At 51.0% G+C, this 115,343-nt stretch carries 90 protein-coding genes and 1 pseudogene (2 of these 91 cut by a window edge); 40 read left to right on the forward strand and 51 right to left on the reverse strand.

Translation table 11 applies throughout. The features are described 5' to 3' along the window. From AB1K62_RS08670 to AB1K62_RS08685, 4 genes are all read left to right on the forward strand, one after another. Positions 1 to 952: the 3' portion of an RDD family protein gene (locus AB1K62_RS08670; protein ID WP_367002982.1), read on the forward strand. The gene continues 29 nt to the left of window position 1, outside the view; 952 of the gene's 981 nt are visible here — the last part of the coding sequence; its start codon lies off the left edge, out of view; its stop codon occupies positions 950 to 952. 176 nt (positions 953 to 1,128) lie between these two features. After that, on the forward strand, positions 1,129 to 2,325 hold the full coding sequence (locus AB1K62_RS08675) for an acyl-CoA dehydrogenase family protein (RefSeq protein ID WP_367002985.1): 1,197 nt from the start codon (positions 1,129 to 1,131) through the stop codon (positions 2,323 to 2,325). A gap of 33 nt (positions 2,326 to 2,358) precedes the next feature. Further along, positions 2,359 to 3,498, forward strand: a complete 1,140-nt coding sequence (locus AB1K62_RS08680) for an acyl-CoA dehydrogenase (protein WP_367002986.1) — start codon at positions 2,359 to 2,361, stop codon at positions 3,496 to 3,498. Positions 3,499 to 3,609: 111 nt separating this feature from the next. Then, positions 3,610 to 4,929: an MFS transporter gene (locus AB1K62_RS08685; RefSeq protein ID WP_367002988.1), complete on the forward strand. Its 1,320-nt coding sequence runs from the start codon at positions 3,610 to 3,612 to the stop codon at positions 4,927 to 4,929. A gap of 2 nt (positions 4,930 to 4,931) precedes the next feature. Here the strand turns inward: AB1K62_RS08685 and AB1K62_RS08690 are convergent, their stop codons facing one another. Continuing rightward, on the reverse strand, positions 4,932 to 5,672 hold the full coding sequence (locus AB1K62_RS08690; RefSeq protein WP_367002989.1) for an SDR family oxidoreductase: 741 nt from the start codon (positions 5,670 to 5,672) through the stop codon (positions 4,932 to 4,934). 210 nt (positions 5,673 to 5,882) lie between these two features. Between AB1K62_RS08690 and AB1K62_RS08695 the strand changes: the two genes are divergently transcribed. Further along, a complete protein-coding gene (locus tag AB1K62_RS08695) occupies positions 5,883 to 6,653 on the forward strand; it encodes an SDR family NAD(P)-dependent oxidoreductase (RefSeq protein WP_367002991.1) in 771 nt (256 codons plus the stop codon). A gap of 15 nt (positions 6,654 to 6,668) precedes the next feature. Here the strand turns inward: AB1K62_RS08695 and AB1K62_RS08700 are convergent, their stop codons facing one another. From AB1K62_RS08700 to AB1K62_RS08720, 5 genes are all read right to left on the reverse strand, one after another. Continuing rightward, positions 6,669 to 7,439: a glucose 1-dehydrogenase gene (locus AB1K62_RS08700; RefSeq protein WP_367002993.1), complete on the reverse strand. Its 771-nt coding sequence runs from the start codon at positions 7,437 to 7,439 to the stop codon at positions 6,669 to 6,671. A 69-nt stretch (positions 7,440 to 7,508) separates the two neighbouring features. Continuing rightward, on the reverse strand, positions 7,509 to 8,444 hold the full coding sequence (locus AB1K62_RS08705) for a hydroxymethylglutaryl-CoA lyase (RefSeq protein WP_367002994.1): 936 nt from the start codon (positions 8,442 to 8,444) through the stop codon (positions 7,509 to 7,511). 107 nt (positions 8,445 to 8,551) lie between these two features. After that, entirely contained in the window at positions 8,552 to 9,310 is a 759-nt protein-coding gene (locus tag AB1K62_RS08710) for a GntR family transcriptional regulator (protein ID WP_367002996.1), read from the reverse strand. 182 nt (positions 9,311 to 9,492) lie between these two features. Then, positions 9,493 to 9,969, reverse strand: a complete 477-nt coding sequence (locus AB1K62_RS08715) for a nuclear transport factor 2 family protein (RefSeq protein WP_367002997.1) — start codon at positions 9,967 to 9,969, stop codon at positions 9,493 to 9,495. Continuing rightward, complete coding sequence (locus AB1K62_RS08720; protein ID WP_367003000.1) at positions 9,966 to 10,778, reverse strand: sugar phosphate isomerase/epimerase; 813 nt, start codon at positions 10,776 to 10,778, stop codon at positions 9,966 to 9,968. The genes AB1K62_RS08715 and AB1K62_RS08720 overlap by 4 nt, the downstream gene beginning before the upstream one ends. 159 nt (positions 10,779 to 10,937) lie before the next feature. Here AB1K62_RS08720 and AB1K62_RS08725 point away from each other — a divergent pair, with 159 nt between their 5' ends. Beyond that, the gene (locus tag AB1K62_RS08725) at positions 10,938 to 12,518 is read left to right on the forward strand and encodes a fatty acid--CoA ligase (protein WP_367003002.1); all 1,581 of its coding nucleotides are present in this window, start codon (positions 10,938 to 10,940) and stop codon (positions 12,516 to 12,518) included. 134 nt (positions 12,519 to 12,652) lie between these two features. Here AB1K62_RS08725 and AB1K62_RS08730 read toward each other — a convergent pair whose 3' ends face one another. The 4 genes from AB1K62_RS08730 to AB1K62_RS08745 all read right to left on the reverse strand — a co-directional run bounded on the left by AB1K62_RS08730 (position 12,653) and on the right by AB1K62_RS08745 (position 15,451). Next, positions 12,653 to 13,411 (reverse strand): SDR family oxidoreductase, encoded by a 759-nt coding sequence (locus AB1K62_RS08730; RefSeq protein WP_367003004.1) that lies wholly within the window; start codon positions 13,409 to 13,411, stop codon positions 12,653 to 12,655. Positions 13,412 to 13,478: 67 nt separating this feature from the next. Next, positions 13,479 to 14,264: a ThuA domain-containing protein gene (locus tag AB1K62_RS08735; protein ID WP_367003007.1), complete on the reverse strand. Its 786-nt coding sequence runs from the start codon at positions 14,262 to 14,264 to the stop codon at positions 13,479 to 13,481. Next, positions 14,265 to 14,825, reverse strand: a complete 561-nt coding sequence (locus tag AB1K62_RS08740) for a VOC family protein (protein ID WP_367003009.1) — start codon at positions 14,823 to 14,825, stop codon at positions 14,265 to 14,267. Continuing rightward, positions 14,822 to 15,451: a glutathione S-transferase family protein gene (locus AB1K62_RS08745; RefSeq protein ID WP_367003012.1), complete on the reverse strand. Its 630-nt coding sequence runs from the start codon at positions 15,449 to 15,451 to the stop codon at positions 14,822 to 14,824. Before AB1K62_RS08745 ends, AB1K62_RS08740 begins: the two co-directional genes overlap by 4 nt. Positions 15,452 to 15,675: 224 nt before the next feature. Here AB1K62_RS08745 and AB1K62_RS08750 point away from each other — a divergent pair, with 224 nt between their 5' ends. Next, the gene (locus AB1K62_RS08750) at positions 15,676 to 17,256 is read left to right on the forward strand and encodes an aromatic ring-hydroxylating dioxygenase subunit alpha (RefSeq protein WP_367003013.1); all 1,581 of its coding nucleotides are present in this window, start codon (positions 15,676 to 15,678) and stop codon (positions 17,254 to 17,256) included. A 4-nt stretch (positions 17,257 to 17,260) separates the two neighbouring features. Further along, positions 17,261 to 17,668, forward strand: coding sequence for a PaaI family thioesterase (locus AB1K62_RS08755; RefSeq protein ID WP_367003015.1), 408 nt, complete (start codon positions 17,261 to 17,263; stop codon positions 17,666 to 17,668). Between the two features lie 22 nt (positions 17,669 to 17,690). Here the strand turns inward: AB1K62_RS08755 and AB1K62_RS08760 are convergent, their stop codons facing one another. The 4 genes from AB1K62_RS08760 to AB1K62_RS08775 all read right to left on the reverse strand — a co-directional run bounded on the left by AB1K62_RS08760 (position 17,691) and on the right by AB1K62_RS08775 (position 20,874). Continuing rightward, positions 17,691 to 18,509, reverse strand: a complete 819-nt coding sequence (locus AB1K62_RS08760) for a helix-turn-helix transcriptional regulator (protein WP_367003016.1) — start codon at positions 18,507 to 18,509, stop codon at positions 17,691 to 17,693. Between the two features lie 135 nt (positions 18,510 to 18,644). Beyond that, a complete protein-coding gene (locus tag AB1K62_RS08765; RefSeq protein WP_367003017.1) occupies positions 18,645 to 18,878 on the reverse strand; it encodes a biotin/lipoyl-containing protein in 234 nt (77 codons plus the stop codon). A gap of 8 nt (positions 18,879 to 18,886) precedes the next feature. Then, positions 18,887 to 19,894, reverse strand: coding sequence for an alpha-ketoacid dehydrogenase subunit beta (locus AB1K62_RS08770; protein ID WP_367003018.1), 1,008 nt, complete (start codon positions 19,892 to 19,894; stop codon positions 18,887 to 18,889). After that, the gene (locus AB1K62_RS08775) at positions 19,891 to 20,874 is read right to left on the reverse strand and encodes a thiamine pyrophosphate-dependent dehydrogenase E1 component subunit alpha (RefSeq protein WP_367003020.1); all 984 of its coding nucleotides are present in this window, start codon (positions 20,872 to 20,874) and stop codon (positions 19,891 to 19,893) included. Before AB1K62_RS08775 ends, AB1K62_RS08770 begins: the two co-directional genes overlap by 4 nt. 388 nt (positions 20,875 to 21,262) lie before the next feature. On the opposite strand from AB1K62_RS08775, the gene AB1K62_RS08780 reads away from it, so the two are divergent. The 9 genes from AB1K62_RS08780 (at position 21,263) to AB1K62_RS08820 (ending at position 30,362) form a co-directional block, all read left to right on the forward strand. Then, positions 21,263 to 22,264, forward strand: coding sequence for an NADP-dependent oxidoreductase (locus AB1K62_RS08780; protein WP_367003023.1), 1,002 nt, complete (start codon positions 21,263 to 21,265; stop codon positions 22,262 to 22,264). Positions 22,265 to 22,429: 165 nt separating this feature from the next. Then, positions 22,430 to 23,641, forward strand: a complete 1,212-nt coding sequence (locus AB1K62_RS08785; protein WP_367003024.1) for an acyl-CoA dehydrogenase family protein — start codon at positions 22,430 to 22,432, stop codon at positions 23,639 to 23,641. Between the two features lie 27 nt (positions 23,642 to 23,668). Continuing rightward, positions 23,669 to 24,808 (forward strand): acyl-CoA dehydrogenase, encoded by a 1,140-nt coding sequence (locus AB1K62_RS08790; RefSeq protein ID WP_367003026.1) that lies wholly within the window; start codon positions 23,669 to 23,671, stop codon positions 24,806 to 24,808. A 271-nt stretch (positions 24,809 to 25,079) separates the two neighbouring features. Then, positions 25,080 to 25,850, forward strand: coding sequence for an SDR family oxidoreductase (locus AB1K62_RS08795; protein ID WP_367003028.1), 771 nt, complete (start codon positions 25,080 to 25,082; stop codon positions 25,848 to 25,850). A 79-nt stretch (positions 25,851 to 25,929) separates the two neighbouring features. Further along, the gene (locus AB1K62_RS08800) at positions 25,930 to 26,337 is read left to right on the forward strand and encodes an OB-fold domain-containing protein (protein WP_367003029.1); all 408 of its coding nucleotides are present in this window, start codon (positions 25,930 to 25,932) and stop codon (positions 26,335 to 26,337) included. A 31-nt stretch (positions 26,338 to 26,368) separates the two neighbouring features. Next, the gene (locus AB1K62_RS08805) at positions 26,369 to 27,514 is read left to right on the forward strand and encodes a thiolase family protein (RefSeq protein WP_367003030.1); all 1,146 of its coding nucleotides are present in this window, start codon (positions 26,369 to 26,371) and stop codon (positions 27,512 to 27,514) included. Between the two features lie 113 nt (positions 27,515 to 27,627). Next, entirely contained in the window at positions 27,628 to 28,794 is a 1,167-nt protein-coding gene (locus AB1K62_RS08810; protein ID WP_367003032.1) for an acyl-CoA dehydrogenase, read from the forward strand. A gap of 140 nt (positions 28,795 to 28,934) precedes the next feature. After that, on the forward strand, positions 28,935 to 29,957 hold the full coding sequence (locus tag AB1K62_RS08815; RefSeq protein WP_367003033.1) for an NADP-dependent oxidoreductase: 1,023 nt from the start codon (positions 28,935 to 28,937) through the stop codon (positions 29,955 to 29,957). Between the two features lie 12 nt (positions 29,958 to 29,969). Beyond that, positions 29,970 to 30,362 carry a limonene-1,2-epoxide hydrolase family protein gene (locus AB1K62_RS08820; RefSeq protein ID WP_367003034.1) on the forward strand — a complete coding sequence of 131 codons (393 nt, stop codon included), beginning with the start codon at positions 29,970 to 29,972 and terminating at the stop codon, positions 30,360 to 30,362. A 20-nt stretch (positions 30,363 to 30,382) separates the two neighbouring features. Here AB1K62_RS08820 and AB1K62_RS08825 read toward each other — a convergent pair whose 3' ends face one another. Beyond that, entirely contained in the window at positions 30,383 to 31,144 is a 762-nt protein-coding gene (locus AB1K62_RS08825) for an SDR family oxidoreductase (protein ID WP_367003037.1), read from the reverse strand. A 283-nt stretch (positions 31,145 to 31,427) separates the two neighbouring features. On the opposite strand from AB1K62_RS08825, the gene AB1K62_RS08830 reads away from it, so the two are divergent. Together AB1K62_RS08830 and AB1K62_RS08835 are read left to right on the forward strand one after the other, a co-directional pair. Further along, positions 31,428 to 33,995: a TonB-dependent receptor gene (locus tag AB1K62_RS08830; protein ID WP_367003039.1), complete on the forward strand. Its 2,568-nt coding sequence runs from the start codon at positions 31,428 to 31,430 to the stop codon at positions 33,993 to 33,995. 158 nt (positions 33,996 to 34,153) lie between these two features. Continuing rightward, positions 34,154 to 34,969: an SDR family oxidoreductase gene (locus AB1K62_RS08835; RefSeq protein WP_367003041.1), complete on the forward strand. Its 816-nt coding sequence runs from the start codon at positions 34,154 to 34,156 to the stop codon at positions 34,967 to 34,969. A gap of 72 nt (positions 34,970 to 35,041) precedes the next feature. Here AB1K62_RS08835 and AB1K62_RS08840 read toward each other — a convergent pair whose 3' ends face one another. The 4 genes from AB1K62_RS08840 to AB1K62_RS08855 form a co-directional block, all read right to left on the reverse strand. Beyond that, complete coding sequence (locus AB1K62_RS08840; protein WP_367003043.1) at positions 35,042 to 35,665, reverse strand: hypothetical protein; 624 nt, start codon at positions 35,663 to 35,665, stop codon at positions 35,042 to 35,044. A gap of 17 nt (positions 35,666 to 35,682) precedes the next feature. Next, positions 35,683 to 35,991 carry a hypothetical protein gene (locus AB1K62_RS08845; RefSeq protein ID WP_367003045.1) on the reverse strand — a complete coding sequence of 103 codons (309 nt, stop codon included), beginning with the start codon at positions 35,989 to 35,991 and terminating at the stop codon, positions 35,683 to 35,685. A 192-nt stretch (positions 35,992 to 36,183) separates the two neighbouring features. Then, positions 36,184 to 36,597 carry a holin family protein gene (locus AB1K62_RS08850; RefSeq protein WP_367003047.1) on the reverse strand — a complete coding sequence of 138 codons (414 nt, stop codon included), beginning with the start codon at positions 36,595 to 36,597 and terminating at the stop codon, positions 36,184 to 36,186. Positions 36,598 to 36,786: 189 nt separating this feature from the next. After that, on the reverse strand, positions 36,787 to 37,326 hold the full coding sequence (locus AB1K62_RS08855) for a glycosyl hydrolase 108 family protein (RefSeq protein WP_367003048.1): 540 nt from the start codon (positions 37,324 to 37,326) through the stop codon (positions 36,787 to 36,789). Positions 37,327 to 37,539: 213 nt separating this feature from the next. Here AB1K62_RS08855 and AB1K62_RS08860 point away from each other — a divergent pair, with 213 nt between their 5' ends. Both AB1K62_RS08860 and AB1K62_RS08865 read left to right on the forward strand, forming a co-directional pair. After that, on the forward strand, positions 37,540 to 38,658 hold the full coding sequence (locus AB1K62_RS08860) for an acyl-CoA dehydrogenase family protein (protein ID WP_367003050.1): 1,119 nt from the start codon (positions 37,540 to 37,542) through the stop codon (positions 38,656 to 38,658). 25 nt (positions 38,659 to 38,683) lie between these two features. Next, complete coding sequence (locus AB1K62_RS08865; protein ID WP_367003051.1) at positions 38,684 to 39,877, forward strand: acyl-CoA dehydrogenase family protein; 1,194 nt, start codon at positions 38,684 to 38,686, stop codon at positions 39,875 to 39,877. 12 nt (positions 39,878 to 39,889) lie between these two features. On the opposite strand, the gene AB1K62_RS08870 is transcribed toward AB1K62_RS08865, so the two are convergent. The 3 genes from AB1K62_RS08870 to ispG all read right to left on the reverse strand — a co-directional run bounded on the left by AB1K62_RS08870 (position 39,890) and on the right by ispG (position 42,885). Beyond that, positions 39,890 to 40,903: an LLM class flavin-dependent oxidoreductase gene (locus tag AB1K62_RS08870; protein ID WP_367003052.1), complete on the reverse strand. Its 1,014-nt coding sequence runs from the start codon at positions 40,901 to 40,903 to the stop codon at positions 39,890 to 39,892. Between the two features lie 2 nt (positions 40,904 to 40,905). Continuing rightward, entirely contained in the window at positions 40,906 to 41,652 is a 747-nt protein-coding gene (gene gspN, locus AB1K62_RS08875; RefSeq protein WP_367003054.1) for a type II secretion system protein N, read from the reverse strand. Positions 41,653 to 41,748: 96 nt separating this feature from the next. Next, positions 41,749 to 42,885, reverse strand: coding sequence for a flavodoxin-dependent (E)-4-hydroxy-3-methylbut-2-enyl-diphosphate synthase (gene ispG / locus AB1K62_RS08880; protein WP_367003055.1), 1,137 nt, complete (start codon positions 42,883 to 42,885; stop codon positions 41,749 to 41,751). A 212-nt stretch (positions 42,886 to 43,097) separates the two neighbouring features. Here ispG and AB1K62_RS08885 point away from each other — a divergent pair, with 212 nt between their 5' ends. Further along, complete coding sequence (locus AB1K62_RS08885; RefSeq protein ID WP_367003057.1) at positions 43,098 to 44,621, forward strand: carboxyl transferase domain-containing protein; 1,524 nt, start codon at positions 43,098 to 43,100, stop codon at positions 44,619 to 44,621. Positions 44,622 to 44,689: 68 nt separating this feature from the next. On the opposite strand, the gene AB1K62_RS08890 is transcribed toward AB1K62_RS08885, so the two are convergent. The 5 genes from AB1K62_RS08890 to AB1K62_RS08910 form a co-directional block, all read right to left on the reverse strand. Beyond that, complete coding sequence (locus AB1K62_RS08890; protein ID WP_367003059.1) at positions 44,690 to 46,498, reverse strand: ABC transporter ATP-binding protein/permease; 1,809 nt, start codon at positions 46,496 to 46,498, stop codon at positions 44,690 to 44,692. Positions 46,499 to 46,615: 117 nt separating this feature from the next. Beyond that, complete coding sequence (locus AB1K62_RS08895) at positions 46,616 to 48,676, reverse strand: TonB-dependent receptor plug domain-containing protein (protein WP_367003061.1); 2,061 nt, start codon at positions 48,674 to 48,676, stop codon at positions 46,616 to 46,618. A gap of 152 nt (positions 48,677 to 48,828) precedes the next feature. Then, positions 48,829 to 49,098, reverse strand: coding sequence for a hypothetical protein (locus AB1K62_RS08900; protein WP_367003063.1), 270 nt, complete (start codon positions 49,096 to 49,098; stop codon positions 48,829 to 48,831). A 107-nt stretch (positions 49,099 to 49,205) separates the two neighbouring features. Next, positions 49,206 to 50,729 carry a fumarate hydratase gene (locus tag AB1K62_RS08905; RefSeq protein WP_367003347.1) on the reverse strand — a complete coding sequence of 508 codons (1,524 nt, stop codon included), beginning with the start codon at positions 50,727 to 50,729 and terminating at the stop codon, positions 49,206 to 49,208. A gap of 93 nt (positions 50,730 to 50,822) precedes the next feature. Continuing rightward, on the reverse strand, positions 50,823 to 51,857 hold the full coding sequence (locus AB1K62_RS08910) for a rod shape-determining protein (RefSeq protein ID WP_367003065.1): 1,035 nt from the start codon (positions 51,855 to 51,857) through the stop codon (positions 50,823 to 50,825). Between the two features lie 835 nt (positions 51,858 to 52,692). On the opposite strand from AB1K62_RS08910, the gene AB1K62_RS08915 reads away from it, so the two are divergent. The 3 genes from AB1K62_RS08915 (at position 52,693) to AB1K62_RS08925 (ending at position 56,983) form a co-directional block, all read left to right on the forward strand. Then, positions 52,693 to 54,786, forward strand: a complete 2,094-nt coding sequence (locus tag AB1K62_RS08915) for a ribonucleoside-diphosphate reductase subunit alpha (RefSeq protein WP_367003067.1) — start codon at positions 52,693 to 52,695, stop codon at positions 54,784 to 54,786. Between the two features lie 163 nt (positions 54,787 to 54,949). Beyond that, the gene (locus AB1K62_RS08920) at positions 54,950 to 56,008 is read left to right on the forward strand and encodes a ribonucleotide-diphosphate reductase subunit beta (protein ID WP_367003069.1); all 1,059 of its coding nucleotides are present in this window, start codon (positions 54,950 to 54,952) and stop codon (positions 56,006 to 56,008) included. Positions 56,009 to 56,017: 9 nt separating this feature from the next. After that, positions 56,018 to 56,983, forward strand: coding sequence for a hypothetical protein (locus tag AB1K62_RS08925; protein WP_367003071.1), 966 nt, complete (start codon positions 56,018 to 56,020; stop codon positions 56,981 to 56,983). Positions 56,984 to 57,151: 168 nt separating this feature from the next. Here the strand turns inward: AB1K62_RS08925 and AB1K62_RS08930 are convergent. The 3 genes and pseudogenes from AB1K62_RS08930 to AB1K62_RS08940 form a co-directional block, all read right to left on the reverse strand. After that, a pseudogene (locus tag AB1K62_RS08930) lies at positions 57,152 to 57,457 on the reverse strand (GIY-YIG nuclease family protein). A gap of 107 nt (positions 57,458 to 57,564) precedes the next feature. After that, positions 57,565 to 57,912, reverse strand: coding sequence for a hypothetical protein (locus AB1K62_RS08935; RefSeq protein ID WP_367003072.1), 348 nt, complete (start codon positions 57,910 to 57,912; stop codon positions 57,565 to 57,567). A gap of 315 nt (positions 57,913 to 58,227) precedes the next feature. Next, entirely contained in the window at positions 58,228 to 58,929 is a 702-nt protein-coding gene (locus AB1K62_RS08940) for a thermonuclease family protein (RefSeq protein ID WP_367003074.1), read from the reverse strand. A gap of 97 nt (positions 58,930 to 59,026) precedes the next feature. Between AB1K62_RS08940 and AB1K62_RS08945 the strand changes: the two genes are divergently transcribed. Further along, on the forward strand, positions 59,027 to 59,626 hold the full coding sequence (locus AB1K62_RS08945; RefSeq protein ID WP_367003076.1) for a hypothetical protein: 600 nt from the start codon (positions 59,027 to 59,029) through the stop codon (positions 59,624 to 59,626). A 238-nt stretch (positions 59,627 to 59,864) separates the two neighbouring features. Here the strand turns inward: AB1K62_RS08945 and AB1K62_RS08950 are convergent, their stop codons facing one another. After that, complete coding sequence (locus AB1K62_RS08950) at positions 59,865 to 60,641, reverse strand: SDR family NAD(P)-dependent oxidoreductase (RefSeq protein WP_367003078.1); 777 nt, start codon at positions 60,639 to 60,641, stop codon at positions 59,865 to 59,867. A 263-nt stretch (positions 60,642 to 60,904) separates the two neighbouring features. Here AB1K62_RS08950 and AB1K62_RS08955 point away from each other — a divergent pair, with 263 nt between their 5' ends. Then, the gene (locus AB1K62_RS08955; RefSeq protein ID WP_367003080.1) at positions 60,905 to 61,309 is read left to right on the forward strand and encodes a glycine zipper 2TM domain-containing protein; all 405 of its coding nucleotides are present in this window, start codon (positions 60,905 to 60,907) and stop codon (positions 61,307 to 61,309) included. 155 nt (positions 61,310 to 61,464) lie between these two features. On the opposite strand, the gene AB1K62_RS08960 is transcribed toward AB1K62_RS08955, so the two are convergent. The 18 genes from AB1K62_RS08960 to AB1K62_RS09045 all read right to left on the reverse strand — a co-directional run bounded on the left by AB1K62_RS08960 (position 61,465) and on the right by AB1K62_RS09045 (position 98,299). After that, positions 61,465 to 65,604, reverse strand: coding sequence for a hypothetical protein (locus AB1K62_RS08960; protein ID WP_367003082.1), 4,140 nt, complete (start codon positions 65,602 to 65,604; stop codon positions 61,465 to 61,467). 1 nt (position 65,605) lies between these two features. Beyond that, positions 65,606 to 67,708, reverse strand: a complete 2,103-nt coding sequence (locus AB1K62_RS08965) for a hypothetical protein (protein ID WP_367003084.1) — start codon at positions 67,706 to 67,708, stop codon at positions 65,606 to 65,608. A gap of 5 nt (positions 67,709 to 67,713) precedes the next feature. After that, positions 67,714 to 69,708, reverse strand: a complete 1,995-nt coding sequence (locus tag AB1K62_RS08970) for a heme-binding protein (protein WP_367003087.1) — start codon at positions 69,706 to 69,708, stop codon at positions 67,714 to 67,716. Then, the gene (locus AB1K62_RS08975; protein ID WP_367003090.1) at positions 69,708 to 71,183 is read right to left on the reverse strand and encodes a multiheme c-type cytochrome; all 1,476 of its coding nucleotides are present in this window, start codon (positions 71,181 to 71,183) and stop codon (positions 69,708 to 69,710) included. The genes AB1K62_RS08970 and AB1K62_RS08975 overlap by 1 nt, the downstream gene beginning before the upstream one ends. A 116-nt stretch (positions 71,184 to 71,299) precedes the next feature. Then, a complete protein-coding gene (locus AB1K62_RS08980) occupies positions 71,300 to 72,736 on the reverse strand; it encodes an aldehyde dehydrogenase family protein (protein WP_367003092.1) in 1,437 nt (478 codons plus the stop codon). Between the two features lie 11 nt (positions 72,737 to 72,747). After that, positions 72,748 to 74,394: an acetolactate synthase large subunit gene (locus AB1K62_RS08985; RefSeq protein ID WP_367003094.1), complete on the reverse strand. Its 1,647-nt coding sequence runs from the start codon at positions 74,392 to 74,394 to the stop codon at positions 72,748 to 72,750. 162 nt (positions 74,395 to 74,556) lie between these two features. Further along, entirely contained in the window at positions 74,557 to 75,519 is a 963-nt protein-coding gene (locus AB1K62_RS08990; RefSeq protein WP_367003096.1) for a D-2-hydroxyacid dehydrogenase, read from the reverse strand. After that, a complete protein-coding gene (cysS, locus tag AB1K62_RS08995; RefSeq protein WP_367003098.1) occupies positions 75,516 to 76,982 on the reverse strand; it encodes a cysteine--tRNA ligase in 1,467 nt (488 codons plus the stop codon). The genes AB1K62_RS08990 and cysS overlap by 4 nt, the downstream gene beginning before the upstream one ends. A gap of 46 nt (positions 76,983 to 77,028) precedes the next feature. Next, the gene (locus tag AB1K62_RS09000; protein ID WP_367003101.1) at positions 77,029 to 83,610 is read right to left on the reverse strand and encodes a hypothetical protein; all 6,582 of its coding nucleotides are present in this window, start codon (positions 83,608 to 83,610) and stop codon (positions 77,029 to 77,031) included. A 14-nt stretch (positions 83,611 to 83,624) separates the two neighbouring features. Continuing rightward, entirely contained in the window at positions 83,625 to 85,415 is a 1,791-nt protein-coding gene (locus AB1K62_RS09005) for a ShlB/FhaC/HecB family hemolysin secretion/activation protein (RefSeq protein ID WP_367003104.1), read from the reverse strand. 99 nt (positions 85,416 to 85,514) lie between these two features. Further along, positions 85,515 to 86,318, reverse strand: coding sequence for a hypothetical protein (locus AB1K62_RS09010; protein WP_367003106.1), 804 nt, complete (start codon positions 86,316 to 86,318; stop codon positions 85,515 to 85,517). Further along, complete coding sequence (locus AB1K62_RS09015; RefSeq protein ID WP_367003108.1) at positions 86,305 to 88,359, reverse strand: adenylate/guanylate cyclase domain-containing protein; 2,055 nt, start codon at positions 88,357 to 88,359, stop codon at positions 86,305 to 86,307. Before AB1K62_RS09015 ends, AB1K62_RS09010 begins: the two co-directional genes overlap by 14 nt. Continuing rightward, positions 88,359 to 91,487, reverse strand: coding sequence for a CHAT domain-containing tetratricopeptide repeat protein (locus AB1K62_RS09020; RefSeq protein ID WP_367003110.1), 3,129 nt, complete (start codon positions 91,485 to 91,487; stop codon positions 88,359 to 88,361). Before AB1K62_RS09020 ends, AB1K62_RS09015 begins: the two co-directional genes overlap by 1 nt. Before the next feature lie 187 nt (positions 91,488 to 91,674). Next, positions 91,675 to 92,346, reverse strand: coding sequence for a nitroreductase (locus AB1K62_RS09025; RefSeq protein WP_367003112.1), 672 nt, complete (start codon positions 92,344 to 92,346; stop codon positions 91,675 to 91,677). Then, positions 92,343 to 94,172, reverse strand: a complete 1,830-nt coding sequence (cobT, locus tag AB1K62_RS09030; protein ID WP_367003114.1) for a cobaltochelatase subunit CobT — start codon at positions 94,170 to 94,172, stop codon at positions 92,343 to 92,345. The genes AB1K62_RS09025 and cobT overlap by 4 nt, the downstream gene beginning before the upstream one ends. An 82-nt stretch (positions 94,173 to 94,254) precedes the next feature. Beyond that, positions 94,255 to 96,393 (reverse strand): transglycosylase domain-containing protein, encoded by a 2,139-nt coding sequence (locus AB1K62_RS09035; RefSeq protein ID WP_367003116.1) that lies wholly within the window; start codon positions 96,391 to 96,393, stop codon positions 94,255 to 94,257. A 145-nt stretch (positions 96,394 to 96,538) separates the two neighbouring features. Next, entirely contained in the window at positions 96,539 to 97,528 is a 990-nt protein-coding gene (gene cobS / locus AB1K62_RS09040; protein WP_367003119.1) for a cobaltochelatase subunit CobS, read from the reverse strand. Between the two features lie 156 nt (positions 97,529 to 97,684). Further along, positions 97,685 to 98,299: a J domain-containing protein gene (locus AB1K62_RS09045; RefSeq protein WP_367003123.1), complete on the reverse strand. Its 615-nt coding sequence runs from the start codon at positions 98,297 to 98,299 to the stop codon at positions 97,685 to 97,687. Positions 98,300 to 98,366: 67 nt separating this feature from the next. Here AB1K62_RS09045 and AB1K62_RS09050 point away from each other — a divergent pair, with 67 nt between their 5' ends. Beyond that, positions 98,367 to 98,651 (forward strand): BolA family protein, encoded by a 285-nt coding sequence (locus tag AB1K62_RS09050; RefSeq protein ID WP_367003125.1) that lies wholly within the window; start codon positions 98,367 to 98,369, stop codon positions 98,649 to 98,651. 19 nt (positions 98,652 to 98,670) lie between these two features. On the opposite strand, the gene AB1K62_RS09055 is transcribed toward AB1K62_RS09050, so the two are convergent. Next, a complete protein-coding gene (locus AB1K62_RS09055) occupies positions 98,671 to 99,753 on the reverse strand; it encodes a DUF2332 domain-containing protein (protein ID WP_367003127.1) in 1,083 nt (360 codons plus the stop codon). 54 nt (positions 99,754 to 99,807) lie between these two features. On the opposite strand from AB1K62_RS09055, the gene hisG reads away from it, so the two are divergent. The 7 genes from hisG to AB1K62_RS09090 all read left to right on the forward strand — a co-directional run bounded on the left by hisG (position 99,808) and on the right by AB1K62_RS09090 (position 107,727). Beyond that, positions 99,808 to 100,458, forward strand: a complete 651-nt coding sequence (hisG, locus tag AB1K62_RS09060; protein WP_367003129.1) for an ATP phosphoribosyltransferase — start codon at positions 99,808 to 99,810, stop codon at positions 100,456 to 100,458. Next, the gene (gene hisD, locus AB1K62_RS09065) at positions 100,458 to 101,750 is read left to right on the forward strand and encodes a histidinol dehydrogenase (RefSeq protein WP_367003131.1); all 1,293 of its coding nucleotides are present in this window, start codon (positions 100,458 to 100,460) and stop codon (positions 101,748 to 101,750) included. The genes hisG and hisD overlap by 1 nt, the downstream gene beginning before the upstream one ends. Continuing rightward, positions 101,747 to 102,205 (forward strand): transcription antitermination factor NusB, encoded by a 459-nt coding sequence (gene nusB, locus AB1K62_RS09070; RefSeq protein WP_367003133.1) that lies wholly within the window; start codon positions 101,747 to 101,749, stop codon positions 102,203 to 102,205. Before hisD ends, nusB begins: the two co-directional genes overlap by 4 nt. 67 nt (positions 102,206 to 102,272) lie before the next feature. Then, a complete protein-coding gene (thiL, locus tag AB1K62_RS09075) occupies positions 102,273 to 103,220 on the forward strand; it encodes a thiamine-phosphate kinase (protein ID WP_367003135.1) in 948 nt (315 codons plus the stop codon). 156 nt (positions 103,221 to 103,376) lie between these two features. After that, the gene (locus AB1K62_RS09080) at positions 103,377 to 105,485 is read left to right on the forward strand and encodes a sodium-translocating pyrophosphatase (RefSeq protein WP_367003137.1); all 2,109 of its coding nucleotides are present in this window, start codon (positions 103,377 to 103,379) and stop codon (positions 105,483 to 105,485) included. Positions 105,486 to 105,637: 152 nt separating this feature from the next. Further along, positions 105,638 to 106,855: a GNAT family N-acetyltransferase gene (locus AB1K62_RS09085; protein WP_367003139.1), complete on the forward strand. Its 1,218-nt coding sequence runs from the start codon at positions 105,638 to 105,640 to the stop codon at positions 106,853 to 106,855. After that, positions 106,852 to 107,727 carry a transcriptional regulator gene (locus AB1K62_RS09090; protein ID WP_367003141.1) on the forward strand — a complete coding sequence of 292 codons (876 nt, stop codon included), beginning with the start codon at positions 106,852 to 106,854 and terminating at the stop codon, positions 107,725 to 107,727. The genes AB1K62_RS09085 and AB1K62_RS09090 overlap by 4 nt, the downstream gene beginning before the upstream one ends. Positions 107,728 to 108,033: 306 nt before the next feature. Here the strand turns inward: AB1K62_RS09090 and AB1K62_RS09095 are convergent, their stop codons facing one another. Then, positions 108,034 to 110,682, reverse strand: a complete 2,649-nt coding sequence (locus AB1K62_RS09095; RefSeq protein WP_367003143.1) for a TonB-dependent receptor — start codon at positions 110,680 to 110,682, stop codon at positions 108,034 to 108,036. 217 nt (positions 110,683 to 110,899) lie between these two features. Here AB1K62_RS09095 and infA point away from each other — a divergent pair, with 217 nt between their 5' ends. The 5 genes in view from infA to AB1K62_RS09120 are tightly spaced (at most 58 nt apart) and all read left to right on the forward strand, a layout consistent with a single transcriptional unit that may run on beyond the window. Beyond that, positions 110,900 to 111,118, forward strand: coding sequence for a translation initiation factor IF-1 (gene infA, locus AB1K62_RS09100; RefSeq protein WP_367003145.1), 219 nt, complete (start codon positions 110,900 to 110,902; stop codon positions 111,116 to 111,118). A 58-nt stretch (positions 111,119 to 111,176) separates the two neighbouring features. Further along, a complete protein-coding gene (locus tag AB1K62_RS09105; protein ID WP_367003349.1) occupies positions 111,177 to 111,758 on the forward strand; it encodes a nucleoside triphosphate pyrophosphatase in 582 nt (193 codons plus the stop codon). Next, positions 111,748 to 112,764 carry a ribonuclease E/G gene (locus tag AB1K62_RS09110; RefSeq protein WP_367003147.1) on the forward strand — a complete coding sequence of 339 codons (1,017 nt, stop codon included), beginning with the start codon at positions 111,748 to 111,750 and terminating at the stop codon, positions 112,762 to 112,764. The genes AB1K62_RS09105 and AB1K62_RS09110 overlap by 11 nt, the downstream gene beginning before the upstream one ends. Before the next feature lie 43 nt (positions 112,765 to 112,807). Continuing rightward, on the forward strand, positions 112,808 to 113,440 hold the full coding sequence (gene maiA / locus AB1K62_RS09115) for a maleylacetoacetate isomerase (RefSeq protein WP_367003150.1): 633 nt from the start codon (positions 112,808 to 112,810) through the stop codon (positions 113,438 to 113,440). After that, positions 113,440 to 115,343 carry the 5' portion of a TonB-dependent receptor gene (locus AB1K62_RS09120; RefSeq protein ID WP_367003152.1) on the forward strand. The gene runs 202 nt beyond the window's last position, so 1,904 of the gene's 2,106 nt are visible here — the first part of the coding sequence; its start codon is at positions 113,440 to 113,442; its stop codon lies beyond the right edge, outside the window. Before maiA ends, AB1K62_RS09120 begins: the two co-directional genes overlap by 1 nt.

The raw sequence follows: 115,343 nt of genomic DNA on the forward strand, positions 1-115,343 counted from the left end.
CCGCCAGTCCGCTCATCCCGAACTGGACCGGATAATGATCTCGCCTGAGGGAGTCCCGCTAAATGTTACAGTAGCTCCGTTCATGTCGAGAGTTTGGGCACTCTTGCTCGATTTGCTGATAATTTTCCTCTTGTCTATCCTCATTGGCGCTATCTGCCTGTTTTTTGCCTATCTCTTCCTAACTGGTAGTAGCGGCGCTGATATGTTTAATCTTGACGGGCAATTGGGCTTGTTTGGCATCATCTGGATTATCAGCAATTTCGTGCTGCAAAACGGCTATTTCATTTATTTCGAGATGGGTGACCGTGCAGCAACATGGGGAAAACGCGCACTGGGCATCCGTGTAGCGTCGCGTGACGGGGGCCGTTTAACAGCAGAAGCGATTATTGCCCGCAATATATTAAGAACGATAGAATTATTCATACCTTTGCAGTTGTTGCAAACCGGGGCTGAGATTTTAGCGGAAGCGAGCATTACCCAAGGGACTGCAGTAATCTGGGTTTTAATCTTTGCTCTATTTCCTTTATTTAACAAAGACCGGCTGCGCTGCGGCGATCTGATTGCCGGGACATGGGTGATACAGAATATATCACGCAATCTGGGTAGCGTGGTCGCTCCTACGGTTGGCGTTCATGCCGGGGATGTTGAGACTGCAAAAGACGCTTCCGGGCTTAATCTTCACCGGGACATCAGAAAATACGAGTTTTCCGATAAGGATCTGTCGGTTTACGGCGAATATGAATTGCAAACTCTGGAAAGTGTGCTGCGGACCGGCACGGATGAAGCGCTTGAAACTGTGACCGATTCCATTAGCAATAAAATTGGCAGAAATCCGGATATTGGGGATGAACGGATATTTCTGGAATCTTATTACACCGCTCTACGTGCCAAGTTAGAGGGCTGCATGCGTCTGGGAAAGCGTCGTAAGGACAAATTTTCAAAAGACATTTAACAGACAATATTTAACAGGCCGGTTAAAATTTTTTGCTGCCGGGGCCTGTTTTACAAAACCATATATAGTCCGCAGCCGCCTGTGCCGTAGCGTCATCGCTAAAACCATCAGATCAGCTTGTTTTCTGCGATTTTCGACGTATTATTATCACCAAAATAACCATTGGAGACTCGTTAATGAACCTGGAATTCACCGCTGAGGAAAAGGCATTTCGTGACGAAGTGCGAACATTTATCGAGGATAATTATCCCAAGCATATTGAGAGCAGAACCGTTCAGGATGAAATGAGTCCCGAAGATATGACCGCCTGGCATAAAATTTTGGGCAAGAAAGGCTGGTCAGTGCCCGCCTGGCCCAAAGAATATGGCGGAACCGGCTGGACACCAACACAGCGTTATATCTGGTCCGAAGAAAACGCCCGGGTCAACGCTGTCATGCCGCTGCCTTTCGGGGTCGCCATGGTCGGTCCGGTTATCTACACTTTTGGTAATGAAGAACAAAAAGCCAAGCATCTGCCCGGTATCCGCAGCGGGGAAGTCTGGTGGTGTCAGGGCTATTCGGAGCCGGGAGCCGGTTCGGATCTGGCCTCGCTGAAAATGAGCGCCGTGCGCGATGGTGATGACTATATCCTCAATGGCCAGAAAACCTGGACAACTTTGGCGCAACATGCCGACTGGGGGTTCTTCCTGTGCCGCACCGATCCTGATGCGCCGAAACCGCAGCAGGGTATCAGCTTTATTCTGGTAGATATGAAAACGCCGGGCATCGAAGTGCGTCCGATTAAACTGGTCGATGGCGGCCACGAAGTGAATGAAGTCTGGCTAACCGATGTTCGTGTGCCAGCGGAAAACCTGGTAGGTGAAGAAAATAAAGGCTGGACCTATGCGAAATTCCTGCTTGCACATGAACGCTCTGGCATTGCCGGAGTGGCGCGGTCCAAGCGCGGTGTAGAGCAGCTCAAGAATATTGCCACGCACGAGATGCTCGACGGCAAGCCGCTTATTCAGGATATGGGTTTTGCCAGCAAGATTAGTCAGCTTGAAATTGATCTCGCGGCGCTTGAAATTACCGAGCTCAGGACTCTTGCCGGTGAACAGGCGGGTAAAGGACCCGGACCGGAAAGTTCGCTGCTAAAAGTCAAAGGCACGGAAATTCAACAGCGCCTTACCGAATTGACGCTGGAAGCGGTCGGCTATTATGGCATGCCTGATTTCCGCAGCTTCCCGGCTGATGGATCGAATGATTTCCCGATCGGCCCGGATTATGCACATAGCGCTGCGCCGACATATTTCAACATGCGTAAGACGTCGATTTACGGCGGGTCCAACGAGATTCAGCGTAACATCATCACCAAAATGGTTCTCGGACTTTAGATCCAACCGCCCAAATCATAAGAAAGCGATATTATGGATTTCAATTTTTCTGACGAACAAAATATGGTTCGTGACGGTATTTCCCGGTTGATTCGGGAGCAATATGACTGGGACACGCGACGCGATGTTATTTCCAGCGAAGCGGGTTGGCGCCCGGAGTTTTGGTCCCAGCTAGCGGAGCTTGGTATGCTCGCCGCGCCATTTTCGGAAGAGGATGGCGGCTTTGGCGGCGGCGCAATTGAAGCGATGCTGATTATGGAAGAATTCGGCAAAGGATTAGTGGTCGAACCTTTTATTCCCAGCGTTGTCTGTGCTGGCGGTTTCCTGAAATATGCGGGGACGGCAGCGCAAAAAGAGGAATATCTCAGCGCGATTATCGCGGGAGAGAAAGTCTTTGCTTTTGCCTATGCCGAGCCGCAGGGGCGTTATGATCTGGCGAATCTGACCACAACCGCAAAAAAGGACGGCGACGGCTATTCATTGAGCGGCCATAAGGCGGTCGTGATCGGCGCGCCTTGGGCAAGCCATTTTGTAGTGACAGCGCGGACTTCTGGTGGTCAGACGGATCAGAACGGCGTGTCTGTGTTCATCGTGGCCAAGGATGCGGACGGAGTCAGTTTGCGCGACTATGCAACGGTTGATGGTCGCCGCGCTTCGGAAGTATATTTTGAAAATGTTGCGCTCTCCTCTGACTCTCTGATCGGTGAATTGGACAATGGCCTGCCGCTGGTCGACAAAGTTGTCGATGAAGCGACAGCGGCTATATGCGCAGAAGCAACCGGTGCGATAAAAGTGACACATGAAATGACGCTTGAATATACCCAGCAGCGCAAGCAGTTCGGTGTGCCGATCAGCAGCTTTCAGGTGCTTCAGCACCGAATGGCTGATATGTTCATGGAATATGAACAATCAATCTCCATGTCCTATCTTGCGACCATCAGATTGAGCGAAGAAGAAGCCGAGCGCAAGAAAGCTGTATCTGCGGCGAAAGTACGAATCGGCCAAGCTGCACGGTTTGTCGGCCAGTCAGCGGTTCAGACCCATGGCGGTATGGGCGTGACCGATGAAACTGCAGTCAGCAGCTATTTCAAACGCTTGTCGATTATCGAAAGCGAATTTGGCAGTGTGGACCACCACATGCGGCGACACATTAAATTATCAGCCAATACATAAATCACTTTTTGAAACTAACATAATTGCTTATCACAAAAGGGGGTGCCGACCATCTGGTTGCGCCCCCTTTTTCAGGCTATCCCATATCTTCCCCTAAGGGAGAGGATAAACATGGTTCAGCAAGCCACAGCGGTGCCGAGCAACAGCTATCGCTATTATATATTATTCATGATGATGCTGACCTATATGTTCAACATCACGGATCGCATGGTTATGTCGATCCTGATAGAGGATATCAAAGCTGATTTTGTCCTGACCGATACACAAATCGGCCTTTTGGCTGGAACTGCTTTCACGATTTTTTATGTGGTTCTTGGTATTCCGGCGGGACGGTTGGCCGATCGTACCAATCGCAAGAAAATGCTTGCAATTGCCGTTAGCCTATGGAGCCTGATGGCCGCGCTTTGCGGGGTCGCTACCGGTTTTTGGACCTTATTTCTGGCCCGGTTAGGCGTCGGAATAGGGGAATCGGGAGGTAATCCACCGGCAATATCGATTATTACAAATTATTTTGATACCTACGAGTTGTCCAGAGCAATGGGAATTTTTTCACTCGGAGCGGCGTTAGGGCCTGTCGTCGGATTTGTCGCAGGCGGTTTACTTGCGGAGGCTTATGGCTGGCGCTGGACATTTATCATACTGGGGCTGCCAGGTGTTGCGTTAGGCGCACTGGTATATCTGACAGTCCGCGAACCGGATCGCGGACGATTTTCAAAAGATGAGCTGGAAAAAGCACAGGCTGTCAAACAGGAACCTTTTGTAGAAACCATGTCTTCACTTTGGAAAAACCGGGTTTTCAAGCGTGTTGCGCTGGCAAATTCGGTGGGCATTATTGCGCTATATGGGTTCTCGATCTGGCTGGCGCCGATCCTGATACGTAATTTTGAAATCCCGGTGTCGCAGGTTGGGATTTATCTTGGCACGGCTTGGATCGCGGGCGGTGTTCCGGGCATGATCCTTGGTGGATATTTTACCGACTGGCTGGCTTTGCGAAACCCGAAATGGCGCGCATGGTATAGCGCCCTTGTCATTTTAGTAGCTTTGCCTCTTTTGGTCGGTTGCCTGCTGGCTGATAATATTACACTGGCGCTTGTTTTATATATGTTGGGTTACGCCGCGCATTGTTCGACGCAGGGGCCAGCTATAGCAATGATGCAATCATCAGTATCCCCAACTGAACGTGGAACAGCATCTTCCATTGCCGGTCTATCCGCTACTTTCCTTGGTTATTTCATTGGCCCCGCCGTAGTTGGGGCAATTAGTGACAATCTGGTGGCGGATCATGGCACAATGTCTCTTAATTACGCGATGATTGCCATCACGGTATTAAGCCTGACTTCCGCAGTAGCGGCCTATTTATACGCCGCCAAAGCTGTTTCGGCACAGTTGCCGGACCCATTGCCAAGGGATATGACGCTGCAGGATGCTTGATCCTATAATAGCAGTCCACCATCCGCGATCAGCGTTTGTCCGACTATATAACGCGCCAGCGGAGACGCAAGGAACAGTGACAGGCCGGCCATATCATCGGGGTCACCAATCCGGCCCAGCGGGATGCTTGCGATCGTTGCCTCCCGGCGCTTTGGATTTTGTGTCGTAACGGCTGTCATTTTTGTGGCGATTAACCCGGGTGCTATGCCGTTGACACGGATACCATCTGGTGCCCATGCCTTACCCAAAGTGCGGGTCAGCCCCATCGCGCCGGTCTTGGAAGCATTATAGGCGGGATTCCCTACCGTGGCATGAAAGGCAGCGGTAGAGCTGATGATGATCATTGATCCTTGCGACGTTTTTAACAGATCATGAAATTGTCCGGCAAAGGTCATCAGGCTGTTCAAATTGACTTGAATGACTTTGGCAAAATTTTCCGGTTCAAATTCCTGCCGTTTATAGAGTACCATTCCTTGCGAACAGATAAGCACATCGAGCCGGTTGAAGGTTTGGCGATAGGAGGCAATCGCATTATCGTCTGCGGCATCCACCTGTGCATAATGCAGGCCGTCGAGATCAGAGCCTTCATCCTTGGAATAATCATCACCATTTGCGCGTGTGCCAGTGACGTGAACTTGTGCCCCGCAACCACGAAACGCCTGCGCCGTGGCATTCCCAATTCCGCTAGAGCCGCCGATGACAGCAACTATTTTATCCTTATAATCTAATGACGCGTCGATCATGCCCATCCTCTTTCTGTTTTATCTTTGACCACTATGCAAAGCGATACTGCCCTATTGGATAGAGATGGTCTAGGCTCTGTCTAACTTTGATTGTTACAAAATCAGGACCTAGATTATTGTTTTGCCGTGATTTCCTGGCTGTGAAATGTTCCATTTCCTTTGAAATCACTCTAGGGCCGATAGGAAATAATGCTAATTAGAGGAAAAACTATGCAAACTCCATTTTCGCTGGCGGGTCGGACCGCTCTGATCGCCGGAGCTTCATCGGGTCTCGGCGCGCATTTCGCTGAGCTATTTGCAGCGGCTGGTGCAAATGTTGTGCTGGGTGCACGACGCACGGACCGCACTGCGGAAGTAGCTGACAAGATTATCGCGGCTGGCGGTAGCGCGTTGGCGGTGGCATTGGATGTGACGGATGAGGCGTCTATCATCGCGGCTTATGATGCTGCTGAGGCAAAATTTGGTGTCGTGGATTCGATAGTTTGTAATGCCGGCATCAGCGTGCCCGGACGATCCACGGATGTGCCGCTCGAAGGTCTACAGAATGTTATCGGCACCAATTTTATCGGTGTGTATCTGGTCGCTCGTGAAGGGGCCAAGCGCCTGATTGCCAGTGATAGCCGAACAAAGGAAAATGGCCGGATTACTATAATCGGGTCGATAACATCCCGCCTGACGGGGGAGGGCGACAGCGCTTATGGCGCTAGCAAAGCCGGTGTCACACATCTTGGCCGCAATCTGGCGCGGGAATGGGTGCGTCAGGGAGTGAATGTCAATACCATCCATCCCGGCTATATCGCCACGGAGATTCAAGGCGATTGGTTCCAGACCGAAGGTGGCAAGAACCAGATTGCCGGTTTCCACCGCAGGCGGTTGCAGGAAATGTCCTCGCTCGATGCGATGATGCTGTATTTCTCATCCGATGCGGCAAAATCAGTGACGGGTTCGGACATTGTCGTAGATGACGGGCAGTCGCTTTAGGAGCAAGGCGTATATTTAGCGACCGCCTGATACATATAAGCATTGTCCGGTTACCCAGCTTGCTGCGGGGGAGGCCATATAAACAACCGCTGCTGCAATATCTTCTTCCCTGCCATAACGGTTCAGAGGAATGCCGATATGTTGCAGCAGTTTCTCCCGGTCCTCACCGGATTTAATACCCATGGATTCGTCAAAATTTTCGGTCGGAATCGGGCCGGGAGCAACCGCGTTGACCCGGATGTTGGGTGCAAGTTCAAGCGATAATGTGCTGGTCAGGCTGTTCACTGCGGCTTTGGACGCGCCGTAAGGACCGTTTTTCACCTGCCCGCCAAACGCGGCGCGGGATGATGTGTTGATTATGGCTCCACCGTCTTTCATATGGCGCGCGGCGACGACCGCGCCCATCCATACACTTTTAAGATTAAGGTCGATTTGCGCGTCCCAATCTTTTTCCGATGTTCTGGTAAGGTAGCGCGGCGTTCCGTCTGGCAGACCGCCTGCATTGCTGACCCAGATGGTGAGCGAACCGAGTTCATCCACCGTCCGCTGCGCCAGATGGTCCAGCGCGGCCATATCCGTGACATCGGTGGCAACAGTTATGGCGCGGCGGCCAATCGCGCGGATTTCTTTTGCCACAGCGTTTAGGTCACTTAACGTGCGTGCTGCCAGCGCCACATCTGCGCCCGCTTCGGCCACTCCCAAAGCGATTGCGCGACCAATGCCTTTGCCCGCGCCGGTGACGACCGCTACTTCGCCGTCCAGCTTGAACTTGTCCAAAATACTCATGAAACCCTCCTATGCAGCACAGATTATTGGCTGCACGGGGGAAGTCCACTAACAGAAGCGGCACTTTTTTCAGGCGTCTAACATTCCGGCTTCAGCGCGAGCGACAAGCGATGGCAATTGCCTGCCCAAAATGGTTTCGAACCACTTGTTGGTAGCAATTGCTTTTTTAAGGTCAACGCCGTGGTTTATCCCCGACCGGTTTAGCAGGTTGATCAAATCTTCGGTCGAGATATTGCCGGTTGCATTGGGCGCAAATGGACAGCCACCAAGCCCGCCGATGCTGGCGTCTAATGTGGTTACTCCAGACCGCACGGCGGCCCACGCATTGGCGATGCCAGTGTTGCGCGTATCGTGAAAATGCGCGCGCATGGTGATATGGGGGGGAAGTAATTCCTTTAGGCGGCCAAATAAGTCCTCGACCTGTCCGGGCACACCAATGCCAATTGTGTCCGCCAGTGCGATTTCAAGCGGGCCTTCTTCGGCCATTTCGCTGGCAATATGCAAAACGGTTTCAGGCGGGACATGCCCTTCGAACGGGCAACCAAAAGCGGCGGAGATTGTGACCTGTGCTTTCAACCCTTCGGCTTTGGCAAAGCGGATCATTTCCCGGTTTTCGCGAATGCCTTGCTCAATGGTCTGGCCCTGGTTCTTTTTCCCAAAGGTGTTGCTCGCCACGATAACGCAACCTGCTTCGTCAATACCGCGCCGGCCATTTTCCTTTGTTGCCAGTGCGCGCAGCACGCCGCGTTTGTTAAGGCACAAGCCGATATATGATACATCATCGTGATCCGGCAGGCCCTCGATAACTGGCTCTGCATCGGCCATTTGGGGGACGCGTCCGGGGTGGACAAAGCTGGCAACCTCCATCCGGCGGATACCAGCGTCAATCATCTGGTTGATAAGACCAAGTTTATCCTTGGTCGAAATAATATCCGGTTCGTTTTGTAACCCGTCCCGTGGGCCGACTTCGACGATATTCACTGTGGTTTGATTTTTCTGTGTCATGGTAAATCTATACAATGTTTGTCGGATGTAAGCGATTATAAATCATCGCAACAATGATTAAGCCTCTTCAGGACAAAAAGACATAGTTTTCCGGAGAATGACAGGCGTCAATCCACTTCGATATGCATTGAATATGCGAAATGCTCTCCGGGGTGATAGTTGGCGGAAATTTCAAACATCCGGTCTTTTTCATCATAATAGCAACGCAGGATACGCAGCACCGGATCTCCTTTTTCCAGACCCAGATCTTTCAATATTTCTTTGGTCGCCCGTATCGCCTGTATATCTTGTGTGACGCGCATGACATTGACATTTCCCAAAGTTTCAATCTGCCCGAAGAGAGTGGTGGCATTGGTATCAATTTTGGCCACTGCCTTAGCAAGTTCTGGGTGAACCCAGGCTTCTGTAAGTGCGATAGGGCGCTCGTTTTCAGGTTTCATACGCTTGCCGCGAAAAACGAACCATTCTCCTTTCGGGCTTATGCTGATCTGATCGGCTATATAATCGGGAACGGTTGCTGTGCCCTGCTTTTCAAAGGCAATCGTAGTATCACGGGCATATTGCAAAATTTCACCCACGTTACTGAGCGGTTGGTGCAGCGCACCGGCCCGTGCTGTTGCCGGTTGTACTAATGTCCCAGATCCGCGTTTACGCGTAATCAGTCCCTCCGAGGTGAGCTTGCGTAACGCTTCGCGAACGGTGAAGCGGCTGACATCATATTTGTCACATAATACAGATTCGGTCGGAAAATTGCCGGGATCGGTATAATCTCCGCGTAATACCGCTTCGCGCAATTCATCTGCCAATTCAATATAGCGCGGCTTTTTCTTTGCCGTGCTTTTGCGTTTCGTAGCTGTCTTCGCCACCAATTTCTCTCTCCCTGACATGGGGCAACCTTATGCGAGCTTCTGACAGGACGCAAGTGAGCCTGACCCAGAAGCCGGTAAATATTATAATATCGGCTTTTAATTATAAGGGCTTGTTAAAAAAGTTTTTTTTACGGATAGCTGACAGCTTAACTTGCCACATATAACCGGGAAAGATAATATCAAACCATCTTTTTGGCACCCCGTTTGGCGGCCAGATCAAACAAACCCCGATCACCCATTTCCCAAGTTACATTAAGCGTGGTTTTGTGGATCAGCCAACCGTTTTTTACCCGTCCCAGCTCATGGACATAATAGCCGCCTATCGAATGCATTTGCCGGTCGCCATCTACGACAAGATGGTGATGCGCTGACATATAACAGGTGCAAGTGGCTGAATCTCCGTTAACATCCAGAACAAAGTTGGTTAGCACATGTTGGGTCGCGTCAAACGGTTCCAGCGTCGCTCGTACGCCTGCGACCCAGTCATCAGCTGGCATTGTGCTGGCTGGAGTGCCGGACCAGCTGGAAAAATCCAATGTTGCCTCGTCGGCGTAGATGGATCGGTATAAATCCCATTGGTGCTGGTCTATTCCTGTGGCGTATTTCAATATATGATCGGTAATATTCGCCCGGTCGACTAAATCATCATGCGTCATTTTACTCTCCTGTTATCGGTTAGCAACCGGCTTGCTGCAATTGAACGCAGCGCCCAGTCTTTTGCATCAAAATGTGGTTCGCAGTCATAATGTGGCACTTCAATATCCACATCGACATGATCTCCCAGCAATGCAAAAAGCGCAGCTAGCGGGAATACACCCTGGCCGGGGATCAGCCTGTTCATGGCTTCTTTGTAATAATCGTCGGATATATGAAAATGGGGTCCATCACATATCTGGGCATAGCCAATATTGCGTGGCTTAATGGCCTTGACCTGTTCTAGCGTGCCGCCTGTCCGGAAGAGGTGCAGCGCGTCAATGGCGATTTTAAGATTTGGTTGGCCTATGCGGTGATGCAAACTTACGGCCTTTTCCAGACTGTCACATCCTTTTGCAAAGCCGGTAAATTCAAGCCCGGTCTCCATGCCGCGATTGCGGGTCATTTCGCAAAGCAAGCCAAGCTGATCTGTAATGCGTTCCGGATTGGTTTCGGAAATATGTGTCACTGCGCGTTTAGCACCTAATTCCGCTGCCAAATCCAATTCGCGGGCATAATGTGAAACATTGATGCCAGACCTGACCGGAAAATATTCAGCATTGATAATAGATATATCATTATCCGCGAGTAACGATTGAAATGCCGCTTTGTCAGCAGCCGCAACAACCGGAAAGATATTTTCTCCATCTTCGGCCCTTGGTGAAGCGGTGAACAGACAGACTTTTCGTAATCTTGCCGAGGCTGCGAACCGGACAAGAGCATCAGGGACACCATGGGATATAGTAATTTGATGAAGGGCCAATTCGCGCATGCTTTGTTAGTAAGCTGTGGCTTTGGAATTGCACCTATGACTTTAATGTAGATTTGCTGTGCATGCTAATCAATCTGCTAGGCTGTATGCACCGCTATGGTGATTAAATAGGGGTACGAGAATCGGTGCCGATCAGGACCACGAAAACAGGACAGGTTTATGCTGAAAGAAGATGTTTTAACTATAGCTGACGTTATCCGGCAAAGGGCCAAAGATCGAGGCGAGGGACTCGTTTTTACCTTTGAAGGCGACGAGATGACATATTCCCAGTTGGATGCGGGTAGTAACCGTGCAGCCAATGGCCTGATGTCGCTTGGTGTCCAGAAAGGCGACCGGATCGCTTATATGGGTAAAAACTCGCATTGGTATTTTGAAATATTATTGGGCGCCGCCAAACTTGGCGCAGTGATGACGCCTGTGAACTGGCGTTTGGCACCGCCCGAAGTCGCCTATATTGTGAATGACTGTCAGGCTAAAACCTTGTTTATCGGGCCTGAATTTGTTGATCTTGCGCGGCAGATAAAGCCCGATTTGAAACATGTAGAAACCATTTTCTGTTCCGAAGAAAATAGTGCCGAGTTTCCCGGTTATCCCGATTGGCGTGATGAATTTTCCAACGTTGATCCGATGGTAGCTTGCGCGCCCGATGATGACGCTTTGCAATTATATACATCGGGCACGACCGGCCATCCAAAGGGTGCTGTGATGACCGGCGCTTCTATTTTTGCTTCTCGTGCCAAATTATCTGATGATGATCTGGCGGATTGGCAAAAGTCTGAACCGGGTGACACAATGTTGCTTGCCATGCCCTGTTTTCACATTGGCGGAACGGGGTCGGGGCTCGGAAATATCTATAGTGATGGCCATGCGGTCATTGTGCGTGAATATGATCCGGCACAGGCTCTCGATTTCATTGAGCAATATGGGATTAACAAGATTTTCATGGTGCCCGCTGCCATTCAGATTTTGCTGAACCACCCAAGGGTTAATGAAGTCGATTTCTCGAAACTGCAATATATCACCTATGGCGCGTCACCGATCCCGCTGGAATTGATGAAGCAAAGTATCGACACGTTCGGCTGCGGATTTGTCCAGATGTACGGAATGACCGAAACGACCGGAACGATAGTTGCCTTGCCGCCTGAAGATCATGACCCGAATGGTAACGAGAAAATGCGCTCGGTCGGAAAACCGTTACCGGGTGTCGAGGTCAAGATTATTGATGAACAAGGCAACAGCTTGCCGCCGCGTGAAGTAGGTGAAATTGCCACGCGCTCATCACAGAATATGAAAGGCTATTGGAACATGCCTGAAGCCACGGCAGCGACAATTGATGCCGACGGGTGGCTACGCACTGGTGATGCAGGCTATTTTGATGAAGACGGATATCTGTATATCCATGATCGGGTGAAAGATATGATCATCTCTGGCGGTGAGAATATCTATCCCGCTGAAGTAGAGAATGCGATCTATGGACACCCCGCAGTTGCAGATGTTGCTGTCATTGGTGTGCCGGATGAAAGATGGGGTGAGGCGGTCAAAGCCTGTGTTGTTTTGAAGGACTCACAAGACGTCAGCGAAGCCGATATTATCAGTCATGCACGGAAAAATATTGCCGGTTTCAAATGCCCTAAGTCTGTGGATTTCATTCCGGCGCTGCCGCGTAATCCGTCAGGTAAAATTCTCCGCCGTGAACTGCGCTCTCCCTATTGGGATGGTAAAGACCGTGCCGTGAATTAGGGATTTGCTCTTCTTCTTGGGAGGGAAGAAACTTTGGCAGCTTCTCTGTCAGCGGAATTGAAAAAGGGGGAGTAGGCGCAGGCTTGCTCCCCCTTTTAATATCTGCCCTCATCTCAAGTATGAGGGAACGGATTTTAGAACTGCACTCTTTTTGTAAAGCCGCCATCAATGACGACATTTGCGCCGGTCGTATAGCTTGATGCCGGACTGGCGAGGAACACAACCGTGCGTGCCACGTCGTCCGCGGTGCCGAAATCGCCCAGTGCAAAACCGGCCTTTGTCGCTTCATAAAACTCCGGCATGCCTGCTTCAATTTGCGACCAGTTACCACCGGGGAATTTTATCGGGCCCGGGGAAACCATATTTACGCGGATACCCTTGGGACCAAGCGCCTGACCGAGCTGCGAGCCATAGGTAATGAGAGCTGCTTTCATTGCGTTAAATGCTTGAGGTGCAACGAAATTTTCGAAAGCTGCGGTCGATGACATGAAGATCACAGAGCCGTCATCTGATTTCTCTAAGTGTGACTCCAGTACCTCCATCGCTTTGACCGCGCCGATAATATCGGTCTGGAATGTCACTTCCCAATCACCCGTCGCCCCTGCACCGGAAGAACTGACATTATGCACGAAAATATCGCACCCCCCCAATTCCTTAGCAGCCTTTTCCAACCAACCAGGATAAGCATCAATATCAGTCATGTCGAATGCTTCGGCAAAGACTTTACCGCCATGCGCTTCAAGTTCGCTCTTAGCCGTCGCTACTTGTTCCGCATTGCGAGAGAAGAACGCAACATCCGCGCCTTCTTTAGCAAAATGTTCCAGCGCAGCACGTCCCAATCCGCGACTACCACCGGTTAGAATGACTTTCTTGCCCTTGAGTCCTAAATCCATGTTGATCTCCTTCTCTAGTATATGATTGATGAGTTAGGTGCTAAAAAAATGCGCTTAAAATCTGTGTCTAGAATTTAGAGATTGCAGTCTCGCAAGACCAACCAATCCCGCGCCTCAACAGATCATAAATTATTGGTTGTTCCCAACCTGACCGATCTATTTCCGGCCACCAATCAAGGACTGGTTCCATATCATAGTGACCGCGGCAATGACCCATTGTTAGATAAAGAACTGCGCCTTCGCCCATGCGCCGTATATAAAAGACCGGGTGGCGGCTTTTCTTGATGTCGCTATCGACAAAACCGCTAATGTCATCTGTGCCATTATATTCCGTGTCGAGTAATATATCGAGCTCTGCACGCGTCTCGACCAGATATTGTTCATCGACAGTCTCAAAACTAGGAATACCTTTGACCAACGGGTGATCCGGTTGCGCATTATCTACCGTGAAAGGGATAATCGGCGGGTGGGCCAGAAAGCGTGTACCCAGCGTATCGGCAAAAACGGGCATTTCATCCGGTGCATCAACCAGTCCGTTTTCAAGGAATCTGAGCACCGAATTAGTGCCATGCAGTGCAAAATAGCGTCCGCCTCTTGCGACAAAATCACGGATATTTTCTTGTGCTTTCACACTGGGCTGTAGATCACAGGTATAGCTGATTAAAAAATCTGCATTTTTGATGGCCTCAAGATTTTCATAATCTTCAAAGACCCGCACCCTGATACGATCGTCTTCAGCGAGTAACTTCAGGATTTCCAGTCGTGCGTAGTCAATATCATGATATTTCCCAGCGGCAACAAGCACACATTTAATAGGTTTCTGATCGGGCTTACGTTCCGGTGTTTCACTCATTTAATCTTTTCCTATCACAGGGTTTGTTTTGCCATCCCAGTCAAGATGAGCCTGACGCATGGCTGCAAAGCCATCGCGGCCTGCCTGCGGGATTTGCAGATACTCGATAATGGTTCCGGGGCCGCCGCCGTAATCAGCATAGAAAGCACCGCCTACACCGCCCGGCAGGCTGACTTCCTGTATCACTATACCGCCTTTGCTTTCGGTAATCTGGCGAGCTTCGGCCAGATCATCGACAATGATGCAGAGATGCTGAACCCCTTGAAGGCCCTTCTCACGCCAGTCTTTGAACATCGAGGGGGCGTCATTATCAGGGCGAATTAGCTCCACCTGCACATCACCCCAATAACCAATGGCCATCGAAAACTGAATGTCAGAGGGTTGGCCGCGGTATTTTACATTTTCGACATCCACGCCTTCAGTATGAAAAAACGGGCCAGCACCCATTTTCTGTGTCCAATAATCAAGCGCAGCATCATAATCATCGGGCACATAACTTATCTGCATAATGGTGCCGAGTTTGGCAAGGGTGGCGGGTGATGATTGCGGCAGGTCGGTCATTCGCTGTCGAGCCAGACTTTCGCAGAATCGCGTTCATCCATGTGCTGGACAAACCGTGCAAGATTATCTGTGCCTTTAGGCAGTGTCCATCCAACCGTGCCACCAAATTTTATAAAGCAATAGGCGATCAGATCCGCCAGCGTAAATTTGTTTTGACAGATGTATTTTTTATCGCCCAGCTGCTGGTCTAGCCAGATCCAGCGTTTGTCAGACATAGCAGATAGTTCAGCTGCTCCTTCCGGGCCAACAACATCCATGCGCGGTTCGAACATCGGGCGTCCAGCACCACCGCGAAATCCCAAAGTCATCGGTACTGCAATTTCAAGGTCAATACGTCGTGTCCACATACGAACTTCAGCGCGGTCTTCAGGGGTGGTGCCGATCAAAGCAGGCTCAGGATGGATTTCTTCCAGATATTCGCATATCGCGGTGATCTCACTCAACATTTGGCCATTATCGAGCTCCAGTACTGGGGTCGTACCCAGGATATTCTTATCGGCAAATTCAGGTTTGCGGTTCTCGGCAGTAAGTATGTCGATATGGACGCGCTCTATATCCAGTCCTTTTTCAAGGATGAACATACGGACGAGACGTGGGTTCGGGCCAAGGCTAGAATAGAGTTTCACGAAATAGCTCTCCTTTTAGACAGACTCTTGCCTGACTCGTCTCAGGTTACACAGGTAACAGGACCAAGTCGTCCTCTCAAAAGCATTAGGTTATATCTGGAATAACTTTGTCCGGCGGACAAAGTTTGGCAAGTAAGATAGGCGCTGCCAGTTTCACTAGTGGAGTTTATAGTTTCTTATCGTACTCTAATAACAAACGCATAAAAGTTGTCAGGAGAATAGACATGGTCGAGACGTTAACTGGGCATAATAGGTCAAATGGCATTTCTTATACTGAATTGTTGGAAGGCGACAAGGTGCGCGCCCCGGACGTGTTTTTTGAAGAGTCTCCTATGGAACCAGGGCTGACAACCGTTGATGTCAGTCGCTACTGGACAAAGGAAGAACATGACCGGGAAGTAGAAATGCTCTGGAAGCGGGTCTGGCAAATGGCTTGCCATAAAGATGATATCAGAGCGGTCGGTGATACTCACGTTTATGATATTGCAGGCTTGTCCTTTCTTATCGTGCGTGTGTCAGAGGACGAGATCAAGGCCTTCCCTAACAGTTGTATGCACCGCGGTCGTTCAATATGCGACCATCATAAAAAGGAGCAGAAAGTACTGCGCTGTCCGTTTCATGGTTGGTCATGGGAATTGAATGGCAAGCTGAAAGAAGTGCCTTGCGAATGGGATTTTCCAACTGTCAGTGAGGAAACACATAGTCTTAAGCCGGTTAGCGTTGGCGAATGGGGTGGCTTTGTATTTATCAACCCGGATCCTAATTGTGAGCCTCTAGAAGATTTTCTGGGCGATCTGGATCGCCATTTCCAGATTCCTTTTGAGCGTCGGTACAAGGCTGCTCACGTAATCAAGCGTTTGCCGTGCAATTGGAAAATCGCTCAGGAAGCCTTTATGGAATCTTATCATGTGGTCGGCACACACCCGGAGCTGTTACCGGCTTTTGCTGATGCAAACAGCAAATATGATGTATGGCACAATTTGTCCCGTGCCATGTCTGCTCATGGTTCGCCAAGTCCTCATACAGGTCTTGAAAACCCAGATCCCTCGGCGTTCCCCGATGGTAAAGCGTTTCAAAGCTTTATTCATCCAATCAGTAAGCATCTATTCAAGCGCCTGGAAGAAAACCGGGTCGAGGTCTCTTTACCTAATGGCAAGAGCGGTATTTTTGATATGGAAGGCCAATATATCGAAGGTGAGCTGAAATCAGCTGATCCTCATTTGTGCAACTGGATAGGTGGTAAAATTGCCCCTGCCGACGAAAAAATGCCAATGGAATTCACGGGTGTTTCGGCTCATGCCAACCGAGATGAAGCCGCGCAGGCACGGCGGGAGCAAATGCGACCGACGTGGGGTGATAGAGTTGATACGATTAGTGATGCTGATTTAACCGATGCGATCTTCTACAGTGTGTTCCCGAATATTAGCCCATGGGCTGATTTTAATCCGATTTTTTATCGGTTCCGCCCCGATGGTGACAATCCTGAGCAATCCTTGCATGAGGTGATGTACATGATTCCTCTGCCAGAAGGTGCAGAGCGACCGGAACCAGCAGAATGTAAGTTCCTTGATCTGGATGATGATTACACCGAAGCTACTGCTCTAGGTAGTTATCTGGCCAAGGTGTTTAATCAGGATTATCTAAATCACAAAGCCATGCAAAAAGGTATTAAAAGCCAGCCCAATGGTACTGCGATCTTTGCTAGCTACCAGGAATCGAAGTTGCGCCATTTCCACGATACTCTTGAATTGTGGCTGACAAGTGAAGAGCCGCCTAAGAGTCCGAAACGTAAAGCTTCGGCCTAAGGTTATGGAAATTGTCCCCGATGGATTTGCGCCCGCGAATTTCTCGACTGGATTTCTAGATGTAGCAGGACCTTATTTCACGCGAAAGGATGCCGACCATATAGCGGTCGGCATCCGTATTACGACGGATCATATCAACGGTATTAACGTTGCCCATGGCGGTGTGATGACGACCTTAGCTGATGTTGCGTTAAGCTATCAGCTTTTTGTCAGTGAGCAACCGCGTCTGCCCATTGCAACAATAAATCTCAATACCAACTTTCTTAGTGGAGCTAAGTTGGGGGATTGGGTCGTGGCTCATGCTCACATTGATCGCAAAGGCAAGCGCACGGCTTATTGCCACGGGAATATCGTAACGGGTGAGCGCTTGTTAATGACTATGACCGGAGTATTCGCGCTATTACGGAAATAGATACTTCGTTATTTTCCGCGTATCAATCGGTCGCACCCAGATAACCTAATTGACCAGCCTTGAAAATAGTCTGCCCACGGTTGACACTATTGAGCTTTTGTCCGGCACGATTGACGTGATAGCGAATAGTCGCATGGCTCAAAGACAATATCATGCTGATTTCTTTGTCCGTTTTACCAATAGCGGCCCAATGTAGACATTCGGCTTCACGTTTAGATAAAATACAATTAGCTGGCATCCGGTGTTTCTGACGCATAGCTAGAACATAACCTGTAATAAAACGTCGAGTAACGATAGATAAAAAGTCTGAGTAGAGCCGAAAGGGCTCGCTGAGGTCGGTGACGCTAATATCTAGTGGAGAAAAGCTGACCGCAGCGATTTGTCCAAAAGGCAAATGGATCGGGATCAATATATGTGTTTTGGCGCTGGTCGGTCCATAGCCGTCATAAAAACTTTTCAGGTCTATCTCATTAAGATATTCATTCTGCCAATGACCGTGAAACCCTTCTGCGTTGCACCAGACTGGTTCACTTTCATAGCGGCATGCGCGAGGTAGAGGAGAACTAAGCGCGAGCCGTGTATCTTCCCACCATCGTTCGCCTTCGGCAACCCAACCAAAAATATCCTTATTGATTAACTCTCCCTCGGCATCAACCATATGCGCTTTTGACGAAATATCCGCACTGGCAGCGATCCGAAAATTATAAGATTTCGAGATATTGTGAATTGCTTCTGCTGCAGGACGAATTCCGGCTGGACTGGTGATTGTAACACTATCCAGATTACGACGGAATGTACTTTTGGAAAACTCCGGTATTTCTTCGACAAAATTCTCTGACATTACAGCACTTATCCTCTAGGAAGCCCTGAATTAGGGCTTCGTATCTATGTCTCTTGTCGCGCTGTTTGGTTTTCTAGTCAACCCAACATCACTGTTAATAATGATAGGAGGGGGGGCTTGGTCGAGTTTAGTTGATTACTCTATTACACCAATTAGTTCACCCACCGGATATTCTTCCCCTGTTGCGCTAATTATAATCTTGAGTTTTCCAGTTGCTGGCGATTCTACTTCTTGGGTGGATTTATCATTTTCGAGGGCATAGATTTCCTGCCCTTCCGTAACATCGGAGCCGTCAGGTACCAGCCATTCAGCTAGCGTACCGACTTCCATGCTAAAGCCTAGTTTTGGTATACGAATTTCAGTAGCCATAATTTAATTTACCCTAATATCTTGCGGATTTCGCGTTCAATATCGTCTTCGCTAAACATCCATGCCTTTTCAATCGTGGGAGAAAACGGGACGGGCGCGTAGCCTGACCCGACCCGCCCGACCGGGGCCTTGAGTTCAGAGAATAACTCTTCATGGATGCGCGATGAAATCTCTGCACCTGTGCCGAAGTTCTTCACTGCCTCATGTACAACAACTGCGGCTTTGGTTTTAGCAACGCTTTTCAAGACGGTTTCTTCGTCAAACGGGGCAATCGTACGCAGATCTACTACTTCACAAGAAATACCATCTGCGGCTAGTTTTTCCGCAACGGCATGGGATGCGCCAACGCCGCGGCCATATGTGATCAAGCTGATATCGGTTCCCTCGCGCGGAACAGACGCTTTGCCTAGTGGCACTACATGATCTGGCGCCGGGGCCGGTCCTTTCGTGAAATATGTCGGTGTGTTCTCAATGAAGATCACTGGATTATCATCCATGATAGACGAATAGAGCAGGCCATAAGCATCTGCCGGATTGGATGCCGCTACCACTTTCAGGCCAGGAACATGTGCGAACCATGCTTCCAGCATGTCGCTATGTTGACCGCCAAGGCCTGTACCTGCTCCGGTAGTGGTACGAATGGTTAATGGCACGCTGGTCTGACCGCCCGACATGAAGCGTAATTTAGCAGCATGATTGACAATCTGGTCCATTGCTATGGTGACGAAATTCATCAACATGATTTCTGCGACAGGCTTGTAACCAACTAATGCCGAACCAACAGCTGCGCCGACAATCGCCTGTTCTGAAATGGGAGTGGAACGTACACGATCAGTACCATATTTGTCTGAGAGGCCAGCCGTCACTTTGAATACGCCGCCGCCTTGTTCGTCGGCAATATCTTCGCCCAGAAGGATAACTTTGGGATCATCGGCCATCGCTTTGGCCATCGCCATATTACAGGCTTGAGCGAACATGATCTGCTTAGGTGCTTCTTTATTTTCGGGGGTGCTCATGCTGCTATCTCCACGTCTAAAACATCGATACGATATTCATCTCCGGACGGATAATCACTATCGAGGGCAAATTGTGCGGCTTCTTCAATTATCGCGGCATTTTTAGCTTCAATAGCAGCGATGTCCGCTTCGCTAACTTGAATATCGAGCAGTTGCTGGCGAAGGATAGGCATCGGATCATCCTTTAACGCCTGTTCCATCTCCTCTTTCGGAATGTAATGGCCGGTGTCACCTAGTAAATGACCATGAAAACGGAAGGTCATCGCCTCGATCAGGGTAGGCCCATTGCCAGCACGAGCATATTCTACGGCCTCTTTGGCTGCGGCATACATTTCGCTGGCGTCATTGCCGTTGACACGCACAGATCGCATACCCAAGCCGTCACCACGCTGCTTTATAGTTTTTGAACTGGTAGCAAATTCCATAGGAGTATGTTCGGAGTACAGGTTATTCTGGCAGAGAAAAATGACCGGCAGTTTCCATATCTGAGCCATATTCAGGCCCTCATGAAATGCGCCAATGTTAGAAGCGCCATCACCGAAGCAACAAACCGTAACTTTATTATCCTTGTCCAGCTGGCTAGCCAGAGCCAAGCCATTGGCAATAGGAATACCCGAGCCGACAATGCCTGTTGTAACCATGACGCCCGTTTCGGGATGGGTTATATGCATCGGACCACCTTTGCCTTTGCAAGTGCCGGTGGCTTTGCCGGCAAACTCTGCCCATAAATCTTTAGATGGAATCCCTTTTGCAAGCTGGTCATGCAGACCGCGGTAAATGGTGACGAGATAATCCTCCTGATTGATCGCGGCCATCATAGCGGAAGCGACCACTTCTTGACCGCGCACAGGGTAATAAACTATTTGCAATTGACCGCCGCCGATCATCTTGCGGAATTTAATATCCGACTGCATGATCAGGTCTGCGCGGGTGAAGATGTCTATCAGGACATCTTTTTCTGCCATTTGTATATCGCTCAAGGCTTCACTCCATTCTTGGTGGTCATTGATTAACTGACCTCTGTCGGGTCAACGCTTTGCATTCCTAAATAGCGCAGGTCCAAATAGCTGCCACTATTGTTATAGGGAGTATGGCAGATAGGCGGGCGATTTAGTCCCAAATTTTCTTGTCGATTTTCGTCGCTGAATAGTGACTTCTATATAATCGCTATAATCAAAAAAAACCGCAAATTCTTTGCGTTTTTAGCATATTATTTTGCAAGCAAGCGAAACACGCCTTTCTATCATAAGCTAAGGCCGTCCCCCTATCTTAACTACTGCTGAATCAGCATAGCTATCAAAGCTGGCAGTTATATCATCGCAGAGCTTGGGGCTATCAGAACAAAATAGTACGAAATCGGAGAATAAAATGACTGAAAACAGGCAGTGGCTGATCAACGGACGTCCTAAGGGTCGCGGACTAGTGGATGATGATTTCAAAAAGGTCGTAACACCGGTCCCGGATGTTGCCGAAGGGCATGTATTGGTGAAGAACGAGATTCTTGGTTTCGACCCAGCGCAAAAAGGCTGGATGGAAAATATTGGCGGTTATGTCGCTCCAACGGAAATTGGTGAAGTGATGCGTGCCAGCGGTATCGGGACTGTCGTTGAGTCGCGAGATCCTGACTTTACCGTAGGTGACAAGGTTATGGGCGGACTTCGCTGGCAGGATTATGCGATGTTACCAGGTAGTGAGCTGAAAAAAGTTCCTGACGACGAGCTGCTAGCAGCTAATCTTGGTGCGCTCGGTACAACCGGGATGACAGCCTATTTTGGCCTATTGAAACATGGTCGGCCTCAGCCAGGTGATACATTGGTGGTCTCGGGCGCGGCTGGTGCCACTGGTTCTATGGTTGGTCAGATTGGTAAGATTGCTGGATGCAGGACCATTGGTATTGCAGGCGGTAAGGAAAAATGTGACTGGCTGACTCAGGATGTCGGCTATGACCATGCCATAGATTATAAAAGTGATGACGTCCGCGCCAAGCTCAAGGAGCTGTGCAATCAATCAATTAATGTGTTTTACGATAATGTTGGCGGTAAGATTTTAAACGATGCGCTGGCGCATATTGCAATGCACGCGCGAATTGCGATTTGCGGTGGTATATCTCGCTACGAGCAAGGTGATATGCCTGCCGGTCCGGAAAACTATTTTAATCTGATTTTCAAACGCGGAACGATGTCGGGATTTATTGTTCTCGATTATATGAGTGAATTTCCCGAAGCGCAGAAGCGTATGCGCCAATGGATCAAAGAGGGAAAGATTACCTTTAAGGAGGATATCCAGGAGGGCTTTGATAATATCCCGGATACGTTGAAGCGTTTATTCGCAGGGCAGAATTTCGGTAAACAATTGTTGCGGCTGGATTGACGTACCACTGACCGGCCGGTTGCATATTAGTCGGTCTGATTGCGCGTGTGATGGGATATGCGATTGGGCGCACGGTCAGTCTGATATGTTGTTTGCGCTAACTATTTACGCAGTGCCAGCCCGTCGCCGCCTGCAATAAGATGGCTACATGACAAGAGGGAAAATATGAGCGATCTAGAGAAATTCCGTGCTGAAACCCGCGCTTGGCTGGCAGAAAACTGCCCGGAGGAAATGCGTGATGGTGATATAACTGCTGAGAATCAATGTTGGGGTGGCCGGCAGTGGGAGTTTCAGTCTGATGCTCAAAAGCGCTGGTTTGATGCAGCTTTGGAAAAGGGTTACACTGTTCCGACATGGCCACGCGAATATGGCGGAGCCGGGCTGTCATCCGCCGAGGCCAAAATTCTTGCCGAAGAATATGCCCGGATTGGTGCGCGTAAGCCGTTAAGCAATTTCGGCATCTCCATGCTTGGTCCTGCTCTATTGGCGTTTGGCACGCATGAGCAAAAGCTTATGCATCTGCGCGGTATTGCACGTGGTGAAATTCGCTGGTGCCAAGGGTATTCTGAGCCCGGTGCTGGTTCCGATCTCGCATCACTCAATACGAAATGTGAAGATAAGGGCGATCATTGGTTGATCAATGGACAGAAAGTCTGGACATCAAATGCCGATATTTCTGACTGGATATTCTGTTTGGTGCGGACAGATTTTGACGCTCCCAAGCATAAGGGAATTACATTTATACTAATCGACATGGCTAGTGAGGGGGTCAGCGTAAAGCCGATTGTACTCATTTCTGGCCATTCGCCATTTTGCGAAACCTTTTTAGACAATGTGAAAGTTCCCAAATCTTACGGGGACGGCAATTTGTCCGTGGTTGGAGAGGTTAATCGCGGTTGGGATGTGGCGAAAAACCTGCTGGTTCACGAGCGCGGAATGCTAGGCACAATGTCTCCTTTGCGTGGTGCAAAGGGGCCAGAAAACCTAGGCAGATATGCAGCTGAAAAAATCGGTTTGGATGCCACGGGGCGATTGGATGATCCTGCATTACGTCAGAAAATCGCACAAGCTGAGGTTGATGATTGGGCTTATACGCTGACTGTTGAGCGGATGAATGATGAAGCCGATGCGGGCAATGGCCTTGGCGCTAAATCATCCATGCTGAAATATGTTGCTTCCGAACTTACCAAAAAGGGAAGCGAGTTGCGCATGGATATTGATGGCACAGAGGCTGCGATCATTGGCCCCGACGGGATTGAACAAGATAGTTTAGCTAATACTTGGCTGTACAATCGTGCCTATTCAATTCTTGGTGGCACGACCGAGATTCAACTTAACATTATTTCCAAACGTGTTTTGGAATTGCCCAGTAATTAATTCTGGTACCTAGACAGGCGAAAAAATATGGCCCTTATTCTCACCGAAGAACAGGAAATGCTGCGAGATGCAGCAGATGGATTTTTGACCGAAAACGCTCCAGTTTCGGCGCTAAGGGAGTTACGGGATTCCAAAAATCCCGATGGCTTCTCTCGCAGCTTGTGGCAGGAAATGGCTGCGATGGGTTGGGCTGGTATCATTGTAAGTGAAGCTTATGGCGGCAGCGATTTTGGTTATGTTGGCGCAGGTGTGCTAGCAGAGCAGATGGGGCGCAATCTGACTGCTTCGCCGTTTTTCTCGACATCTGTTTTGGGCGCTACAGCGGTTCAGCGCTATGGCACCGCCAAACAGAAGGACGAGCATCTGGCATCGATTTCTGATGGTTCAACATTGTTCGCGCTCGCGGTTGACGAAGGTCCGCGACACCGCCCCGAGCATATCGAATTTTCAGCGACATCCAGTGGCAACGGTTATATTCTTTCTGGGTCCAAAACATTTATCGCTGACGGGAATGTCGCAGATAAGCTTATCATCGCAGCACGTACATCAGGTGAGGTTGATGATCTGTCGGGGATTACATTGTTCCTAGTCAACGCTGATGCTGCCGAAATTGAACGAACATACACGCCGATGGTCGATAGTCGTAATGCTGCAAATATTACAGTCGATAACCTTGAGGTAACAGGCGCTGATATTCTGGGTGAGTTGGATAGCGGTTATGCTGCACTGGAAGGAATACTGTCTGCTGGTAGAGCGGTGTTAAGCGCAGAATTGTCAGGGTCTTCTCAACAGGCTTTTAGCATAACTACAAATTATCTCAAAGAGCGGGAGCAGTTTGGTCAGAAAATTGGTTCGTTTCAAGGGTTGCAGCACCGCGCTGCCCATCTCGCGACCGAGATAGAGATGACCAAATCGGCTGTGTTAAAATCTCTTCAACTGTTGGATGATGATTTTGAGAGCTCTTTTGCCACCTGTTCGATGGCGAAAGCAAAATCAGGTGCGACAGCGCAATTATCTACTCAGGAAGCCATTCAGATGCATGGTGGGGTCGGTGTAACCGACGAATATGATGTCGGGCTTTATTTCAAGAGAGTTCATATTGCCCAGCAAATGTTTGGCGATGCGGGTTTCCATATTGATCGACTGGCCAAACGGTCAGGATATTAAGATCGGTCATGTTACATGTAAGTAGGTTATTGTGCTTAATTACATGCGATTAAAACCCAATATGCCGGATTGCAGGTCTGTAGTTATAACTGATTATTGCACAGATTGTAGAAATCTACCGAGTGGGCGCTCAAACGGGATGGGCCGGTCAATTTGGTCTTTACCTCAACCGCAAGGGTTTCTTTAGACTCTGTAGCAACAAACTATTTAACTTTGTAGGTAGGGTCCGTCAGGGCGTCTCCCTAATCCGATAAAATTAGAGGGGGAGTATATGACGAAGCGCCTGAAAGGAAAAACGGCTATTATCACCGGGGGAGCCAGTGGGATCGGCGCAGCGATGGTCCAGCGGTTCGTTGCCGAGGGGGCAAGGGTGCTGTCAACGGATATTCAGCTCGAACAAGGGCAAAAAATTGCCAATGATGCGGGGGCATTGTTTATGGAACAAAATGTCTCAGAAGCATCCGGTTGGCAATCTGTGATGGATAGGGCGCAAGCGGAATTTGGTCGACTTGATATACTGGTTAACAATGCTGGAATTGTGATGGGTAAGACAATTGAGGAAATCGATCTTGATAGCTGGCATCATTTGCTGGCTATTAACCTGACCGGTGTGATGCTGGGATGTCAGAGCGCGATCGGAGTGATGAAAAAAAACTCTGGCGGATCATCGGGTGCGATCATAAATATCGCGTCAACATCTGCTTTCGCGGCTCTTCCCGGGGATGTCGCCTATACCGCTTCTAAAAGTGCGGTACGCATGTTGACGCGGTCCGTGGCGGTGCACTGCGCGCAGCAAGGGCTTAATATCCGCTGCAACAATATTGTGCCGGGCGGTACTCATTCCGGAATTATCGATAAAGCTAAACAGGTCGTACCGGATATGTATGACAGGGTTGCTGCCATGTCCCCGCTGAACCGGATGGGGCAGGGCGCGGATATGGCCGGGGCCGCAGTATATCTGGCTAGCGAGGATGCAGGTTTTGTCACTGGCAGCGACCTATTGGTGGACGGTGGGATGCTTGCCGTACATCCGGGCTATTAATTAAACTGACTAGCCGTTTTGGCAGTTATTGACAGGCCGACTTTGGCTTAGTGCTTTCGGGATCAAGAGGAGATGGCAGATGAACGCGCAACCAATTGCAGACAATCTGTTTACAGATGATAATATGACCGCCCTTGTGGGCGCGCGGAACAAACAGACGGGGCATATATCGTTTCCATTGCCGCTTACACCGAACGATAATATTGAGCCAATAGCATTGGCAACTCGCGGCACTGTCTGGACATATACCGTTCAGCGTTTTCCGCCGAAATCTCCCTATCTGGGGCCTGCCGATCCCGAGACCTTTAAGCCCTATGTGGTCGCCTATGTCTCTTTGCCCGGACAGACGATGGTGGAAGCACGGCTAACCGGCGTTGAACCGGGAGACGTCAAAATCGGTATGGAGGTGGAGTTGACCGCGATCCCGCTAAACCCTGACGACCCGGTCGAAGAGCAGCGAATGATACATGCTTTCAAACCTGTTTAAGGTTCTGAAAGATGGTTGAGGAGAAATTGAGATGAGCGATGTTTGCATTGTAGGTGCCGGTATACACCCGTTTGGCCGAACCGAAGGGCGCGACGGCATGGACCAGGGTATTTATGCGGTGCGACAGGCGTTGGCCGATACGGAGATTGATTGGGCTGATGTAGAGTTTGCTTTTGGTGGTTCCAGTGCGTCCGGCGCGGCTGATACGATGGTGTCACAGCTTGGTCTTACCGGAATTCAGTTTATTAACGTATCAAACGGCTGTGCAACTGGTGGTTCGGCACTAAACGCAGCAGCCAGCGCTATTAAGTCCGGCGAATATGAGCTTGGCATGGCGGTCGGCTTTGATAAACATCCGCGCGGCGCGTTTAACGCTGACCCGGCTGCTTATGGCTTGCCTAACTGGTATGGTGAAGCGGGCTACATGCTCACTACGCAATTTTTTGGCGCAAAAATCATGCGCTATCTTCACGAGCATAATCTTAGCACCGAAACACTTGGGCGGGTTGCGGAGAAGGCGTTTCGCAATGGGGCCAAGACCGATCACGCGTGGCGGCGCAGCGAGGTTGATCTGGAAACCATTATGAACGCGCCAATGATTAGTGACCCGTTGAATAAATATATGTTCTGTTCGCCAGCCGAGGGCGCTGTTGCGCTAATCCTTGCGAGCGAGAAAAAGGCCAGAGAATTGGGTGGGCCGATAATCCGTTTAAAGACCTCGGTTATGCGAACCCGTCCGCCCGGTTCATTTGAAGTTTTTGCCGCGTCAATTGATAATGAACGTGGCGGCTCAGCAACCGAACTTGCAGCAAAAGCGGCTTTTGAGCAGGCAGCTATGGGGCCGGAGGATATCGATCTTGCGCAGCTTCAGGATACTGAAGCGGGGGCGGAAATCATGCACATGGCGGAGAACGGATTTTGTAAGCCGGGCGATCAGGAGCAATGGCTGCTTGAAGGGCGAACTGAAATTGAAGGGACTCTGCCTGTCAATACTGATGGCGGTTGTCTTGCCTGTGGTGAACCGATTGGTGCATCCGGTTTGCGTCAGGTTTATGAAAATGTCGTCCAATTACGCGGTACCGCTGGGGAGCGTCAGGTGCCCGGGAATCCCAAGACGGCCTATACTCAGGTCTATGGTGCTCCCGGAGTATCAGCTGTGACGATATTGCAGCGTTGAGCTAGGTTTATTTCGTCACGTTGAACTTGTTTCGGTATCTCTAAAAGGCTTAGAGTGCGTTTTTGATATTCTGAAGCAGATTCAGGATGATGAAATGGTGAAAGGATTATTTTTTGAATCACGAAATTAGCACTGAAGCCCGAGATTTGGCCGAAAAGGTTGAGAAATTCGTTAGGGATAAGATATTTGATTATGAGAAGGACCCAAGGTGTGAAGAGCATGGTCCGACTGATGGTCTCGTGCAGGAAATGCGGGCTCTGGCTAAAGAGGCTGGCGTACTTACACCGCATATCCGTGAAGATGGTAGCCATCTGACGCATTTGGAAACCGCCCTGGTGCTACGTAAATCCGGACTGTCACCCCTTGGTCCGTTGGCGGTCAATACATTCGCACCGGATGAAGGGAATATGTACCTTCTCGGCAAATGTGCCTCACCAGAACAAAAGGCGCATTTTCTGCAACCATTGATTGACGGAACGGCGCGTTCGTCTTTCTTCATGACCGAGCCAGCAAGCGAAAATGGTGCCGGGTCGGATCCGATGATGATGCAGACCACGGCAAAACCTGATGGCAATCATTGGATAATTAACGGCCGAAAAACATTTATTACCGGGGCAAAGGGCGCGACTGTCGGTATTGTTATGGCGAAGTCCGATGATGGCGCCTGTATGTTCCTGGTCGATCTGCCAAATCCGGCTATCAAAATCGAACGGGTATTGGACACGATTGATAGTTCCATGCCAGGAAGTCACTCCGTCGTGAATATCGAAAATTTGCGCGTACCGGCTGATCAGATGCTGGGCGAAAGCGGTGAAGGCTTCAAATATGCACAGGTTCGTTTGGCACCTGCACGGCTGACTCATTGTATGCGCTGGCTTGGGTCGTGTGACCGGGCGCAGGAAATTGCTACGGACTACGCCTGCAAGCGGATGGCCTTTGGCAAACCACTGATCGACCATGAAGGTGTCGGGTTCATGCTGGCGGAAAACCAGATTGATTTGAAACAAGCTGAATTGATGATCGATTGGTGCGCGCGTGTGCTAGACACCGGCGCACTTGGCACAACCGAAAGTTCCATGACAAAAGTTGCAGTTTCCGAAGCATTGTTCCGCATCGCTGATAAATGTGTTCAGGTCATGGGTGGCACAGGGCTTAGCCGGGATACGGTGGTAGAGCAGGTATTCCGCGAAGTACGCGCATTCCGCGTTTATGACGGACCGACAGAGGTTCACAAATGGTCACTCGCTAAGAAAATAAAAAAGCAGCAAGGGGCCGTGTAAATATCAAATATTCCTCATGGGGGATTATTCCCTGTGAGGATTTTCAATAAGCCCGTTGTCTCCGCAATCTGGTCGTAAATCACGAAAGACTTGCCGGCAGACTTCTATCTCTAAGGGCGGTTATTTTTAGGAGAATGGACATGGCGACCAACAGAAAATTTACGCTGGTCAACCGGCCCGAAGGCGAGCCCAAAGCAAGCGACTTCAAGCTGGTTGAGGAAGATTTGCCAGAATTAGCGGATGGCGCAATCTTGGTTCGTAATCATTATATATCTCTTGATCCTGCCCAGCGGGGATGGATGAGCGACAAAGAAAGTTATATGCCACCCATTCCATTAGGTGATGCAGTACGGGCAAGTGCTGTAGGACGGGTACATACTTCCAAAAACCCTGATTTTGCTGAAGGACAATGGGTGGTCGGGTTGGCCGCAATGGAAGAGTTTTCGGTGGTTGAGGCTGGTGGATTTACCACGCCTGTAGACGCGTCTATTGTGCCTTCACCAACCAATTTCCTGTCAGTACTCGGTGCGGTTGGAATGACGGCCTATTTCGGAATGATTGACGATGGCCAGCCCAAGGAAGGTGATACCTTGCTTGTAACAGGTGCAGCTGGTGCTGTTGGGTCGCTGGTTGGACAAATTGGCAAGATCAAGGGATGCCGGGTAGTCGGGATTGCTGGTGGCGCAGATAAATGCGCGCGTCTAATTGACGATTATGGGTTTGACGCCGCCATTGATTATCGCGGCAAGAGTCAAGCTGAACTGGAAACGGAAATTGCTGCCGCTGCGCCCGATGGCGTTGATATAATCTGGGAAAATGTCGGCGGTATAATATTGGATGCCGGTCTCACCGCAATCAACGAATATGGCCGTGTCGTACTGTGCGGTTTGATCAGTGAGTATAATAGTCCTGAACCTGTTGGTATACGCAATTTGTGGTATCTTGTCTCACGTCAGGCAACAATCAAGGGCTTCCTGGTCCGTGATTATCCGCCGCGCTTTCCTGAAGGCATCGCGCAGATGGGGCAATGGCTGTCAGAAGGTAAAATCAAGCATGATGAAGATATCGAGAAAGGTATCGAGAATAGCTATGAAGCCTTTATGAAGCTATTTTCCGGAGCCAATCAAGGTAAACTAATATTAGACGTTTCGCCGGACCAATAAGGAGTTGCTACGATGTCAAATGCCAACGAAAAACTTGTACTGGACTTTGTAGAAAGCTGGAATCGATTAGATTATGATTCAATCTATTCGGCCATGGCTGATGATATTTTCTATCATAATATCCCGATGGAGCCATGCAATGGTCTGACTGAAGTCAAAGCGTTTCTTAACGGAGCCTTTAATTTCGATGGAGCACATTGGATCGTGCATGCAATTGCAACCAATGGCAATATGGTGCTTACGGAGCGTACTGATAAATTCAAAATGGCCGGGCAATGGATTGAAATTCGTGTCATGGGAACTTTTGAAATTGAAAACGGCAAGATTGCTAAATGGCGTGATTATTTTGACCTTGCTGAATTTCAAGGGCAGGTAGCTGCGGTTCTGAAAGGTAAGGGGGCCTGATCCGCCCCTAGATCTTGTGACTAACTTGGCTGGTATAATGCGCCATTGTCCACAGGATATTCACCCGCTGTCATGAACCGCGACGCGTCACTGGCCAGATAGACGCACAGTTCTGCAACGTCATTGGTATGACCCAGTTCGCCTAGCGGGATCATGCCGGTTGTGGGGGGTAAATCACCCCTTGCACCAACAGTATCCTGCCGGACCATTGGCGTGTCAATGCCAGCGGGATGCAAGCTGTTGCAGCGGATCGGGTAATTTTTTTCTTTGCAATGTAGTGCCACTGATTTGGTCATTGATCTTACGCCTCCTTTAGCCGCGGAATATGCTAGGAACGGAGAATAACCTTGCAATGCCGCCATGGAGCTTAAGTTGATGATTGAGCTTGGCTGATCATTGTTTTTCATAGCTCTTACAGCATTCTGACAGCCGAGAAACACACCTTCCAGCATAATGGCATTGGTAAGACGAAATTCATCCAGCGTGCAGTCTTCAATTGAAGCCGGAATAACCAGACCAGCGTTGTTGACTAAAATATGCGGATTTCCAATTGCTTTTCGTGTTTCTTCAAACACCTCTTGCCAGCGGACCGGATCAGTAACATCCTGTTGCAGCGGCATTGCCTGCGGACCGATGGCTGCCGCCAATTTATTTACATTGTCGGCATTGATATCCGTGGCGATGACTTTTGCACCTTCATTTGCAAACGTTTCAGCAATAGCTTTACCAATGCCAGAGCCTGCGCCTGTAACTATGGCAATCTTGCCTTCTAATCGACTCATATTAGCTCTCATGAATACTGCGCTTTTGATAGTATAGGCAGAAGTTTTACTGGGCATGACAATGGTCAAAATCGCTAGTTTTCCTGCCTCACGGCTTATTTGAAGCGCCAATATTGTGACATCATTACCACAAGAGTGATCGCTAGCTATCAAATTGGCTAGCAGAGCGCCGCAAGAGTCATGATTAAGATGAACGCTCAATCATCGATGCAGAGATATGCAAAGACGTGATGTAACTTAAGTAAGGCCTAGATAGTTAATCGGGCCTTTAGGGGAGAGAGCGATGACAAAACAAACAAAACTTAACAATAGCGTGATTTCAGCGAAACCTGTTCGCACATTGCTAATGGGTTCGGCAGCTACTCTGACCCTTTTGGGATTTGCACTGCCTGCTTATGCTCAAGGAGAAGATGAAGCTCAGGGCCGTATTGAAGCGAATGACCCTAACATTATTACTGTAACAGCACGCAAGCAACAGGAGACGTTGCAAGAAGTGCCGGTCACTGTCACCGCTATTGGTGGAGATACGTTGGGCAAATTTCAAATTGATGAAATCGCGGATGTAGTCAATCGTGTTCCTTCGTTGAATGTGGCAGTAGGCGGTTCCGGTTCAGGGGGGCAGATATCTTTACGCGGAGTTGGGTCTTCCAATCTTTCCGCGGCCTTTGATTCAGCCGTGGCTTTCGATTTCGATGGTGTGCAAGTCAGCACGATGCGGATCGTTCAGGCCGGGTTTTTTGATGTTGAGCAGATAGATGTTCTGAAAGGTCCCCAGTCTCTTTTCTTTGGTAAAAGTGCATCGGCCGGCGTGATATCTATCCGGTCGGCCAATCCCACACTGGATTGGGAAGTAGGGGGCAAAGCGTCTTATGAATTTGAAGAGAACGGAAAAGTTTTTGGTGGTTATATTTCTGGCCCCATCAGTGACACATTGGGTGTTCGGCTTGCCGCACGTTACACAGACATTGACGATTATGTGAAATTGGAGCCCGGCACACCCGCTATTAACCGGACCCGCGGTCTGAAAGAATTTGTCAGTCGTGCAACGCTGCAGTGGGATCCGACTGACAATTTTAACGCAAATCTGAAACTAAATTATATCAAGAATGAAAATGATGGTGCTACAGGGCATCAGGACATTCAATGTGGTCCAAATGGTCGTCCTGACGAAGTTGTGCTATTGGGCGGTGCTGTCGCTATCCCAACTGTAGCAAGCTGTGATATAAGCGATAATACTTATGCAACGCAGGTGGACCCGAACCCTGTCCTCACACGGAAGTTTCCTGACGGTAGTGCTGGTGCCGATGGCCGTTATCCAGGTAAACCATTTGGTGAAACCGATATCTTCTTTGGCCGTTTGAAATGGGATCTTGATCTTTCCGACTATCTAACCCTGTCATCAGTTTCCGGCTATCTTAATCTCGATTCAGTGGACTTTGATAGCTATAGTTATGGCGGTGTTGGTCCAGCCTTTAATCCAAATGGTCTTCCTCTATCAGCAATTGCACCCGCACTTGACTCAGTGAACGCTCCGGGAGCAGCATTAGGTGCCGGTCAAAGCGATCCGCGTAACAAGACCGAACAATTTACACAGGAAATTCGTCTAACGAGTAATTTTGATGGCATGTTCAATTTCATGGTTGGTGCTTTTTATGAAAGCCGTGAGATTGATCTGGAAACATCACAGCAAGCTGTAAATATTTCGCTTATTGCGCCGGATCCTGTGACAGGAAATACGTTTGATTATTTCAAAAAGCAGAATACAAAAACCGAAGCCTTCTCTGTGTTTGCGAGTACAACGCTGGATCTGACCGATCAGTTACAGATTTCGGGCGGTCTACGCTGGACAGATGAAAGCAAGGTGAGCCGCATTTCGGTCCCCTATGTTCATACATTCCTATCATCTACTCCTGCGTTTATCAGTAGTGGATTCTTCTCGGGGCCAATTAAGTTCAAGGATAATAACTTTTCTCCTGAACTTGCTATTCGTTATCAAGCGACACCTGACATCAATATTTACGGTGCGTTTAAGACCGGATTTAAATCCGGTGGTATCGATAATAGTGCGTTGCCATCTGCTAGCCTCTTAGGGTTTAACGATCCTGATCCGGCAGTCCGTCAAGCAGTGGCCGATTCATTGCGGTTTAAATCAGAAACTGGCATCGGCGGAGAAATTGGTGTGAAGAGCCAATTTGCAAACCGGTCCGTGACATTTAACGTTTCCGGCTTCTATTATGTTTTTGATGATCTTCAGGTGCAAAACTTCGATGGCACAAAAGTTCAATATGAAACATTTAATGCAAGTCAGTTAACCACCAAAGGTATTGACGTTGAGTGGGCTTGGGCAACGCCAGTCTCAGGTTTGAACTTTTCAGGTTCGCTTGCATATACTGATGCCAGGTTCTCGAAAGAGTTTATTACAGCTGATCCCGACGGTATCCCAAACAGTGGGGACGAAACCAATCTGGATGGCCGTAGAGCAGCGCGGGCACCTGAGTTTTCCGGTAATATTGCGTTCGATTGGACTGTCCCTGTTGGATCAGTCATGGAATTTGGTTTGAACGGTAACTTGCAATATTCAAGTTCGTATTTCACCAACCAAGCCACTCTGACAGACTATAAACAAGACGATTATGTCAGTGTTGATGGTGCGGTCTCTATTGGTCACCGTGATGGAAAATGGAAACTCTCCCTTATTGGTGTGAACCTGACCGATAAAATCTGGACTAATACCAGTGGCCCACGTCCGTTCCTGGCTGGTCCAGGCTTAGGGCTGCCAGTAGGCGATGATATTTCTGTTACACAAAATCGTGGTCGACAGGTCTTTGTGGAAGCAAGCTTCAAGTTTTGATTAACTCTCCCGTTGGTCAAATTGGGCCGGGTCAGCCAACGCTGCCCCGGCTTCTTTTTTGGGAAGCTGAACACGCAAAGAATAGCCATATTGAGAGTGGTTTACATACATCGATCATTTAGTTTGACGTACATGATCAGCAATTGAGGAGAATTACAATGGGACGTCTTGAAGGTAAAAAGGCAATTATCCTGGGCGCAGCGGGCGCGGATAATATGGGGCAGGTTATCGCAAAACGGTTTCGGGATGAAGGCGCGGAAGTTCTGGTTGCTGGCCGGAATGAGGATGAGCTGAAACGTTATGCGAAAGAGCTTGGCGGCCATTATGCAGTATGTGACCTGACGAAAGAGGATGACATTCACGCACTTGCACAAGCCGGAATTGATAAAATGGGTGCTGTTGATATTGCTGTCAATGCAACCGGATGGGGGCTATTGAAACCGTTTCTGGAAAATACCCAGGAAGACCTGACCAAGATGTCAAATCTTCAACTGGTTGGCCCTTTCCAGTTTTATCAAGCGATGATCAAGGCGATGACTAATCCGGACAGCACATCGGGTGACAAGGGTGGTTCGATTATCCAGATCAGTTCTGCCACAGCGACGATTATGCTCAATGACCATGCTGCTTATATGGGCACAAAGGCAGCAACCGACCATATCATCCGCTGTGTTGCACATGAGTTTGGTGAGCAAGGGGTTCGCGCCAATAGCATTTCGCCGGGCCTTACACGCACGCCCATGACGGCGGGTGTTGACCAGGTACCTGGACTGGTGGAAGCTTTTGAAGCGCGTTATCCGTTGGGCCGCATTGGTACGAGCGATGATATTGCGGCCGCGGCAGTATTTTTGGCCAGTGATGAATGTTTCATGACAGGAGAAAATCTACAGGTAAATGGCGGACTATGTCTGCGCGGTAATCCTACCGAGAAGGACAAGGAATTGATGATGGGGGCAGTGGCTGCTGCTTCTTAACCGGTCATCTATTGGTCGATATATAAGCGCCAACTGGTATTCCGGTTGGCGCTTTTTATTTGGTCCCTTGGGTTAGAGATCGAAGGGCATGCGTGACATGATCTCAACCGATTTATCTCTAAAGACCGCGTCGCCCAGCTCGCTCTTTTTGTCAGCCAGATATTGATCGCGCTGTTTGAGCATTTCGATGATCGGGTCGTGGAAAACTCTTACAGCGGCGGTCAACCAATCGTTGACTAGCGGATCCCCCGGTGCTCCCTTCATTGAAAAATGCTTTAGCCGGGACGCGATGGCATCGGCTGGCATGAAATATTCGTAGGTTACCCAATAATTGGTAGTGAACCAGCTGAGCGGCATTCCATCTACGCCAAAGCTGAGTGCCCCGAAGTGGACGACGCCTTGGGTTTTTTTGCCATTGGGCAGTTTATTTGGAGGTTTGTAGAGCGGGACAATGCCGCGAAAAATATCCAGCGGCAGGAACATGTGGAAATGCCCGTGTTCGCCTTTTTCACGCTCTTCCGGCTTATGTGCGTGATAGAACCAGCGGGATTTGCCAGGGGCAATACAATCGCCCTCTGGATAATGCTGATACTGAACGAAAGAGGCGTCCGCCGGTACCACTCTGGGAACCAGCGAGACGCCTTCTTTAGCTATTTGGCTTGTAAGCGCAAACAGCTTTTCCAATGCATTAGTCAATGCTGAATAAGCTAGGCTTACTCGGCAGCTTCGTCAGCAGCAGAAGCATCAACTTCGTCAGCAGCTTCTTCAGCGGCTTCACCAGCTTCTTCAGCGGCTTCGCCAGCAGCTTCAGCAGCTTCACCAGCAGCATCTGCAGCGCCTTCAGCAGCGGCACAGCCAGCTTCTTCAGCAGCAGCCATTGCGTCAGTTGCAGCGTCTTCTGCGGTTGCCGCAGCTTCGCTGGCATCTTCAGCAGATTCAGCACATGCGGAAAGAGCAGGAACTGCGAGTGCAAGGCCGCCAGCTACTGCCAGCATTTTGCGAAAGCTTGTTTCGTTAGACATTAAAAATCCCCTTTGGAATGAACTAGACTTCCCTCTCTATCTGCAAAGACATAGCCATGGCAAGTCTATTTCTATGATATCAAAAAAACTGCAGAAATCACTGCATTTCACGGCCATATAATAGTTAACAGATTGGAAGATAAGTGGTTAATCGAGCCTGTTACCGGGCTGATTCTTTGTCTATTGATTGGTTTAATGCTCGACGCCGCGGATTTTTCCCCACTGCCGCGCGGCGGTATAGCCAAGATAGCCCGTGCCAAATAGAGCATATAGCGGTTCGGGAATACCAGCCAGATAAGCGTTCATTCCGCCCGCAATATCCCGTGCCGCCTCTGGATGGATAGCGGCAATCAAGCCCATGGGGATGGACCAGAGCAAGAGCAGATACATGACATAAAGAAAGCTGGGCCGCGCGCGGCTGGTCCACGGATCGTTGGACCGGGCCTCGGCCAATATGGCGGACATCTGAACGCGGATCTGTTCCAGTTCCTGACTGCCTTCCATTTTCAAAAGCTCCAGCTTGGCACGATCACGCGCGTCTTTATCAGGAATAATCTTGTCAATAATTTGAGAAACCGGTCCGATAAGTGTGGATAATAGAGACATATTTTCAGTCCTTTTTATAAGATTTCAGCTAAGAGCGATTGGCCTAAGTTCACTAAGTTCACACCAAGGAGGCTTGTCGCACAGCCATTTTTTGTGTTTGTCGCGTAAAGCTAATCGACTGCGCGAAGAAAATTACGCATGGTGATGAAACCCGGTAAAAGCGCCGTAAGCATGGGCAGCAACGCATGTTCACCCAATACGATGAGCGAGCCAGCCATAGAGGAACGCTTCATTTGCCGGACGCTGCTCGGCCAGTTTGATATAGCGCTCCCCTTGCAGCGCCTCTACAGCCTTTAGTAAAACAGCCTCTCCGCTGTCACCGCGCTTGTTAAGAAACTGATCTAAGGCGCTTAAAGTCTGCGGCCCGATTTTACGGTCTACTGCAATGTCACCGAAATCCTTACCATTGCGGTTCAGCGCATTAAGTGCGCGTTGAAGAAAGCCAGTGGCTATGCCTGCTCCCATGTTGATGCCGGTATCAAATAATTCGCTGGCCAGCATTGGTGCAAGTTCCGCGATTTTATCAAAGCGGGGACGTAACCAGTATGTCCGCTTATATATGGCTGCTGCGTCCTCGTAAGGAAATAGCTGCATGTCCCCCTCATAACCATGGCGGCGCGCTACAGCCATTGTAATGCCCCAGCGGGTCGGGCCGCCACGATCAGCGGGATGGTTGGAATAGTCCCCTTCCACCGCAATCACATCATCAATCAGCTTGTCTATATCCATCTGTGCAACCTTTCATATTGGAAATGAAATTAAAAATAACCTATATGGTTATATGTAGGAAAGCAGATAATTTTCCGGATAGAATTTAATTGACTGATTAACTCCATTCGGGCCTATTCATCGCCAATATCCGTATGTGATTCGTGCGCTGATTCGCCCTTTGAATCGGCCGATAATCATGCACCGAAAATAACAGGTTTAGGAGCTGGTAGATTGAACTTTGATTTCTCTGACGATCAGAAATTCCTGCGTGATGAAGCGCGTAAATTTCTAGGCGCGCAATGTACTAGCGCGCATGTTCGCGCCGTTCTCGATGATGACTCGATGACCCATAATGGAGAGGTTTGGCAGAAAATTGTCGAAATGGGCTGGCTGGGGGCTGCAATTCCAGAAGAATATGGCGGGCTTGGTCTGGGCATGTTGGAATTATGTGTCATCGCCGAAGAGCTGGGACGGGTTCTGGCACCTGTGCCATTCGGATCATCCGCTTATTTCTTTGCAGAAGCGGTCAAGCTGGCTGGAACTGAGGAACAGAAAGCGGAATATTTGCCCAAGGTGGCTGATGGCACGATTATCGGATGTATCGCGACAACCGAAGGTCCAGGACCGCTATCTGCTGCTTCTTTGCAAGCTGTGGTCAAGGATGGAAAATTATCCGGCACAAAGGTTCCGGTGACGGACGGAGACATTGCCACGCACGCCGCTGTTATTGCCAAAGAGGGCAGCGGAACCGGTCTTTATATCGTCGAACTGAATCAGGACGAAGTATCGCGCACATCGCTCAAGACTTTGGAGCCCACGCGCAGCCATGCCAGAATCAGCTTTGACGGCGCAAAAGCCACGCGATTAGGTCAGGAAACAGGGAACGGCATGGCCCTTTTGGATCAGGTGATGAACCGGGCAGCGGTCTTGCTTGCTTTTGAACAATTGGGCGGCGCATCGCGCTGTCTGGAAATGGCGACCGAATATGCCAAAGAACGTCAGGCCTTTGGCCGGCCGATTGGCGGGAATCAGGCGATCAAGCACAAGCTTGCCGATATGTATGTGAAAAATGAAGTGGCGCGTTCCAACGCTTATTATGGCGCATGGGCATTGTCCACCGATGCAGCGGAACTGCCGGAAGCCGCTGCCGCCGCGCGGGTTGCCGCATCGGAAGCCTTCTGGTTTGCCAGCAAGGAGAATATTCAAACACACGGCGGCATGGGTTTTACATGGGAAGTGGATTGCCACCTCTATTATCGCCGCGCAAAATTACTGGCAGTGCAGGCGGGTAGCCCGGCGGTGTGGAAAGAAAAACTTGTTTCCGCGCTGGAAGCCCGAAACGCAGCATAATCAAAAGATTTACGAGGACTGAAAAATGGATTTTAAAGACTCACCGGAAGAAGCTGCGTTCAGAGCCGAAGCGCATGCTTTCTTAAGCCAGCATCTTGAACCTAAAAAAGCCGCTGCGCTGCGTTCCGGACGCCGTGAAGATTATCTTGAGCGTGCGAAGAAGTGGCAAAAAATCAAAGCGGAAAACCATTTTGCGCAGATCACCTGGCCAAAAGAAATTGGCGGGCGCGGCGGATCACCGATGCAGCAGGTAATATGGAATCAGGAAGAGGCCAAATTTGACGCGCCAACTTCTCCCTTTGCCATTGGTCTGGGCATGTGTGTTCCGACTGTCATTGCTTTCGGGTCGGACGAGCACAAGAAACGCTATGTCCAAAAGGCGCTTTATGGCGAAGAAATCTGGTGTCAGCTATTTTCCGAACCGGCAGCAGGGTCGGATGTCGCTGGACTGAAAACCAAAGCGGTCAAGGATGGCGATGAATGGGTCATCAATGGCCAGAAGGTCTGGACCTCTGGAGCGCATTATGCCGATTACGGCATTGTGCTGGTTCGCACCGATCCCGATGTGCCAAAGCACAAGGGACTGACCATGTTCATTGTCGATATGAAACAGGAAGGCGTTGATGTTCGCCCGATCCATCAAGCATCGGGTGGCAGCGAGTTTAACGAGGTATATTTCTCCGACGTCCGCATCCCCGACAGCGACCGGCTGGGTGAACCCGGCATGGGCTGGAAAGTAGCGCTTGTTACGCTAATGAATGAACGGCTGGCCGTGGGCGGTTCGCCCGGACCGGACTGGCAGGAAATTATGGATTATGCGCGTTCAGCCGGTACGATGAGTGATCCGGTCTTCCGCGCCAAGCTCGCGGACTGGTATGTTGCGGCACAGGGTTATAAGCTGACTAAATTCCGTACGCAGACCGCTTTGTCGAAGGGCGAGACACCGGGGCCGGAAAATTCAATCGGCAAGGTTATCACGGCCAATCATTTGCAGGATATTTGCAACAGCGCGATTGAAATGCAGGACCATTACGGGATTATTTCCGACAAGGAAAATGCGGCGGCTGATGCCATTTTTCAGGAAAGTTTCCTATGGGCACCGGGGCTGCGGATTGCTGGTGGAACGGACGAGATTCTGAAGAATATCATTGCCGAGCGGGTGCTCGGACTGCCGCAGGATGTTCGGGTGGACAAAGACAAGCCTTTCTCCGCTTTTTAACGGAGAGGCATGTCAGCTGGTGATTGAATCATTCAGCAAATCCCGGACTTGGGCGGTGAGCGTGTAAGATTTTTCGCGCGCATCCTGGTCGAATATTGATCCGGCGATGATAAGTTCGTCCGCTTGCGTGCGATCGAGAAATGCTTGGACACTGCTCCTCACTGTGTCTGGCGTTCCGATTGCACTGCCTTGCATCACTTGCGCGAGCATGGATTGAGCCTGTGGAGGGAGGCTTTCACGATATCCTTCAACGGGGGGCGGCAATTTTCCCGGATTGCCGGTGCGTAGCGCGACAAAGCTCTGCATCATCGAAGTCGCGAGACATTCCGCTTCCTCATCGCTATCGGCGGCAAATATGTTGAATCCGCACATCACATAAGGCTCTGATAGCTGTGCCGACGGTTTGAATTCGCGGCGGTAAATATCGAGCGCTTCGTCCAGTGCTTGCGGCGCAAAGTGCGAGGCAAAGGCATAAGGCAAGCCCAAAGCGGCAGCAAGCTGTGCCCCGAACAGACTGCTGCCCAAAATATAAAGCGGAACGTTAGAGCCTGCGCCCGGTGTTGCTTGAATACGCAATCGCTCGTCCCCGGCCAGATAGGCTTGTAGTTCCAGAACATCGCGCGGAAATTCGTTCGCATCTGTGTTCAGGTTCCGTCGTAGCGCCTGTGCCACAATTTGATCGGAGCCGGGCGCACGACCAAGACCAAGATCAACACGGCCGGGGAACAATGCTTCCAATGTCCCGAATTGCTCGGCAATCACCAGCGGCGCGTGATTGGGCAGCATGATGCCGCCCGCGCCGATGCGAATGGTTTTTGTGCCGGACCCGATATGCGCCAGAGCGACCGACGTAGCAGCGCTGGCGATGCCGACCATGCCGTGATGTTCGGCCATCCAGAAACGCTTAAAGCCCAGTGCTTCACCCTGTTGCGCCAGTGCGAGGGAGCGGTCGAGCGCGGTCCGTACATCTGAACCCTGCGGCACTTGGGACAGATCAAGTATGGAAAATTTTACAGCTTTGTTCATATCTATCTCTTTTGTCCCAATTGGTCACCTAATGTACCAGCTATGGTCATTGCATAGCCCCCCGGTAATTGCTGGAAACCCAGCGTCGGCAACAGCAACGTCCATGCCCGTTCATTCCCATTTAGGTATAATCGCGCCGTATAAAAGCCATTGCCTTCCAGTTTCAGGGTTAATTCTTCCATACCGGACCCGCTGCTGAGCGGTAGGACCAGCACGCCATCCTCGCATATAGCATTGCCGAGCAAGCCCTGTTGCAAATCCAGCCCCGGAATATTCGTGTCGAGCGACACCCGGACTCGCCCGCTTGCCGATTGGCATCTGCCGCCCGAGAAGCGGGCGCTGACATCTTCCAGCATGATATTGGTCACGGGCAGGGGAGTGAGAACCTGACCCATGCTAAGCATAGTGCTGGCATTTTCGAGCAGCACGTCATCGCCCTGCTTGCCGATGATCGCGGTGAGGCCGCTGCCACAATCTGCCACGCGTTTCAGGTCCAATGTAATTTTACCGGCTAATAATGGAAAAAACCGCGCTCTTGCATCAAGGTCACCTAGCGCAAAAGGTCCAATCCGCGCCTGTTCAATTCGTCCGCGCCAGAGAGAGCCGGTAATATCCCGGGCAGAAAACCGCGCGCCCTCAAGCCCCGCCATGCCAACCGCAATTTTCAGGGGCATGAAAGCGAAGGCCAATATTATCAGCCCAAGGGTAGCCAAAACGTAAATTAAACCACGCTGCCCCCGCTTTTCCATTTATCTATTCACCATGGATCATTTGATCCTGAGCCGCTGGCCACCGTAGGCAAACAGCTTCGGGAGAACGAAAAAGAAGGAGATGAAGATATAAAACTATTCCGCCGCTTCCATCTGCTCGGTTGCAGTTTCAATTTCTGCGGCTTTGGCTTCGACCAGTTTGACGATATGATCGACCATATCACTATCGGCAACATGATGGTCAGTGACACCGGAGAGATAAACCATATGTTTGCCCGCGCCGCCGCCGGTAATGCCAATGTCGGTTTCGCGCGCTTCGCCCGGTCCGTTAACAACGCAACCAAGGACGGAAAGCGATAGCGGTGTACGAATATGCTGGAGCCGTTCTTCAAGTGTTTGCACCGTGCGAATGACATCAAAGCCCTGTCGCGCACAGCTGGGACAGCTTACTACGCGAACGCCCCGCGTACGCAGGCCCAGCGCCTTTAGCATTTCAAAGCCGACGCGCACTTCTTCTTCCGGTTCGGCCGATAGGCTAACACGGATAGTGTCGCCAATTCCCGACCACAGCAGATTGCCCATGCCGATAGAGCTTTTTACCGTGCCGCCGATCAAACCGCCTGCCTCTGTAATACCAAGATGTAACGGACAATCCACCGCATCGGCAAGCTGCATATAGGCCGCGACAGCAAGGAAAACGTCAGACGCTTTAACTGCCACTTTATATTCATGAAAATCATGGTCTTGCAGAATCTTTATATGGTCGAGCGCGCTTTCGACTAATGCCTCCGGACAAGGCTCTCCATATTTTTCGAGCAGATCCTTTTCCAGACTACCGGCATTGACCCCGATACGGATGGCGCAGCCATTGGCTTTGGCCGCATCGACGACTTCCTTGACCCGCTCTGCGCTGCCGATATTTCCCGGATTGATGCGTAGGCAAGCCGCGCCCGCTTCGGCTGCTTCAATGCCACGCTTATAATGGAAATGGATGTCGGCGACGATCGGCACGTTACTCGCCCGGACAATCTGTTTGAGCGCAGCGGTGCTTTCAACATCGGGACAGGACACCCGGATAATATCGACGCCCGCCTCTTCACAGCGGCGGATTTGATCAATTGTCGCCTTGGCATCACTGGTCAGCGTATTGGTCATCGTCTGCACAGTAATCGGCGCATCGCCCCCGACCGGCACATCACCGACCATGATCTGGCGGCTTTTGCGGCGTTCAATATCGCGCCATGGGCGTAGGGATGGGCTGCTTGCTGTCATATTTTGCTCTTGTAAGAAGGGCTCTATTGCTCGACATATAAGCGCTTTGCCTTCAAAAAGTAAGAGCGAAGTAGGAGAGATTTAGATGGAGGCCTTTGGGACCTTGCTCTGTCAGACTTATGACCATCGTGGATGCGTTGAGCCATCGCAGCTAACGAACTAAAGACAGATTACCGCTTCCCCTTTCTTAATCACTCGGTTAAACCTGTGCTATGACATGGAAAGCTGAAATACAAGAACTGCGCGAGCGTCAACGTCTTGCGGAGAAAATGGGCGGCGAGGAAAAAGTTTCTCGCCAGCATGGGCGTGGAAAACTGGATGCTCGGGCGCGGATTGCCGGGATTGTTGATGACGGGTCTTTTCGCGAGATCGGCAAGATAGCCGGGCGAGGGACGTATAATGACAAGGGTGAGTTTGAAGATTTTGCGCCGAGCAACCTGATTTTTGGCCGCGCCAATATTGAAGGACGGCCTGTGGTCGCCAGCGCCGACGATTTTACCGTGAGAGGCGGCGCAGCCGATGCCGCGCTGCACCGCAAATTCGTCCAGTGCGAAAAAATGGCCCATACATTGGGTATTCCGATGATCCGGATGATTGACGGGACGGGTGGCGGCGGTTCGGTCAAATCGCTTGAAGACATGGGCTTTACCTATGTTCCGGCGGTTCCCGGCTGGGAAGATATAATCAAGAACCAAGAGACTGTCCCGGTGGTGGCTCTGGCTTTGGGACCAACGGCGGGAATGGGCGCAGCGCGCACTGTGGCCAGCCATTATTCGATCATGGTGCGCGGGCTTTCCCAAATATTTGCCGCCGGGCCAGCGGTCGCCGCAGCCATTGGTGATAGTCTGACCAAAGAAGAATTGGGCGGCAGCGCCATACACACGCGTAACGGCGTGGTTGATGAAGAAGTGGGCAGCGAGGCCGAAGCCTTTGCCACCGCGCGAAAATTTCTGTCATATCTGCCGAGCAATATTAACGAGCGCGCCGAACGCGTGGAGAACGGCGACCCGCCGGGCCGCCGCGACAACAGCCTGCTTTCCGCCGTGCCGCGCGGTGACAAGGAAGTCTATTCCATGCGGAAAATCATGGATGCGGTATTTGATAAAGGCACGGTCTTTGAAATGGGTAAGCGATGGGGCAGGGCGGCGATTACGGCCTTTGCCCGGCTGGATGGTTATCCGGTCGCGGTGCTCGCCAATGATCCTAGTTTTTTGGGGGGAAGCTGGGAAGCCAAATCATCTGAAAAGGTCGAGCGTTTTGCCAAGCTGGCGGACCAGTTCCGTTTGCCGGTTGTCCATCTGGTCGATAATCCCGGCTTTATGATTGGCGAAGATGCCGAACGCACTGGCACGATCCGCTATGGTGTTCAGGCGATGAACGCGGTTTATAAAGCGACGGTCCCGTGGGCCAGCATTATCGTGCGCCGTGCCTATGGAATTGCAGGGAGCGCCATGTCCAATGCGGAAAATTTTCAATATCGCTTTGCATGGCCGAGCGGGGATTGGGGTTCGCTGCCCATCGCGGGCGGACTGGAAGTGGCTTATAAAGCGGATATTGAAGCATCCGATGATCCGGCGGCGCGGCTGGAAGAAATCAAGGCCAAACTTAATCAGGTGACATCGCCATTCCGCACAGCAGAGCAATTTAGCGTGGAGGATATTATCGACCCGCGCGAAACCCGTCCCTTATTGTGCGAGTTTGCCGATCTGGCGTGGCGGAGGTTGGCGGCGGAGTAAGTTTTTAGACCCGTCCTTACCCAATCGTCATTCCCGCCAGCGCGGGAATGACGGGGGTAAATGAATATCTAAACCGCCTCCAGTTGCCGGTCCTCGGCCTGACGCTGCCACATATCGGCATAAAGACCTTTCTTCGCCAGTAGCTCGCGATGATTGCCACGTTCGGCAATGCGGCCTTCGTTAAGCACGATAATCTTATCCGCGTGGGTGATGGTCGATAAACGGTGCGCGATGATAAGCGTAGTGCGTTGCTCGGAAATCTTGGCGAGTGTGGCCTGAATCTCGTCCTCCGTGCGACTGTCGAGCGCAGAGGTTGCTTCATCTAGTATCAGGATCGGCGGATTCTTGAGCAAGGTTCGCGCTATGGCGACCCGCTGTTTCTCTCCACCCGATAGTTTCAGACCGCGTTCGCCTACCTGTGTGTCATAACCGTCGGGCAGCTTTTCAATAAAACCGTCAAGCGCAGCGCCGCGCGCCGCTTCTTCGATTTCTTCCTGTGTCGCGCCGTCGCGGCCATAGCCGATATTATAACCGATCGTATCATTGAACAAAACGCTGTCCTGCGGCACGATACCAATGGCGCTCCGCAGACTATTCTGGGTGACGCCGGATATATCCTGACCGTCAATTAATATGCGGCCCGCTTGCGGATCGTAAAAACGGAATAACAGCCGTGCAATAGTGGATTTTCCTGCACCCGATGGCCCTACAATGGCCAGTGTCCCGCCGGGTGGGACTTCAAAACCAAGACCGTGGAGGATGCTGCGATCATCACCATAGGCGAATTTTATATCTTCAAATCTTACATCACCGGAACTGACATTAAGCGTTGCGGCATCGGGCTTGTCCTGAATTTCCGGATCGGTATCGATCAACCGGAACATTGCATCCATATCGACCAGTCCCTGTCGAATGGTGCGATAGACCATGCCGAGCAGGTCTAGCGGGCGGAACAATTGCATCAACAGCGTGTTGACCAGCACCAGATCACCGACCGTTAACTGTCCTTGGCTCCAGCCATAGACGCTATAAGCCATGGCTCCGATCATTGTGAGGTTCGTGATTATCGACTGGCCGATATTCAGCATACCCAGGGAGTTTTCCGATTTGACCGCTGCCTTGGCCCAGTCCTGCATGGCTTGATTATAGCGGGTTGCTTCGCGCTTTTCGGCCGTAAAATATTTCACCGTTTCATAATTAAGCAACGCATCAACCGACCGGCCTATGGCGCGGGTATCCATATCATTCATTTCCGCGCGCAAAGCGTTGCGCCAATCTGTCACTTTGCGGGTAAAGAGGATATAGATGGCGACCATTGCCATCGTTGCCGCGACCAGAGTGAAACCGAATTTCACCTGAAAAATGATCAATACAGCCGTTAGCTCGATTACTGTCGGAGCGATATTGAACAGCAGGAAATAAAGCATGATGTCGATGCTCTTGGTCCCGCGCTCGATGACTTTGGTGATTTCACCCGTGCGGCGGCCCAGATGAAAACGCAGCGATAGCCGGTGCAAATGGATGAACACATTGGTCGCCAGACGCCGCGCGGCTTCCTGTCCGACTTTTTCGAATGCAATATTGCGTAAATTGTCAAACATCACCTGACCAAAACGCGCCAGTCCGTAAGCAGCGACCAGCGCCAGCAGGACAGTCAGAGTGGCTTCAGTGCCGGCGGTCATCCCGTCAACCACCGCCTTATAGGCAAAGGGCATCAATAATATCGCACCCTTGGCACATAGCACCAAAAGTCCGGCGATGATAATACGCAGCCGCAGCGCTGGCGCATCCTTTGGCCATAAATAGGGCAGAAAACGCTTAAGCGTCGGGATCATCGGCGGGTCGATCTGACCCTTTGTGCTGTAATCTGGTGGCATGATCAGGATGTAGGGATGTCGGAGGGGAAAGTCTATCTGACGATGATGCAGTATTGGCAAGAAGCAGCCACTATATCCGGGCAAGCCCGTACATTCTGCACTAAAGCAACCTTATGATCAGAAACTGCCGCTAATCGTCAGGCTGTAAATCAGACCAAATTTCCGCACACGGTTTTCGATAAAATCTATCGGCCCGTCCCGGCGGTTCACATAGGCGGTGCGCTTGAACCGTTCACCACGGTCAAGCAAATTGCCCAGATTGGCGTTGACCGTCAGGCCCAGTATATTTTTATGTTCAACGAAAATCCATGAATAGGGCGCCAGAACCGTAAACTGTGCTATCTGGTCCAGTCGGGTATGGCCGGTGTCGCCAGCCGCATCTATTCCCGCGCCCCAGGCCCATTGCGAGTTCGGAATGTCGTGACGCAAAGTGACTTCATATCGGTATCGGTCGTCCTGGCTGATCCGCCGTGTGCGTCCTGTTAGAGGGTCTTTTACACTGCTGGTGACCACTTCGGCATCAATATCAATTTTGGCCCCGCGCCAGCCCAGCGGGTCGAGCAGAAATGTTGAAACAAGCCCAATGCCATAGCGGTCGGCACTATCAAGATTGCCCCGCGCTTCAGCGGTCGCGCTGATTGGCACGGTATCGACAATATCGCTGATTTTTTCGCCAAAAAACTTCACTGTTGCGGAGCCGAATGCGCCAAGTTTTTTTGTTGCTTCCACTTCCGCCCGCCATTTTTGCGGAGGCACCAGATCGGGATTACCGGCATTTACGACATCACTGGACACATCGACAGAGGCGATGAAATCAAAGAAATCAAGCTGCCCGACTTCGCGGGATAATTTGAAACTGAGGTCAAGATCATCAGCAGGTTTCCACGCCAGCGTCACAGAGCCTTTTGGCCGGACAAAGGAGCGGTTCAGCGAGCCTTGACTGATTTGGCTATATTCGCCGCCGAGCGCAGCCTGCAAGGTAACGCCGGATGATAGGGGGCGACCATAAGTTGTTATGAATTCAGCTCTTTTTTCCTCAACCCTGCTGTTCGCATTTTTCAGCTTGTCGCCGCTCACTCCCGATTTGCTCTCCAGAAAATTATACGCGCCTTCCAGACTGAAGCCCCAGTCCGTGCCGCCTGCGGTTTTCCAGTTATATTCTGTGCGGAGCACGGTTTCCCCTTCATCGACTGTGCGATCAAAACTGGCTCTGAACGGAGGAGTTACTCCGTCAGTAAAGCAGCGCAGGAACACATCATTTGTGGGACTATGCTCAAAGCGTTGCAGCCCGATCAGCTTTAATCGTCCGCCGCCCAGATCAAATGTATAATCTGCATTAAACTCGGCATTCCACTCCCGCTCGCGGCCGGTAAACAGCTCGATTATGTCTGCTTCTCCCACCTCTGTCCGCAATGTATCGACCCGCTGGCTAAAATGATTAAGCCCATATTCGCCGCTGATGTTAAATATTGATCCGGCGTCGCTGGTGCGCTGGTAGGATGCATTTATCGTGGGCACATCGCCGCGCGCACGGGCAATTTCATCCCGATGGAATAGCAAGTCTCCCATGCTGTTGGTAACGCGTTCAGGTCCGCGCGCACCATTACGAAAGCTGTCATTCCTGACCGCCAGACTAACATCACCTTTGCCGACCTTGGCGCTGATGGAAGCCTCTCCATCAAACCAGTCGTTGCCGGATCTCCGCCAACGGGGGCGCCATTTGAAATTGCCGGAAATGCCCGCGCCGCCATTGGTGATCAGGTTGAGCACCTGTCCCGATAGGCCGGAAATGCTGAGCGTTGCGCCATCGACAATCTCGATGCGCACGACGTTTGATGCGGAAATACGGCCCAAAACCGTAATGGCATCGTTATTTTTACCAGCGATCCGCGCGCCGTTTATTAAGACATTTTCGTCAGCCTGACCCAATCCCCGCGCATTATTATCGCCGGTATCAATCGTAAAGCCGGGGACTTGGCGAACGATATCCAAGGCGGTGCGGGGATTAAACCGCGCGAATTGCGCGGCCTCATAAATCTCGCGGTTATTTTCTATCCTGGGCTGTAGATCATCATTAGCCGATGTGGTCGTTTGTGCTGAAACATTTGATGATAAAGCACAGGTTGCGGCAATAGTCGCGACAGTAGCTTTCCAATGTATCCGTCTGTTAACGTTCAAAATTATCCCCTCCCGTTAGAAAGCCTGTTTGCTTCCTTCCATTCGGGTTTATGACCAGATAGTTACAAAAGAAATTGTCGTTCGATAAACTACATATGTAGTCGGATTAACGACGTGCAAAGCTGCCCTTCCGGTTTTACGGAGAATATGAGCTAATGTCTGTTTGAAAATAAGGCATAAGCACCCGCACCATTGGCAAGAGTATAAATGCCATAGAAAATAACAGCCATAAGCATGCCCATATTAGCAAAGACCAAAGCTGCGGCCAGCATCAGAAATTCCAGAATATAGCTTCCATAAGGCCCAAGCAGCTTGGAAAAACTGCCCCTTGCCTCGGTAATCATCGGGTGATCACTTTCCATCATAGCCTTGTGCATGGCAAAATTGCCGATGCCGCAAATAAAGATGATGAACACATACATTATTGCATCATAGTATATATCATCGCCCTTGTCAGCGATTTCAGATGATTATGCGATTTTGAGGAAACCGTCGCCCCGCTCACGACCGGGTACGACGGTCTCACATCTCAAGCCTTCTCGAGCAGGCCTTCTTTCTTGATCTTTTCCTGCCATACTAGCGGCGCAAGGTGGTGGACGCTTTGTCCTTCGGCATCGACCGCAACGGTAACCGGCATGTCTTGCACTTCAAATTCATATATGGCTTCCATGCCAAGATCTTCAAAACCGACAACTTTTGATCCTTTAATCGCACGGCTGACCAAATAGGCGCTGCCGCCCACAGCCATCAAATAGGCGCTTTTATGCTTTTTGATAGAATCCACGGTATCCAGACCGCGTTCCGCTTTGCCGACCATGGCGAGCAGGCCTTGTTCCAGCATCATGTCGGTAAACTGGTCCATCCGCGTTGCGGTGGTAGGGCCAGCCGGACCGACCACTTCTTCACCGACAGGATCAACCGGACCGACATAATATATAACGCGGCCCTTGAACTCGACAGGAAGTTCTTCACCTTTGCCAAGCATATCCTTGATGCGTTTGTGCGCGGCATCGCGGCCGGTCAGCATTTTGCCGTTAAGCAGCAGGCGGTCACCATGTTTCCATGAAGCCACTTCGGCGGCATCAAGATTATCCAGCTGAACCCGCCGCGCTTGTGATGATGGCGTCCAGTTAACATCAGGCCATTCGTCCAGCTTTGGTGCTTCCAGATAGGCGGGGCCACTGCCATCGAGGGTGAAATGCGCGTGGCGTGTGGCCGCGCAATTGGGGATCATCGCAACCGGCTTTCCTGCCGCGTGGCAGGGCCAGTCATTGATTTTGACGTCCAATATAGTGGAAAGTCCCCCCAGTCCTTGTGCGCCGATACCCAGCGCGTTGACCTTGTCAAAGATTTCGATGCGGAGCTCTTCAATATCATTGCGCGGGCCACGCTGTTTCAACTGGCCCATATCAATCGGGTCCATCAGCGATTGTTTGGCAAGCAGAACGGCGCGTTCGGCCGTGCCGCCTATCCCGATGCCAAGCATGCCCGGCGGACACCAGCCTGCACCCATTTGCGGCACCATATCCAGCACCCAGTCAACAATATTGTCGCTCGGGTTCATCATCTTGAACTTGGATTTATTTTCGCTGCCGCCGCCCTTGGCTGCAACGTCAATCGAGACATTATTACCCGGTACCATTTCGACATGCAGGACACAGGGCGTATTATCTTTGGTATTGCGCCGCGTGAACGCGGGATCGGCAAGTATGGAGGCGCGCAATTTATTTTCCGGATGCAGGTAAGCGCGTCGGACGCCTTCGTCGATTATCTCCTGCATGGATTTTGATGTATCGTCGAGGCGGCAATCCATGCCCCATTTTACAAACACATTGACGATGCCGGTATCCTGACAGATTGGCCGATGCCCCTCTGCACACATGCGGCTGTTGGTCAATATCTGCGCGATTGCGTCCTTGGCTGCCGGGGATTTTTCTGCCTCATAGGCTTCGCCCAGCGCGCGGATATAATCCATCGGATGATAATAAGAGATAAATTGCAGCGCGTCGGCGACGCTTTCAATCAAGTCAGCTTGGGTAATCGTAACGGTCATCATGGCTCCGGAAATATTCTTGGAATGCGATCGGGAGGTCTTTTGGCGGATATGGTGAAGGTCGGCAAGGTTTTCTGTGCCGATAAGCGAGAGTCAGGCGGGAATCAGCGCGCCCTGATAGAGCGGATCTTCCAGCGCACGTCCTGCGCCATTGGCTACGCACATCAATGGATCATCAGCAATTGTGACAGCCAGTCCGGTTTCCGAAGCGATATGCTCATCAATCCGACCCAGCAGAGCACCGCCACCAGTCAGGATTATGCCTTGATCGACAATATCGGCGGCCAGCTCAGGAGCTGTATTTTCGAGCGCGTTGCGAACGCTTTCAGTAATCTGGCCTACAGCCTCGGCAATAGCGTAGGTTATTTCGGCTTCGGTAATGACGATCTTTCTCGGCATGCCTTTTACCAGATCACGGCCACGGATCTGCATTGTGCGCCCGTTATCGAGCGGACTGACTGCGCTCGCTATTTCATGTTTAATCTGCTCTGCGGTGGTTTCACCGATAGCCAGATTATGTTTGCGGCGAATATGGGAAGTAATGGCGTCGTCAATCTTGTCACCGCCCATGCCTCCCGAAGTGCTGAAAGCCAGCCCTTGCAACGATAATACCGCAACTTCCGTTGTGCCGCCGCCAATATCAACGACCATTGTGCCGATGGGTTTCGATACTTCGATGCCCGCGCCAATAGCTGCTGCCATTGGTTCCTCGATAAAGAAGATATGGGATCCGCCAGCATTGGAGGCGGCATCCCTGATGGCTCTGCGCTGAACATTGGTTGATCCGGAGGGTATGCAAATGACAATATCGAAACGGCGCAGCAATCCTGTCTTTTTTTCATGCACTTTATGGATGAAATGTTTGATCATCTGTTCTGCGACATCCAGATCAGCGATCACCCCATCTTTTAGCGGGCGGATAACCTGTATATTCTCGGGCGTCTTGCCCATCATCAATTTGGCATCGCTACCTACGGCGCGTACTTTGGTTACACCGTCGATGGTTTCCAGCGCCACGACAGATGGCTCATTAAGTACGATTCCGCGATCGCGCAGATAAATGAGCGTATTTGCCGTGCCCAGGTCAATCGCGATGTCATGCGATTGGAGTTTAAAGAAACTACGCATAGATAATCAGATACTTTTATAAAGAGAGATCACATTCCGGATGCGAAAAATTAGCGAACACAAGCCGACTCTGCCCCAATGAATCTTTTCTGTCCAGTCGAGCTGTGTTGAAAATCAATCGTCTGTCATTTCTATGGCGGATTATATTGCGATCGAATAGCCCCTGAATCGGTATTTTTGCGGAAATAACTTTATCCACTCATGTCATGCTACCACCAGATGTTGTATATCGGCGGCGATGCGTGCACCCGTATGTGAATTTTTCATCAGGCAATGCACTTTATGATGCAGCACATAGTGGAAAAAATATTTTTCTATATTTTCCACTTGCCCTCTTGATCTCTGTGAGCATCTCTTGATGGCCTAGCGGGTCCATGCGTCGCTGCGCTGCAACATGATATGGCGTTCGATGAAACGAGTCATTTCTGCGATGAGCAGATCCGTTAAAATGTAATTTACCCTCTTGCATAAAAATTTGTTTCAGCCACTATGGGTTGTGGTTAGGTAATGGGGAGGGCACCAATTTATGGTATTAGATACCGAATCGGCGCATGGCTCCTGTTAGTCTGAATCGCAAGTGATTTTTTGGGTTTTCGGGCAAATATATATGCCCGTAACAGTTTTAAAAATGTTACGTTCAGTCACTCGGTTCCAAGCAATTGTCCGAGTCGAACAATACGAGAACAAATGGTCTGGTGTTTAACCCATCAGAAGATCGGTCGGATAGCCAGCAAATATGCGCTGGGAAGCAGACCGGAAAACGTGCTCGGCTGGGGTAAAACCCGGTCGGGGGTATATTTGGGCGCTATTGGATTGGATTGAGAAGGGGGCTTTGATGGATTTTAGAGATAGCCGGGATGATGCCGGAAATGGTGATAGAGATATGAGTGAGAATGATATGGCCGCCGAAACATTGGATACGTCAGCGTTGGATACATCAGCAGACCAGTCCGAAAGTCTGAAAGATGAACCTGCAACCATTGCCAAGACAGCTCCGGTGAAAGAGCCGGAGGTTAGCAAAAAGGCTCAAGCTGAAGCAGATGCAGCGAAGAAAAATGACGAAAAAGAACTGAAAGCGGAGCGCGACAGTCATAGCGTCGAGAAGCGCCGGTTCAAAATCGTTCTGGATGAATCGCGCGATGCGCTGCTCACGGATTTTGGCAAAGAGACGCTGAAAGATCGCTATCTGCTGCCTAATGAAAGTTTTCAGGACCTGTTCTCCCGCGTGGCGGATGCCTATGCGGATGATCAAGAGCATGCCCAGCGGCTTTATGATTATATTTCAAAGCTCTGGTTCATGCCGGCCACCCCGATTTTGTCTAATGGCGGTACCGGTCGCGGCTTGCCGATCTCATGCTATCTTAACAGCGTGGATGACAGCCTGGGCGGGATCGTCAACACCTGGAACGAAAACGTCTGGCTTGCGTCAAAAGGCGGTGGCATTGGCACCTATTGGGGCAATGTCCGCGGCATTGGCGAGCCGGTTGGCCTGAATGGTAAAACCTCTGGTATCATTCCGTTTGTGCGAGTGATGGATAGCCTGACACTGGCGATTTCGCAGGGCAGCTTGCGGCGTGGTTCGGCGGCTTGTTATCTTGACATCGACCATCCGGAAATCGAAGAGTTTCTTGAAATTAGAAAGCCTTCCGGTGACTTTAACCGAAAAGCTCTGAACCTGCATCACGGCGTGTTGTTGACCGACGCGTTTATGGAAGCCGTTCGCGATGGAGAGGAAATTGAGCTTAAGTCGCCCAAGACGGGGGAAGTGCGTGGCACTGTTGATGCGCGCTCGTTATTCCAAAAGCTGGTCGAAACGCGCCTCGCCACGGGTGAGCCTTATATTATCTTTAACGACACGGTAAACCGGATGATGCCCAAGCATCACCGCGATCTGGGATTGAAAGTATCAACTTCCAACCTGTGTTCCGAAATCACACTGCCCACGGGTCGTGACCATTTGGGTGAGGACAGGACGGCAGTGTGTTGCCTGTCCTCACTTAACCTTGAAAAATGGGATGAATGGTCAGCGGACAAGGAGTTTATCGAGGATGTTATGCGCTTCCTTGATAACGTTCTACAGGATTATATTGACCGCGCGCCTGATGAAATGGCGCGGGCGAAATATAGCGCCAGCCGCGAACGCAGTGTTGGTCTTGGTGTTATGGGCTTTCACAGCTTTTTGCAGGCACGCGGCCTTGGTTTTGAAAGTGCGTTGGCAAAATCGTGGAATATGAAGATGTTCAAGCATATTTCGGCGAAAGCGTCCGAGGCCAGCATGATGCTTGCCAAGGAACGCGGTCCTTGTCCCGATGCCGCCGATCAGGGTGTGATGGAGCGCTTCTCCTGCAAAATGGCTATCGCGCCTACCGCGTCGATCAGCATCATTTGCGGCGGCGCATCTGCCTGTATCGAGCCGATCCCGGCGAATATCTATACCCACAAAACGCTGTCCGGCAGCTTTGTGGTTAAAAACCCGCATCTGGAAAAATTGCTGCAAGAAAAATCAAAAGACAGCACTAATGTCTGGAACAGCATCCTGGAGCAGGGCGGCAGCGTCCAGCATCTCGATTTCCTCTCTGCCGAGGAAAAAGACGCGTATAAAACCAGCTTCGAGATTGACCAGCGCTGGTTGCTTGAACTGGCCGCGGACCGCACCCCATATATTGATCAGGCGCAGTCTCTGAACCTGTTCATTCCGGCGGATGTCGATAAGTGGGACTTGCTGATGCTGCATTTCCGCGCATGGGAACTGGGAATCAAGTCGCTCTATTATCTGCGTAGTAAATCCATCCAGCGCGCCGGATTTGCCGGTCAGCAAGAGGCCGCGTCGGGCGGCGGCGTAGAAGCGGATAATACGCTCGACCCGAAAACGGTCGAACTGATGACGGCGGAAACAACAGATTATGACGAGTGTCTGGCTTGTCAGTAATATGGGTCAATAATTTGGACCAATAATTGGGCTTTGGCCTACTACCCCCTCCCGATTTGCTCCTTTACGGGAGGGGGCTATTTTTCCCGGACGGGATAAAGGGCGCAATATTCCTCTCTCCTAGCAGAGAGAAAACAGATGTATGAAAGCGGAGTAAGATAAAATGTCACTTCTGGAAGCACGTAAAACATATAAGCCTTTTGAATATCCCTGGGCCTATGATTTCTGGAAGCGTCAGCAACAGATCCACTGGATGCCCGAAGAAGTGCCTTTGGGTGAGGATTGCCGCGACTGGGCGCAAAAGCTGACCGATCATGAACGCAATCTGCTCACGCAAATCTTCCGTTTCTTTACCCAGGCGGATGTCGAGGTGCAGGATTGCTATCACGACAAATATGGCCGCGTGTTCAAACCGACCGAAATCAAAATGATGCTCACCGCGTTTTCGAATATGGAAACCGTCCATATCGCCGCCTATTCGCATCTGCTCGACACAATCGGCATGCCCGAATCCGAATATTCGATGTTCCTTGAATATGAAGAGATGAAGGACAAGCATGATTATATGGGCACATTCGGCGTCGATACCGACGAAGATATTGCCAAAACGCTGGCCATGTTCGGCGGCTTTACCGAAGGATTGCAACTGTTCGCCAGCTTTGCAATGCTGATGAACTTCCCGCGCTTTAACAAAATGAAAGGCATGGGACAGATTGTGTCATGGTCCGTGCGCGATGAATCGTTGCACTGTGAAGGCATTGTCAAAATGTTCCACACATTCGTAAAAGAACGCGATTGCCTAACCAAAAGCGTCAAAGAAGAGATTATCGACTGCTGCCAAAAAACCGTGCGGCTGGAAGATGCGTTTATCGACCTGGCCTTTAGCGACGGCCCTGTGACCGGCATGACCGCGAAAGAAATCAAGCGCTATATCCGCTACATTGCCGACTGGCGTCTGGCACAGCTTGGCTTTGACCCGATCTACATGGTCGAAGACCACCCGCTGCCGTGGCTGACCCCGCTGCTCAACGGTGTCGAGCACGCCAACTTCTTCGAAACCCGCGCCACCGAATATTCCAAAGGCGCAACCCGCGGCAACTGGAACGAAGTATGGGACAGCTTTGACAAACGCAAAGGCAACAAAATCATCGGCGTCGAAGCACCGAATAATGACGAAGATGGCGAAGATATGTTCGAGCAAGCGGGAGTTGCTGCGGAGTAGGGGGATAGGGTGAAAGTTTTTAAATTACCAACGAGCGTTCAGGGTCAAGATACTAATCAAGGTGAACTAGCACTTGAAGACCTGGACGGAGCAAAAGTTGATTCCTTCGGGATGGGAGTGCTAAGCGATGGCACTCCCTTCCTAACGCAGAGGGGACTTTCGGTTCTCTGCGGTGTTGAGAATGCACATATAGGCACAATTAGTACTCAATGGTATGATGAAATACCTAAGCCACGAATAAACAAAATCCGCGACATTTTGGAACGAAATGGTCATAGTTTGCCAGCCGCACACATTGAAGTCCGAGTTGGAGGGCGTAGATTTTTTGCCTACCGTGAGGAAATCTCGCTGGCCGTGATAGAATATTATGCCTTTGATGCGGGGCAATACTGTCAAACAGAAGCGCGAGATAATTTCCGTGTCCTTGCTCGAAAGGGATTTAGAGATGCGATCTATGAATCTGTTGGTTACACGCCAAGACATGAGGTTAACGATCAATGGCGGCCGTTCCATGATCGAGTTTCGCTCAGCTTTAACAATGTACCAGATGGCTATTTTAGCATTTTTAAGGAAAGCGCGGACGTAACTGTCACCTTGGGTGAAAATGGCATCTATTCGGATGATGCATTGATTCCAGATATCAGTATCGGTCGGTGTTGGTCCACTCACTGGACAGAGAGTAATCTTGAAGCTCAATTTGGAAAGCGATTGGAATATGAACACAATTATCCTGATTATTTTCCTCAAGCAGCCTCTAATCCTCAAACTCCGAGGTGCTATCCGGAAGCTGCCCTAGGAGAGTTTAAACGATGGTTAAGAGAAGATTATATTAGGGGCGGAAGGTTCAAAGCATATATTGGAAGCCAAGTTCAGAAAAAGAAAATTGCTACGGATGTCGCTCAAAAAGCACTCGGAGCATATCAACTTCCGCCCCTGATATCCTCTAAACCAATCCCGTCGACAACCCTGTCATAACAGCCTCTCGTCATCCTGAACTTGTTTCAGGATCTCTTGAGGTCTGACGCGTTGTTAGAGGTAGATCCTGAAACAAGTTCAGGATGACGAAAATATTGGTGCGGGAGCGAGAGCATCAATATGGTAACGAGAGCATCAATGCGAGGGTTAGGGCTGCGGGAATAACATTCACCGCAATGGCGCTAACCCTATGTCCTCGGCCAGATCGTGCCATTGGGGATTGGCGGCTTCGGTCAAGTTGATCTTCCATTGCCGGTGCCAGTTCTTCAATTGCTTCTCTCGCGTTATGGCTAGTTCCATTGTTCCGAGCTGTTCGAAATATACTAATCACTTCAGAAGATATTTCTGGCTGAAACCGGGCACGCTGCCTTCCCTGTGCTGGTGGATGCGTTGCACTAGATTTGATGTCACGCCGATATAGGGCGTGCCATAGGGTTTGTTGGTGATAATATAAACAGACGGTTGGAAACGCATGGGATCAGGATTGCGTTATTCGGACCTTGAAACAAGCTCCGCATGGCTAATTAGCTCCCGGCTGTCCTCTTATGTCAATTTTAGCATCACCAACAGCGTCCTACCCTCTATTCATCAGACAGCTTCGGGTCGCGGTCGGTGTCCGGGCCTAATCTGCCGAGCGGGCTTTCTGAGTCCGCGTCGTTGCGTTCGCCGCGATAGGCGGAATTGTCTATTTTGCCGCTGCGTTCCATTTGCTTCATGTGATCGACAAGGTCTTGCTTGTCCTGCGGGTTGACCGCGCCGGCATCATCGGATGGATCATGATCGCTCGCGGTGGCGCGGTCTACATTCCGGGCTTGTTCGCTTACAGTTTGTGCTTGTCTGGCTTCGTCGCGCTGTGACCGGTTTTTGCCTTCGGGAGCGTCGCTATCTTGTGCGTTTTTGCGAATGGGGGATTTTTCCTGTGACATCATAGTCTCCTTTACCCATTAACGCGCGGGCCGTTAATTTGGTTGCAAAAGACCCGTCGACCGGCGTGTCATCGTTTTGCCGGGCTCAGGCCGAAAGTTGCTGCATAGGATGCTTGTTGATGAACAATCGCTTTCCTACACAGTCGCGCCCATGATATGTTTAGTGCGGCTCTTTCTCAGTAATCATATTTCATCTGCACTGCTCAACAGCGGCGGGCAACTTCTCGAGGTAATTTGTTGGATATCGCTCGGAAAAACCGGAATCGGCCGGGGAAAGCGCTTCCTTGGTATGAACTTAGTGAACTTAGCGCTTGAAAACTAGCACCAGTTGCGCCGGTAACCCTGCCACCGCTCGGCCAATCCTTCGTCCACTAACCGCGCGCCAAGGCTTTCACCGCGCCGCGTTACGACGCGCAGGTCGCGGCCATATTTGTCCTTATCATTGAACATATCGCTTTCCAGATCAAAGCTGCCTTCGTTCAACAGCGCAAGCAGCCGCATTTTGGCCCGGTGGCCCAATTGTTTTTCATAGGCGCAGCCGGGCTTGGAAATTTCCGGCGTGTTAATATCGGCAATGCGGATTTTGCGACCGGCAAACCAGAATGTATCGCCATCCACCACGCAATTGGTGCGGACAGCGCCAACACAGATGCCAAAGCTGGCGCGGTGCGGATCAATCGCGGCGCTTTGTGAAGACGGCGGGCTACCACTGAACCAGATTGCAGCAAATAAGGCACTGCACGCCGCCAATGTAATTACCGAGAAGGCGGGCCAGCCTATGGTCGAGCGTCCCAAATTACGAGGAAGCGGACGAAACGGCCCCGATTTGGCACGATGAAACGCACCGCGCTGACGCGAATCTGGAAAGGGTGTGACATTTCGGTTCTTCATACCGGCATTATAGAATGTAAATTTATAAAAACTGGTAAAGCGTGTTTGAATGGCAAAAAACTGCTGTTTGCATGAAAATCGCGCCCCTCCACGATAGTCCGGAATGGCAAAGATTACCCAGCTATTCACTATTGTTTAAATTGACGCCTTGACGCTGCGTCATTTCTCCTCATTATGCTTAACATCGGGTTAATGAAGGGGCATTTTTAATGTTAAGTCGCGGCTTATGATGGGCAAATCTATTCATTTCGCAACTCTGGCTGTGGTTGCGTGGGGCATGGGAACCATGCCGCTCGAGGCGCAGACTACAAAGAGATCAACAAATTTGGATGATGGCGCTGAGACAGTTAAGCCGGTCGTTAAACCGAAAATACCGTCGCGTCATGATTATCCCGATGCAGGACAGGCGTTCGGAATGGCCTGGCACTATAATGGCGATAATGAAGCACCTGTGGTTGAGTTCAAAACGCTGGAGACTGATAACCGGCTTTGGACGATGGCGTGCAAGACATTGCCAGACGGCAGCGTGCGGGTCGCCAATATAATTAGCGCAACGCCAAAGGAGCTGTTCGCTAAAGACCGTTTCGGGTTTACGGTGCGGGTTGATGATGGCCGGTCTATCGGGGTGCTGGCGCGCATGTTACCCGCAGATATGGAAGGCAAAACATATCATATGCCGCAATTTTATTTACCCGCTTCCCATGATCTACTGGCGGCATTAGCAGGGGGAAGCCGGGCTTTTGTCAATTTGAACGGTAATAAGTTCAGTGTGCATTTAAATGGTTCAGGAGAGGCATTGGGTAACTTTCTGACTGCTTGCCAATAGCTTTTCCCTATATTTATCCGAGCCGTCTGGATGATGGATCATCATCTACATTATATTAACAGACGTTTGTTATAGATGCTTTCATGTTCGGACCCCGTCTTACCCGCGTGTTTGCCAGTCGCAATAATGCGCTTTTGTGGTCTGCCATGGTGTTAATCACCGCTTATTGCGTTGCAGCGGAACCTCCGGCGGAGCTACCAGCAGCACAGACGGGTCCCTAGCTCTCGCGCTTAGTGATTTAATATTGCGCTGTCCCGCCGTCCACGCTCAACATTGCGCCCGTAATACCTGCGCCGGCATCGGAGGCCAGCAACAGCGCCATGGCAGCGACTTCTTCGACAGTGTTGGGTCGTTTAAGCGCACTTTCCTGTGAGAACATGTCGATCATCTCTTCAAAAGTCATACCCAGACCTTTTGCCGTAGTAGGTCCTTGTTCATGGATCAGGTCGGTGAGAACCAGCCCCGGACAAATGGAGTTGATGGTTATGCCCATCGGACCGACTTCTTGAGCAACAGCTTTGGTCATGCCGTTAATACCGTGTTTTGCAATGGTGTAGGGAGCGAAAGTGGGCTTGCCCATTTTACCCTCGGTGGAGCTGATATTGATAATACGGCCCGATTTTTGCGCGATCATGGATTGCAACGCGCGCCGTGTGGCCCAAAATGTCGAATATATATTCCATTTCATTGTTTCATCAAAAATCTCGTCAGTCAGCTCTGCAAGTGGAGCAAGCGCACCGGCACCGCCCGCATTATTGACCAGAATGTCAATAGTTCCAAAGGCCTCTACCGTCTGATCAATAAAACCCTCAACCGATGCCTGTTCCATAACATCACCAGAAACAAAACGTGCACGATCACCAGCATTAAGCTCATCCAGAACCTTGGCACCTTTTTCCGGGTTGCGCGCCATCACTGCGACATTTGCGCCTTCGGCCAGAAAGGCCTCCGCAATGCCGCGCCCGATACCTGCGGTGCCACCGGTGATCGCAGCGGTTTTGCCTTTAAGTTGCATGATTTTCTCCAATAATTACTCAGTCATAAGTTTATCGAACCCAGAGAGTGGCTACAATCATTCAAAAGATTAGGATATGAGATTTTATTATGTGTAACTATCTGAGGTATAATATAAAAAAATATTTTGTTCATAAAGTCAGGCTCTAATATGAACCTAAGATAAAATCAGTATTCAGCTACCGGAAACGCAAGGCTCTCTAGAACGAATCTCGTTGGGCATTAAACGAGTCGGATCACGAAGATCCTTTTGGAGTAGAAGCAATGATTAACAAGGTTTTAGGTACGCTTGCTGTGACTGCCGCTGCTGTTTCAACAATGGCATTTGCGACACCAGCTGAAGCACGTGGTGGATATAATAGCGGATATCATGGCGGCTATTACCAACGGATTGATGACGATGATCGTCGGCGCTATCGTCGGGGGGATTATTATCGCGGTGACCGCTATCGTGATCGTCGTGACCGTCGCCATTATCGCAATAAGCGCCGTTATAATGATCGTCGCTATCGTGGATGTGACCGCGGCACGGGTGGCACCATCATCGGTGCAATTGCCGGCGGTTTGTTGGGACATGAAGTGGCAGGCCGTAATGACAAGACTGTAGGAACCATCGTAGGTGGTGCTGCCGGTGCGCTTGCTGGACGGGCGATTGATGGCAACTGCTAACAATCAGGACGTTTCAAAACCATTGAAATATTAAAGCTAAGCCCCTTGTATTCCGTTCTGGAATCCAGGGGCCTTTCATTCCTCCAGTTGCGTATTGAGGAATAGGGGACCGCAGCCACAGGCTTCGGTCACCGTTTATATCCTAAGTGTTTATTTTACTGGCGCGCCAGCAAAGGTGGAACAGGGCCGATCCAATCGGACAAGCTCGCCTCATCCGAAACGAAATAAGGTTTGCCTTTGCTGTTAAGATAGAAGCGCTGCATCTCGCTGCGGGTAAAGGGACGCGAGCCTAGGCGTCCAAAAACCGCTATCTGCCCACCGGTTTCATCAACCGCGCGATCACGGTCCAATCCTTTGGACAGGGCAAGGGCCGGTTTAGGGGTGCGGGCAAAGGCAATCAATTCCGGTACGGGTGGTGGTGAGAAGCCGTAATAATTGGGCTGGCTGTCCGGTGAGGTCAGCTGGATGACTTTCAATCCGTTACGACCATCGGCCACATAGGCAAACAGGCTGGCATTGGTGGAACCGACAATCACGTCTTCCGCATCATTCATCTGGCCGCCGAATGTTTCCTTGCGGTAGATAACCGGCGCCTCGGGCTTAGTAATATTGGCGATCACCAGTCCTTCTTCTTTGGCGGCGATATAAGCATAGGTTCGGGCGAGATAGACACGCCGGGCATTGTTAAGCCGGATCGTGCCGGATGGAACCGCAGCCGGATTTTCCATGTCCGTGACATCAAATAATTTAACCCCGTCAGCATCTGTCACCCACAGATAGCGGAATTGTAACGCCGAAGCGCGTGCATCATTGAGCGGCAAAGTAATAACATGACGCGGCTTTAACGGATCGTCGAGATCGATAACGACCAGACCGCTTGCCGCCGTAATATAAGCATAATGCCCACCCAGGGTGATATGTCTGGCACCGTCCAATACGCCCCCTGCATTCCAGGTCACTGCGCGTTTAAAGAAATTATTGCGAAACTCACCATCGGCTAGCGTGTTTATGTCTACGAGGATCAGGCCTTCTTCACTGTCGGTAATCACCGCATAGTTGTAGATCGGATGAAATGCCTGTTCTTCGTTAATCTCACGCATTTCCGCAGTATTGCGTTCCGGCGCCACCGGCTGGTTGGTCGCCAGTGCCATGCAAGTCGCATTTTTCGTGTTCACATGGGTATCGTGACCCAGTGACGAGAAAGGCGCTTTGATAATGCGTTCAGAAAAACCCTTGTTGCCGATTGATGCAACATCATAGGCACGGAAACCGCCTGTGCCTTCTGCGACGAACATATATTCGCCACGTAATTGTAAACAGCGGACGCTGTCCTTTGTGCCCTGTACAACGTTGGCAAATTCTTCGAGTGCTTTTGTTTCACCCGATAAGTCTTTGTCCAGTCGTTTGCCGCGCACCCAGTTAATCAATTCGCGGTCATTATCCTCTACATGCATCCGCCAATAATCGGGATAGGCGTATTTCTGTAAATAGGAACCAATAACAGCTTGCGGTTCATCCCATTCTGTGACGCGGACGGCTTCAAAGCCTTTATCCATACCGACCCAAGCATGAAGGCCAACAAAATTCACGAAGTTCGTGCCTTGTAATAACAACTGCGACATGATCGCATTATTGTCATTGGCTTCGCTCAGGTGACAGTCGGAGCATTGCTTGGTTTCGGTTTTGCGAACCGTATGAGGAAAATGCGGTGCAAAAGCCTGACTGGAAAATCCGATTGCAGAAATAGGAGGTTGCTGCACATAGATGCGTTCACGGTTAATGTTGGTTGAAGATAACACCAATGCCGAGCTGGAGCGCACCGGCGCAATTACATTGCCTTTGGTTGTTTGATGGCGACCCAGCTGGAACATCTGATCACGGGCGACCTGCGGGTTATAGGTTGCAAAATTACGTGTCGTTGCACCGTCATATTTATGGCTTTTTGTTTGCCAATTGGCCTCAATCGGCAGATGGCAGCCGCCGCAACTGGTCGTCCAGCTCAGATGACAGGTAAAGCAAACCATATTGTCATCATTATGGGCGCGATCAGCGGCAGGAACACCGCTGCCAAACGTATATTTACCAGTATCAGCGCCGCTTTTCGACATAAGCTTGGCTCGTGCAGCTTTCACGTTGAAATCAGGGTGCGAGCGATCAACGGAATCTTTAACCAGACTGACCCGCCAGCTCAGTTCCGGATCAACGATGGAGCGTTGAATTAAAACACGCTGCCCGTCCGCATCTTTCATCCATTCAAACCGGCGTTGTCCATCGGGATTGCGTAAGAGACTTAAATTATTGCCTTTAGGTCTGGCGGAGAGGTTTGATGTCATCAGGTTCGGATAATCATCCGCCGTGCCGTGACAGTCTTTACAATTAATTTCGACAGCATTGGCGACTTCGCCATAGATTAAGCCATTACCGTGACTATCCTGTCCGAAATGACAATCGGCGCATTGCATGCCAACCTCGGCATGGATGCTCATCATGTGAACGGTTTTACCGGGGTTGACGCCGGGTTTAACGAATTTCTCTTCGTCCTTTTTCCGGAATTTTTCCGGATCGTCATTTTCGACAATATTGCCATTTTTATCAAGGAGATTGCCTTCACGATCACGTTTCAAGGCAGCTCGGAAATTCCAGCCATGGCCATGATAATCGGCAAATTGCGTATCCGTGGTTTCGCTATTCAGGTCATAGACATTACGCAGGAAATCAAGATCGCCCCATAATCCTTTTGGCGAAGCGCCCTCAGGATTACGGTCCAGAACCTTGCGTAACTCTTCGGCATTCGGGTATTTCTGTTGCTTATAGGTTTTTTGATATTCTTCGTCGCTCATACCCTCGGGTCTGGGCGTTTTATTATCCGGTCCCGGCCACATCAGCGGCGCATCGGATTCATAATCCCACATGGTGTAACCAAGAAAGCTGTTCAGGAAGATATTGGGTTGATGCATATGGCAGTTCATGCACTGCGCGGTTGGAATAGCGCGGGTGAAAGCATGTTGGATCGGATGGCCTTTTTCGCGATCTTCTGGGGCTATCTCGCCGTGGATGCTGTCCGTGTGATCATCGCTGTGCTTTTTACCATGAGCAGCATCATAAGAGCCATAGCTGCCAATACGAGGCTGACCTTTTTTCAGGTTACGGATCGTCGGATCGACTGTCTGTGTTTGCCCGTCTCGCCCATATTTGGCCCACGTCAGGCTGTGACGTGGTTCACGGTCATTGGCGTAGACAACATGACAACTGGCACACCCTGATTGGCGATAATCACCGGGCTGGTCGTTAGTGCCCATATACCAGAGGAGCGGATCATTCAGCCGGGTTTTATGAATGTTGAGTATCGGAATAGAAACGCGCAGGCCAGTGCCGGGACCGCGATTGGATTGTTTGAGGTCAGGACGCCCCGGTTCTTCCAGACGCTGGATAATGCCGCCAATATTGGGCAGTCCGATTTCCGGAAATTGTGAGTTGATATTGCGCCCGCCGCGTTCAAATACGCGGAATATGTCACCCGGCGGGACCGTGTGCCAAGTAGGTAAAGGATAAAGGATGGGCAGGGCGCCGCGTTTCTTTTGCTCTTCGGTAACGGTGCCATGCGGACTTCCGGGAGACTTGACCGTCGCAGGTAATCCTTCACGCGTAAATGCCTCCCCAAAGAGGTAATTTTTAAATGGTACAATACCGTTATTATAAGCACCCCCGCCCCAGAACATAGCAGCGGTCGCCATCAGGGAACGTTCGGAAGATTCGATGATTTCCATGTGACAAGCACCGCAGGATTCCCGAACAACACGATAATCCGACGGGTTCACAAAGCGCACAAATTCCGGTGACTCCTTATTCAGCAGCGTATAGCTCTGTTTGGGATTGGCCGAAGAGGGCCAGTGCCAGCTTTCGGGATATTTCGGCAAGACATGCGCTTTTTTGAGAGCATACATATATTGCGGGCTGTTTCGACCCCATGCATTGTCACCCGCAACATTGGCATCACCACCATGACAATCGACACAACCTAAAACTACGGCGGGACTGGCGTGCATGGTTTTCTGGTCGCTATCTGTATGGCAAGAAATACAGCCTGCGCTTTTGTTATCAGCATCTTCCCAAGTCTGGTTCTGGGGAGCCGGCGGTGTAAAACTATAGTCAATTTTCTGCGGTTTTTCTTTGCTTGCCGCATAAGCATCGGGTGAACCGACTATGAGCAATATCGCGGCAGACAATAATACAGCCGCGACTTTCCACAATTGCGGTATATATTCGGCCAATTTAATATGATGGTAATATTGCATATCAGAAAGCCAATATTGCGTTGAAAAGTATGGAATAATGGAAATCACGTTTGTCAGTCTGGTCAAACAAATCCTTGAAGCCCTTTCCGGGCAGCAGGGCAGCGCCGGACAAGCGGAATACGATATTCTGCGTGGCTTTGGGACGGTAAATCGCCGCAGTGGATAAATCCCATCCTATATCGCTAGGGATAGAACCTTCTACACGCAGTGCTTCCAGACTCTCTGTTTTGTGAAACCATAAATGGTTGGCATTTGCCGATAACCGGAGTGTCGGTGTCAAATCGGCATCCATACCTGCGCCGGCCAAAATCGTACCGGGGTTGTTGAAATTGCTTTGGCCTTGCTCTTTGGAGGATCGCAGAGAATTGAGAATACCGTTGCGACCATTTATACTGATTACGCGCCCACCACCGGCAAAAGGGATAGTTTGCCTTATCCAATAGCTGGTATCGGCTCCGGCAAAGATGGGGTTTTCAAAAATCGCATCAAAGCCGGCTTCGATATTATTATAAGGGTTCCCGTCGCCGCTTGCGAACAGACCCGACGCCCGGAAACGTAAGAAATCAACATCATAGCTGGCCTCTGCGGCAGCAAAATAGGCAGAGATTTTAGCCGGTTCACTGGTGAAAATACTGTTCCGGTCTTCACCAAAAGCACCGTAGATCTGACCTGAAACATTGATCCGCCCGATCCGGCCATCCACGGCATAGCCGGGATAGATCACATCATACGAGCGTCCCCGCAAATCACCAATCAGGGCAGGGCGAACTGGAAAACCGTTATCATCAATCTGAATATCGTTTTTCTCGCGGTTCATATTATAAGTAACGCTGAACTGGCTGGTCAGACCGACAAAGGGTAGATCCTGACGATAGAGATTGGCAAAAAAGATATAGCTGTCACGCGGTGTCTGGGTAATATCATTCAGGCCGCTATTCGTGTCTTTCTCCAACTGCACAAATGCGCCAAGATTATACTGCACACGGTTATTGTCGCGCGTGCCGAACAGGCGAAAACCCAGCTGGTTATCCTGAAACAGGAAACCGCGGAAATCGGCTTGCATCGGCTGGATGCCGATCCGGAAACTGTCAAAGTCATGGCGCGCGGAGGTGTTGCGCAGATGATAATCGAAAAACGCTTCCTGCACGCCGACAAAATAATCGGTTCGCCGGGATTTTTTGGATGGCTCAACAAATAACACCCGGCGTTCCGGTACGTTCACATGATTGATTTGCGTCGCCAGAGTTAGCCGATATTCGACATCCGGCGGTTTATAGGCTGTGGAGCCTTTTATCAGCGCAAGACCGGTAATGAAAGTTTGAGCATAAACTTCAGATCCCGAACGGCCGAACACATTGATGCTGCCGGGACGCTCGGTCGTCTGTATGCCCACAGGGATAGGAAAACTGCGCGGTTCGATCACTGTGTCGGAGATCGCATTAACGACAAAAAACCAGTCATCCCCTTTCAAGAATGAGGGTTTTTTATCGGCCGGAATGGGTTTGTCGCCCTTCAGCACATTTTGACCATAAGGGTTGAGAGTGCTGCGGCAATTATGTTGTAGCGCGCCAAAGACTTTGAAGATTGATTCATCGCTGCCCTTTTGGGGACATAGCGATTGCAGGATACGCCATCTGTCGGGAACCGGAAATTCATCGGTCGGAAATGCTTCGGGCGGCGGGGCGCTGATTGCACCGGGGTTGTTCTGGGTAACGCGCTCTGGCAGTTCTTTGTGAACACCGGGACGGCGGCGGCCATCAATCAACGCCTCGTCAGCGGTTACACCGTCAAAGTCCATTTCAAGCTGTTCATCACCAACAGCATCAGCCACAACTTTATCCGGGTCTGCCTCAGGTGGTTCAGATGTTGTCGTTTCATTATTTGGAACTGCAACATCTACCTCAGTAGCACCAGCGCCGGCATTTAAGTCGGCACGCGCAGGATTTGCATTATTGGCTCGTAGCCAGTCAAATTTTTCGCTGGCCAGTAAAGCATTCAGCGAAGTTTCCATATCTTCGACCGATAGCTGCTGCGCCTCCATTTGATCGGCCTGACCGGAAATTACCGCCATAATTGGTAAAAAAGAAGAAGCGACTGCGGACATCAGCGTTATAAACCCTCGCAGACATTTTGATCATTGGTGTCAAGAAACGGTGCAAACGGACAATTTACATAACGCAGGCGCACATTCGCATTGCCAAGATCCACTACAATATTATCTGCGCGCATGGTCTTTGGCGCATTGCCGATGCCGCCAACACGCAAACCTGCATTATGCAGTCCAAGGAAACTGATCATGTCATCCTGATCAATCCCGTCACCCGATACACCAATGCCACCGATTAGTTGATTGCCGCGATAAATGGGTACGCTGCCGGGGAAAATCTGGATACCGTTTTCAAGCCGGTTCTGTCCTGCCACTACGTCAGGCGTATTTGTGCAGCGCATCGGTGTGTCAGTCAGCGAAGCGCCGGTAACAAAAGCTAGATGTTGCCCCAAATTGGGGAAAATTAACGCGGATTGCAGCCCGGTCGCAAAAACATTAAAATCTTCAATGGGTCGGGAAAGTGGCCCGTTGGGCCGGCCCAGCTCACCATCGGGAAAATAAGGCCGGGACAGGTTGCCGCCAGAGCGGTCGGCAAAAGCAGTCGCCCCTGTGAGTGCATTAGGGTCATTCAAAAATGTCCGCACCCGTCCGACAAATGCTGCAACATCTGTATCGGGATAACCAAGCAGATTGGATGCGGCCATGCTGCCTGAGAAAAATGAAGCCGTCCGCGCCTTTTGTAACGATACATCGGTCCCGAAAATCGGTGCATCTGGGGATCGGACGATGCCCAATATTTCGCCGTGTGTATCGACAACCGAAATCGAAACTTGGGCGCGGCTGTCGAGTGGTTGCCGGATCTGCGCCCGCGCACGGGACATGATTATAAAGGCTTCTTCCAAGATGGCTCGTGTTTCTGCAGCGGTAAGCGGCGCGGCCACGCTGCCCGCGTCAGTACCCGCGCGGATGGGGAAACGGTTGGCTCCTGTGCCATCAGTCAGGACAAAAGCATCGGTGTTTTTAAACTCGCTCGCTGTAGATGGCCGAATACCGGATGCTTCCGTGCCATAGGCCGTCCCGGCAATGATAGCGCCCGCCGTATAGCCGGTAACAGGGATGAGGTTGCCGGCAGTGCCATTGATAGCCGCAAAATTACTTTGAAGGGGTGAGAGATCACTTACCACCATATCGCTGAAACGAAGCTGTGTGCCATCTATTGAAATGCGATTTGCGCTAACAGCGCCGGGAGGAGAAAAACCCTGAATCCCGGCTAGAGCAATCGCTTCTTCATCATCAATATCAGTGTCGAGAATATTAGGGTCATAGCCATAATCGCCATCCCCCATGACGCCGATTGCCCCTACAACAACTCCGTTTTTATATAGCGGTAGCCCGCCCGGATCCGCTGATAGACCTAGCGGAGATCGCTTCGGTCCGATTAGCGCCGCAGCGCCGGAATTGCCAAACCGTTGATTAAAATCAGAACAAGGCAGCTGGCTGAATTGCACGCCGAAAAGTGGACCGGACTCCAGCCCCGCCGTTGATGGTGCCGGCGGGAAATGTTCCTGAATAATCTGGCTGGCGGTGCGGCTTGAAAAAGCATTGCCCGCGCTTGACAGATATGCCCCCGTTATCGCCTTGGCGATAGCGCCTGCTGCTGCGGGTATTGTGACGTCCTGAACGTCGATGGGAGGATTATTCAACGCCCCTAAAGCGGTGCGCGCGCTCGTCGTTGCCGTAGCCGCTGCTCCATTCATTTCAAATACGGCCAAGACGTTACCGACCCTGTCCGTCACAGCTATGACCGACGGAAGGTTCCGCGCCTGCGCTTCACCAACGGCCTGTGCAATTATAGTCTGTACATCCGCAATGCTCAGCGATTCTAGTGAAGGTGGTGTATATGCGCCGCCATTGCCATCAACTGGTGAAGGCGTGGGCGAGGGCGCAGGTGAAGGCGACGGCGTACCGCCAAAATCATTGCTGTCACCCCCGCCGCCGCAAGATGTCAGGAGCAAGGCAACTGCTGAAATCGCAGCGGAGAAACGGAAGTTTCGCATTATCGTAGAGCCCTCATGGTTCTTACAGCACTGCCAAGTGCACGACGGAATTTCAGGGGTTTATAATCATTAGGCTGAGCCACTGCCTTATAAGCGACGTTTATCTGTCCACGCAGGCTGGCTGCGGCTGTTTCGCTCACCTGACCGCTGTTCACCAGCCCGCTAAGCAAAGTATCAATGGCCATAACTGCCTGCACACTGCCTTCATAATCGGTGAAGCGCGGAGAGATAACTTGCCCAGCGATGGTTTCCATGATCTGAAATGATTGCTCCCGACCAAAATTGGCGCGAGAGAATCTGTCGGCCAGAGCTCTTGCAGTTTGCCGTAGACGGGCGGCGGCCTCAACCGCTGGACCGCGACCTTGCGCCATTGCTGCGTGGAATGCCTTTGACTGTGTGTTAAATTGTCCTGCCAGATCGGGCGCAGCTACGGCGATTGCCGCACTCAACATGATTATATTCTCATCATTATATGGTGGCATGCCTTCCGGGATGGGACGGCCCGGATTATCTATTGATGTAGGCCGGGCAGAGGCATCATCATAAATACGGCGGTGGCAACTATGACAGTCATAAAAGTAAAATTCCGGAAATATACCCTCGGTCGCCAACGCGGGTTTCGAGAACAGGTTTAGCGAACGTTCCAGCGCCATCGACTGGCCAACGGCCCAGAAACGGACATTGTTGGTTTTGCCTTTACGACGGATATAATCGACATCCTCGTCATGATGCTGTTGTAGCGTTGAAAACAGATCCAGTTCAAATGATATGCGCGGATGACCGGCGGCCATGATCCGGTGACTGACAAATTGGCCGCTTTTTGCACTGCCGTAATGGCAATCAAGACAAGTGCTGGCCCGAACTTTCGGATTATCGAGTGGCGTGAGGCCAAGCGAAACATTGCGCGAATGACTGGAACCAACAGCATAATGGGCAGATAGCCAGCCCGAAGAGGCACCGTGACATGATTCACAACCAACGCCGTCACTAACCTGAAAACGCGGGCCTTTTTTTACCGCCTGAGTGGTGTGACATCCCAGGCATTGCTGCGAAGTAGCCGCATCTTTGATTCCAAGCCGCTTGGCAATAGCTATGCTGCGAGGCTCGCGTAATACGCGAAAAGCCCGGCTGTGCGCTCCGCCGGGGGTCGATTCTTCCTGCCAGCGCATCAATTCATCTTGGCGAACAATTTTGCCGTCCGCTTCTTGGCGTCCATGGCATGTGGTTCCGCCGCATGTGGCAACGCCTAAATGCGTGCCTCTAACGGTATCTTGTGCCGCCTGAACAGGAGCAGCGAGAGATGATATGAAAAAAGCTACGCCAGCAAGAGCGAGACAGAATAGTGATGCAGCCAGCACTGGCCAGCTACGTCCATGTGACAGGTTTTCCCCCATTTGCATCGTTGCGCTCCCCTGATCCGAAGATCCACCACCCTGTTTCAGCCCGACGCGAACCCGACCGTTAATAAGAGGCATATTATGCGCTAATGCCCCCTTAATGCAATAATAAAAATCCAGAAATATTAAGCCTTTTATGTGACTTGCATCACCATATTGCGATAATTTTCAGTATAAATGTTGCTATTACATCGCTATAACTTCCGTCGGATAATCAGATTTCGTATTTCAGTCATATCTTCCATCGCAAAGCGGATGCCTTCTCTACCCAATCCGCTATCTTTGACGCCTCCATAGGGCATATTATCAACGCGATAGGATGACACATCGTTAATCACGACACCGCCGACATCAAGCCGGTCCCATGCATCCATCGTCTTGAACAGATCACGCGTAAAAATACCGGCCTGCAAACCAAATTTGCTATCATTCACTTCGTCGAGAGCAGCGTTGAAATCGCTAAACCGAGACAATAGAGCCAGAGGACCAAAGGCTTCTTCACGATAGGCAGCCGCATCTGTATCAACATTTTCAAGCAATGTTGCCTCCAGCATATTACCGGAACGATTACCGCCGCAGAGCAGGGTGGCTCCACCCGATACGGCCTCTTCGATCCAGCCATGCAGGCGTTTGGCTTCACCTTCTGAAATCATCGGGCCAATGAAAGTGTCCCGGTCTTTGGGATCGCCGGCAACCAGTGATTTGGTTTTGGCGACCAGCATATCCTTAAATTTGTCATAAACGGCTTCGTGAATGATGATTCGTTGCACTCCGATGCAGCTTTGACCAGATTGGTAAAAAGCACCAAAAATAATCCGTTCCAGCGCGTCATTCAGATCGGCATCATGGTCAACAATGACGGCGGCATTACCGCCAAGTTCCAGAGTGACCGGCTTTTTCCCGGCTTTGGCTTTCAAAGCCCAGCCCACATCGGGAGATCCGGTAAATGATAGCAGTTTCAGCCGTTCATCAACAGTGAACAGGTCCGCACCGTCGCGGCTTGCAGGCAATATCGAAAATGCGCCCTTTGGCAGGTCCGTTTCAGCCAGCACTTCGCCCATGATAATCGCGCCCAGCGGTGTCTTTGACGCTGGCTTCATTACAAAGGGGCAACCCACCGCAATTGCGGGCGCAATTTTATGCGCCGCGAGGTTCAGCGGAAAATTAAATGGCGAAATAAAGCTGCACGGACCAATGGGCACACGTTTCCACATGCCCTGATAGCCTTTGGCCCGCTTAGAAATGTCGAGAGGCTGGACTTCGCCATAATTGCGGGTTGCTTCCTCGGCGGCAATGCGGAACGTGTCGATTAAACGGCCAACTTCGCCTTCGGCATCGTTTATCGGCTTGCCCGCTTCAACGCAGAGCGAATAAGCAAGTTCGTCGAACCGCTCTTTGAACCGCTCCACACAATGTTGCAGTACATTTTGCCGTTCATAGCTTGCCATACGCGCCATTGGCTCGGTAGCTTCTACAGCCCCGGCAATGGCTTCCTCAATCAATTCGGGCGTTGCCCTTGCCGTCCGGAAAGCAACTTCGTTGGTATATTTGTCAGTAACTTCCAAATCTTCATTTGGCTGGACAGCGACATTGTTGAGGTAAAGTGGATAAACGTCTTTAAGTTTTGTCATATCCTTCTGGCTCACAGTTTTTTGCTCAGTTCCTTGATCTCGTTGTTGAGGATACGATCATTGTCGGAATAATCCACCGGACAATCAATCAAATGCACGCCATCACTATTCAGGCATTTGTCGATCGTTTCCTGCAAGTTCTTAGCGCTGGTGATCCGATGGCCAGTAGCGCCATAGCTTTCCGCATATTTGACGAAATCTGGATTACCATAAGTTAAACCCCAATCCTTAAAGCCCATATTGGCTTGTTTCCAACGGATCATACCATAGCTATTATCGTTAAGGATCAGCACCGTGATATTCAGTTTCAGACGAACCGCTGTTTCCATTTCCTGACTGTTCATCATGAAACCGCCGTCGCCGCAAATCGCCATGACCTTTCGGTCCGGATAGACCATCGCCGACGCCATTGCAGAGGGCAGACCAGCGCCCATGGTTGCCAGCGCGTTATCAAGCAATACGGTATTGGCTTGACGTGCCTTGTAGTTACGCGCGAACCAGATTTTATAAACACCGTTGTCGAGACAGATTATACCATCGGCAGGCATGTTTTCGCGGATGACTTTTACCAGATGTGGAGGATAAATTGGACAGCGCATGTCGTCATCCATGGTTGCCGTATGCTCTTCTTCAGCTGCGCGCGCTTTATACATCGCATCGAAATTCCAAGAGCCGGAAGGAACAATATCTTCTTTCATTTGCCAGATGGCGTTGCCAATATCGCCAATGACTTCAATCTGTGGAAAATAAACGGGGTCCACTTCGGCATTGTTCATGGAAACATGAATGACTTCCGTGCTGCCGTTTTTCATGAAGAATGGAGGTTTTTCGATTACGTCATGACCGACATTGATGATTAGATCAGCGGCCTCGATGGCGCTATGCACAAAGTCATTGGCTGACAGGGCGGCACAGCCCATAAACTCCTTGTTGGTTTCATCGACAACACCTTTGCCAAGCTGTGTTGTGACAAAAGGAATGCCGGTTTTTTCGATGAATTGGGTCAGCATCCTGCTAGTCGTCGTACGGTTGGCACCTCCACCAATGACAAGTATGGGAGACTTGGCGCTTTCAATTTTTTTCGTCGCAGCGCGCACTGCTTTTGCTTCGGCAATCGGACGCCGTGAGAGGCTGCGTGCGATAGGTACGGATTCAGTTTGTTCGTCGGCGACATCTTCGGGAAACTCGATATGGGTTGCGCCCGGTTTCTCTTCCTCAGCCAGCCGGAAGGCTTCACGAACGCGGCTTGGGATATTGTCAGCAGAAGCAAGTTGATGGGTAAACTTTGTAATCGGTCCCATCATGTCCACAACATCGAGTATCTGGAAACGACCCTGTTTGGATTTTTTGATCGGTTTCTGGCCAGTGACCATCAGGATTGGCATGCCACCAAGTTGTGCATAGGCCGCAGCGGTAACCAGGTTGGTCGCACCGGGGCCAAGCGTCGCCATACACACGCCAGTCTTGCCGGTATGACGGGCATAGGTGGCGGCCATAAAGCCGGCGCCTTGCTCATGCCGGGTCAGGATCAATTTGATTTTGTTAGAACGCGACAGGCTATCAAGCATGTCGAGATTTTCTTCGCCGGGAACCCCGAAAAGATATTCAACGCCTTCATTTTCAAGACATTGAACGAATAAATCAGATGCTTTGGTCATGTTGATCCTCCCCCTGACCTTCATGATCAGTGTATATTTCAGATAAAGGCAACGACCACGGAATGGTTCCTGATAAAAACCTTTCCTACCCCCATATCACTGGCAGATAAGTTAAATTTTACATTATGTCACGTTTGAATGTAAAATTTTTTGGCGCCTAGATTAATACCCGCGATCCAGATCGGCGACTGCAATCATATCTTCACCATTACGATAGCGTTTCAGGTTTTCAACAAAGCGGCTTGCTGCGCGCTGAAACATGCGGGTTTGCGCCACGCCCGACATATGCATGGTAATAAGGCAATTTTCTGCGGTCCATAGAGGATCACCTTTCGGTAGTGGCTCTGGTTCTGTCACATCCAGAACAGCGCCGCCGATCGTTTTGTCATTCAAAGCGGTGACAAGTGCATCCTGATCGACCAGTGATCCGCGCGCCACGTTGATTAGCCATGCTGATGATTTCATCGCCGTAATTTCATCTTTGCCCAGCAGTTTGCGTGTCTCGGAAGTAGCAGGTGCAGAAACGATAACCCAGTCAAACTCACCGATACGGCCACGCCAGTCATCAGTGCCAATCACTTCCGTTCCGAGACCAGCCGGATCGTCACTGGCGGTGCGCCGCACAGCTGTCACTTTCATCTCAAAACCGGAAAGCTTCTTGGCGACTTGTTGGCCGATACCGCCATAGCCGATGATGAGCGCCTTGCCGTCTGCCAACTCGGTTGTTCCGGGAGCCTGTTCCGGCCATTCCTGCTGTTGTTGTAGCGTCATTAACTTGTCACTTCTTTTGGCAGCAGCAAGCATGCCCATCACTACAAACTCCGCGATGGGAGAACTGTTTAGACCAGCCCCATTTGTGACAATTGTGCCTTGCTGTTTTAACTGGTCTAACGGAAAATGCTCTACGCCCGCATAGATACTGTTAAGCCATTTCAGATTGGTTGCAGTGGACAGAACCTGGGCCATTTTCTCTTTATCATACATGTCGAACCAGCCGATTTCGGTATGGGGCGCGATTTCAAGAGCTTCTTCCGTACTAGTAAACCAAGTGACATCAAGGTCCTCGCAATGCTCCTCGACCATTGGCCGGACCAGCGATGCCATGGCTGCTATCGGTTTACTCATATCTTTATGCTCCATTCCCAGCGTAGTGGATCGCCATCCATCAATTCGACACCCTGCGCCGTGAGTTCGTCACGGATCGCATCGGCGGCTACAAAATCCTTGGCAGCCTTAGCTTGTTGACGCAGATCCAGCTTATCTTCAATCTCCGTTTCGCTAATCGAAGCAGATTTGGGCGGCAGCCGCAGATCGGTTCTGGTTAGCGTTTGCAAGTTTAATCCCAGTAATTGGTCGATTTCCTGCAAAAGATTCATCCGTTGTACAGGGTCTATTTTCTTTAGTGATAATAAGTCTTCCAGCAAGGGAATGACCGGTGGACTGTTCAGGTCATTACTGATCGCGCTATCCAGCTGAGCCCGCATTTCGGTAATTTTGGGATGGGGCGGCTTGCTGTCTTGAGTTGCTTTAAGCCGCTCTTTCAATCGTTCGACGCCCATGACGATACGTTTCAGGCGTGTAAGTGCGGCGATCAGATTATCCCAGCTAAATTCCAGCTCGCTACGATAATGGGCCTGCAAACACATCAAGCGATAGGCGAGGGGATGGATGCCCTTGTCTATCAGCAGTTGTAAGCGCAAAAACTCTCCTGCGGATTTGGACATTTTTCCAGCTCTGTCGATCAGGAAATTATTGTGCATCCAGATACGCGCGCCACTATGATCACAGCCGCTATGTGCTTGATTTTGAGCGATTTCATTAGGATGATGGATTTCGCGGTGATCTATACCGCCAGTATGAATATCAAAGGGCAGGCCGAGCAAGGCCTCCGACATGACAGAACATTCCAGATGCCAGCCCGGAGCACCTTTGCCCCATGGACTGTCCCACTCCATTTGCCGACTCTCGCCTTCCGGAGTTTTGCGCCATATGGCAAAATCCGCAGCATTGCGTTTGCCTTCTACCGCATCGATCCTGCCTTCTCCGTCTTCAGTCGTGGCGCGTGCCAAGCGGCCATAATCAGCGACAGTGGAGACATCGAAATATAGCCCGCCAGGCAGTTCATAGCAATGCTTGTCGGCTATGGCCTTGGCATAGTCGATCATCTGCGGCACATAATCGGTTGCGATAGACCAGTGCGCGGGCTGACGGATGTTCAGCGCCTTGATGTCATCCCAATAGGCTTCGGTATAATGTTTGGCGATGTCCCAGATAGATTGAGCCCGTTCCGCCGCTGCTTTTTCAAGCTTGTCTTCACCCGCATCGCCATCATCGGTTAAATGTCCGACATCGGTGATATTGATAACATGGATGAGCTTATAGCCTTTCCAGCTTAATGTCCGACCAAGCAGGTCGGCAAAAACATAAGCCCGCATATTACCGATATGGGGATAATTATAGACCGTAGGACCGCAGGTATAAACGCGTGCCTCGCCTTCATGTACCGGCGTAAAAATTTCTGGCGTGCGAGTCAGGCTGTTGAACAGCTTTAGAGGCGCTGGAGCACTATTGTCTGGCGTTTCATTCATGGACTATCGCCTAATGGCTTGCCGTATAAAAGGTCAACCGATCAATTTATTCAGCAGGCTCCAGAGCGTCTTCGTCGGATGAGTTACTTTGTTCGCATTCGGTGTCACCTATTTCACATGCACCATTATCCTCACCATCATTATCACCAATCCAAAGATCATCATTACCTGCACCGGTTACAGGCTCATCAATCAACGGATCGTTGATAAAATCCTCTGTTTCCTTGATTTCGATGAGGTTGTTATCAAGAGGATCATTAATCGCGGAATCATTATCGCCAGATGAGAGTTCTTCTTTGATTACATCTTGCACTGGGTCAATCGTGGTGACTGGCGCGCCGCAGCTCGCAGGATTAGCGATCAGGCAGCCGTTTATTGTCGAAGCGATATCATAATTAGCCTCGACAGTCGTTGCAGGAATAGTATCACTACCTGTTGCGCCGCCAACAATTCCGTTGGCGACAATATTGGTGGTGCTGCTTGAGCTAAGACCAGAGATTGTAAGACTACCGACAGAAAATCCCCGGCGCGTGTTAAAGTCCCCTTCCGGAGCGGTGTTCTGGATGAACAAATTTCTCTCTACAGAGAATTCGGCAACACCAGCGCGGATCAGGCCGCTATCAAGATCTATTCCGTCATTATCCCCTAGGCGCTGGTTAACTGCGCGAAGGTTAAGACCGGCTATATCGGTAAAAGCCTGATCGGTCATCGCATAGATATTCTGGGCGTATAGTGACATAAACCCGACAGACCCAAAGCCGTTATTGCCATCAGTAATCTGGATCAGACCGCCATTGGCATTGATTCTGATGTCATTCACCGCCGTCATATTCAAACCGGCTTCGGGCGCAGCATTGGTCAGGTTGAGCTTGCCGTCTACTCGGGTAGACTGGCCGGAATCGATAGTAAGTGTTCCGGCAAAACCAAGGGTAGCTGCTTGTGTGCTGCCAACATCGTCCCGCGTTGCTATGGTCAGATCCTGAATGACCAGATCGGGAGTGCTGGCACCGGTGGCCTGTGCAAAGAACGTCAAGTTCTGATTGGCCTGTATACGTCCAAACTCTTCCTCGCTAAGACTGAACACGCCGGTTGTTCCGGTGCCGCCCAAAACGGCTTGATTGGCCCCGTTACTTTCGATGTAAATATCATTGGTCCGGTTAAGCTCGCCAAGCTGACCTGAAGAACTAATGTTTAAATCGGCAGAGGACAGGTCGATTGTTGTTCCGGTTGTTAGGGCTTGAATGACAATTCCCTGTCCGGCGGTAATTGAAAGATTATTGGTTGCCAGCGTATCACGTTCTATGAATACATCTGTCGCAGCGCTCACGCTTATATCCCCGCCAGCCTGTGTAATTGTCTCAGTAATTACAGTAGATCCGCCTGTGCTGGAGAGCGAAATATTCGCAGTAGCTCTCGCACCGTATATGAGGAGGTCTCCATTCGAAACTATGTCAATGCTGCCGTCTGTAGCGTCTGCCGCAGCTTGCATATTTCCGGTTGATCTTAGAAATATATTCCGGCCGTCAGCAATAATGTTTCCGGTTACAGATGCATCATCGCGAACAGCAATATCGCCAAGGATCGAGTTCAGAAATGCGATACCGCTGGTCAAACTCTGTATTTCAATGCCTTGATCACCTGTGACATCTACCGAGTAAAGCGGGCCTTGCTGTGTAATCAATGACCCGACGGTCACAAATCCGGGTGTGGTGATATTTATACCATTGTTCCCGCTGACTATATCGCCGGTAATATCACCACTACTGGCTGACAGGTTAACGTCGGTATCTGCATATAGTCTATTGAAACTGATTGCGCCGCCAGCACTGAAATCGATTGTGGACCCCGAGCGTAAGCGGGAGTCAGCGATGGTATCAATATCCCCGCCGATATTAGCTATAAAATCACCAGCAGAAATAATGGAATCAAACCCTGCCGAGCGGTTGGTGTGTATAACGATTAAATTCTGCGGTGTATCAATAGTCGTGTTTCCACCGATATTTAATTGTCCGTCACCATCAAAAGTAAATATTGCATTACCAGCCACATTGACCGTGAAATCGCCGGTAACATTGGTAGTGCCACTATTGCCGGACAAAGAAAATCCGTTGGTTGATGCAGCACCGTTCAAAGCTTCAGCATATAGAGACCCAAAGGTGATGAGCCCTGCCGGATCGGTGGATGCGTCAATAATCTCTATGCTGCCGCCAGTACCGGTTGGAATAGAGATATCTCCGCCGTTAAAACCATTAGAAATCAGGGTTACATTACCAAGGGTGAGGATGCCGGGACTGCCTTCCTGAACCTCAAGAATAGCGGTTCCACCTGTCCCGCTACCAATTATTCCAGATGGACCGGCAATGCCACCGAATCCGGCACCGCCGCCTTGGCCCGTCGTAATTATAGTCACATCATTTCCGGTTATCGTACCGCCTTGTGCCAACATACGTGCGGTGCCGCCCGTGCCTTGTCCGCCATCGCCACCTTGGCCATCACTAGCTAAGCCGGAAATACCGCCATTGCCGCCTTGTCCGCCTGTGCCCGTGCTGGACAGCGTATAAGAGGGGTCGCTAATTGCCAGTTCTGCTCCGGTTCGCACAGAAATTTCCGTTGTACCTCCGGCTGCTGAACCACCGTCACCTCCATTGCCGCCATCGCCGCTAGAATTATCAGACCCAACGGCACCATCGCCGCCAAAAGCATTACTGATAATCGAAAGCGGTGAGCCGGTTGTGGTCAGCGTTGCACCAGCGCCAGCAATATTCAATCGGGCAATACCACCTTGAGCACTGCCTCCATTTCCACCATTGCCGGAAACGGCTCGCGCAACTCCGCCAGAGCCACCAATCCCTTTGGCAGTAATTTGCGGACTATCCAGTGATATAATGGCATCGGTGATATTCAAACTTGCGGTTCCGCCGATGCCATCACCGGCATTGCCTCCGTTATTACCTTCTCCACCTTTTGCACCGATACCGTCAGCATTTACCAGATAGAGTGGATTGCCACTATCATCATGTCCTAGATTAACCGTTGCAATACCGCCGGTGCCGCTACCGCCATTACCGGCAGATTGGCCAACATAACCGACTGGTTGAAGAGGCGGGAACGGACCAGGCTGGAAAGGAGGCGCATTTGGGTCATTGCCTGCATCACCGCCCGTTCCTACAGCGTTGACATCCAGAGCGGTTGTTACAAAAGTTCCGCCGCTATTGTTGAGAACGGCGCTACCGGCAATAGCGTTGCCGCCATCACCTGCGCGCTGTGGCGGTAATGGTGAATTACTCAAGCCCGCTTGGGCATCACCGCCCTGTCCGCCAAAGGCGTTGGTCGTGATAGAAACGGGTGAGGCCGAAATGGATGCAGTGCCGCTGATATTTAAGGTAGCGTTTCCGCCAATAGCATCGCCGCCGCTACCGGCATTGACACCAAATCCGTCACCCCCTCTGCCACCAGCTCCTTCGGCAACTACGGCAAAGTTACCGGTGACGGTCAAGCTTCCCGAAGTCGCGTTTAGTGTAGCGTTGCCGCCTGTGCCTGTGCCTGCGTTCCGTCCGGCTACATTTTCAACATCACTACCTTCTCCGCCGTTTCCGCCAAACCCATTAGCCAAAATGAGCAAATTATTTGCAATAACATCCGCGCCGTTGAGGTTGAAAACAACATCTCCGCCTTGTCCGTCGCCGCCATCACCTGCGATACCCGGTTCTTGAGGGAAACCGAAAGGTGAGGAATCGCCGCCAAAAGAACCAATTCCGGTCGACGATACTGACATGTCACCAACAATAAAGTTACCGCTGTTCAGATTGAATGTCGTAAGGCCGCCGAGACCGTTTCCACCTTGGCCACGGATTGGAATGGGCCCTTCCGAGAAATCCCTGATCTGGCCACTAGAGTTTGAACTGAAACCGTCGGCTGAAAAATTTCCACCATTATTCAGTGAGACAGCAATATTGCCCCCAATACCCAAGCCTCGCTCAGCGGCAAGCCCGTTGTCAATATTGCCGCGACCCTCGCCACTGGCAGTAAGAAAAACAGATGTGCGGCTAAAAGATCCATCCCCGATTGCCATTGTGCCGCCATCGATATTGAGTGATATATCGCCGGCTGTGGCTGTTCCTCCATCCGTAAACGTTCGCGCACTAGCAACAGCGTCAAAGGTCTCGCCAGTCATGCTACCGCCATTTTGAATCATGACATTGATCGAGCCGGTCGTTCCGTCAGTTAATGCATTAATTGGCGCCTTTGTATTTCGGGACGCGTCTAAATAATATGTTCGGGCACTCAGCGAAGCGTTATCAACTAACAGGCTTATATTGCTACTGTTTGCTACAGTTCCAGACGAACGGATACTTCCGTTAGCATATAGTAGTACATCACCGGAAAGGGATAGATTTGACCCGTTGATTACATTTAAGAAGATATCCCCGGCAATATTATTACCGCTTGTATATCCATCAATAAGTAGACTATTTCCGTTCAAATCTGTGTTGTCAAAGGTGATATTCATAACACCGGCAGTGGCAATCCCATCAGATAGATCACCATTGCCATCATATTGGATTGTTGCTTTAGCCGTATTATCAAATTGCAAATTATTGGTAATATTTAATGTGGCATCAGTGAAATTGGCTGTAATGTTGCCGGCATTTGCATTATTTTGCGACACACCAGTATTGATGACACCGTTAGCCTCGCCATTATCGGTTGCTCTTGCGTTGGTATTGACGAAAATATAACCGGAATTGATTGTGCCGCCGGTCATATTAAAGTTAACCGTGCCACCATAACTGGCCCCACCTGTGGATGACCCGAGTATATTTCTCCCGTGCCTTCCAGCTGCATCGAAAATCAGGCCTTCCAAGCCGTTGTGTGTTATTGTGCTACCAGTGCCATCAATATTGACATTGATTACCCCACCTGTGGCTTCCCCGGCTGTTACAGTGCCCATGATGGGCGCGGCAGAAACATCGAATAGCGAATTAGCGGGTGTATTATTGCTGTTTATATCTATTAAACCGCCAGCGACAATATCGAGGTTGATCGTACCGCCAAAAGTATCAATACCATTTTCAAGGACTGCATCATTGCCTTTGACACCCACGATACCGGCGTTAACGGTTAATGAGTCATCAATGATAATTTCGCCAGATCCGGTTATCCGGCTACCGGATCCGCTCGCGAGAATATCTATAATGCCGCCCTGTGTTTCTGAGAAGGCATTGACTTCTAGACTGCCGCCAATGTTAATTGATGAGTCCTGCCGGGCAATGACCTGCGCGCTGTTGATGGCATTAAGCGTTACATTCCCATCTAGATCAATTAGACCGGTATTACCCGCTTCCATTCGGATCATGTTGCCAGAGGTAAATGTAAGATCGAGCGTATTTATATCTTGCGCTGCAGTGATTAGTCCGCCCGCAGAGGCATCAAGAATGATATCATCATTGGCAAATGCTGTGACATCGTTACTGAAATTGGAGTTGGTAATGTTGATATTAGCGCTGCGGGACGGAATGATGGTTTCGTCGATTACGCCTGAGTTGTCGACATTTCCTCCGGCACTGAGAATTATGCTGCCATCGTCTTCGTTAAGCATAGCACCAGTTGCAGGTACATAACCAATGGAGCCGGATAAAAGCATGGTCATGGCCTGATTTTTCGGCACGGCCACCATATAGATTATCTGGTTGTCAAGTCCGGATGATCGATCTCTTGTCGGTCCGGTGGTTGTGCCTGTATGTTCAATGCCGCTGTTACTTTCCGAGCCAACGGTGACAGCGATATCAAAGAGACCATTGTTGATGGTAATATCTGCTTGTTCGGCTGCGACATATCCGACAGAGCCATTCACGGTGACGGTGCCGCCCTGTATAATACGCGGCGCAACCATGGCGACATAGCTATTGTCTTCCAGCGCATTTATCTGTGCACCATTAGCAATCGTTATGCCTGAAGTACTGCCCGCCGGACCGTTAAAGCGGATTTCCCCATTGGGCCCAAAAAGACCACCGCCAGTATTAATTGCGTTGGTAGTCAGTAGCAGCGAGCCCACATTGAAATTTGATCCGGCTCCGGCAATTATGCCGCCGGGACTATAAAACCATATGTTCCCCGCAGTGTTACCACCACTGAAACTCGAGACATTACCGTCAATACCAATTCCGCGCGTTTGATCGCTTGGTACAATACGATTGAGAACGGTATAATCACCACCATTTATCCGGTCGAATACCAGGCCATTATCGCTCGGTAGAAAATTAATTGTGCCAGAGCCTGTCTCGTCAACAAGGTTCCAGTCGATAATGACCTGATCGCTATCGATCTGGACAGTATCAACTGTCGGTCCGCTGATGAAACTGCCTGACCCCAATGTGAATTGACCACTAGCTATGTCCGGATTGGCATTTACTGCATGGCCGCTGGGTGATGGCGCTGCTTGGGCGAACGCTGCTTCAGGTGTCAAAGAAAGAAGAATTACAGCCGCAGTGAGAGACGCGCTGGTCAGTAGCTTTAACTTGCTTAACGATGCTGCTCGACCTGATATTCCGGTATCTTCTGTCATAGCTTTACCTTTGATCGCGCTGCTTTTCACTGTGTCCGTCATTATCTTGTCTCTGGTGTTCATTTGAGCGCTGCTTTCTACCGTGACCACGGCGCTAATTGCACGGTCAATGTCATCAACGCGCGGGCGCTGTCTCGGCGCGTCTGTAATGGTTCGCGTTTAAGCGGCACAACTGCCATAACATCCAGACTGGCCTGACGGCTAATGGTTGCCCGAATCCCGCCACCGGCAGAGTAAATTTCCGTTGGATCGCCGGGTGTATTTTTGTTCGACACTGCCATGACATCGAAAAAGACGTAGGGTTGCCAGGCTGAGCCGCGCGGCGATTTCGGAGCCAGTGAGCCGTAGCTCACTTCTGTCTGCAAACCATAGCCGCTGTCACCGATAATCGTTCCGGGATCATAACCGCGACCGATCGTATAATTACCGCCGGAAATCTCTTCATAAGCAAATAAAGCATCAGGCGAATATTGAAAACGCGGTTTCAATGTAAAGGCCAATAGCGGGGTGGGGCGATAATTGACCTCCGCTTCCCCACGAACGACAAATGCCGTGGGATCGCCATCGGTGCGTGTCGGAATTACCGTTTGCCCTGTGCAGCGTACAAAACCTGGACCACAGCCCTTGCTGGCTCCTAATATATCAAGCCCTTGACGCAATTCTAATGAAGCTGCCACAGCCCATTTTGGTTCAAAGCCAGTATAACCGTTGCGGCCTGATATACTGCCTGTGTCGATCGCGCTATAATCCAGTCGGGCATAAGCGATGCTGAGATTATCCTCATTGGTACGTGCACCAAAAATTTCGGTGGTCTGGTCAATATGTTCAAAGCCGACTGTTCCGAAAAGATTCTGTGTCTGCTTGCTAATAAAGGGATAGCTGGCGTAGGCACCGGCCACTAAAGTTTCTGATTGGATGTCAAAATTATTTACCAAGTCTGGTTTAGTCCACGCATAAGTGAAATTGCCGCCAAAGCGTAGCCCCTCGCCGCCGACGCGAAATTCATGACCGGCTTGCACGACTTGTTGCTCGTCAAAGTCTGAAGTAGAAAACACACTGATTGTGGTTTGGTCGCCCATACCCGTAATCCCGTTAAATCGCGCGCGGAGCAGCCCTCCAAACCGACCGACCTGCCGGGAACCGAAATTCTGAACATGGGCATCTACATAAACTGGCGTGCGTACCACGTTGAATTCACCAACTACGTCGCCGGGATTGCTACCGGGCGTTGATGTCGCGGGGCGCAATGAGAGGCGCACGTCAAGACCCGGAATATCGCGGGCAAGCAAAAGATAACGCTCGGCAACGTCAATGTTAAACACTGGTTCATTAGCCAACCGGTCAATATATTGTGTAAGCAGCTTTTCAGACGACCCGGCATCACCGCGCACTTGCACTGATGTCATGCGGGCAAGAAGCACATCAAATTTAACGTTTCCGCCTTCAATCTTTTGGGGCGGAACCTGAACCGCCGCGAGATATCCGGCGCTTCGTAATGTTGTTGCGGCCCGGTCGCGGATTTCACAAATTATTGCGACAGGCACTTCCTGACCGATATAACCGCTATATGATGACGCTAACATTGACTCGTTAACAACGCCAAGACCACTAAAATCCACTGATTGTAACGTGAATTTGACATCGGAAAATTCAGGGCTTGCAAGAGGGCAGGGGGATCGCTCTACAACGCTTTCAACAGTCAGCGCCCGCCCGCGGCCTTTTTCCGCTTCACCAAGCAATCCCCGCTGGAGTTCTTCTCTTGTCGGTGCAGCAACTGACGACTGTGCCCAAACTATATTTGGGACTGACAAGATTGTTGAAGCAGATAATATATAGACCAGATTTTTTGCGGCGCGCAATCGCGACATATTCTACCCCGTTTTTCCGAATTTCCGCAGGGATTACTACGGAAATATTATAATGTCTTCTTACGCCCCGACCCTCATATTGGGGCGTGTATCATTATATTAACCCTGCTTTTGAGCGTCCGCTGAACCATCACCGAGTGTTTCTACCAGCAGATCAAGCTGACTCTGGCAGTCGTTGGCGATCAGCGCCGCCGCCGCTTCATCAAGGTTTTGCGGTGCTTCGTTCAACATCACGAAATTAACTTCGACGGATTTTTCAACATTCGATCCGATCAGCCGATAGCTCGCTCCATCTTGTAACGGCGCTTCTGCGATTGGCCAGCTTTTCAGAGGGTTGCCTTTTTGCCAAGAGACTTTCGTTACCACGCCATCATTCGGCTCGACAATATCAGCCGTGGCTGATCCGGTATAGTCAGGACGCCACAAGACCAATGTGCTGGCATCTGCAACGCAGAATTTTCCGCCTTTGGTCACATCAAGAAACCATAAATTGGGATTCTGTGGTTCGGCATCAGCCATGCCGACGCCCGCACTCCGGACTGCCCCGGTTCTGGCCCGGCTACTCCCACGGTTATTTATGAAACTGCTCAGACGCGTCGAGCTGCTCGACCGGTTATTGGCGCTTTTATTCAAAGAATAAGTGCCTGGGCCTTTGAACACACGGGTGCCGCTCTTACCGAGGATCGTTACCCGGTCCAGTTTTTTAAGTTTCAGTTTCGCGTTGCTGGAAAGTTTTTTACCAGCCGGATAGGATTTGGCAGAGGGACCGGTCGAGCGAATGACCATATTTTGAGCGACTGCTGCACCGCTGACGCCAACGAGCAAGATTGCTCCCAAAGCCACTTTACCAAATTTGCGAGCAAATTTTCCAGATTGTGCCGTGTTACATTCAACCGAGTGCATAGCTTTCTCCATTTTTTGTCTTTTTTAATCTTGTCAGCAAATTGGAAAGACCTGAATCCTCACGATATTGTGTCATCATGGCGCCAAGTGCCTGAGCGTAATTATTATCACCATTATTATGTGCCGTTATGACAGCCGTCACTGCTGCCCGGTCTTTTTCTTCCCAATCGGGCATGGGTTCAAATACTTCAACAGGAGTGGACCGGCCTCTCAAAGTCACCTTTCCCATAGGTCGATACCAATCCAGTCCAGTGCGTTCCATCGCTTCTTTACTGACCAAAACTTTTGTTTCCAAAGTTTTATTGGCGGCTTCCAGTCTTGCCGCAGTATTCATGGCGTCACCAAGAGCAGTATATTGGATGCGGCCCTCTCCCCCAAAATTACCGACGATGGCGTCGCCATAATGCATGCCAACCCGCGTCCGGCCAATAGGCGGGACGCCTTCGGGGACGTTCTTGCGAAATTCTTCACCGGCCTGATAAAGCGCATAAGCAGCCTTTGCCGCGCGCTCGCCATCATCCGGATAGGCAAGGGGTGCGCCCCAGAAACAGACCAGTGCGTCACCGACAAATTTGTCAATCGTCCCGCCATATTCCAGCGCAACGTCGCTAAGCCGGTCGAGATAGTCGTTAAGTAATGTTGCAACCATTTCCGGTTCGATGGCGTGGCTTAGTTTCGTGAATCCTTCAAGGTCAGTAAACACCGCGAATATCTGACGCTTTTCACCGTGCAGGGCGAGCTTTTCGGGATCACGTAATATCTCGCCCGCGATTGATTTGGGAAGATATTTTCCTAAAGCATTCTGTGCAAAAGCCCGCTGTTTGGAATTGACCGTTCTTGCCGCTGATCCGACAGAAGCATAGCCAAAGAGCCAACCCAAAGCCCATCCGAATGCAGGCAGGGTCAATGTGTCAGTGCCAAGTTTTTGCAAGGTAAAGGGAAAAACCAGAAAGAAAATAAACTGGGCCAGTAAAATAGCTGCAACCTTTAATGGGTCACCCACGACAAGCGCAGACAAGCCGCCGCCTATCGCGACAAGCAGCGCAGCTGTCCATAATACCCATGAAGGGATCGGGGCCGGTATGTCATTGTTAAGCAATTGCGCTAACATATGGGCATGCACTTCCAGACCGATCATCTTGCCATCTTCGCTTTGCAAGTCGGTGATCGAACCAACCGGCGTTTCAAACCGGTCGCGGTCGATAAAGTCGCCGCCAATCAAGACATATTTGTCCTTGATGAATGATTGCAGCATATCTGCTGTTGCTGGATCGGCAAAACTTTCGATCGGAAATTTGTCAAATACCGGCATATCGGATCTGGCCGGAACCAGATAGCGGATGGCCCCGTCGTTTGCCGCAAATGCGGGATTGGGCTTGGTCAGGGCAATAGCTAAAAACGGGGGCAGCCCCTCACGTTCAGCCGCCCAGCGCCGTGCGACGCCGTCGCTGTCGGTTTCCAGACGGATGCTGGTCCTTTTGACTGTATCGCTTTCTACTTCTTCAAGAAACTGATCGAGAAACTGGTGCTGGGTAAAATCGATTTCACGATTGGTTTCAGGGTCGGCATAAGCAATGTAAGTGGGCGTTTCCATCTGGTTGAACGACGAAATCAACAGATCATCATCATCTTGCGGCATATCGAACAAAATATCGATCCCGATGGATTTCGCGCCCGCATTATCAATTGTTTCCAGCGCCTGCGCCAATATCGTCCGGTCAACCGGAGATCGCTGTCCCGTCAGTTTCAGCGTATCTTCGTTATAAACGATCATGACGATCCGGTCTTCTTTTTCCACCTCTGGCGCAAAAACAGAAGCACGCATATCATAGAGAGCGCGCTCGGCATCCTGAATCAGCGGTGTGGACCAGCTAAACCGGGCCATGAGCAGTGCGAGGACCAAAAATAGCAGCGTGGACCCAAGGCGGATCGGCCCCAATTGATTGAACATCCGCCGTAACGACTGCAATATCCCGCGGGCCTCCGCTTTTACATCGCGGTTGGCTGACACAGGGCCGTTATGACTATTGAAATTGGACATTATTTGAAGGCAGAAGATGCCGGATGTGTTGCTGCGACGCCGTTTCCGCTCGCCTCACTGGGTAAAAATGGCCTTGATCCATCACCAATAATGGCAAATCCGGACCAATAATAGGGGTGCGATGTGATTGGATCATTCATAAGTTTATTTTGGGAAATCCGTAATGCAGTGGCAATAGATTGCCCTTTGCCATCGGCGAACAAGCCTCCAATCAGGCGTTCTGTGGCGCGAAAATCATCAGGCGCTGGCCAATGGCTGGCCAAAACCAAACGGCTACCGGCACCGATGAAGGATCGCACCAGCCCATCCAACGCCGTCCCGCCACCCGAACTGACACCAGCTTCGCGGGTTGCCTGAATACTGGCCTTTCCGGCGGTATCACAGGCAGAAAGAATGACGATATCTGCATCTAGCTTAAGATCAAAAATCTCGTCAAAAGCCAGTAATCCATCTGAATTCTCACCGCCAAATGAAGTTAGCAAGGCTGGTTTTGCAGGACAGGATGGCCGCGGTGCAGTTACCAGACCATGAGTAGCAAAATGCAATATCCGATAGTCGGCAATGTCTGATTTCGCCATAACCCGATCATCGCTGAATTCCTTGCCCGTCAGAACGCTGGAACCATTTTCATCAACAATGGAACGCGCCTGAACCAGTTCAGCATCCGAAATAGGCTTGTTCCACTCATTAAGCGACCAGTTGCAATTTGCATCAAGTCCTTCGGATGAAGCCCGAACGCCGCCAATGGTTGTATCAGCCAAAACAGGCTGGTTGCTTCCAAAGCCCAGATATTGATGGGAGGCATTAGATACCGGAGCCTTGCGCGCATCGGCAAAGCTGCTCGCTGAAACCGCAGTGCTTATGTTGATATTGCTTCCGAGCCAATGGACGCCGGTAAAGTTGAACGGATCGCCATCTGGCCGGTCAATACGTGCAAGATATTTATCGACGGAGGCATCATCGGTAACCAGCAGGTTGATTGGCAAGCGCAACATGGCACCATCAGGTTCAAAAATCAGATGTGTTTTAGCTGAGAGGCGCTCCGTAATCGGTCCCAGCAGATTTTTATAAAGGCTACGCGATGTCTCAATATCAAAGGGATAGGTGACATATTGCCCATTTTCAAAAACGGAAATAGAGGCGCGCAAAAGATCGACCTGTTTATCAAGCGTATCGGCACTCAAAGATGGTTTATAGGCGCTCGCAAATTCTTTGTCCGCGTAGAACATGAATATATCATCGCCCACCACAGCCATCCGGACATAAGCTTCGGACGGGTCCATTTCAGCGCGCAAATTGTCCAGGCTGATGGAGTTCCCCGCTACCGCGCGATATTGCGGAAATTTTGACAGGCTGACGATAGTTAATTGCTGGTTGCGTTCCAGCTCTGCAATGTCTTGTGCCAGTTCTTTGCGGTGGCGCTGTGTCTCTGGTGTTTGTTCCAGTTTGCCCAGCGCGGTAAAGCGCATACGCAGCCTTTCAATGCTGCGGTCAAGATTGCTGGATTGCCGGAAAAGACGGGCGGCCTCATCTGTTCCGCCGCTCAATTCACGGGAAAGGGCCGCCTGCGTTTCTGCGACACCGGGCCGGACCAATATTTGCGAAGCCTTAAAAAATTCCGCAGCAGAATCCGGATCATTGCTCATCAGTTCAAAATAAGGAGCCAATTGATTGGAAAGCCCGGTAACGGCATTACGCTTTCCTAACGAATTGTCGACAACTTCGCGGTATAAACGACGCGCTTCGTTTTGATTGCCACGACGCAGTAAATAGCTGGCCAGTTTTGCTTTGGATGCATTAACTGCCCGTGTTTCCGGATATTGTAGCTCCACCAAATCCAAAGCATTACGCAACAGCTGTTCGGCATCGGAAAACTTGCCTTCTGACTCGGAAATCAAGGCTAGTTCCGATAATATTTGTGCGCGCAGCCGGGTGATAGATTCTACTCGTCCACTGCGGACGGCGACTGCCCGGTTATAGGCGTTAGTCAGTGATGTTCGAGCAGCTTGGGTTTTGCCCTTGATACGCTGTGCCGTGCCGATAAGCTGTAACGCCTGAGCATCAATCAGTTCGCCGCGCTCTGCATCGGTCAATTTCAGGCCGGCATTATAGCCGAGCAGGTCACTGGCTTTGCTGTTCCCGTTAATACGTGTCGCAATGGGAGTGGTTATAGTTAGATCGGATATCAAAGCATCCCGGCGGTTCTCTGATGTTTTTATTGGCAGGTTAATTCGTTCTACCGCCGCGTCGTAACGCCCCTGGTTGAGAAGATGTATACCCTCAAAGTTCCGCAATAATTTGTGGCTAACTATATTATCCGAAACTATTGATCGCGCCTGTTCAAACAGGGCGTCTGCTTCGGCAAATTCTCCCAGATTGGATTTTTGTAAAGCTCTGTTGATATAGAATTCTTCCGGATTTATGTCCGTTTCATCCAGATTTTCGGTGCGTTGTTGCAATGTTTCAAAAAACGCGGCTGCTTCAGCGTAATTGCCGCTATGATTGCGCCTATACCCTTCTGCGAGCGCTAGATCGGGCTTTAATGTCAGTGCCTGCACTCTGGCAAAGGCCAGCGGGTCGCTGATAGAAGTTGTGGCAACATCTATTTTCCCAGCGACAATTTTGTCTGACATAATCGACTTTAGCGCCAATATAGTGGCGCTATCATAAGCGGTCAGTCCTTCTGCTACATAAGTAACATTGCCGTGCCGCTTTTGGAATATCGAGTATTTGACCGGTTCGTTTGCAAGATGGCAGACATTTCGATCAATGCCTTCCAATATGTCTTGCCGGGCATCTTCATCACAGGAAACCTGATTTTGGCGATGTTCTGCAACGCTAGCTAAAACATCTGTCTGTGGTGAGCGAAAGGCATAAAGGGTGCTAACCGGACGAGCAGAATCACGGCAAACTACGGTCCAGCTCCGGTCAAAAATACTTTGCTTTGCTTTATTTTCAAGGCTCCGGTCCTGAACCTGGCAGAGTGTGCCTTCGCCGGATCCTATCGGGAAACTGTCGCGCAGTTGGACAGACTTATCCTGAGCAGAAGCAGCAGATGCTGTCGTTGCCAATGCCAACGCCGGAAGCAATGCCAATAATGGCAAACTATAATTTCTCGGACTAGTCATATATTCCCCACGAAAGCTCGTTCTCTACAACAGAGAAAGCCATTCAATTTGCGACCTGAAATGCCCAGATATGTTTATACGCGATATTCTCGAGTCTGCTATAGTAGAATATTGATAGCCCGGTGACAATTATCACTCATCTTAATTACTTATGACCAGCTATTTGCAGGATGGTTATAGGGTGGATCTAGAATCCTCGAAACTTAACAGTTTCGGCCACTGGGACGCGAGGCACGTCAAAATTGTTAACCGGCGCTTCGGGATCGCGGTAACCAATTGCCATACCGCAAAAAAAGATATGATCATCATCAATGTTCAGCAATTCGCGCATATAAGTGCCATACATAGCCCAGATTTCCTGGGGGCAGCTATCCAGCCCTTCCTCGCGGAGGAGTAGCATGACGGTTTGCAGCCACATGCCCATATCCGACCATTGCGGCGGGCCCATATATTTGGGAGTATAAGTAAAAAGCTGTACTGGCGCGCCAAAGCTGTCCCAGTTTGCCATCATCTGCTTAATCCCGGCGCTGCGGTCGCCTTTGGGAATCTTCAGGGCATTGAACATGGCTTTACCGACACTGCGACGTTGTTCTTCATAACGCCCATCCAGACCCTTGGGATAAATATCATATTCTTTATCCTCACCCCCCGGGGCATTTGGAACTTTGGCTTTTATAGCATCAGCAATGCGTGTGAGTTCCTCACCGCTTACGATAACCGCATTCCATGGTTGTGTGTTACCGCCCGAGGGGGCGCGGGAAGCGGTTTTTAAAACTTTATCTAATATTGTCTTATCGACTGGTTTGTCGAGAAACTGGCGAATGGCCCGGCGGGATTGAACGGCTTGGGTTACATTCATTTTTGTTCCTCGTCAAAAAGACCGGCCAGTTGTTCAACCATAGTACCGCCCAGTTGCTCTGCATCCATGATGGTGACTGCGCGTTTGTAATAGCGGGTCACATCATGGCCAATGCCGATTGCAACCAGTTGCACTGGTGAACGACTCTCGATCCATTCAATTACCTTACGCAAATGATTTTCCAGATAAGCACCATGGTTGACCGACAGGGTTGAATCATCAACTGGTGCACCATCAGAAATAACCATCAATATGCGGCGTTCTTCAGGACGTGCGATCAAACGGCTGTGGGCCCAGAGCAATGCCTCGCCGTCGATATTTTCTTTCAGCAAGCCTTCGCGCATCATCAGCCCAAGGTTTTTGCGCGCCCGCCGCCATGGCTCATCGGCTTGTTTGTATATGATATGACGCAAATCATTCAGACGGCCGGGATTGGCAGGACGATCAGCCGCCAGCCAGTCTTCACGGCACTGTCCACCTTTCCAAGCGCGGGTAGTAAAGCCCAATATCTCTGTTTTGACGCCGCAGCGTTCCAGCGTCCGTGCCATAATATCTGCGCTTATCGCGGCAATGCTGATTGGCCGTCCCCGCATTGATCCCGAATTGTCGATCAACAGGGTCACTACCGTGTCGCGGAAATCGGTCTCGCGTTCGATTTTATAAGAAAGGCTATGCGCCGGATTGCTCACCACACGGGCAAGGCGGGCCGCGTCAAGCATGCCTTCTTCCTGATCAAAATCCCAACTGCGGTTTTGCTGTGCCATCAAGCGGCGTTGCAAGCGATTGGCGAGCTTTGTCACTGCACCTTGAAGGCTGGTCAATTGCTGATCGAGAAACGCCCGCAACCGGGTCAGTTCATCATCATCGCATAATTCGGTTGCGTTGATAATCTCGTCATATTTTTCGCTCCACGGCGCATAATCAAAGCCGGGTGGCAGATCGGACATCGGGCGGTTGGGACGAACCGGCATCATGCCTTCATCCCCGCCTTCGCCCATTTCATCCTCAGCGCCTTCTTCCAGATCGTCGGGGCTTAGCTCGCTTTCGCTTTCCTGAGCGTCATCTTCGGACTGTTCAGAGCGCATATCCTGCTGCCCCTGATCCCCCGTCGTTTCGTCGTCCGCGCCATCATCTGTTTGTTCATCGCTATCGTCGTCGGAATCTTCGTCGCTGTCATCGGCTTCGGATGTTTCATCATCGCTTTTGATCAGATCAAGATGTTCGAGAAGCTGTGTCGAAAGTTTGGCGAAACTCTCTTGGTCATCAAGCGTCAGGTTTAGCCCGTCCAGATCAGTGCCAGCGCTTTCCTCAATCCACTCGCGCAACATATCCACGCCTTTTTGCGTCGATTCCGGTGGCTTCTCTCCGGTCAGTTTTTCACGGGCGAGCAGCGCCAGAGCGGTTGAAACAGGCACTTCATCACGGTTCTGTGCACGAGAAATCGGGTCAGAGCGCATCCGCATTTCCAGAGCGGCATCAAGATTGCCGGTCACGCCCTTCATGTTGCGGGAGCCCAAAGCATCGGTCCGGACCTGTTCCAAAGCATCGAAACAGGCGCGGGCTATCGCTTCCTGCGGGGCGTTTTTCTTGTGACTTGCTTCGTTATGGTAACGCAGTTTTAAGGCGAAACTATCGGCAAAGCCGCGCGCTTGGGCGACCTGATCCGCTGGCAAATCACGCGCTGGCATCGGCACTTTAAGGTGCTGTCCCGATTGTGAAGGCGCTTCGGCTGTATAAGCCAGCTCCAGTTCGGTTTCACGGGATAACGCGCGCGCAGCTCCGCCAAGCACGTCTTTCAGGTCATCAAGTTTGGAACGATCAGCCATAGAGGCTACTAGCCATAAGCGGAAAGTTGAGGGGAATCAAAGGTCTAAATTCACTGATTTTGTTAGGCAGGCTTCAGACAGTTTAACGATCTTCTGGTAGTGAACCGTTTTGTCTGGCCCCGCTTTCGACCGCTAGCCCGTCGCCATTTATATTCAGGTCCACCGCAACACCGCCAATTCGGGTTGATACTGAGACACCGTCAGCGCCATTGATACGGATTTCCGATTGGCGCAGATCAATGGGAATGTCCTGCAAATCCTCATTATCCGGAACATCCAAAGGTCCGACCGGACCATCCGGGTCGGGTTTTTGAGCGGGTTTCTTTTTACCGGACGGACCGGCGCCTTGTATCGCTCTTATCATGAAATTCCGCCATATCTGCGCCGGAATGCTGCCCCCGTTCACGCCTTTTAGAGGGCTGTTGTCATCATTGCCGACCCACACGCCAACCACCAGATTTCCGGCGTAGCCAACGAACAGCGCGTCACGGTTATTCTGGCTGGTGCCGGTTTTTCCGTAATTGGCAATGGCAAGCCGGGCATTGCGCCCCGTGCCGTTATTGACTGCGGCGCGTAGCATGTCCTCCATCCGCCGGTGCGTGTTGGTGCCATAACGGCCCGGCCAGTCGAACAGCCATTCTGCCCAGCTTTGCTTGTCCTTTTTGAAGGCATAAGGTTTTACCGGCCAACTATTGCCCGCTACACCGGCATAGGCAGCGGTTAATTCCATCAATGTCATGCTCGATGTACCAAGAGCGAGACTGGGATCATTTTCCGCTAGTTTTGACGTGACTCCTAGATTTCGCGCTTCACGGATAACCGCTTTGTCACCAACTTGCCCGAATATCCGGACTGCCGCGACATTGCTTGATTTTGCAAAGGCTTCCTTGAGTGTGATTTGACCGCGATATTTCTCGCCAGCATTTTTAGGCAGATAGCCGCCTTGGGTGATCGGGCTATCATCTACCAAATCATCGGGCCGCATGTCCGCACGCAATGCAGCAAGCCACACGAACAGTTTGAACGTAGATCCCGGTTGCCGTCTGGCCTGGGTCACACGGTTAAATGCGGATTCTTTGTAATTGCGTCCACCAATCATGGCGACCACTTCGCCGTCGGGCCGCATTGCGATCAGGGCCACCTGCGCTTTGCCCAGCGGGGCGCGGCTTACAACATCATTGGCAATATTCTGTAACCGCGAATCGAGGGTCGTGGTCAGAGTCACCTTGTTATAACTCATCGCAGAGCGCGCACGGGCGCGCGGCATGGCCCAGTCAGCAAAATAGGTTCCGGTCGGCAATGTGTTGCGAATACGCACATCGAGCACCGGATTGGGCAGCTTGTCGGCTTTTTCCTGCGTAAGAAAACCGGCATCGACCATTGCCGCTTTTACCAGCTTGGCCCGTTTGGAAGCCAGATCGGGATTGCGGGTTGGTGCAAGACGGGAAGGCGCCTGAACCAGTCCGGCAAGCATGATAGCCTGCTCCGGTTTCAGGTTTTCCGGCTGGCGGTAATAATAATGAAGCGATGCGGCACGAAGGCCATAAACATTGTCACCAAAATAGACGTTTGAAAGATAACGCTCCAGTATCTCGTCTTTGCTAAGCCATGCTTCCAGCCAAAACGCGATAAACATCTCTCTGGCCTTGCGACTCAGGCTGCGTTCCGGTGTCAAAAAGGTCAGCTTGGCAAGTTGCTGGGTAATCGTGCTGCCGCCCTGCATCATGCCATCGCCGCTTATATTGCTCCACAGCGCGCGGGCAAGGCTGCGTGGATCAAGGCCCCAATGGGAATAGAAACGCCTGTCCTCTATTGCCAGAAATGCATCCGCCACATGATCGGGAAGCTCTGCCACTTTTACCGGCTCATCAACCACTGCTCCGTCACGCGCAATGGGCTGCCCGTCGGATGTCAGCAAAGTGATTTGTGGTGGAGCAATGGGTTGTAAGGATTTGGACAGCGGCGCAGTAATCGCAAGCCAAGCGATCAACATAATGAACAGAAACAGAAAAGCGGCTACGCCGCGGCTGAACCACCACCATTTTCCTCGCGGCTTTTTGATCGGGGCGAGCGGTTCATCCTGATCGTGCGGGGGCAGGGGATTGCCGTAAGAGTCACAAAATACGGTTTCATAGGGCTTTTTGCGACGAAATAGCGAGAATCCCCGACGACGCGAAAGACCATCATCTGGTTCATGGGCAGGAGGCGTGCGGTTCAGCATGAACTTGCTGTATTACATATATAATACGCATAGAGGCAAGCGCAAATATTCTGCCTGCATTTTGCTATGGTCAGTGCAGACAGATATAATATGTGAGACTTGTTCATCCAGGCGATATACTATCGCCTGCTACAGCATATATTGTTTATGCAGCGACCGCACTTTCGGGAAGATCCTCGCCAAAGACGCGCTGATAATATTCCGCAACCAGCATCCGTTCGGCTTCGTCGCATTTGTTGAGGAAACTCAAGCGGAACGCAAAGCCGATATTGTTGAATATCGCGGCGTTTTGTGCCCAGCTAATGACGGTTCGCGGGCTCATAACGGTCGAGATGTCGCCGTTGATAAAGCCTTGGCGTGACAGGTCTGCAACCTTGATCATATTTTCCACCGTTTTGTCGTCCGTGTCCGGAACTTTGGACAGAATGACTTTCGCTTCGGTTGCAGCGGGTAAATAGTTGAGCGTCACTACGATGTTCCAGCGGTCCATCTGGCCCTGGTTAATCTGCTGCGTGCCATGATAGAGCCCGCTGGTATCGCCTAGTCCGACGGTGTTGGCTGTGGCAAAGAGGCGGAAATTGGGGTCGGGACGGATGACCCGGTTCTGGTCGAGCAAGGTCAGTTTTCCCTCTGCCTCAAGCACGCGCTGGATCACGAACATCACATCGGGGCGGCCTGCGTCATATTCATCGAATACCAAGGCGGTCGGGGTCTGTAGAGCCCATGGCAAAAGACCTTCACGGAACTCTGTAACTTGCTGCCCATCTTTCAGAACAATGGCGTCACGGCCAACAAGATCAATCCGGCTGATATGGGCATCGAGGTTGATACGGATACAGGGCCAGTTGAGGCGCGCGGCTACCTGTTCGATGTGGGTGGATTTACCAGTGCCGTGAAAACCCTGCACCATGACCCGGCGATTAAATGCAAAGCCGGCAAGAATCGCAGCGGTTGTGTCTTGATCAAACACATAGGAAGGGTCGAGGTCCGGAACCCGCTCATCCTTTTCGCTGAATGCGGGGATTTGCATATCCAGATCAATGCCAAACATCTCCCGCGCATCGACCGTCTGGTCGGGTGCGTCCAAAACAGTCTCGCCGCTGCCGGAAGGGTGGGTGTTTGGTATATCAGTCATGTTCGTCCTCAATATTATTTCAAGCGCCGTTAACTTGTGGCTCATTAGCTGTTAGCATCAAGCCCGCTGAACTGCGCCTATTGTTTTTCGCATAGCGCCGTTTTCTAATGGTCCCTCAACAGGCCAAGGACCAACGGAGATTATTGTTTCAGATAATCATCTAAAATCCGGTGATTCCTTTAGCTGCGTATAGGCAGATATTACATTTGCCAACTGTTTCTCATGACTTCTGTTACCGCCATTACGGTCAGGATGATATTTTCTGACCAGTTCTGAATAACGTCTGCGGATTTCTCCGCGCTCCGCTTCCTCGCCAAGCCCTAGCGTCTTGAGCGCTTTACGGTCGGCTTCGCGGATCATCCGGCCCGACCTTTGTGGCCGTGAAACGCTGGCTGCAAATCTTGCGCCGATTGCGTCTAGCGGATCGGCAAAATCAGACCATGACGGTGCACCGCCGGGGCCAGAATCATAGATTCGCCTTTTGCTATAGCTTTCATTTGCCCATCCATGAACGGCATGTTGGGCTTCAAAAATCTGCTCCTGATCCATACCGTCAAAATAATCATAGCTTTGATTAAACTCGCGAACATGATCAAGGCACAACCAGCGATATTGCCCCGGACCGTCATAGCCGTGGGATGCGCCATATACGGGCGGTGCACGAAATTCGCCGTCTTCTATGCAGCCGTCGATCGCGCATCGTTGGCCTTCGGTTTCCACGCGGCCATGAAAGCGGCCGGTTTTCTTTTTTTGAGAGTGGGAGGCAGGCAAGATATTGTCCGTATATTGGCGTGAGAAGGCAGTTCGCAAATTCTGGTGAAGGCCCTATATAGGCAAGATGGAAACAGAATCAAAAGGCCCAGTGGCCGCAGAAATTGAAAAGCGGCTTTTGACCGCTTTATCGCCCACCACATTGAATGTGATTAACGACAGCGCTAAACATCGTGGCCATGCCGGCGACGATGGCAGCGGAGAATCGCATTTCACCGTGGAAATTGAGTGTGCGGCTTTTGAAGGGCAATCACGGCTTAATCGCCAACGGATGGTCAACAAGGCGCTGGGCGATTTGATGCAGGACAAGGTTCACGCCATGGCGATCAAGGCGGCGGCTCCGGGCGAGTGATGGGCTTTTAGGCTCCTGATTATTTCACTCCAAGCCATTTGACCCCAAGCCATTTAACCCAAGCGCCATGGGCATGGGCCTCAGCCAGTTTGACGGGTTGGCCATCACCGGGCCAATAGCGAACGGTTAATTCGTGGCGATAACTTTCCCGGTTGGCTTCAAGTGACAGCCACGCCAATGGCCGCTTGGCGGTTGCTTTGCTTCCAGCCGCTTCCATCATCTGTGCGATCCGCTCGCGTTCTGTTTTGGGGATATATTGCCAGACGATTGAGTGCATCAATACCCGTGTCACGCCTTCTTTCCGGGGCTTGGCGAGTTGCTCGGCCAGCCAGTCATCCGCGCTGGCGCGATCCAGCTGCGGTGGCTTTTCGATGACCTGTGCAATGGCTGCCTTCATTCGCTCAAATCGGATTTTATGTTCTGGCCAGATATAGGCAGTGAGGCGGCGGGCCTGCACCGGATCGGCCAGATCAACCGGCGCAATGTCACAGCCGCGAATTGATTCGAATGTAAATGATCCATCGGGCGGTGGCCCCTGCCACTGCGGTTTGAAGGACAAGGGCGCATTTTCCGGTCCTACACAGGTGCCGCCTAGATTATAATGATAGCGGTCGATCATCAGGTTCACTCCGGCGCTGGAGCCGATTTCGAGTAGTTCATAACGTGGCGCTAAGCCCTGCGCGGTGAGCCAGAGCAGCCCGGCTATATATGAGGAAGAACGCCCAGCCTCATTGGTCTGCGGAGGGGAATCGAGCCACGGTAACAGCGCGGCTTCTTCACTGGCAATGGTCTGCGCGACAATCTGCCCGGCATCGCGAAAAGCGGCTTCATCACAGTTGTAAATGGCAGAAAGCCGGTTGTTCTGGCCAGCCAGATGCAGTGCATGAAAGCCGCCTGCAAGCCGCAAGGGCAGGGCATCCGCAAGCGGATCGCCACCCCATTGCAAAACCCGGCGAATGACTCCATTGCTTCCATCAAACTGATAACTATCAACCACGCCGATAATCGCTTCGACAATCCGGCCTGTAATCGGCGCATCGTTTGATCGGCAATATTCAACCTGATTGATGAAGGCATCTCTCACCTTTTGCTTGTTAGACATATTGCCCTTTCCGGTGTGAAGCCCTAATGCGCCCTACGTTATGACAGAAAGCCTATGACCAGACCCCTCATCTTTGCAATCCCCAAGGGACGGATTCTCGACGAAGCTTTGCCGATGCTCGCCAAAGCCGGTATTGAGCCTGCGCCGGAGTTTTTCGACAAGGCTAATCGCAGCCTGATGTTCGGAACCAATCATTCGCATATCTCGATCATCCGTGTGCGTGCCTTTGATGTGGCGACTTTTGTCGCCCATGGTGCTGCGCAAATCGGTATTGTCGGTTCTGATGTGGTCGAAGAATTCAGCTATAGCGAACTATATGCGCCAGTTGATCTGGGCATTGGCCGTTGCCGCCTATCGGTGGCTCAGCCCAAGGATGATGCGGAGCAGGTTGACAATATTTCACATATCCGTGTCGCCACAAAATATCCCAATTTGACCAGCCGTCATTTTGAAGCGCGCGGTATTCAGGCAGAATGCGTCAAACTGAACGGGGCAATGGAACTTGCGCCCTCGCTTGGATTGTCACGGCATATAGTTGATCTGGTCGAATCCGGAAGTACACTGAAAGCCAATAATCTTGTAGAAACCGACCGGATAATCGATATATCAGCGCGTTTGGTGGTGAACCGTGCGGCATTCAAAATGCGTAGTAAGGAACTGACAACGCTAGTGCAGAAATTCCGCGAACTAGTAGGGCAGCCATAATGGCTTTGCGGCTATCAAAATCGGATACCGGCTTTGCCGAGGACTTTGACGCTTTAGTCAATGCCCGGCGGGAGGCGGATGCCGATGTATCGCAAGATGTCCGTGCCATCATCAAGGATGTGCGCGCTAATGGCGACAAAGCATTATCGCGGCTGACGCAGAAATTTGACGGGCATGATCTGGATTTTACCGGATGGCAGGTTTCCCAAACTGAATGTGAAGCTGCTTTGGACGGTCTTGATCCCAATCTACGGATAGCGCTTGAACTGGCCGCCATACGTATCCGCGATTATCACGAAGGTCAAAAACCGGATAATCGCGATTATCGTGACGACGCGGGTGTCCGTATCGGTGCGCGCTGGAATGCAGTTGAACGGGCGGGGATATATATTCCCGGCGGACGAGCGGCCTATCCATCATCTGTGCTGATGAACGCCATACCGGCAAAGGTCGCAGGCGTAGAGCGCATAGTCATGGCCACTCCCACGCCCGGTGGAGAGATGAACCCGTTGGTTCTGGCTGCTGCCCAGATTGCCGGAGTTGATGAAATCTGGCGCATCGGCGGAGCGCAAGCCGTGGCGGCGCTGGCTTTTGGAACAGAGAAGATCACCGCGGTTGATGTGATTACCGGTCCCGGCAATGCCTGGGTCGCGGAAGCCAAGCGTCAGGTTTATGGTGTTGTCGGTATTGACATGGTTGCCGGACCATCCGAAATTGTCGTAATTGCCGATGGTCAGAATGATCCGGACTGGATTGCGGCAGATTTATTATCTCAAGCAGAGCATGACCCGACTAGCCAGTCGATTCTATTTACCGATGACGCAGATTTTGCCGAGCGGGTATCCTTGCGTATTGACTCACAGCTTGAGAAATTGGCGACAAGTACGACTGCGGCGCAAAGCTGGAACGACAATGGGGCAATCATCGTCGTGGATGCTCTTGAACAAGCCATACCGCTGGTCGACCGCCTTGCTGCCGAGCATCTGGAACTGGCCTGCGATAATCCCGAAGCCTTGTTTAACAAGATCCGTCATGCCGGTTCCGTATTTTTGGGACGCCATACACCTGAAGCGATTGGTGATTATGTTGCTGGTCCTAATCATGTGCTACCCACAGGGCGTCGCGCACGCTTTTCGTCCGGATTATCGGTTACTGACTTCATGAAACGAACCAGCTTTCTGGAATGTGACCCGGCGTCGCTGGAAAAAATCGGACCGGCGGCGGTTGCGCTCGCCGAAGCAGAAGGTTTGCCTGCTCATGCTGCAAGCGTAACGAAAAGATTGAACAGATGACTGCAAAATCAAACACTCGCTCCACGGCTCGCCTTGCCGCAGTTCAAGCGTTATTCCAACATCATATGGAAAAGACGCCTATTCCGCGCTTGCTGAAAGAATTTCATGACCATCGGCTGGGCGCAGAGATAGAGGATGCACAATATCGACCGGTGGAGGTCAATTTTTTTAACGATATTGTCATCGGCGTTTCTGAAAAACGCGACGAGATTGATCAGCTCATCGCGCAAAAACTGGCGTCTGACTGGTCTATGGGGCGGCTCGACAAAACGATGTTGCAAATATTGCGCGCAGGGGCATTTGAATTGATGGAACGGGACGAAGTCCCGACGGGGACAGTGATCAGCGAATATGTCGATGTTGCCCATGCCTTTTTTAGTAAAAAGGACAGCGGTTTCATTAACGGTTTACTGGATGCTATAGCCAAGCAGGTACGCGGAGATCTAAAAAAATAAGATACAGGCCGGTCTTGCTTGGCCAAATAACATCTTTAAAAATGGATATGGGGGCATATCATTTTATTTGGGGGTAGCCCTGACCGAATTTGATTTTATAGACCAGTTGAAAACACTGGCGACCCACCCAGCGGCACGTGGACTGGCTGATGATGCAGCGGTATTGCCTTTTGGCCGGCACAAGCTGGTCATGACGCATGATATGCTGGTCGAGGATGTCCACTTCTTGTCGAACGCAGATCCCGTAGATGTGGCGTGGAAGCTGATTGCTGTAAACCTCTCTGATCTTGCGGCTAAGGGTGCTAAACCGCTTGGCTTGATTATGGGCTATAGCAAGGCTGGTGATGACGCTTGGGACACAGCCTTTGTCCGTGGGTTAAAAGAAGCGATTGGCCATTTTCGTATACCCTTGCTCGGCGGGGACACTGTCTCGGTAGGAGAGGGCGGCAAGCGCATATTGTCCCTTACTGCCTTTGGTGAAGCAAAGGGCCATATCGTTCCTGCCCGTAATGATGCAGCGCCCGGACATGCTATATATGTGACAGGGAATATCGGGGACGCTTGGGCTGGATTACAGATCGCCAGCGGACGGACGAATAATGTTGATGGCGAGACATCTAAAGCCTTGTTGAAAGCCTATAACCGGCCTGATCCGAAATTGGATGAAGGCCGCGCTCTGTCGTCTTTAGTCAGCGCCATGATGGACATTTCTGATGGGCTTTTGCTCGATGCGGCCAGAATTGCCAAAGCGAGCGAGGTTAATCTGGAGATTGATCTTGAACGGATCCCGTTGTCATCGGCGTTTAAGACAGTCTTTGGCGATGGTGAAAACGCCAGAATGAGCGCGGCGACTGGCGGAGATGACTATCAACTGCTGCTTACCGCGCGTCCGGAAACGGTGTTGCCGATTGACCTGACATGTATTGGCCATTGTCGTGCAGGGTCGGGTGTGTCGCTGATTAGTGGCGATGAACCGGTGAAACTGCCGGAGAATTTAGGCTTTGTGCACGCCTGACCCCTTGTTTACTGTCGGGATACAAATATCCCTTATGCTCGGAAATGCTATTAAAACAGGGCTTGCGCCATGCAGTCCACGCTATATAAGTTTCTGAGATATCATCCCAATTCAGAGAGAGATATCAGTAAAAAATAATAGGGGAGGAAAACAGCAATGACTGTTGTCACCATTTCGATTATCTGCGGCTTAATTGCCGTATTATATGGATTTATCACAAGCCGTCAGGTGCTGGGTGCGCCGGCTGGCAATGAAAAAATGCAAGATATTGCTGCTGCTATTCAGGAAGGAGCACAGGCTTATCTAAACCGTCAATATCGTGCGATTGGTGTTGTCGGCGTTGTTGTGGCGGTCCTCGTTTTTCTGTTCCTCGGAGTAATATCCACCATCGGATTTCTGGTCGGGGCGATATTGTCTGGCGTTGCCGGTTATATTGGCATGAATATTTCGGTTCGCGCGAATGTCCGCACTGCCCAGGCTGCGAGCGAGAGTTTGCAAACCGGCCTGACAGTCGCGTTTCGCGCCGGTGCAGTGACCGGTCTGCTGGTTGCTGGCCTTGCCCTTCTTGCTATTTCTATTTTCTTCTGGGTGCTGACTACGCATCTGGGCCTTGAAGCCAACAGCCGTACAGTCATTGACGCGCTAGTTGCTCTTGCGTTCGGTGCTTCGCTGATTTCGATTTTTGCGCGTCTAGGCGGCGGTATTTTTACCAAGGCAGCAGACGTTGGTGCCGATCTGGTGGGTAAGGTTGAAGCCGGTATTCCGGAAGATGATCCGCGCAATCCGGCAACCATTGCCGATAATGTGGGCGATAATGTCGGTGATTGTGCTGGCATGGCCGCTGACCTGTTCGAAACCTATGTTGTAACTGTTGGCGCTACTATGGTGCTATTGGCCCTATTGTTCGGCAATCTTGTTGGTAATGCGATGCTCAACAGTCTGATGGCTTTGCCTTTGATTGTGGGCGGTGTATGTATTATTACCTCTATCATCGGTACCTATATGGTGCGTCTGGGTAGCAGCCACAACATCATGGGCGCTCTCTACAAGGGCTTTATCACCACGGCTGTTCTGTCGATTCCGGCGATCTATTATGTCACCATGCAATCGGTGGGCGATATGAACGCCGTTATCGGTGCAGATATTGACGGCTCTGGAGGTTTCACCGGTATGACCTTGTTCTGGTCGATGATGGTTGGTCTCGCGGTTACCGGATTGATCATCTGGATCACCGAATATTATACCGGAACCCAATATCGTCCAGTGCGCTCTATCGCCAAATCCTCGGAAACGGGTCATGGAACCAACGTGATCCAGGGGTTGGCTATTTCGATGGAAGCAACCGCTTTGCCAACATTGGTAATCGTTGTCGGTATAGTTGTGGCCTATCAACTTGCCGGTTTGATCGGTATCGCATTTGCCGCAACATCCATGCTGGCTTTGGCCGGTATGGTTGTGGCTCTTGATGCTTATGGGCCGGTGACCGACAATGCTGGCGGTATTGCCGAAATGGCCGGTCTGGATGAGAGCGTTCGGGATAAAACCGATGCACTTGACGCGGTTGGGAATACTACCAAAGCTGTGACCAAGGGCTATGCCATTGGTTCTGCCGGTCTGGCGGCGCTCGTGCTGTTCTCGGCATACACGGCAGATCTCAATGAGTTTTTTCCGCAGTTGCAGGTTAGCTTCAGCCTTGAAAACCCGTATGTAATTGTCGGTTTGCTGCTTGGTGCGCTTTTGCCCTATCTCTTTGGGGCTATGGGCATGACCGCTGTGGGCCGTGCTGCCGGTGACGTTGTGAAGGATGTGCGTGCACAGTTCGCAGCGGACAAGGGCATTATGGACGGCACATCGCGTCCCAACTATGCCCGCACGGTGGATCTGGTGACCAAAGCAGCGATCAAGGAAATGATCCTGCCGTCGCTATTACCGGTTCTGGCGCCTATTGTGGTTTATTTCGTAATTACCGCTGTAGCAGGTCAGGAAAACGGCTTTGCTGCTTTGGGCGCATTGTTGCTCGGTGTGATCGTCTCCGGTCTGTTCGTTGCCCTGTCGATGACAGCAGGTGGCGGTGCATGGGATAATGCGAAGAAATATATCGAAGACGGCAATCACGGCGGCAAGGGATCAGAGGCCCATAAAGCAGCCGTAACCGGCGATACTGTTGGCGATCCTTACAAGGATACAGCAGGTCCGGCAGTAAACCCGATGATTAAAATCACCAATATTGTTGCCTTGCTGTTACTCGCTTCACTGGCGGCATAAAGCTTGATATTTTAATCAATAACTGGTCTGAAAAGCCCCGCTGGAAATAATTTCCGGCGGGGCTTTCTTTTGGGCGGTGAAAAATTACGTCGTTAATCGGTTATTACCCTATTATTGATAGCGAAATCCGCGAACCAAAAGGGATGCGGAATATGGATGCAGGCGGGTTTCAGGCCCAGAGTGATGAGGCAGTTTCTTATATAGCTGCTGACCGGCTGCGCCTGACCAGTTCTTCCTGCGCCGAATTATTGCCGATTGCTGCGATAAATGACCATTTTCTACCCGCGTGGCAGAAGCTGGCGCGCAACGCATCGGAGCCGAATATATTTTACGAGCACTGGATGCTTCGCCCGGCGCTCAAGCTTTTTTATACCCATTCCGACCTCCGCTTGTTTTTACTTTGGGCCGGCGTTCCGCATAAATCCGATCTGTTGGGCTTGCTGCCTGTGGGACCGTCGTGGCAATTGGGCCGCTGGCCCGTGCCATTCGTGCAAAACTGGGCGCATCATAACAGTTTTCTAGGCACGCCGCTGGTGCGTAGCGGATTTGAAAACCAGTTCTGGGCAGCACTGCTAACAACATTGGATGACCAGAGCTGGCAGGGGTTTTTACATATCAGGGGTCTGACAATCGGCGGTCCGCTGGATCAGGCTTTGCGTTCCGTGTGTGCCGGTGAAAAACGCCGTTGCGATCTGGTGCATAGCGAGGCACGGGCGTTACTCGAAAGCCATCTGGATGCAGAATCTTATTATACAGCAAACGTCCGGTCCAAGAAACGCAAGGAGCTGCGCCGACAGGCCAAAAGACTGGGCGAGATGGGAGAGGTTCGTTTTTCCTGTCATAGGGATGATACCGGACTGAACGATTGGATTGACGACTTCCTTACGCTGGAGCGAGCAGGCTGGAAGGGGCAACAAGGGTCTGCGCTTGATTGTTCGGACGACACCCGCAGTTTTTTTGGCGAAGCCTTAACAGGGGCGGCGCATTACGGGCAGCTTGAACGCCATGATTTGCGGTTGGATGGCAAGCCCTTGGCGATGCTGGTCAATTTCCGTTCTCCGCCGGGTAGCTTTTCGTTCAAGACCGCTTTTGACGATGCCTATTCCCGTTTTTCGCCGGGAGTATTGTTGCAGCTTGAAAACCTTAAAATGCTTGATCAGCCGGATTGCGACTGGATGGATAGTTGCGCAGCAGAGGACCATCCGATGATTGACAGCCTGTGGTCAGGACGCCGCCATATCGGGCGGTTTTCAGTCCAGTTGAAAGGTCTGTCGCGATCCGCAATATTTCGCGGTGTGCGTCTTGGCGAAGAGCTGATGGCCCGGATCAAGCGGCGTGAAATAACCGATATTATGCAGGCAGAAAAATGAACTATATCCCTGAAAAAAACGCATTTAACCAGCCGGTTTTTGGCAATGAAATGCAGCGACAGTTTGCGGCCAGCTATCCTGAAGAGCCGCAGCTTTTGGATCATAATATGACCGCTAATGCGCTGTTGACGCTGGATGCTTTGGCAAGACTAGGAAGCACGCTGCCCAAAGCGAGCGTTGAGTATAATCCCGGCGACCTACCTGTCGGGATTGATCCCGAAGATGTGCCGGAAAATGGCCTGTCGATAGCCGATACGATATTAAATATCGAAAGTTCGGCAAGCTGGGCTGTGCTGAAAAATATCGAGCAAGTACCGGAATATGAGGCGCTACTGCTGTCGCTTTTAGCAGAAATTCAACCGATCCTTGAAAGCAAGACCGGCAAAATGTTGCAACCGCAGGGCTTTATTTTTGTTTCATCGCCCGGCGCAATGACGCCTTATCATTTTGATCCCGAACATAATATCCTGCTGCAATTGCGCGGCGAAAAGACGATGACCGTTTTTCCCGCTGGTGATGGCATATATGCCCCGGCGACGGCGCATGAAGCCTATCACACCGGCGGGCCGCGCAATTTGGTGTGGCGGGAAGATTTTGCCGGTCAGGGGCAGGCGTTTCACCTCACCCCCGGTAAAGCGATTTTCGTGCCAGTGATGGCACCGCATTTCGTCAAAAACGGACCGGAGCCGAGCATTTCGCTGTCGATAACATGGCGTTCGGACTGGAGCTTTGCCGAGGCTGATGCCCATGCGTTTAACCACATGCTACGCGGATGGGGGATGACCCCGACAATGCCGGGCCGCTTCCCGAAGCATAATAAGGGAAAGGCGTTGAGCTGGCGAATCTTGCGGAAGCTGTCATTGGTAAAATGAATCTTATTCCAAAGTTCACACAATTCACACTATGTTTATGCCCGTAAGTCATTGTTAATAAATGATATTCAAAAATGTGAAAGAGCCGCGTCTATTTTGATAGAACCGAAGCTTATTTCATTATTTCTATCGTCACCCTGAACTTGTTTCAGGGTCTATCGTGACCAAAATACCGTCGTTTGAAAAACATGATTGATGCTGAAACAAGTTCAGCATGACGGGGCTTCATGAAGTGAACTTCGGTTCCACCATATTATAATATCACATCTGCAATGATGTAGGACAGCTCAAACCGTCGTTTTCCTATCAGAATCGTTTGCGAAAACTTACCTCGACATAGCGGCCAACCGGATCAAGATAACCGGGTTGATAACGGAGCGGGACCGTGCCGCTACTATCGCGAACATCCTGAATATCGTTGAAGATATTATCAACGCGCAGCGATATCCGGCTCCCTTTCAGGAATGTGAATTTCTCGGTCAAATCGCCGCGATTATCAAGGTTCATAAACACCCGCAAATTAAGCGTCGTCAGGTCCGAAAAGCGCAGATCAGAACCGGTCAGACCGCCATTGACACGGGTTGCGGTTTGATGCTCGCCCTTTATCCGGAAGCCAAGGCCGTTTTTGAACCAGCCGCCGTTGAGTTCAAATTTGTGGCGCGGCTGGCCTCCGGTTGAGCCAATGGCCGAACCGTTTAACAGATCTAGCTCCTCGACCCCTGGCCGAATCAGCACGCGTTCATCAAGGTGGACCGTGTGATAGGCCGATAACCGCCAGCCGCCGCCGTGGCTCCGTCCGCCGGAACCGCGACCTCCTGAACCCCGCCCACGAGAACCCCGCCCACGAGAACCCCGCGTAGCCGAGCCACGTTCGGAACGGGACGGGGTTTCGGATGAAGATGCGCCATTGGCTGTGGCGGGTGTTTTTCCATTTGGTGTTTCTCTATCTGGTGCCTTGTCATTTGCTTGTGTCGATGCGTCTGTTGTCACTGGTGAGGGCGTTTCCGCTGGCGTTGCAGCGCGCCGGCCACCACGGCGACCACCGCCTGCGCTCTGCTGGCTAAAGCGTTTGGAAAATTGCAAGCCATAGCGGATGCTCTCGCTGCGAACATTGCTGTAACTTACTGGCCGCTGGTCAATCGCGATTAACCGACCGTTGCTATCGCGCGTCACGCGGTCGGGAAAAGCGGCTTCAATTTCCGGTGTCAGCAACGGAAAGCTGGAGGCGACATTCTGGCTGTTATTGCGAATATATTCGGCCAGAAATGTCATATCATCAAACCATTTCGGGCTGTAATTTACGGCCAGCTTTATATCCCGCCGCTTTTCAGCGGGCAGAGCAATATTTCCTCCGGTGGTGATATTAGCCAGAACAGTCTCGCCATTGGTGAAATCGAACACAGAGACATTGGGCGTCACAATGACCGGATTGCCAAGCTGTTGAATGGAAGGCGCAGCCTCTTCGCCAATCGCGGATGCGGTAAAGACCAGACCATCCACCGGCTGCCAGTTCAGGCCAAAACCATATTCAAGCAGACCGCCAAAATCCGACAATTCGCTATAGCCCAGATTGCCGTTGACCGACAGTTCGCCAATGGCGTCCACTACATCGATATTCTCGTTCGCAAGGGGTATATCGATATTGATACCGGCGTTGAAATTATCCCGCCCCAGACTGCCAAGCGTGGTCACGCCGCCACTTATATCGCGGCTGTCCAGATCCTGCCGGTTATAGCCTGCGCGCAAGGTAGTGGTAACCGCGCCGGAAGGCAGATAGAGCAGCGTTCCCGATACGGTGGCAAGGCTATTGAGGGTGTTGCTGACAGAGCGCGCATGGTCGGTAACGGGAGGGGCAAGCAATGGTCCGAAGTCTACTGCAAACGGATTGGCGGTGCCATTGTCAACCGCGGCCTGAAGCGCGCCAAGGTCGCCCGAATTATCCGTGGCTGTATCCACCTGTGCGCGGCTGTAATCGGCGGTTAGTGACCATTGCCAGCTTGACAGGCTGCCATTCAGGGCGGCTCCGCCCTGTATTGTGTTGGTTTCGACCGTCCGGCGCAAGGGATCAAACTGCGTGAAATAGCGGGACAGGCTTTCGTCATTCGGTGATATGGCAAAGGGGCTGCTCGCCGGAATATCAATCGCGCCGCTGGCCAGCCCCGATAGCGCGCGCGATTTGTCATACACATAGCCGCCGTTCAAAGATAATGACACGCCTTTGCCCAAAGAGCGGTTGTAAGTGGCGTTAAGCTCCAGATTGTCAGATGGCGCGCTCAATGTGCGGAAACGGCCCAGATCAACTTGCTCACCAGCCGCGTCCTGAATAATGCCGCGCTCTGCCTCGGTAATGGCGGTCTGGTTCTGATATTCTACATTGACGTTTAACCGGCTGTTTTTTCCGATACGGGTGATGGTGGATTCCAGTTCCGATTTGCCCTGACCACCGCTTGTGGGGGTGCCATATTCGGCCTCTATGCTGAAACCGGTATAATTTTCTTTGAGTATGAAGTTGATGACCCGCTGATCCGGGCGATAGCCATATTGCAGGGCGAGTTCTTCGGGGAAGACCTGCACATTTTTAATGGCTTCGGAAGGCAGGTCGCGGATTTCGCGGAAACCCGATGTACGCAGACCGTTGATGAGGACGATAGGCCGACCGCTGCCGCGACCACGGCTGGAACTGGTTTGTGCGCTTAGCTCCTCAAGAAGATCGGCAGCAGATGATACGCCATAGCTGGCAATATCCTCTGTATTCAGTTCGACTATCGGTGGAACTTCTGTAATGACAGACCCGCGTGACCGCGTGGCGATGACGATAATATCGTCATTATCATTATAATCGAATGCTTCGTCGTTCGATTGGGCCAGTGCCGGACTGGCCGTCATAAAGGAAAGCACCAGAAGACTGGTTCCGGCAAACCGGACTGCGGAAAACGGGGAAAGCATGTCAGTCATTTTATACGCTCTAACAGGTTGGGATATCGGGGGAACATGACCGGGATGCCGTGCGGCCTTGTTTTTATCAATTAAATGTTTGTAATAATTTGTCGCAAAGGCGGATCGGGATGATGACGGCCATGCAGCAAATCCTTCCCTTTTGCCGAAATTGGGTTTATGGCGCACCGCAACACGTGGAAAAGGCCACGAATCAATAGGGATGAAGTAAAGCCGGATGGCAAAAGAAGAATTATTGGAAATGAAGGGGATAGTTCGCGAACTGCTCCCCAATGCGATGTTCCGGGTCGAACTGGAAAATGGGCATGAAGTGCTTGGTCATACCGCCGGTAAAATGCGTAAAAACCGTATCCGTGTGCTGGTTGGCGATGAAGTGCTCGTTGAACTCACACCTTATGACCTGACCAAGGGCCGCATCACTTATCGCTTTAAGTGATACGGGCCGCTGTGACGGCTAATCAGATAGTAGTCAGAGCAGGATGACCCAAATGTCGATGAAACTTGTCCTCGCTTCGTCCAGTCCGCGCAGGTTGGAATTGCTTGGCCGGTTGGGGGTGACACCTGACCGGATCATATCCCCCGATATTGATGAAACACCATTAAAGGGCGAGTTGCCCCATGATTATGCCGTGCGGATGGCGCGGGAAAAAGCCGCTGCTGTGGATCGCGCTGATGACGAAATCCTGATCGCCGGTGATACAATCGTCGCGGTTGGCAGGCGGATTTTGGGCAAAGCGGAAGATGAAGCGCAGCAGCGCAAGTTTTTACAGCTAATAAGCGGACGGCGGCACCATACGATGTCGAGCGTTTGTATCATTGCCGCTGACGGCACGGTGCGGACGAAATTGTCCGACAGCATCATAAAGTTCAAACGGTTTCAACGCAGCGAGATTGACACCTATATCCGCTCGGGCGAAGGATTGGGCAAAGCAGGCGGCTATGCCATTCAAGGGCTTGCCGAAGCCTATGTCATTTCGATCAGCGGCAGCTTTAGCGGGATCATGGGCTTGCCGCTCTACGAGACACGCAATCTGCTCATTTCTTCCGGTTATCCGCTAGACCAAAATGGCGCCTGACTTCCAAAACGGCTGGCTTTATGAAGCCGGTATCGGTGAAAACCGGGCGTTACGGATTGAGCATGACGAGTTGGCTGCGATCAGAATCGAACGCGAACGGACTGGGGCGAGACTGGGCTCGATTGTTGACGCGCAATTTACCCAGCAATGGGTCGCTGGCCGATCGGGCATCATCACGCTGGAAAGCGGGGAGCAATGCCTGTTGCAACCATTGCCCAGCGGCTTGACCGAAGGCGCGGCGCTGCGCGTGGAAATTGTGCGGGAGGCCTTGGACGAAAAAGGCGGGCAATCAAAACGGGCAAAGGCACGAGCAGCGGCCAAGGGTAGCGCATTGACGAAAGGACCAAGCCTGTTGGACCGGATGAAACAGGACGGCCAACCGATACATGATGTTCAGGCACATGAGCCAGATATTCTTGGGGATTATGGCTGGAACGAAGCCATGGAACAGGCCGAAACGGGGCGCGTGGATTTTGACGGTGGTAGCCTGATCCTGTCGCTCACTCCCGCGATGACGGTGATTGATGTCGACGGACCGCTTGCGCCGTTTGAGCTGGCAAAGCGGGCTGCGCGGCAGGTTGCACTGGCTCTCACACGCTTTGATATTGGCGGCTCTATTGGCGTGGACTTCCCGACCCTGACCGCAAAAGCAGAGCGGACAGAGGTTTGCGCGATTTTTGACTCATATATGACCGGCAATTGCGAACGGACCGCGATTAACGGCTTTGGATTTATGCAGGTTGTAGCGCGCAAGACCGGCCCGTCGGTTCTTGAAGTGGTGCAAGCAGACAGGGTATTGAGCGCAACTCTGGCATTATTGCGTCAAGCGGAACGGACGGGCAGCGGAGCGGGTGCGATGGAGCTGCATGTCCACCCTGCTGTAGCAGCGAAACTGCATCACCGGCAGGCGTGGCTGGATGCGCTGGCAAAAAGAACCGGACGCAGTGTTTCGGTTGAAGCCAGCGGTAACATATCCATTACCGGGGGCCATGTTGGTGGGGATTAAGCTGCTACTTGCAATTTAGCTGCCTTCTCTGCACAAACCCCTCATGAGCGATATCATTCTTTTCGACTATTGGCGCAGCTCCGCGAGCTATCGTGTCCGCATTGCGCTGAACCTGAAAAATATTGCTTATCAATCCGCTCCGACCAGTTTGCTGGATGATAGCACAAAAAGCGCCGGCTATATCGCGCGCAATCCGCAAGGATTTGTGCCCATGCTGCACATTGACGGGCATGATTTGACCCAGTCATTGGCGATTATTGATTATCTTGATGCGAAATTCCCGGAACCGCCGATGGTATCAAGTGACCCGCTGGAACGCAGCCGGACATTGGCACAGGCTATGGTGGTCGCGGCCGATATTCATCCGGTCAACAATCTGCGGATATTGAAATATCTTAAATCTGAAATGGGACAGGATCAGCAAGCGATTGACGGCTGGTATCGCCACTGGGTGAGTGAAGGTTTCAAGGCGTTGGAAGCCATGGCACCGGATAGTGGTTTTTTTGGCGGCGATACTCCCAATCTGGCAGATGTCTGTCTGGTTCCACAAATCTACAATGGCCGCCGGTTTGAAGTTGAACTGGCGGCATTTCCGAAACTTGTGCGGATTGATGCCGCATGCAATAAACTGGCCGCGTTCCATGACGCAGCCCCCGAACAGGTAAAACCAGCATAATGAAAAAATCTATTTTGGCGTCTGTATGCCTTGCGCCCGTTTGTCTTTTGAGCACGCCTGTTTGGGCTGATGTATCGGATGGCGCGGCGTCTGACGAAGCCTTGGCGATGTCATCTGAAATTACTGTCACCGGCTTGCCACTTCCCGATGCCGATGATGCCTATAGCACGACTGTCATCGCGCTGGACCGGGAAACGCGCGTTGAAAATGCCTTGCGCGATGTGCCGGGGCTTCAGCAGTTTCGCCGGTCGGATGCGCGGACAGCCAATCCCACCAGTCAGGGGATCACGATACGCGGTCTGGGCGGAAATGCTTCGTCCCGCGCTGTGTTGTTGCTGGACGGTGTGCCGCAAGCGGACCCGTTTGGTGGCTGGGTCGCGTGGCCGGGCTATGACGCGCTGGCGCTTGGCTCTGCCCGTATAACGCGTGGCGGGGGCAGCGGCGCGGAAGGATCCGGAGCGATTGCCGGAACGGTCGAACTGTTCAGTCAGAATGTCGGTAATTTGATTGAACTGGGCGCAGCTTATGGCAGCCGTGACAGCGTTGAAGGCGACATTTTGTTTGGCCGCGAACTGGGGCAGGGGCAACTGACAATCTCTGCCAACTATGCGCGCGGTGATGGATTTATTCCGATTATCAAAAGCCAGCGCGGTGATGTTGACCGTCCCTCGGAATATGAACAGTCTGGCGTGGCCGTGCGCTATGTTGCACCGCTGACCGGCAATACCGAATTACAGGCGAATGTCCGTGCCTTTACCGACGACCGTGAGCGTGGCTTTGCATTTAGCGAAAACCATAATGATGGCGCAGATGCCAGCATCCGGCTGGTGAACCGCAGCGCGGACTGGCAATGGTCGGCGTTGGCCTATGTCCAGATCCGCAATTTTGATGTCAGCTTTGGCGGCGTTGCGGATGACCGCAATAGTGTGCGCCGGGTCTTTGAACAATATAGCGTCCCATCCACCGGACTTGGCGCACGGTTTGAAGTGCGGCCTCCGGTCGGGGAAAATGTCGAACTGCGTATCGGTGGCGACTGGCGGCGGACAGAAGGGGAAACGAAAGAAAATTACTTTTTCGCGGATAATGACACTCCGCGCCGTAGCCGCAATGCGGGTGGCTCGACAGCGATTTACGGCGCATTTGTCGAAGCCAGTGTGCAGGCCAGCGAGGCGCTGACCCTGACTGGCGGCGGGCGCATGGACTATTGGACCATAGATAACGGTTTTCTGCGCGAGATTGAACTTATCAACCCGTTTCCCGGTTCTGTGCGGACGGATGAGAGATTTGCCAATCGCGACGGGACCGAATTTACCGCGCGCGGCGGCTTTGCGTTTGACGCAACACATCAGCTCACGTTGCGCGGAGCTGCCTATCTGGGCTGGCGTTTGCCAACTTTGAACGAATTATTCCGGCCATTTCGCGTCGGAGCAGACGCAACAGCGGCAAATGCGCTGCTGGAGCCGGAACGGGTCAAGGGCGCAGAACTGGGACTGGATTGGAGCGGTGAGATTGTTTCGCTCGGTATCACCGCTTTTTATAACGAGCTGGACGACGCTGTTGCCAATGTCACGATTGCCAACGGACCGGGATTATTCCCGGGAGTAGGCTTTGTTTCGGGAAACGGAACATACAGCCAGCGCCAGAATCTTGATTCAATCGAGTCAAAAGGGTTTGAGGTGGATACGGCATTTGACCTTGGCAATCTGGTCACAGATCTGTCTGCCCGCGCGGCTTATGCCTATACCGATGCCAGGGTAAACGGGTCCGGTGATGCCGCGCCGGTTGATGGTCTGCGTCCGGCACAGATACCAAAACATAATGTTTCTGCCGGTTTGCGTTGGCAGCAGGACAGCGGAACAGGTGTCTCGCTATCCCTGCGATATATAAGCAGCCAGTTCGAGGA

Source organism: Parasphingorhabdus sp. JC815 (genome assembly GCF_040717415.1).
GTDB lineage: Bacteria > Pseudomonadota > Alphaproteobacteria > Sphingomonadales > Sphingomonadaceae > Parasphingorhabdus.

What these genes read in the sequence shown, in the direction of transcription:
- AB1K62_RS08865 (WP_367003051.1), top strand. Translation starts at nt 38,684, where the DNA reads ATGGATTTTAAAGACTCACCGGAAGAAGCTGCGTTCAGAGCCGAAGCG.
- nusB (WP_367003133.1), top strand. Translation starts at nt 101,747, where the DNA reads ATGACTGCAAAATCAAACACTCGCTCCACGGCTCGCCTTGCCGCAGTT.
- AB1K62_RS08970 (WP_367003087.1), bottom strand. Translation starts at nt 69,708, where the DNA reads ATGCGAAACTTCCGTTTCTCCGCTGCGATTTCAGCAGTTGCCTTGCTC.
- AB1K62_RS09080 (WP_367003137.1), top strand. Translation starts at nt 103,377, where the DNA reads ATGACTGTTGTCACCATTTCGATTATCTGCGGCTTAATTGCCGTATTA.
- AB1K62_RS09035 (WP_367003116.1), bottom strand. Translation starts at nt 96,393, where the DNA reads ATGCTGAACCGCACGCCTCCTGCCCATGAACCAGATGATGGTCTTTCG.
- AB1K62_RS08800 (WP_367003029.1), top strand. Translation starts at nt 25,930, where the DNA reads ATGAACGCGCAACCAATTGCAGACAATCTGTTTACAGATGATAATATG.
- AB1K62_RS08680 (WP_367002986.1), top strand. Translation starts at nt 2,359, where the DNA reads ATGGATTTCAATTTTTCTGACGAACAAAATATGGTTCGTGACGGTATT.
- AB1K62_RS08885 (WP_367003057.1), top strand. Translation starts at nt 43,098, where the DNA reads ATGACATGGAAAGCTGAAATACAAGAACTGCGCGAGCGTCAACGTCTT.
- AB1K62_RS08955 (WP_367003080.1), top strand. Translation starts at nt 60,905, where the DNA reads ATGATTAACAAGGTTTTAGGTACGCTTGCTGTGACTGCCGCTGCTGTT.
- AB1K62_RS08985 (WP_367003094.1), bottom strand. Translation starts at nt 74,394, where the DNA reads ATGACCAAAGCATCTGATTTATTCGTTCAATGTCTTGAAAATGAAGGC.
- AB1K62_RS08790 (WP_367003026.1), top strand. Translation starts at nt 23,669, where the DNA reads ATGGCCCTTATTCTCACCGAAGAACAGGAAATGCTGCGAGATGCAGCA.
- AB1K62_RS08825 (WP_367003037.1), bottom strand. Translation starts at nt 31,144, where the DNA reads ATGAGTCGATTAGAAGGCAAGATTGCCATAGTTACAGGCGCAGGCTCT.
- AB1K62_RS08755 (WP_367003015.1), top strand. Translation starts at nt 17,261, where the DNA reads ATGGAAATTGTCCCCGATGGATTTGCGCCCGCGAATTTCTCGACTGGA.
- AB1K62_RS08900 (WP_367003063.1), bottom strand. Translation starts at nt 49,098, where the DNA reads ATGTATGTGTTCATCATCTTTATTTGCGGCATCGGCAATTTTGCCATG.
- AB1K62_RS09025 (WP_367003112.1), bottom strand. Translation starts at nt 92,346, where the DNA reads ATGAATGTAACCCAAGCCGTTCAATCCCGCCGGGCCATTCGCCAGTTT.
- AB1K62_RS08975 (WP_367003090.1), bottom strand. Translation starts at nt 71,183, where the DNA reads ATGCCTCTTATTAACGGTCGGGTTCGCGTCGGGCTGAAACAGGGTGGT.
- AB1K62_RS08765 (WP_367003017.1), bottom strand. Translation starts at nt 18,878, where the DNA reads ATGGCTACTGAAATTCGTATACCAAAACTAGGCTTTAGCATGGAAGTC.
- hisG (WP_367003129.1), top strand. Translation starts at nt 99,808, where the DNA reads ATGACCAGACCCCTCATCTTTGCAATCCCCAAGGGACGGATTCTCGAC.
- AB1K62_RS09085 (WP_367003139.1), top strand. Translation starts at nt 105,638, where the DNA reads ATGGATGCAGGCGGGTTTCAGGCCCAGAGTGATGAGGCAGTTTCTTAT.
- AB1K62_RS08740 (WP_367003009.1), bottom strand. Translation starts at nt 14,825, where the DNA reads ATGACCGACCTGCCGCAATCATCACCCGCCACCCTTGCCAAACTCGGC.
- AB1K62_RS09095 (WP_367003143.1), bottom strand. Translation starts at nt 110,682, where the DNA reads ATGACTGACATGCTTTCCCCGTTTTCCGCAGTCCGGTTTGCCGGAACC.
- AB1K62_RS08695 (WP_367002991.1), top strand. Translation starts at nt 5,883, where the DNA reads ATGCAAACTCCATTTTCGCTGGCGGGTCGGACCGCTCTGATCGCCGGA.
- AB1K62_RS08835 (WP_367003041.1), top strand. Translation starts at nt 34,154, where the DNA reads ATGGGACGTCTTGAAGGTAAAAAGGCAATTATCCTGGGCGCAGCGGGC.
- AB1K62_RS09015 (WP_367003108.1), bottom strand. Translation starts at nt 88,359, where the DNA reads ATGTCCAATTTCAATAGTCATAACGGCCCTGTGTCAGCCAACCGCGAT.
- AB1K62_RS08760 (WP_367003016.1), bottom strand. Translation starts at nt 18,509, where the DNA reads ATGTCAGAGAATTTTGTCGAAGAAATACCGGAGTTTTCCAAAAGTACA.
- AB1K62_RS09090 (WP_367003141.1), top strand. Translation starts at nt 106,852, where the DNA reads ATGAACTATATCCCTGAAAAAAACGCATTTAACCAGCCGGTTTTTGGC.
- AB1K62_RS08960 (WP_367003082.1), bottom strand. Translation starts at nt 65,604, where the DNA reads ATGCAATATTACCATCATATTAAATTGGCCGAATATATACCGCAATTG.
- AB1K62_RS08705 (WP_367002994.1), bottom strand. Translation starts at nt 8,444, where the DNA reads ATGACACAGAAAAATCAAACCACAGTGAATATCGTCGAAGTCGGCCCA.
- AB1K62_RS09005 (WP_367003104.1), bottom strand. Translation starts at nt 85,415, where the DNA reads ATGTCGCGATTGCGCGCCGCAAAAAATCTGGTCTATATATTATCTGCT.
- AB1K62_RS09020 (WP_367003110.1), bottom strand. Translation starts at nt 91,487, where the DNA reads ATGACTAGTCCGAGAAATTATAGTTTGCCATTATTGGCATTGCTTCCG.
- AB1K62_RS09050 (WP_367003125.1), top strand. Translation starts at nt 98,367, where the DNA reads ATGGAAACAGAATCAAAAGGCCCAGTGGCCGCAGAAATTGAAAAGCGG.
- AB1K62_RS08990 (WP_367003096.1), bottom strand. Translation starts at nt 75,519, where the DNA reads ATGAGTAAACCGATAGCAGCCATGGCATCGCTGGTCCGGCCAATGGTC.
- AB1K62_RS08720 (WP_367003000.1), bottom strand. Translation starts at nt 10,778, where the DNA reads ATGCGCGAATTGGCCCTTCATCAAATTACTATATCCCATGGTGTCCCT.
- gspN (WP_367003054.1), bottom strand. Translation starts at nt 41,652, where the DNA reads ATGGAAAAGCGGGGGCAGCGTGGTTTAATTTACGTTTTGGCTACCCTT.
- cobS (WP_367003119.1), bottom strand. Translation starts at nt 97,528, where the DNA reads ATGACTGATATACCAAACACCCACCCTTCCGGCAGCGGCGAGACTGTT.
- AB1K62_RS08965 (WP_367003084.1), bottom strand. Translation starts at nt 67,708, where the DNA reads ATGTCCGCAGTCGCTTCTTCTTTTTTACCAATTATGGCGGTAATTTCC.
- AB1K62_RS08915 (WP_367003067.1), top strand. Translation starts at nt 52,693, where the DNA reads ATGGATTTTAGAGATAGCCGGGATGATGCCGGAAATGGTGATAGAGAT.
- AB1K62_RS08855 (WP_367003048.1), bottom strand. Translation starts at nt 37,326, where the DNA reads ATGGATATAGACAAGCTGATTGATGATGTGATTGCGGTGGAAGGGGAC.
- AB1K62_RS08950 (WP_367003078.1), bottom strand. Translation starts at nt 60,641, where the DNA reads ATGCAACTTAAAGGCAAAACCGCTGCGATCACCGGTGGCACCGCAGGT.
- AB1K62_RS08730 (WP_367003004.1), bottom strand. Translation starts at nt 13,411, where the DNA reads ATGGATTTAGGACTCAAGGGCAAGAAAGTCATTCTAACCGGTGGTAGT.
- AB1K62_RS08735 (WP_367003007.1), bottom strand. Translation starts at nt 14,264, where the DNA reads ATGAGTGAAACACCGGAACGTAAGCCCGATCAGAAACCTATTAAATGT.
- AB1K62_RS08700 (WP_367002993.1), bottom strand. Translation starts at nt 7,439, where the DNA reads ATGAGTATTTTGGACAAGTTCAAGCTGGACGGCGAAGTAGCGGTCGTC.
- AB1K62_RS08715 (WP_367002997.1), bottom strand. Translation starts at nt 9,969, where the DNA reads ATGACGCATGATGATTTAGTCGACCGGGCGAATATTACCGATCATATA.
- AB1K62_RS08820 (WP_367003034.1), top strand. Translation starts at nt 29,970, where the DNA reads ATGTCAAATGCCAACGAAAAACTTGTACTGGACTTTGTAGAAAGCTGG.
- AB1K62_RS08780 (WP_367003023.1), top strand. Translation starts at nt 21,263, where the DNA reads ATGACTGAAAACAGGCAGTGGCTGATCAACGGACGTCCTAAGGGTCGC.
- AB1K62_RS08845 (WP_367003045.1), bottom strand. Translation starts at nt 35,991, where the DNA reads ATGTCTAACGAAACAAGCTTTCGCAAAATGCTGGCAGTAGCTGGCGGC.
- AB1K62_RS09010 (WP_367003106.1), bottom strand. Translation starts at nt 86,318, where the DNA reads ATGCACTCGGTTGAATGTAACACGGCACAATCTGGAAAATTTGCTCGC.
- AB1K62_RS08910 (WP_367003065.1), bottom strand. Translation starts at nt 51,857, where the DNA reads ATGCGTAGTTTCTTTAAACTCCAATCGCATGACATCGCGATTGACCTG.
- AB1K62_RS08750 (WP_367003013.1), top strand. Translation starts at nt 15,676, where the DNA reads ATGGTCGAGACGTTAACTGGGCATAATAGGTCAAATGGCATTTCTTAT.
- AB1K62_RS08850 (WP_367003047.1), bottom strand. Translation starts at nt 36,597, where the DNA reads ATGTCTCTATTATCCACACTTATCGGACCGGTTTCTCAAATTATTGAC.
- AB1K62_RS09105 (WP_367003349.1), top strand. Translation starts at nt 111,177, where the DNA reads ATGAAACTTGTCCTCGCTTCGTCCAGTCCGCGCAGGTTGGAATTGCTT.
- ispG (WP_367003055.1), bottom strand. Translation starts at nt 42,885, where the DNA reads ATGACAGCAAGCAGCCCATCCCTACGCCCATGGCGCGATATTGAACGC.
- AB1K62_RS09110 (WP_367003147.1), top strand. Translation starts at nt 111,748, where the DNA reads ATGGCGCCTGACTTCCAAAACGGCTGGCTTTATGAAGCCGGTATCGGT.
- AB1K62_RS08905 (WP_367003347.1), bottom strand. Translation starts at nt 50,729, where the DNA reads ATGACCGTTACGATTACCCAAGCTGACTTGATTGAAAGCGTCGCCGAC.
- hisD (WP_367003131.1), top strand. Translation starts at nt 100,458, where the DNA reads ATGGCTTTGCGGCTATCAAAATCGGATACCGGCTTTGCCGAGGACTTT.
- AB1K62_RS08945 (WP_367003076.1), top strand. Translation starts at nt 59,027, where the DNA reads ATGATGGGCAAATCTATTCATTTCGCAACTCTGGCTGTGGTTGCGTGG.
- AB1K62_RS08870 (WP_367003052.1), bottom strand. Translation starts at nt 40,903, where the DNA reads ATGAACAAAGCTGTAAAATTTTCCATACTTGATCTGTCCCAAGTGCCG.
- infA (WP_367003145.1), top strand. Translation starts at nt 110,900, where the DNA reads ATGGCAAAAGAAGAATTATTGGAAATGAAGGGGATAGTTCGCGAACTG.
- AB1K62_RS08785 (WP_367003024.1), top strand. Translation starts at nt 22,430, where the DNA reads ATGAGCGATCTAGAGAAATTCCGTGCTGAAACCCGCGCTTGGCTGGCA.
- AB1K62_RS08830 (WP_367003039.1), top strand. Translation starts at nt 31,428, where the DNA reads ATGACAAAACAAACAAAACTTAACAATAGCGTGATTTCAGCGAAACCT.
- cysS (WP_367003098.1), bottom strand. Translation starts at nt 76,982, where the DNA reads ATGAATGAAACGCCAGACAATAGTGCTCCAGCGCCTCTAAAGCTGTTC.
- AB1K62_RS09055 (WP_367003127.1), bottom strand. Translation starts at nt 99,753, where the DNA reads ATGTCTAACAAGCAAAAGGTGAGAGATGCCTTCATCAATCAGGTTGAA.
- maiA (WP_367003150.1), top strand. Translation starts at nt 112,808, where the DNA reads ATGAGCGATATCATTCTTTTCGACTATTGGCGCAGCTCCGCGAGCTAT.
- AB1K62_RS08935 (WP_367003072.1), bottom strand. Translation starts at nt 57,912, where the DNA reads ATGATGTCACAGGAAAAATCCCCCATTCGCAAAAACGCACAAGATAGC.
- AB1K62_RS08815 (WP_367003033.1), top strand. Translation starts at nt 28,935, where the DNA reads ATGGCGACCAACAGAAAATTTACGCTGGTCAACCGGCCCGAAGGCGAG.
- AB1K62_RS08685 (WP_367002988.1), top strand. Translation starts at nt 3,610, where the DNA reads ATGGTTCAGCAAGCCACAGCGGTGCCGAGCAACAGCTATCGCTATTAT.
- cobT (WP_367003114.1), bottom strand. Translation starts at nt 94,172, where the DNA reads ATGGCTGATCGTTCCAAACTTGATGACCTGAAAGACGTGCTTGGCGGA.
- AB1K62_RS08690 (WP_367002989.1), bottom strand. Translation starts at nt 5,672, where the DNA reads ATGATCGACGCGTCATTAGATTATAAGGATAAAATAGTTGCTGTCATC.
- AB1K62_RS08770 (WP_367003018.1), bottom strand. Translation starts at nt 19,894, where the DNA reads ATGAGCACCCCCGAAAATAAAGAAGCACCTAAGCAGATCATGTTCGCT.
- AB1K62_RS08805 (WP_367003030.1), top strand. Translation starts at nt 26,369, where the DNA reads ATGAGCGATGTTTGCATTGTAGGTGCCGGTATACACCCGTTTGGCCGA.
- AB1K62_RS09000 (WP_367003101.1), bottom strand. Translation starts at nt 83,610, where the DNA reads ATGAACACCAGAGACAAGATAATGACGGACACAGTGAAAAGCAGCGCG.
- AB1K62_RS08675 (WP_367002985.1), top strand. Translation starts at nt 1,129, where the DNA reads ATGAACCTGGAATTCACCGCTGAGGAAAAGGCATTTCGTGACGAAGTG.
- AB1K62_RS08795 (WP_367003028.1), top strand. Translation starts at nt 25,080, where the DNA reads ATGACGAAGCGCCTGAAAGGAAAAACGGCTATTATCACCGGGGGAGCC.
- AB1K62_RS08725 (WP_367003002.1), top strand. Translation starts at nt 10,938, where the DNA reads ATGCTGAAAGAAGATGTTTTAACTATAGCTGACGTTATCCGGCAAAGG.
- AB1K62_RS08890 (WP_367003059.1), bottom strand. Translation starts at nt 46,498, where the DNA reads ATGCCACCAGATTACAGCACAAAGGGTCAGATCGACCCGCCGATGATC.
- AB1K62_RS08920 (WP_367003069.1), top strand. Translation starts at nt 54,950, where the DNA reads ATGTCACTTCTGGAAGCACGTAAAACATATAAGCCTTTTGAATATCCC.
- AB1K62_RS08980 (WP_367003092.1), bottom strand. Translation starts at nt 72,736, where the DNA reads ATGACAAAACTTAAAGACGTTTATCCACTTTACCTCAACAATGTCGCT.